The organism is Rhodococcus sp. NPDC056743 (genome assembly GCF_042790355.1).
Classification (GTDB): domain Bacteria; phylum Actinomycetota; class Actinomycetes; order Mycobacteriales; family Mycobacteriaceae; genus Rhodococcus_F.
Genome location: NZ_JBHTZI010000016.1, coordinates 1 through 106,843, shown reverse-complemented (window position 1 = coordinate 106,843; position 106,843 = coordinate 1). Strand labels below are relative to the sequence as shown.

The following is a 106,843-nucleotide window of genomic DNA, read 5'->3' as shown; positions in this document are numbered from 1 at the left end:
CATCCGAACCTCATGCGAATACGCAGGACGACCCACCATCAACACCATCACCCGTTAATGATCAGGCACGTTGCGACAACCACCCGAATCTGCCATCGGTCACCCGACAAGTTGTGTATCCGAATCGGAGAGCACGTCCGTCAACAGTTGCCCGAACAGTTCGCCGTCGTCGATCAGCCAGTTGTGATTGCCACGGACTTCGCGGACTTCGGGATCGACCAGGGCCGTGCGAATCGCGTCGAAGCTTGCGCGCGGGATCACCTGATCGCCGATGCTCCACAGCATCGACACCGGCGTCGCACGTTCTGCCAGCGTTTCGAATACGGCGATGAGATCAGCCGTCCTTGCCAGGTTCGCCGTGCGCCACAACGAACCACCGTTGCGGACTGCATTGGGAACTACCTCGTCCAACAACAACTGCAGAGGTCCGCGGGCCGGAAACGTTGCGATGGCTTCAGCTATCGCCGAACCACACCAATTCAACAGCGGACGCTCGTGGATCGGATGCTCCCGCCCCGACGAGTGTGACCACGCACCGCCACCTACCGCATTCACCAAGACCAGACGCGACACCAGAGTTGGACGATCATGCGCCACCGCGGCGGCAACTCCGCCGCCGAACGAATGTCCCACGACGGTTACCGGGGTACTCACACCGATCGAGTCCAGGAATCGCCCCACCCACTTCGCGTAGCCGTCGAACGTTCGATCGCTCGGCTCGAGTTCTGCGGTACCGCCGAGTCCGGGAAGTGCGGGTGCAACAACGCGAACACCTCTCCGCAGTAGCGATTCAAAAGCTGCGGGATAGGCCCGCGGCGACAATCCCCACCCGTGCAGGAAAACGACCACCTCGCCCGACCCGCCTACCCCGTAGTCCACACTTCGCGAGTCGACCACGGCTGTGCGCCATTCGATCGACGCGTCGGAGTTGGCGACGTTGGCAGGCATGTTCTGGACCCTGCCGTACGTACGAGCGCACAGCGACGATCGAATTACCTGTATCGGTACCTGGTTTCCTGAAGGCGTGTTGATGAACTGGTGTTATTCACGGTGAAGACAGCGGAGAACCGGACGCCGGCCCGGAAACCGTTCAGCCGGTTTCCGGTGGTGACGTCGTCTCCCAGCGTCACGACCGATCCGCGGATCTCGCAGAGTCTTGCGACTCCTCGTCGTGCGCCTGAGAAACAACCCACGCCGCGATCTGCGCTCTGGAGGTGAATCCCAGTTTTGTCAGCACGTGCTCCACGTGCCCCTGGGCTGTGCGCAGCGAGATGAAAAGGTGCTCTGCAATAGCGCGATTGGTCAGGCCCTGAGCCACCAGTTCTGCGACTTGCAATTCACGACGCGTAAGTCGAATTGCCTCGGTCGACGATGCAGCCGGGGCGCTGCGCTGCTCGTCGCGCGCGTACGCAACGGCTTCGCCATCGGTCATCGCAGATCCCATACGAAACTCCTTGTCGAAAGCAGTGTCACCCAGAGCATTTCGAGTGCGCTCTGCAGCTTTGTCATGGTGGGGCAACAAGCTCGTAAATCCGGCCAACTGACCTCCGACCTTCTGCCAGTACATGTCCGCGGCACCAAGAAGAACCGCCGCATGCTTCCAATCACGTTGCGCTGCAGCGATCCAGGCCAACTGTTCTACACACCACGCCGAGTTCACCGCAATATCCGAAGTTCGCAGACTCTGTGCCACATAGCCACTTGCGCGGTCGAGGTCGCCTCGAAGCCAACAGATGAGTCCGAGGGTACACATCGCGTGGGCGTGATACATCACCTCATGCAGCGGCCCGGTGATCGCCAAGGTCTCGTGATAGCACTCCACTGCACGGTCGAGGGAACCGGCGAACAGGTAGGCGAGACCGACAGCATCCAAGGCGATTACCTTGTGTCGCAGATTTTCACCAAGCCGAAACATCGTCAGAGCAGATTCCAACTTCACTGTCGCAGCGTCGAATTCGCCTTTGAATGTGTCGACCGACCCGTCTGCCCATTCGGTCAGGGCTCGTGAGCGTACGTCTCCCATGGCCTCGGCAAGGCGCCGACTTTCATCGACCAACGCTTGTGCGCGCACGAACTCGCCCTGCATCGCATGAACCACAGCGTCTATGGCGAGGACATCCACACGATAGATGTCCGGATCTCCCTCGGAGACACTCAGGGTTCGATCCGCCCAATGCCGCGCCGAACCAACCAGGCCGCCGATCACCCATAATTTGTACAACGCGGCCACCATTCGAGTCGCAGACCGCGCCTGACCAGGCGTCGAAATCGAAAACTCCAGCGCGTCGTACACGTTGTGCCGTTCACGGCCCAACCTGGCGATCCACTCGACTTGCCTGCTGCTGATCCAGTCGCCATCCGCACGGACGGCAAGATCCTCGAAATAGTCGCGATGCCGTCGACGCAGATCGAACTGTTCGCCCGTCGACTCCAACTTTTCACGCCCGTACTCCCGAAGAAGATCGAGAAGACGGTAGCGAACGGTACCGTCGGTTTCCTCACGAATGAGGATGGACTTCTCGACCAACGCGGTGACGAGATCAAGTACCTCGGTCGAGCCCGAATCCTGCCCGCACACACCTTCGGCAGCATCGAGATCGAACCCGCCCGAGAACACGGTCAGCTTTCCCCACAACTGCTGTTCGGCAGGGGCACACAGGTCGTAGCTCCAATCGATCGACAATCGGAGCGTCTGCTGACGGCTGGGAACGCCTCGTCCCCCAGAAGTGAGGAGGCTGTACCGATCCGAGAGCCTGCTCATGATCTGCTCCGCAGACATACCCCGCAGGCGTGCTGCCGCCAGTTCGATAGGCAATGGCAATCCGTCCAGATCCTGACAGATACGGGCAACGGCATTTTGGTTCTCTTCTGTCAGCACGAAACCCCGAATCACTGATGCTGCTCGTTCTGCGAACAACACAACGGATTCGTACTGAGCCAGCCCTTCGAAAGAGCTCGGGTCACGTTGTTCCGGCGTCGAGAGCGAGGGAACGCGCATCGTGACCTCGCCGCCCATCCCCAGCGATTCACGGCTCGTCGCCAGAATCTTCACGCCCGCGCACCGACGCAGGATCGCCCCAGCAACCCCGGCGACGGCGTCCACCAGGTGTTCGCAGCTGTCGAGCACCAACAACAGATTCCGATCGGCGCAGTAGGTGATGACTGCGAGCAGCGGATCCGACGACGAAACCGGGCGGACACCCAAAGTCGCGGCGACATAGTCCGCGAGTAGATCCGGATCCAACTGCTCACCCAGTTCCACCAGCCACACACCGTCGCGGAACGCTCGCTGCACCGAAGCCGCGAGACGAAGGGCGAGTCGCGTCTTACCCACGCCGCCGACGCCGGTCAAGGTCAGCAGACGAGAGTCCTCGAACAACCTTCTGGCCTCGGATAACTCACGTCGGCGACCGACAAAACTGGTCAGCTCCTGGGGCAGGTTTCCGATCACGCGCTGATCGGTCGCTCCCCGCGCCGCGGGTACCATCGCCCGTCTCACTTCCTTACTCGAACTGATTCAACGTTACCCCCGGAATCGGCCCACGGAGAAGCGCCCACCGCTGCTCGTGGCCGGAAACTCGCTGGTCGAGCTCTTGCGCACTCGACACCACCCAAGCCGCGATCTGCGTTCTGGAGGTGAATCCCAGTTTTGTCAGCATGTGCTCCACGTGCCCCTGCACCGTGCGCAGTGAGATGAAGAGTTGTTCTGCGATAGACCGATTCGTGAGTCCCTGAGCAACCAACTCGGCAACTTGCTGCTCCCGGCGAGTGAGGTGCGCACTCCCCGTCGACGATTCGGCCGGGGCGAGTCGCTGTTGGCCGAGCACGTACCCGACAGCTTCCCGTTCGCTCATCGCAAATCCTTGATAATATGCCCTATCGAAAGCGTTGCTGCCCAATGCTTTCAAGGACAATTCGACGGACGCGTCGTGGAAATGAAAGAAACTCGGGAGCCCAGCGAGTCGATCACCCATTTTCTGCCAGTACATTGCAGCGGCACCGAGCATGACTGCCGCATGCTTCCAATCATGTTGTGCCGCTGCAATCCACGCCAGCGGTTCGATGCACCATGCCGAATTCATCGGGGCGTCCATTATTCGAAGACTCCGCAGGAAATACTGCGCCGAACTCTCCAGATCGTGCCGAAGCCAGCCCACCAAACCAAGGCTGCCCAGCGCATAAGCCTGGTACATCACTTCGTTCCGGGATTCAGTGATCGCCAGCACCTCTTCGTTGCACCGCACCGAGGGTTCCAATTCACCGGAGAGAAGGTACGCGATTCCCAAAGTGTCCAAGCCGATTACCAGGAGCAGGAGGTTTCCTTCGGAACGGAACAACCTCAACGCCGACTCCAACTTCGTCGACGCAGTATCGAAATCACCATTGAACGTGTCGACGTACCCGTCCACCCATTCGGCGAGTGCCCGCGAATGCGCGTCGCCGATAATTTCGGCGAGTCGCCTGCTCTTCTCCACCAGCACGCAAGCGCCTTCGAGATCCCCCTGCATCGCATGCGTTACAGCGTGGACACACAAAACATCCAAACCTTGTACATCGAACACGCCGCCCGAAGCGTTCAGTGCTCGCTCAGTCCAATGCCGCGCTTGCACCATCAAGCCGCATGCCAACCAGAATCTGTACAAGGCGGAAACCATGCGAATCGCCGACTGCGCCTCACGGACCGACGACATCGAGAATTCGAGCGCATCCTTGACATTGTGTTGTTCACGGCTCAAACGGGCGATCCACGCTGCCTGCCGGTCGCTGATCCACTCGGATTCTGCGCGAACGACCAGCCTTTCGAACCAATCGCGATGCTGTCGTCGCAGTTCGTCGTAATCGCCCGTGATCTCCATCTTCTCGCGTCCGTACTCCCGCAGGAGGTCGAGGAGGCGGTAGCGAGCCTGGCCGTCTGCATCGTCGCGAATGAGGATGGACTTCTCGACCAACCCGGTGAGAAGATCAAGCAAGTCGGTGGAATTCATGTCCTGCCCGCATACACCCTCCGCAGCGTCGAGTTCGAATCCGCCCGAAAATACTGTCAGCCGCCCCCACAACTGTTGTTCCTGCGGAGAGCACAGGTCATAGCTCCAATCGATCGACAACCGCAGCGTCTGCTGACGGCTGGGTACACCTCGGCCACCGGAGGTGAGGAGACGGTACCGATCTGAGAGCCGATTCATGATCTGCTCCGCAGACATACCCCGTAGGCGGGCGGCCGCCAGTTCGATAGGCAACGGCAGACCGTCCAAGTCCTGGCAGATTCGGACAACCGCACCCTGGTTCTCTTCAGTCAGCACGAACCCCGGAACGACCGACGCAGCACGCTCTGCAAACAGTGAGACGGATTCGTACTGAACCAGCCCTTCGAAGGCGCTCGAATCGCGCAGTTCCGGCGTAGTAAGGGGTGGAACTCGCATCGTGACCTCACCGCCCACTCCCAGCGATTCGCGGCTCGTTGTCAGGATCTTGACTCCGGCGCACCATCGCAGAATCGTCCCGGCGAACCTGGCAACCACGTCGATCAGATGTTCGCAATTGTCGAGCACGAACAAGAGTTTTCGATCAGCGCAGTAGTCGATCAACGCGTGCAGCGGGTCCGACGACGTGGCCGGCCGCACGCCGAGCGTGACAGCGACAAAATCCTCGAGGAGTTCCGGGTCGGTCTGCTCGCCCAGTTCGACCAGCCACACACCGTCGCGGAAGGTTCGCTGCACCGAAGTAGCCAGACGAATGGCAAGTCGTGTCTTCCCCACGCCACCGACGCCGGTCAAGGTCAACAGTCGGGACGTTTCGAATAACTTTCTGGCGTCGGACAACTCACGTCGGCGACCGACAAAACTGGTCAGCTCCTGAGGCAGGTTCCCGACCACGCGCCGATCGGTCGCTCCCCGCGCCGCGGGTACCATCGACCGTCTCACTTCCTTCTCGAACTGACTCAACGTTACCCCGTTCATTCGCGTCTGCACCGTTCACAAATGGGCCGGTCACGAATGGAGAGTCCGCTCTTTCGAATCGCGCCTGCTACGTGGCCGTCACGTACCTGCAACACTGGGCTTCTACCCTGCTTCTACGCATACGGGTTCCACGCATAAACGAGCCAGAAGGGAGTTCCCATGCCACCGCGCCGTAGATCAGTGCTGCTGACGCAACTGGTGATCGATACTCCCGGGAGCCCGCAGCAAGCAATCCTCGACGAGCTGCGTCGCGTCATCCTCTCCGGATCGGCACCTCCCGGCACACCCATTCCGCTGGCCGAAGTCGCCGAGCGCTTCGGTGTCAGCCGAATCCCCGTCCGGGAATCACTCAAGACTCTGGTCGGCGAATCCCTGGTCGACCACCGTCACCAATTCGGCTACACCGTCGCGCAATTGACACCTGCAGAACTACGAGAGATGTACATAGTCCGCGAAACCCTGGAATCGGCCGCGCTCAGCGTTGCCGTCGAACAGGCAACCGAGGACGACCACGCTCACGCCGTCGAGGTGAATTCGCGACTCGAAATCGCTCTGCGATACGACGACTCCCACTCCTACCACTGCGAAAGCCGAAACTTTCACCTCGCACTGACACAACCGTCCAAAATGCACCGACTGCTGCACATGTTCGAAGCCGCGTGGAACATCACCGAACCGGTCCAACCGATGGTTCACGTTGCCGGCGTCGACCGAACCGTCCTTCAGTCCGATCACGCCGCGATGCTCGATGCGTTCTTGCGACGAGACACACGGGCACTGCTGGCTGCATCCGAGATTCATCACAACCGACTCAACTCTGTGATCGCGACACTGCCGACCGATACCGGTCTCCTCGCCGAAAAAGATATACCGATCGCGCAATAGTTGCGCAACACAGGCTGGATATCTTTCTCTCAACACAGTTTTCACCACTGATGCTGAGAGCGTGTGCACCTTCCCCGGCCTTCTGCCCGATGCACAGGAGCTGTCATGACCGATATCCTTCCGACCACACACGCAACGGCCGCGCACGCGACCGCCGCACCGCCCACCGGACCCGGCCACGGAGACCTCGTCGAGGCCGCAGGCCACCCGGTCGGTAGCGGGTTGATCAAACCCGATTACGACCCGCGGTTGACCAACGAGGATCTGGCGCCACTACGCAAGCAGACCTGGACGTCGTACAACATCTTTGCGTTCTGGATGTCCGACGTACACAGTGTCGGTGGATATGTCACGGCCGGAAGCCTTTTCGCGCTGGGATTGGCCAGCTGGCAAGTACTGGTCGCGCTGCTGGTCGGCATCACCATCGTGTACTTCTTCTGCAATCTCGTTGCCAAACCCAGCCAGGCAACGGGTGTGCCGTATCCGGTGATCTGCCGCAGTGTGTTCGGCGTTCTCGGAGCGAACATCCCGGCGATCATCCGCGGCCTGATAGCTGTGGCCTGGTACGGAATTCAAACGTTCCTCGCCTCGGCCGCACTCGATGTCGTGCTCATCAAGCTCTTCCCCTCCCTCGCGCCGTACGCCGTGGTCGAGGACTACGGATTTGCCGGTCTCTCCGCTTTGGGCTGGGGCAGTTTCATGCTCCTCTGGATCCTTCAGGCGTGCGTGTTCTGGCGAGGCATGGAGTCGATCCGCAAGTTCATCGACTTCTGCGGCCCGGCCGTGTACGTCGTGATGTTCATGCTGTGCGGCTACCTCATCTACAAAGCTGGTTGGAGCGCAATCGATCTGACGCTCGGTGACGTCAAGTACGACGGCTTCGACGCAGTGCCGGTCATGCTCGGCGCTATCGCCCTCGTGGTCTCGTACTTCTCCGGCCCGATGCTCAACTTCGGCGACTTCTCCCGTTACGGAAAGTCTTTCGCGGCAGTCAAGAAGGGCAACTTCCTCGGCCTGCCGGTCAACTTCCTGGTCTTCTCCGTCCTGGTTGTCGTCACTGCCTCGCTGACACTTCCGGTCTACGGTGAACTGATCACCGACCCCGTTGCCACGGTGGCCCGTATCGACAGCACGTTTGCGATCGTCCTCGGCGCGCTGACCTTCTCCATCGCGACCATCGGCATCAACATCGTCGCCAACTTCATCTCACCGGCATTCGACTTCTCCAACGTCAGCCCCCAGAAGATCAGCTGGCGGGCCGGCGGCATGATCGCCGCAATCGGATCCATCCTCATCACCCCGTGGAACCTGTACAACAACCCCGACGTCATCCACTACACATTGGAAACTCTGGGAGCGTTCATCGGCCCCCTGTTCGGCATCCTGATCGCCGACTACTACCTCGTGCGCAAGCAGAAGGTGATCGTGGACGAACTGTTCAGCATGTCGCCCACCGGAATCTACTGGTACAGCAAGGGCTACAACCCGGCCGCCGTCATCGCGACCGTAGTGGGCGCCGTTGTCGCCATGGCGCCGGTGCTCGGCAAAGACCTGACCGGGATGTACACGGCGGCACAGTACAGCTGGTTCATCGGCTGCGGACTCGGATTTGCCGTCTACTACCTACTGGCCACCCGCACGTCGCTCGCGGTCAAGAACGTACCTGCCCCCGAACCCGCCGAGGTCGGCTGACCATCATGAAGATCAAGGTGATCAACCCCAACACCACGTGGGCGATGACCGCCAAGATCGAGGAATGTGCCCGGGCCGTTGCAGGCCCGGGCACGTTCGTCGACGCGGTCAGCCCCGCAACCGGTCCGGCGTCCATCGAAAGCCACTACGACGAAGCACTCAGCGTTCCAGGGATTCTCACCGAAATCGCAGCCGGCGAGATGGCCGGCGTCGACGGGTACGTCATCGCCTGCTTCGGAGATCCGGGATTGGACGCCGCTCGCGAATTGGCTACCGGCCCGGTTGTCGCGATCGCCGAAGCGGCGATGCACTACGCCAGCTTTCTCGGCCGCGGGTTCTCCGTCGTGACTACGCTCGGCAGAACCCGTGGTCGCGCAGCCGATTTGGTCGAGCGTTACGGCATGGCTCGGCATTGTCTCGGAGTCCACTCGAGCGAGATCCCGGTACTCGATCTGGATCAGAATCCGGATTCCCGAAAGGTTATCCTGGAAGCCTGTTTCGACGCCCTGGATCGGGACGGCTCGGATGCGATAGTGCTGGGCTGCGCGGGAATGGCTGATCTGTGCCGCTCCCTGTCCGACGAACTCGGGGTGCCAGTCGTCGACGGCGTCGCAGCCGCCACCACGATGGTTCAGTCCCTCGTTACCCTCGGCCTGTCGACCAGCCAGCGGAGCGAATTTGCACGCCCGATACCGAAGTCCTACACGGGCATACTGGCGCCGTACGAACTCTAGCCACACCGGATGCTTTGTTACGCCGGATGCACAGACTTCCAGTGCTGAGCAATATCGATCCGGCGTGTGATCCACACCTTCTCGTGTGACTGCACATGGTCGAGGAAACGTTCGAGGGCCGCAGCGCGGGCGGGGCGACCGACTATGCGGCAGTGCAGCCCGACCGAGAGCATTTTCGGCGCCCCGGCAGCGCCCTCGGCGTACAGCACGTCGAAGGCGTCACGCAGATGGGCGAAGAACTGGTCCCCGCTGGGAAAACCTGCCGGAGAAGCGAATCGCATGTCGTTGGTGTCGAGGGTGTACGGCACGACCAGATGCTTCACCGACTCGTCTCCGCGGGGCACGTCGACCCAGTACGGCAGGTCGTCGGCGTACGAATCGGAGTCGTAGACAAATCCGCCGTGCTCGACAACCAACTCGCGGGTGTTCGGTGAATCTCGGCCCGTGTACCACCCGAGCGGGGCTGACCCCGTCAAGTCCCGCAGGATCTCGACGGCTTCGGCCATATCCGCGCGTTCACGCTCGATGTCCACCGACTGATACGACAACCATCGCAATCCGTGACACGCGATCTCGTGCCCCAGTTCACCAAAAGCGCTGACTGCCTCAGGATTACGTTGCAGGGCCCGCGCCACCCCAAATATCGTGAGAGGGAGCTCTCGTCGCTCGAAGATGCCGAGAACTCGCCACAATCCGGCGCGAGATCCGTACTCGTACAGCGATTCCATACTCATGTGACGGTTCGGGAACGCCTCCGCCGGAGTCATTTCCGACAGAAACGTCTCCGAGACATCGTCACCGTCGAGGACGTTACGCTCACCGCCCTCTTCGTAGTTGAGCACGAACTGGACCGCAATCCGCGCATCGCCGGGCCAATGCGGGTGGGGTGGGTTCTTCCCGTACCCCACCATGTCACGCGGATAGTTGTTCATGGCAACAACTTTACCGCTCTTGACCCTCGAGCACAGCCCGAGCCGCGGGCGTCAGAGTTCCGAAAACACGCAACCGCGCGAGTCCGCCGTCCGGGAAGACGTCCAAGCGCACATCGGTAACCGGGACGTCGTTCTCGATCAGGAAGCGATGACGTGTATCCGGGCGGAACGTGGTGCGCGGCAACAGTTCGATCCAGTCGCCGCGGGACGTGCGTCCGGTCAGTGCACCGGCGCCGGGAGCGTTGCCCAGGAAGTACGACGTGTCGATCTCGACAAAACTCAACGAGCCCTCTCCCGCGAGTTGCACCTGTACCCAATCGTTTCCGTCGTCGCGGCGGCGCGCTGTCTCCCAGCCGTCACCCATCGATGCTGCCCTACCGGGAAACAGAATATTCTGCGGTGAACTGTAGAACATGTTGGAACAGTCCGTGACTCGCCCACCGTTCTCGAGCGCCGCAAGGTCGAGCGGCCCGGCATCGAGGAAGCGCGGATCCGGACGCGCCTCACCGTGCACGCGGAAGCGTGCCACCCCGCCATCCGGGTAGATGGTGAGCTTGACGTGGGTCCAGCGCTGATCCGAGCTCACGTCGAACGGATTCTCCGAGTCACCGGAGACTGCGGAGCGCTCGACAATCGTCTGCCACTCGGCCGAGTCCGCCAACTCTGCCGGATCCGGATACCCGTCGACGCTGATCGCCTCGACCGAAATCTCGGGCGGGTAATTGCCCTTGAACCACGCGGTATCAACGACGACGCCGTGGACGACGCCCGGAACACCGAGTCGAACAATCGCCTCGTCATGGCCGGCGACTCGACGTCGACGGGTTTCCCAACCGTCGTAGACCTGCCCTTTGTGGCCGAACGTCGCGGGCTGGTATCCGGCCTTTCCCGGTCGGATCAGCGCTTCGCGCTCAGCAAAGGCTTCGTCATTCGCCCAGATCACAGCGCCGCCGAGCGTCCGCAACGCCAGATCGGGATAAGCGGTGAAATCAGTGGTAGTCATAGATTCAGTTCACTCCTGTGTTGACAGTGGTGCGTCCCACCAAGCTTCGTAGCGAGGCTGTGTCGGCAGAGGGCGCGAGAGCGAGGACGCCGGCCTCGGCAAAGGCGCCCGCGTCCAACCCGCGCAGGACAACGGCGGCCAAGGCCTGCGCTGTTGCCGGCTCGTCCATCACGCTCCCACCTTGGCGATCGAGGTAGGCCTGAATTCGCGGCGCCGCGGCGGTCAAAGCGCTGCGGTAGAAGTTCGTCGTCGCGAGCCATCGCGTCACCAGGTGCCCCGGGTGCATGTCCCAGCCCTGGTAGTAGCCGCGCTCCAACGATCGCAGGACAAGTCGATGGTGTCGCGTGATGGCGTCGTGGATCATCTCCGGCGTTCCCACCGGGGCAATCTGGGTGGAACCGTCACACACCCACACCCCGGTCTGCGCGGCAGCGGCGAGCATCACTGCTTTGGCATGATCGGCAACGGGGTGCTCGAGCGATTGAAAGCGTGACGCGATTCCGCAAGCCGCACTGTAATCGTAAGTACCGTAGTGCAACCCGGTCAGCCGACCTTCGCTGCGATGAATCGCCGGCGCAACCGCAATGGTTCCGTCCGCAGCGATTACGGCCTGCGGGCTTTCGATCTGCAGCTCGAACCGAAGTGATCCCGTTGCCAACCCGTGAGCCTTCTCCAGCTCCTCGCACAACAGAACGGTCGCTGTAACCTGCTCTACCGCACGAAGTTTGGGAACGGTGAAGACGAACCCCGCCGGCACTCCCCCAGCTGCGTCCAGAACCAGTTCGAGAGTGCGAATGGATCGCCGACGCTCACTCGCCGGCATCCCTTTGAACCTGATGCCACACCAACTCGGGCCGTGCGGATCCTGACCGATCGCTGCCAGGGTCCGACCCGCGTTCCGCGCGGCAGCATCTTCTTCCTGGTCCGCGCGTCGCCCGTACCCGTCCTCGAAATCGATGCGCAAGTCCTGGACGGGTTTGTCACCCAACAGAACACGAACATCATCGAGTGCATTCTCGGCGTCGAGATCGGCAAAGACATCAACGTGGGCATCAAGTAGTTCGATTGCCTGCGCACCCCACGACCGCGGAGTGTCGACACCGGCGTCGGCAGCGCTGACGTACACGGTGTGCACCGGCTGAATCTCGTCGCGGTTGCCCGGGTACTGGCTTTCGAGTCTCGAATCTACGGGGTCGAGCAACTGTGCCAATCTGTCGTGAACAGCTGCGGGAAGGTGAGGCTCGGTCATCGACCAATAGTCGCAGACCTTCGGTTAGCTCGCAGTTTCGTTCAGGTTACGGCGGCACTCGTACGCGTAACACGAACAGCCGAACGTGCTGGTCAGCACTGTGCGGTGTTCGACGTCACAAGCTCGATTCCCGATTGTCCAGGCCTTATCTGCCGCGGATGGCTCGAATACCCGGCCAGAGCGCTACCGTCGAAGATGTGTCTCGATCTCCGCTCCCCGTCCGCGACGGCCTCAACCCCAGCCGCATCCGCCAACCCGACGCGGGAACGTGGGAAACCACGCTCGACTATCTGCTCGAGCGGTTCCCCCAGGACGCTGTGCGACTGCGGGAGAAAGTTGCGGCCCGCGAGGTCGTCGACGAGAAGGGCATCGGAATCGACGAAAACACAGCGTTTGCTCCTCGCCGCTTCATCTATCTGTACCGCGACCCGCCCGTCGAGACACGAGTTCCGTTCGAGATCGACATCCTGCACCGTGACGACAACATCCTCGTAGTCGACAAGCCCCATTTTCTGGCCAGCACCCCGCGCGGGCGCTACATCGCGGAATCCGCTCTGGTTCGTCTTCGCCGAGACCTCGACCTCCCTGAACTCAGCCCGGCGCATCGACTCGACCGCGTCACTGCCGGACTGCTCTTGTTCACCGTGCACCAGCAGGCCAGGCGCGGCTACCAGACGATGTTCGCCGATCGCCTCGTCTCCAAGGAATACGAGGCAATCGCCCGCTACGACGCCGACGTCGTGACACCCGCCGTCGTACGAAGCCGGATCGTCAAGGAACGCGGAGTCCTGAAAGCCCGCGAGATCGACGGCGACGCCAATAGCGAATCCCGCATCGAACTGATCGAGACGCACGGCGAGTTCGCGCGCTATCGACTGATCCCGCATACCGGAAAGACACACCAACTTCGCCTGCACATGGCGTCGGTAGGACTGCCCATTCACGGCGACAACTTCTACCCCGATTTTTACGACGTTGCTGCAGAAGACTATTCGAACCCACTCCGCCTGCTGTCGCGAGTACTCGAATTCGACGACCCCGTCAGCGGCGAAACCCGCCGATTCGAAAGCCGCCTGACACTCGCCTGGCCCACCTGAGAGCGCTCACCCTTCCCCTGCGCCGCAGTTACCGGAAGGATGGACGGAAGACACACCGCACCGCACTAGGAGATCAGATGAGCAAGACCGATGCAGTACCCGGAGCCGTCCAGGAAGTCGAGCGCAAGTACGAAGCACCTGCAGAGCAGGAAGTTCCGGCGCTGAACAACCTACCCGGGGTAGCCGGTGCACCGGTCCACGATTCGATTCAACTCTCCGCAACCTACTTCGACACGGCCGATTACCGGTTGCTCGCCGAGAAGATCACGCTGCGCAAACGTGAAGGCGGCGACGACGCCGGCTGGCACATGAAACTCCCCGGCACCGGTGATGCCCGAACCGAAATCCAACTGCCACCCGGCGACGGAACCGACGTACCCGACGCGTTGTCAACACTGGTCCGAGCGATCATTCGTGGTAACGACCTGGTGCCCGTCGCCCTGATCATCACCGACCGCGAACGCACCAGGCTCAACGACGCCGACGGCACGCTCCTCGCCGAGGTAGTTTCCGACACCGTAATTGCCTGCAAGGCAGACGGATCCGGAGAGTCCACGTGGCAAGAAGTCGAGGTCGAGCAAGGGGCGGGCGGGCAACCACTGGCAGATGCCATCGAAACCCTGCTGTTCGACGCCGGCCTCGAGCGGTCGGAAAGTCCGTCCAAACTCAAACGTGCGCTCGGCACCTCCGTCACGCCGTACTCCGCGCCCGAAGCCACCAGCACGAAGTCGCCAACTCCTCGTATACTGCTGCGCAACTACCTGATCGAGCAGATCCGCGCACTCATCGACGCGGATCTCGGAACCCGCAGGCGCAGCGAGGAAGCCGTTCACGACTTTCGCGTCGCCGCACGCCGGATTCGCAGCGCGCTGCAGTCATACGCAGGACAGTCGCCACGGACGGATGCACTCATCGACGACCTTCGGTGGTTGGGCGGCAAGTTCGGTGATGCTCGCGACGTCGAGGTTCAGTGGCAGCGACTCGTCGACCGCCTCAGCGAAATAGACATGCCCGAACAAGAGGCAGTGCGGGCCCGGATCGACGAATACTTCTCTGCGCGAGCAGAAACCGCCGAGGGAATTGCACTCGACACACTGAACTCCGAGCGTTACCTGACACTGCTCGATCACCTCGACGCGTACGTCGTCGATCTGGAATTCGACGCCGTCGGTCGGCGCGCCGACAAGAAGATCTCGTCCAAGGAATTGGCAAACACCTTGCGGCATCTCTCGCACAAGGTCGGCAAACGAGTCGACAACGTCGCCAAGGCGACGTCACGCGCGGACCGCGACGAGAGAATACATCGAGCGCGCAAGGGCGCCAAGCGAATGAAGTACGCGATCGAAGTGATGAAACCGTCGAACAAACACCGCGCCAAACGAGCGCTCAAGCATTTCAACCACTTCCAGGATGTACTCGGCGAGCACCAGGATTCCGTGGTCGCCGGTCACCACCTTCTGGAAATGGCGTCGGAGCACGAGCACACGTCACTCACCAGTTTCAGCCTGGGAATGGTGTACCGACGCGAACTCGACATCGCCGACGAGCAAGCCGCCTTGCTCGAGAAGACATGGAAGGAAGCAGCACAATCATCAGCAGCGCTGTGGCGATGAAACATCATCGAAACAGCTGACGAATCTCCAACCGCGTGAGGGAGTAAGCATGGACACACTTGCCGGACATCAGGACATCATTGTCGGCGTCGACGGTTCCGAAGCGTCGATCGGTGCCGCGAAATGGGCCGCCGCCGTTGCTCAGGTGGTCAATGCACGGCTGATCCTGGCACATGCACTGCCGCAGGAAGGCCCGATCTACAGTCCTGCCGCCGTGATGTTGCAGTCGCAGTTCCTCAATCAGATCCGCGAGGACGGCGAAGCGATCATTGCCGCGGCGACCACCGCTGTGTCGGAGAAATTCCCTTCCCTCGACATCGAGTCCAACATCGCTCCGGGTCCACCGACGACACATATCCTCGAATCGTCCGCCACTGCTCGGTTGATCGTCATGGGTTCCACCGGAGCCGGTGCACTGCGCTCGCGTCTGATCGGATCCACCGCCCTCAAAGTTGCCAACCATGCAACCTCCCCGGTCACCGTCTGGCGGGGGACCGCCGAGAACCCGGGGCCTGATCAGCGGCCCGTCGTCGTGGGAATCGACGGAAGTCCGTTGAGCAAGAAGGCCGTCGAGCATGCTTTCTGGTTTGCCGACGAATTCGAGGCACCCCTCATCGCGGTGCACACCTGGCAAGGCGCGTCGACCTTCCGTGAAGGTGGTGCCGGGATCCTCATCGACTGGGAAGCTGTCGAACAAGAAGAGTCCGCATTGTTGGCCGAAAACCTTGCGGGCATGTCCGAGCAGTATCCCGACGTGCCGGTCACTCGCATCAGCGAACCCGGCGCGGCTGCACCGGTCATGCTGAAATACGCCGACGACGCCCAACTGCTGGTCGTCGGCAGCCACGGCCGAAGCGCAATGGCCGGTGCAGTGATGGGATCGACGAGCCAGAACCTGCTGCACCATGCTCCGTGCCCGGTCATGATCGCTCGCGCCTGACTTGCTGTGCGCCTTTGTTAACCGCCCGCGGTTAATAAAGGCGCACAGCTCAATCGAGCCCGGTACCCACCAACTGACCGACGCCGTACGTCACGGCCATCGCCAAAGCGCCGCCGAGAACCACCCGCAAGATCGCTCGCGTCTTGCGGGCGCCGCCGAGCGTTGCGCTGATCGTGCCGGTCAACGCCAGCGCGACAAGCACCGCGAAGAACGCTATGGGAACCCGGGTTCCCGTTGGCGGCAGGAGAATTGCGATCAACGGGATGGCTGCCCCGATGGTGAAGGACACTGCCGAGGAGATTGCGGCGTGCCACGGGTTCGTCAGATCGTTCGGATCGATCTTCAACTCGACTTCGACGTGCGCCGCGAAGGCATCGTGTTCGGTGAGTTCCTCCGCCACCTTTGTGGCGGTCTCGGTGCTCAAACCCTTTGCTTCGTAGTTCGAGACAAGTTCCGCGAACTCCTGCTCGGGCATTTCCTGCAGTTCTCGTTTCTCTTTCTTCAGCAACGCACGCTCGCTATCGCGTTGCGCACTGACCGAGACGTACTCACCGAGCGCCATGGACACCGCTCCGGCGACCAAACCCGCAAATCCCGCGGTGAAGATTGCGGAACGTTCGGTTGTCGCAGCGGCAACACCGATCACCAATCCCGCCGTGGACACGATGCCGTCGTTCGCACCCAGAACGCCGGCGCGAAGCCAGTTCAATCGGTTGTTGAGACTGGGGATCTGGGGTTCGGACCCGTCACTCGGTACTTCTCCGGCGACCTGCACGCTATCGGACATATCACTGAGATTAGGGTTCCGGCCCCGTCTGCGATAGCAATCTGAGCCTGCCCTACCAAGCCCAACCAAGCACTTGCTAGGTTGCACTTGCTAGGTTGATTGTGAGGGCCACAACAACCGCAGAACCCGGGAGAAAACCATGAATGCAGTGCGCACCGTTTTGATCAGCGGCGGAACCGGCGGTATCGGCTCTGCCATTGCCCGCACACTCGCCGCACGCGGACACGACGTCGCCTTCACCTACCGAAGCAACGCAGATGCGGCGGAACAATTGAGTACGGAAATTCGATCGTTCGGAGTCCGCGCGCATTCCTATCCGATGGATCTCGACGGCGAATCCTCCATCACCGCCGCCGTCCAGTCTTCGATCGACGATCTCGGATCATTGACCACTCTTGTGCATGCAGCGGGACCACACGTTCCGATGACCCACCTGTCGCGAGTTTCCCCCAGCGTGTTTGCCGAACAGCTGAATCAGGAAGCCGCAGCGTTCTTTACCCTGGTACACGCCGCCCTGCCGGCGCTGCGCGCATCGTCGGGATCCGTCGTGGCAGTCACCACCGCGGCCACCGATCGCTTCCCCGTCCGTGACGGACTTTCTGCCGGCACCAAAGGCGCTGTGGAACAACTGGTCCGCGGCTTCGCTGCCGAAGAAGGACGCTACGGCGTGCGCTTCAACGCCGTCGGCCCCGGCATGCTCACCGATGGCATGGCCGAAAGACTCATCGCATCAGCCGATCTCGATCCGGCCGCTCTCGACATCACCATGAGCCGAATCCCGCTGAAGAAATTCGGGTCTGCAACCGACATCGCCGAAGCTGTGCATTTCCTCGCGAGCGATGCCGCGGGCTTCATCAGCGGTCAGAAACTCAACGTCGACGGCGGATACTCCGTCTGACGCGCTATCCGCCCAACTTACGGAACACCAAGCGCACGGCAAGTTCCAAGTGCGCCATCACCTGATCGCTCGTCATGCGACCGGCCACCCACGACACGAGAGAAGACATCCAGACGTCGTTGATGACCTTCACAGCATCCATCTGCTGCTCTGAAATCTCCTCGACACCGATCGACTTCGCGAACATCTCCGTCACGACGTCACCCAGCGCGTTGAGTTCCGGGGTCGCCGACGCGTCCGCAAACATGTACGCGCGAACCAGGGCCTCGTAGCGAGGATGATCGGTCTCGAGGATTTCGGTGTTCTTCCTCAACACGAACAGAATTCGATCCGACGGAGTGTCCCCCGGAATTTCGTAGTCGTGGAACCTGTCGCGCAAGCCCTCGAACATCCACACCAACGCCACGACCAGCATGTGATTCTTGGACGGGAAGTACCGGTACACCGTCCCGATCGCCACGCCCGCCCGCTCGGCTACCGACCTCATCTGGACCGCGTCGTACCCGCCCTCGGACGCGGATTCCATTGCAGCGTCGACGATCCGATGAAAACGCGCCCGCTGCGACGGCGTCGTACGACGCCCGATCACCGAGCTTCGTTCCACCACAGACTGATCCGGCTTATCGCCACCTGCCATACCCACAACCTTCTCCGACGCCGATTTCAGTTCCAATGTAGTCGCCTACCGGTGATCACGACGTCTGGCGGGTATCAGGAAGCACGGCGCGGACGGGTACTGCCACCGCGATACTGACGATCGTCGTCACCGTCACGTCTGACCGAACGTCGTCGATCGGGCTGAGCGCGCCGTCGTGGTTCCGGCTGCGACTCCCGCTTCCGTGCCTGCGCAGGGGCACGTCGACCAGGTTCTCCTCGACGTTGTTGCTGCTCCTGCGGACGTTCACGGACCCGGCGCTGCGGCGTCTTCTTCGGCTTCTTGGCGTCGCCGAAACGAGGTTTGCCGAACACGAACGGTACCCAGCCGCGACTGGAGCTTTCGAGTGACGCGACAGCTTCCGGCTCACGGAACGCCGCATGCGCGATCAGCCCGAACATCAACAGTGTCGTGATCATCGATGTGCCGCCGGCCGAAATGAGTGGCAACTGCAAACCGGTGACGGGAATCAGTCCGACCACGTACGCGATGTTGATGAATGCCTGCATCACGATCAGCGTTGTCGCGGTTGCCGTCATGACCTTGAGGAAGGGATCGGTGGATCGTTTGGCGATCCTCAGCCCGACAACGAGGACGGCAGCAAAGAGTGCCACCACGATGAGCGCACCGATCAAGCCGAGTTCCTCGCCGATAACCGCGAAGATGAAGTCGTTGTGCGCCTGCGGAAGATAGCTCCACTTCGCGTCCGACTGCCCGAGTCCACGACCGAAGATGCCGCCGTTTGCCAACGCATATTTTGCCTGAGTGCTCTGGAAATTGAGGCCCTGTGGATCGAGATCCGGATTGAGATAGGCCTTGATCCGATCCGAGCGGTAACCAGCAGTAAGCGCAAGGACAAGGAACGCCACCCCGGAACCCACGGTCAACATGACAAACGTCCGCAACCGGAACAGCCCGAACCACAGCACCGACATGAAGATGATGCCGATCGTGATCGTGGTGCCGAGGTCCTTCTCCAACACGACAAGGATGAGGACGAGAAGCGTCGTGCCGCCGATAACCGGCAGAGCGCGATTGACGTCGAGACGCGCATTGAGGAACGACGCCACCGTTGCTGCCGACCAAATTGCCAGGGCCAGCTTCGCCAGTTCCGATGGCTGGAATGAGATTCCTGCGATGACAAACCAGCTTCGCGCTCCCATTTGTTCCGAGCCGATTCCCGGAATCAGGACCAGCACAAGGAGTATCAGACAGAAGATCAGCAGCCACGGCGAGTATTTGCGCATCACCTCGGTCGGTATTCGCACGACTGCCACGAACAGAACCAGACCGATGGCGGCAAACATGCACTGCGGCCAGAACCGCGCGTAGGACGTACCGGAGAGAACATACGATTCGACGCTCGACGACGAGAGCACCATCAACAAACCGAATGCCACGATCAGGACGACCAGGCCGACGATCATGTGGAAGTCGAACAGCGGCCGATTGGTCCAGGTGGCGGCGCGGGCACGAAACTTCATCGACTCGCGGCCAGATTTGTCCGAGGAGTTGCGGCGAGAGTTAGCTGAATCTCTACTCCCGCGATCTCTGCCTTTGTCGTCGCTCCGATCGGTCACCACTCCAGTATCGTCCCACGACTTCTAACTCAGGAGTAACACCGGTCTCGAGCGTCACACGCGTCGTCGACGGGTGTCGGCGACGGCGGCTACCAGTGAGAGCGCCAACATCGCGACACACACGGCCAATGCAATTCCGAGGGCGCTTCCGTAACTCGTCGACGACCCGAGGACACCGAGATAGAGGCCGGACACTGCCGCCAACGAAATGGTGGCAGACAAACGCTGCGACAGTTGCAGAAACCCCGCCGCAACTCCGTTCGCACCCGCCGGTGCGTATTCGAGAGTCAGAACCCGGTTGGGCGCGTCGACGCAACCGCTGGCAACACCCGAGAGGACTGCAAGGACGACCAACACCGGAATGAGATGCTCCCGGGGAACCAGATTGACCGACGCGGTATAGCCGAGCACCACAAGAATCTCACCGACGATCGCGAAAGCCACAGCACTTCTACCGAATCGTGCAACCAGTCGCCAGCCGAAGGCCGAAGTAACCGCCATCGCAAGCGAGCTACCGGTCATGATGAAGGCCGCACTCAACGGGGCGAACCCCAAGCCTTCGATCAGATACAGGCTGAGCACCGCATTGATCGCGAGGATGGATCCGAACCAGAAGAGCGCAACCGTCGTCCCCAGCCGAAAACCCCGCGAGGCGATCAACGATGGGAGCAGAACCGGCGTTCCACCACCGGCGGCGTACCGACGTTCCCAGAACCAGAAGGCGACAGCCGCACTGACAGCACCGACCAGGGACACCGCCGCGGCCACGACACTTGTTCGAGTCACGATAGGTAACAGCAGGAGCCCGGTTGCAGCCGCCAGCAGGCAGAGCCCGACGGGATCGATCGAGGCCCCGGACCGGGTAGTGCGATCGCGGCGCAGGAAACGAAACGCCAGAATCAATGTGACGACCGCGAACGGCACGTTGACGACGAGGAGCAATCGCCACCCGAAGTCCGGGTCGAAGTACTTCAGCAACAGACCACCCAGGATCGGTCCGGACACCCCCGCAAGACCGCCCGCCGTGCTGTATGCACCCAACGCCTTCGCCCGCGACTTCCCGGACACCCGGTCTGTGATGATTCCGAGCACCTGCGAACTGATGGTGCCGGCACCGATCCCCTGCCCGAGTCGAGCCGCGATGATCATCGACGGGTCCGACGCACACGCCCCGAGAATTCCCATGACCGCGAACATGCTCAGCCCGAACAAGAACAATCGCCGACGCCCGACGACGTCACCGAGTCTGCCGGCCGGAACCAGTGCCAACCCGAAGGTCAACGAGTAGCTCGCGAGGATCCACTGCACCTCGGAAGTGGACGCGTCCAGTGACGCCCGGATCGACGGCACTCCGATTCCGAGCACCGCCGAATCGAGGAGGGTGGTGAACCCCGCGGCTACGCAGACGATAATCTCCCAGCGGACGGCCGAATCGAGCTTGGTGGATTCGGGCGCCGCTGTGACTGTGTGGGACAGGACCCGCTACCCCGCAGCTTCGGATGCGGCGCGACGCGTGAGCGGCGGACGCAAACCGAGGTGCCCGCGCAGCGTCGAGGTGGAGTACTCGGTGCGATAAGCACCGCGCTCCTGCAACTCCGGAATCAGCCAGTCGACGATCTCGTCAAGCCCGGTCGGTACCAGGTACGGCGAGATGTTGAATCCGTCCGAAGCCCCGTGACGCACCCAATGCACCAACTGGTCGGCGACCTGACCGGGGGTTCCGGCAAAACCGGATCGCTGCGACGTCTCGATGGCAACCTGACGCAACGACAGGTTCTTCGCCTCGGCGAGCGCCCGCCATTCACGCGCAATCGCGATGGGGTCGTTGCCGTCGCGGGCCGCTCCCCTGGTCTCGGACACCGGCCGAGCAACCGGATCTTCCTCGGGCAGTGGACCGTCCGGATCCCGATCAGAGAGGTCCTTACCCCACACCAACCCGACGAGAGACAGTGCCGTCTGTCCGGTGTACTGGCCTTCGAGAACCCACCGGACCTTCTCCTCGACCTCGGACTCGTTCTCCGCAAGCACAATCTGGGTACCCGGGAGAATTTTGACATCATCCTCGGGCCGCCCCGCTGCCCGCAACCTCGCACGGATGTCGTCGGCAAAATCGAGCGCATCATCGAAATGCGTTCCATGACGCGAGAAGATGACGTCGGCATGTGTCGCCGCGAAATCTCGCCCGCTCGGCGAATCGCCGGCCTGGAAGATAACCGGGTGCCCCTGCCGACTCCGGGGAAGCGTCGGCGTCACGGAGATGTCGAATTGGGAAGTCTGCCTGCGTACTTCGCTCACCGCACCCGGCGCCGACCAGTTCTCGGACACGCGGGAATCCGAGACTGCGGCGTCTGCCCACGAATCCCACAGTGCCCGTGCAGTTTCGATGAACTGGCCGGCCCGTTCGTAGCGCAGAGCGTGATCGAGGAAACCGCCACGGCGGAAGTTCTCACCCGTCCACGCATTGTCGGTGGTCACCGCATTCCACCCGGCCCGGCCGTCGGAGAGAAGATCGAGGCCGGAGAGCCGGCGTGCGAGGTCGGCAGGTTCGTTGTACGTGGTGTTCTGCGTCGCGACCAGCCCGATCTTGTCGGTAATACCGGCCAGGGTGGCCAGTTGCGCTATGGCGTCGGGTCGGCCGGCGACATCGAGATCGAGAATCTTGCCGTTCTGCTCACGAAGGCGCAGGCCCTCGCCGAGGAAGAAGGCGTCGAACAGTCCGCGCTCGGCGGTGAGAACCAACCGCCGGAACGTCTCGAAGTCGATTTGGGATCCGCTGGCGACATCGGACCAGATGGTGGTGTGATTGACACCTTGGAAGAAGACGCCGAAATGAACATGAGCGTCGGGTCGAGGCACGGCGGAGCGTGATGCAGTCATAGCCGAAATATCCTTAGCACGAAGTCAAGTCAGGAGGAATGAGCAAATCGATTGACGGGCCGTTGCAGGCCGAGGTTGCCCCTCAGCGTCGAACCCGGGACCGGACGTCGTGTCAGGCTGTCCTTGGACAAGGCCGGAAGGACGAACTTCGCCAGCACCGGAAGGTCCTCGTCGATCACGAGCGGATGGAAGTGAACACCGTCGAGATCCCCGGCCAGTTCCTTCAACTGCGCCGTCGAAGCCACTGGGTCGCCGGCCAGAATCAGGCGGCTGCTTTCCACGGCTTCACCGTGCGAATTCAGTTCGGCCAGTCGCTGCGCCGCAGACAGATTCGGTGTATCGAAGGCCACGTCGACTTCGGTGATCACCAATGACGCGCCCTCATCGCGCGCATTCGCCGCTGACCGTGCGATTGCATCGACCGAATCACCGGAAACGAGAACGACGTCCGCCTGACGCGGATCGATCGCGCCGTACCGTCCGAACACCACCAACTGCCCCTGCGGTGGCCGCGGAACGATCGCCGGGCCTTTCACCGAGAAAGTGTCACCCTCGAAGTTCACGTAGTGCAGACGGTCCCGCTCGAGGAACCGACCGCTGGCGTAGTCACGAACGACGGCGTCGTCCTCCCATGAATCCCAGAGATCGGTCACGACGGTGATCGAATCCCGTTGTTCTTGGCGACGCGCCGATTCCGTCGACACCGGCGCCCTCCCCCAAGCCTTGGCCGCCGCCTCGTCCTCGACGGGTACGGGGAGCCAACCGCCGCGTCCACGCGAGGAATAGTCGAGCGTCGCCAGTTGCGACGACGTGTGGAACGGTTCGGCATACGTGGTGCCCACAACCGGAACCAGCCCGATCGTGCTGGTAGTGGCGGCAACGTACGACGCCCTCGAGACGGCGTCGATACGGCCGACCACGTCACCGGCCGGCGGCACGATGGAATCGTCGAACGTCGCAAATGTGAATCCCGCATTCTCGGCGGCCGCGACACGATTACGCAGAGTCTTACCCGTGAGCAGTTGGTCCGGGCGATACGAGCTCCGACGCCAGGCAGCGGGGTGGGTACCCTCGCCGTCCAGTTCGATACCCACGGCAAATACGGTCATGCGTCCTCCATCGGTCCTGGCGGTAGCACCCAAACTCGAAGAAGGGGGGTTGCTGCGGCGTCGTCGAGCCAGGTCTCTCGGCCACTCTGGATGGTGACTGCAATCTATGTCGACCATGACAGACAAGTCAAATTCGATTATTCGAATTACCTTGACTAGCAACATATTTCAAAAGAATCACGATGATCGAAAGGGTTGCATGTTCATGCGATCGGACCGGACATGACAAAACCCCGCCCGACTCACGTCGGACGGGGCTCTCGGGTTGCGTGTGACGCTACTTAGCGCCCATCCATGCCTGATCGAACAACATGATGCCCGTTGCAGTCGGAACCACGCCGTGCACGTTCTTCTGCCAAGCCCAGAAGGAGGCCAAGCCACCGACCGGAGCCGACGGAACCGTTTCGTTCCACAGGGTCTGGATCTTGCTGATCACGGCCAACGCCGACGCATTGTCCTTCGTCTGCTGCAGATCAGCGATCAACTGATCCATAGCGGGGTTGGCGTAACCCGCGGTGTTGGACTTCGAGGTGCTGTTGGTGGTCGAGTACAGACCGAGATCGGGAATCGACTCGTACAAACCGATACCGGCGTGAGCGAGGTCGAAATCGTTCTTGACGTAGACGTTCTGAACGATGTCGCCGGCGTTGTTCGCAAGAATGAGGTTCACCTCGAACCCGACGGCCTGAAGCAGAGACTGCACAGCCAAACCGATCGCATGGTCCTTCGGCTCGCTGAGCACAATGTAGTTGAGCGTGCCGTTGTATCCGTCGGCCTTGGCCTGGCTCAGAAGTTCCTTGGCCTTGGCGGGGTCGTACGCGATCCCCGGGGTGTCGACGTGCCACTGTGACGTCGTGCCGAACAGTTCCGATCCCGGGAGTCCTTCACCGTTTTCGGCGCGCTGGTCGATCAGCTCCGGATCGAGTGCATAGCCGATAGCCTGGCGGACCCGGACATCTGCGCCCGGTCGACCTTCACGGTTGTTGATGATCTCGGCGCTACCGGCGTTGAGTACGTCGATGTAACCGGGATAGCCGGCGGATTTGGCGGAGTTGATTGCCGACGTCAGACCACGAATGTAAGCAACGTCCAGCTGACCACTGTTCAGGGATTCGAGATTGGCCTGCGGGCCGTTGAGCGCAACCATCCGAAGCTGCTCGAGCTTCGGAGCACCACCGTAGTAGGCGGGGTTGGCCTTGAAGATTCGCTCGACGCTCGGGCTGAACACGCCTTCGGTGAACGGTCCGGCACCGACCGCGGTGAACTTGTCACCCTGCTGCGAGCTGGGAGCGACGATCATTCCGTGGCCGAGTGCCAGCATCGACGGAAAACGCATCCACGGCGCACTCAGATTGAAGACCACGGTAGCGGCATCCGAGGCTTCCATCGAAGCGACCGAGGCCAGCCACAGTTCTGCGCCGTTGCCCTTACCTGCGTTGTACCGGTCGATGCTCGCGATGACGGCGTTGGCGTCGAGTGCAGTGCCGTCGCTGAACTTCACGCCGTCACGCAGCTTCAGGGTCCAGGTCTTGCCGTCGTCATTGGTGTCGAGGGACTTGGCCAACTTCGGTTCGAACTCTCCGGTCGCCGTGTCGTAGCTCACCAGAACGTCGTACACCGCTGCCAGAGCTTCGCCGCCGGAACCGCCGCGCGCTGCAACCTTCGTCGGATCCAGGGAGGACGCGAGAACCTGGACACCGTACGTCAGTGTTCCGCCTGCGACCGGCGTGCCGGCATCGCCCTGTTCGTTGATCATCCCGGTGACGATCGACGCCGATCCGGTGTCACCGTCGGTAGTGCCGTTGCCGTCGTCATTGCTTGCGCACCCGGCAAGCAGAATGCCGGCTCCGAACAATGCAACTGCGGTACGGCTGAATTTCCCGATGCGTCGGGACCTCGAGTGAGACACGTCGACCATCACTTCCTTCTTGCGCAGAGAAAGTAGGACCGGACATCGTGAGACGGCCGGACCACCCGCACCCCTGAAATGGGTGCTGCGGGTAATAGTGATGCTCGACAATGAGTGATACACAGCACGTTCCCGCTGACCGGAACCAATTCGACGGAATCCGACCGATCAGTTCCAATAACCGCGGCGAACAATAGAAAAAGCTCCAGCTTCACTGTTTTGAAAACAGGAATCTGGAGCTTAATTTATCGAGTTGTGGTGGCCAGGGCCGGGATCGAACCGGCGACCTTCCGCTTTTCAGGCGGACGCTCGTACCAACTGAGCTACCTGGCCGGACGGCACCCGAACCGAATGCCTATCGCACTGCATTGTTCCCAGCCTATTGACTGAGAACAATGCTTTGCGACCCTGACGGGACTCGAACCCGCGACCTCCGCCGTGACAGGGCGGCGCGCTAACCAACTGCGCCACAGGGCCTTGCTTTTTCCTTGCTGTGAAACCGTACTACATCTTCTCGCTGCTCCCAAACCACTGTCCTAGCTGGGTATTTCTGCAACTCAAAGCGTGTCGTGCGGGTCAAACCATACTGCATCGTTTCGCTTTCGCAAAACGTACCCCCTACGGGATTCGAACCCGCGCTACCGCCTTGAAAGGGCGGCGTCCTAGGCCGCTAGACGAAGGGGGCGCGCCGGATCACTCCGAGCAGTGCTCCCTGCGTCGTTCCTTGGGAGCTTGGATAGCTTAGGACACAGCACCGGAAAAACTCAAATCGCCAGGTCAGCGAGCAAAAATGGCACTATTCCCGCACATAGGACTCAACTACTGTCCAGCCATCACGATGAAAGTTCTCGAGCCAATCCCGACTCGCCATCGCTTCGAGCAGCACTTCGAGCGCTTCCTCGAACCAGAGCGCGAGGTCGCCACTCTGTGCCATCAGATCTGCCATGTACCGCTGCCCCGCCAAGCCTGCCGCAAGGACACGCGTGAACTTCTCAGGATCAACGCCTTCGCGCAACAAACCTTCGGACTTGGCGCGGGTAGCCAACTCGAATGCCGAGCGCCCCCACACCTGACCTGCACCCGACTTCACGTCGGCATAGAACTCCGGTTCGATGATCAACCTGAATTCCGCCTGCACGATCACATTGGTTCGAAACAGTGTCGCAATGTCGAGCACAAGACCATGAAGAAGCTGGAACGGATCAAGGTCCGTCCGTTTGGACCATTGATCGGTGACATCCGTGAACATCTCCATCGCGCCGGTCAAGATCGCTCTTGCCAACTCTTCTTTCGATTGAAAGTGAAAGTACATGGCACCCTTGGTTGCACGGGAGCCTTCAAGGATCGTGTTCACCGACGCCGCCGCGTAACCGCGCTTGGCGAACTCAATTGCAGCCGCTTCGACCAGGGCGGCGCGGGTACGCCGCGCACGCTCTTGTTGACGTGCCATATGCGGTGTTATGCCTCTCGCCGAGTCGATATCCGAAAGGTGCCGCCTGCGACACCCACAATCCCCCGGAAGCTCACAATATCCCCTCCGGATTCGCCGCGTAAGACTTAACGCAACACCCACCAAAAGTACTAGTTGTGTCATTCGATCAAATGACACCGAAAAAGCAAGCACTCGCCAGAACACACCGGGTGGTATCGTTTTGGCCGCTCGGGTGCGGCACAGGGGGTGCGCATCCGAGCTTCTTCTTTTTCGAGCCGGTGCTGCACTACCCACGACGCCGAGACCTCGCCATCGCGCCCCGAAGATTAAACAACCACAGATACTATTTTCTCACAATACGTGCAAGAAAATCAGACACTTCCCCATCAACTAAACAGTTAGGCTGCCTAATATGCAAGGCAGTCAAGGAGTGGTAATGAACCAGGACGAGATCAACGCGCTAGCGGAAGACCTCGGCGTGTTTGCACGACGTCTACATAACGAACGAGTTGGGACCCACCTCGGCGCCACTGCCGTCCACGCTCTCGGACATCTCGACCGGCACGGACCCATGGCGGCCAAATCCCTCGCACAACTCGAGCGTGTCACGCCTCAATCGATCGCCAAGACGGTTGCAACACTCGAAGCTGGTGGTTTGGTAAGCCGGCGATCCGATCCATCCGACGGTCGGGCGCACCTCATCGATCTGACCGACGCCGGCGCGTCCGCACTCCACGATGATCGCCGCCTGAGGAACAGATGGTTCACCGAAGCCATCCACGCCGAGTGCACAGACGCCGAACGTGACCTCCTCCTGATCGCCGGCAGAATCCTGCGCAGGGTCGGAAATTCGAATAATCCACCTCCCTAATCGCCCAACGGAGACCTGGACACTCAAACATCCTCCACTGCAGCAACTCTCACATCATTTACCCATCGTGACTACCGCCCCTTACCGGCATCGCACCCTCGGACGCCTAGGCAACCGACACCGATCCGGCGGCGTGATCGAGATCCCGGAATCACCCCTTTGACGGGGGCGGTGTTTTCACCTGCTTCGCGGTCTGGTTAGACTCTGCGCCGCGCCCCTATAGCTCAGTTGGTAGAGCTACGGACTTTTAATCCGCAGGTCGTAGGTTCGAGTCCTACTGGGGGCACACCCGAGCGCCTGACACTCTCTTCGGAGGGTGTCAGGCTGTTCTGTTTCCTATGCCTCACCCCTTAGCGGCATGCTTCACAGCACTGCACACAGCCACATGTTCGTCTCGGTCGGCGTCGCCGCAACATTCTTGTTTGAAAAGGCGCGTTTCGCGTCGCGCAAGAATTGTCATGTTTGATACTTTTGTGCCTGTGAGGGACACTCCTCGGATTCGCTCTGCACCCCAGCACGGACAGATTGCCGGATATCCGCGAAATTTGTTGTGCGCGAATGCCATTACGAAATAGCGCACGAAAGCAAGAGGCCGGGAATGTCCGAGATAGATACCCGAGAACGGATGGCACCACCACCTACCGCCTACGAACCCGATGACCGTTGGGTTCCGGTAGACCGACGCTGGTTCGGTCTCGATCGCACGACCATTCTCCCGGCCGCCGTAGTGTTGGCCATCGCGATCCTGATGAGCATCGTCATCCCGGCGATCAACGACGCGGTCTCGTACGACGACCCGGTCGTCGCAGGAGATGTCATGGAACTCAACTACGGCATCACCTTCGTTCCTGCGCCCGGCTGGGGAATCACCGACGGCGTCCGTGAGACGGATGCTCCGGTAACCGGTTCGTTCCCTCCTCGCGCGACGCTCGTGAATGGCGGTGCGATGTTCACCGTGTACACAGCACCCTTCTCCGGCGACGCGAATGCCCTCCTGGAACAGATCAAGAAGACTTCGGATGCGCTCGCTACCGAAGAGTCGCTGCGGGTAAGCGACGATTCCTCCGCGATCACGACCGAAAGTGGCATCCGCGGCGTTCTGACCAGCTACGCGAATTCGACCACGGACGGTGTGATCGCAGCATTTGTCGTCGACGGCAAGGGCATTGAAGTGGTCTCCACTGGTCCGAGCGACGTGGCACCGGCAATTACCGACGACATCGCTCGCATGATCGTGAGCATCGGCCACCGAACGGGAGAGGGCAAGTGATGACCACTCCTACAATGCGGTCGACCGACGACCTGATCGCCGCTCGTATCGACGCGATCGAAAACTCCGGCTGGAGCCGGTCTTTCGCTTTCTATCAACCACGCAACGCAGCTTTCTGGGTGTACCTGCTCTTGGTGGTGAGCGGCGCTTTCAAGCTCTTCTCCATGCTCTCGTCCTCCGCAGCTGCCTACGGCGATGCCATAGCTCTCTCCATTGTTCTCTTCGGTGTGTACGGCGCGATCTTCTGGTGGTTCACCCACCACATCGACCGGTATGCACGCCAGCCCGTCAAACTGATCGTGACGGCATTCTTCTGGGGAAGTTTCGCTGCCACGTGGGTCATGGCAGCAAACGCCAACGACGCAATACTCGCCTTGTACGCCAAGACCTTCGGACAGGCCTGGGCGTCGGACTGGGGCGCAGGGTTGACAGCGCCGTTCACCGAAGAAATTGCCAAGGGCGTCGGGCTGCTCTTGCTCATTGCACTGGCTTCGCGCTTGGTGCGCACCGCATTCGACGGCTTCATACTCGGCGCGTTCATCGGACTCGGCTTCCAGATCTTCGAAGACGTTCTCTACGCGTTGAACTCGGCCGCGTCACAGTTCGGAGCCGATCCGATCGGCGCCGCAATGTCGACGATCATGCTCCGCATGGTCTTCGGAGTCGCAGCGCACACCCTCTACAGTGCGATCTTCTGCGCCGGGTTGGTCTACCTCCTGGGGCGTCCAGCCGAACCACGCCGCGTCGGACGCGGTCTCGCGCTGATGGCTACCGCGATGGTGCTGCATGGCCTGTGGGATTCTGCCGGCGCCTTGTCGCAGGGCAAGACTGTGCTTCTCTTTCTGCTTTTCGTCGTCATGATCGCCGCGGCCTTGACGATCGTGGTCCGCGTGTTTCGCATGACAGTTCCCCGTGAACGTCAGTTCCTGCGTGACATTCTGGCCCCGGAGGTCGAACGTGGGGTTGTCACGAGCGACGAACTGACCGCTCTGTCCGGTGACCGCAAAGCACGCAAAGCTTTCCGTAAGGCTGCTGGAACCCACGCCGACCGCAAACGTCGCGAGTATGTGCTCGAGGCCGCGGCAGACCTCGCCGACGCTCTGGCTGATTCCCACGGAACTGGCACCGGCCGAGTCGAATTCGCTCGATCCGAGGTACACCGAATCCGGAGCGGTCAGCCTTCGATCAAAGCCTGATCCTCCACCGAACAAACAGAACCGCCGCAGATGACCGGATCGGTCATCTGCGGCGGTTTTCTGTGCAGAGCTACGCCGCAATCAACCGGCGCACCGCTTCGACCGCAGTCTCTCGGCGTTGAGACACCGAACGCGAAACCTTGGACGTGGCGCCGTTACCGCGCGGGAGCGCCAGCGTCCTGGCCAGATCGGTGACCACGAACAGCAACTCCGCCGGGTTCCAGCCGGGATCGATGTGCCCGTCTGCCTGGCCCTTGCGAATTTCCGCAATCTTGGGCTGCAGGGTGTTGCTTCGTATGTCGTTCTCGCTCATGATGTCCGGCATTTCGAGATCCGCCCACTGCTGCAAGCGAGCGTTCTCGGGATGAGCAACGTAGTTGTCGAAGAGTCGGCCTGCGTAGCCCGGGAGATCATCTCCGCGCAGCGCCGTCTCGGCGGTGGTCTCGACGGTCCACTCGGCCGTCACTGCAGTAAACAGTTCTTCCTTGCTTGCGAAGTACGCATACAGACGGTCCTTGCTGGCCCGAGCATCCGCGGCGATTCGGTTGATCCGAGCCCCGGCCAGTCCGTACCTGGCAAATTCGTCCTTCGCGGCCGCGAGAATGCGGTCTCTGGTGGCTTCCCCGGCTGAGCGCATGTTCACAGCCTAGAACGAATCGACCATTGCCGAACCACTCGGTTCGGCGTAGCGTCCAAAGTTCACGAACAACTTGGTTCGTGAACTGTCCGACGCACATCTGTCCGACGCACATCTGCCCGACACAAGGAGCATCATGAATCTCGACGACGCACGCACAGCATTCACCCGACTCCGCGCGGCGGAAAGTGGTGTATCGCCTGCCGAACTCGACGACGTGTGGGCCGCCCTGGACACTGTCGCCGCCGAAGACATCCTCGGCGAGTGGAAGGGTGACGACTTCGCCACCGGCCACCGACTCCACGACAGACTGGTGGCGAGTCGCTGGTACGGCAAGACGTTCAACTCGGTCGAGGACGCGAAGCCGTTGATCTGCCGAGACGACGACGGAAACCTCTACTCGGACGTCAAGGGCGGCAACGGCGAAGCAAGCCTGTGGAACATCGAGTTCCGCGGCGAAGTCACTGCGACGATGGTCTACGACGGCTCACCGATATTCGACCATTTCAAGAAGGTCGACGAATCGACACTCATGGGCATCATGAACGGAAAATCGAAACTGGTTCTCGACAACGACCAGCACTACTACTTCCTACTCGAACGAGCGTGATTCGCAGCGTCGCAGCAGGCCTCTACCAGTCGAAGGCTGTTCTCTTCTGGTAGTTCAGATTTCAGGGGCTGGTGCCTCGCCCTTGCTCTGCGGCTCGTGTTGCTTCAGGTCGCCGCGCATTTTGTCGATTTCCTTGCCACGCTTCTTGTACATGTATCCCAGAAATACGATGCCGATGAACAGCGCCACACCGATGATCGCACCGAGTACCGAGGCCCCGCGAAAGCCAGGGCCGTCGACATCGAGCACCCGCTCGCCGGCGTGCGCAGCACTACTGTTTCCGAGAACGATGCTCAGCGTCAGCAGGTTCGGCAACGCGAAAATCACACCGAGTACCAAAGCGCCGATCTGCATCGGCCTCGCATGCTTCCGTTTGCGTACCTGCCAGATCGCACGGAAGAAGAGCAGGGGGACCAATGTACACACGAGGCCGAACATCACACCCCACGCAATGCCGCCACTGAAACTGCCGTCGGCGAGCGACGCAATACGCTGAGACCACCAACGTGGAAGATACGCAGCCAGAATGAAGTAGGTGATGACCAGAACAACTGCCGCCACGCCGATAGTGATGGCCTTTTTCGCCCAAGGCGGCATGCCCGATGTTGTGGGAGCCGATGATGCTTGCGGTGTCGTCATGACCAAATCCTCGTCTAGGCGGCGTACGTGTCATCACGAATCTATCGGGTTACCGCCCGTCGCATCCCCGTCGAGCACCAATCGTGCCAGCTTCTTGGGCGCAACGAGGGTGTACGAGGTGTAGATCCATTCCTCGAGTTGATCCCAGTACTCTCCGTCGATCCTGCCACTGAGATCGATGACAACCCACCCGTGACGGCCCAGCCCGTACCCAGCCGCGGTTGCGCGTGATTCGGTCGCGACCACCGCCTCGGCCTCCGGTTTGCTCAGCTTGATCGTCAGCGACGTGGCATCGGCGTTGCAGAAGACGAAGTTCTTGCCACGCACCCGAAAAGTGGGCTGTCCGTCCCACGCCTCGATGTCGACGCGCTGCGCTTCGGGAAGGCTCAGCGAGATCTCTTCGAGTCGACGCATGTTGTCCGCCATGGTGACATTGTGCATGGTCGACTCAGACCGTCCGGGAAAAGCCTGTCGAAATCACACGCGTCGTCGCTAGGCTCGTAACTCGACCGCGTTAGACGTTCACCGATCCTTCGGGAGAGTGATATGCGCACGTTTGTTCATGTGGTTCTGCTGATCTGCGGCATCGCTGTGGCAGTCGGCTCGTTCATGTCGATACTGGCCGGAGTGAAACCCGGTGACGTCCGCCTCGAAGACTTACGAGACGGGTTTCCGGCCGGCTGGATTATCGAGCAGATCGCCGATCAGTCGGTGCCGTTCTACCGATCCATGATGATTCTCCTTCTCGGATCTGCCGTGGCGATCCTGATTGCGGCAGTGTTCGGTTCACGACTCGCAGCGTGGATCGGAGTGATCGTCGGACTGGTCTCTCTCGGCACCTTCTACTACCGCGTCAATGACCAATTCGACAACATCATCAGGGAAAACTACTCCACGATCCTGACGAATCAGACAGGATTCGTTCTGACCGTCGGAGGCCTCGCACTTGCTCTTCTCATGTGTCTGGTCCCCCGAGAAAATGCTCGACGCTGACCACTCCGCAACATCCGAGCTACCGACGGTCTCGAACATTCACTAGTGTCTGCATCAACCGGGTGCTGACAAGTGGGACCCCAGAAAAGTAGGGCATCGTATGGCTTCGCTTGACGATCTTCTCTCACAGATCCCGATCGACCAGATTGCGCAGCAACTCGGCGTAGATCAGGCCACCGCCGAAACTGCTGTGAAATCGGCACTTCCCACGCTGGTCAGCGGTCTCGGCGCCAACGCCGACAACGAGGCAGGCGCAGCGTCCCTCGAAAGCGCACTGCAGTCGCACGCCAACACCACGATCCTCGACGACGGAATCGACATCAGCAAGGTCGACACCGCCGACGGTCAGAAAATCGTGGCGAACATCTTCGGTAACAACACCGATCAGGTAGCCAGCACGCTGGGTAGCGTCGGCGGCGGAAACGATCTGGTGAAGCAACTTCTCCCGATACTCGCGCCAATCGTGTTGGCGTACCTGGCCAAGCAGTTCACCGGCGGGAGTTCGGGCGCGCAGACGCAGGCTGCTGGTGGTGGCGGAATCGGCGATCTGCTCGGCGGACTCCTCGGCGGAGGCAACTCGGGCGGCGGCATCGGCGGAGCACTCGGTGGGCTCCTCGGCGGCTCCGGCGGTGGCGGCATCGGCGATCTGCTCGGCGGGCTCCTCGGCGGCGGCAAGAAGTAGTCGGACAACGCCAGTTGCGGCGGCCGAAGAGCCGCCGCAACTGACTTCAGTCAACTCGTATGGCCCGAAACATTCTCAGCGACAATCCTATTGCCACGACAAGCAAACAGGCGACAAATACACTGACGCCATTCCAACCGCCTACCGCATAGGCTGAACCTGCCAAGACACCCGCCACGGATGAACCGGCGTAGTAGGCAAACAGATAGAGCGCCGACGCCTCAGCCCGATGGGCTCGGGCAAGCCGGCCGACCCAACCGCTGGCTACGGAATGCGCGGCAAAGAACCCTCCGGTGAAGAACAACATCCCCACCAGCGTCAGCACAAGGTTGTCGGGGACGGTCAACACTAGACCGAGCACTGTCACCGATACGGAACCCAGCAACACCCACCGTTGTCCCACTCTGTCCGCGAAGGCGCCTGCCACGGTCGATGTCACGGTTCCTGCGAGATAGAACAGGAACACCAGTCCCACAATCGCTTCGGAAAGTCCGAAAGGCGCTGCAGCAAGACGAAACCCGAGGAAGTTGTAGACGGAAACAAAGGCTCCCATCATGATGAATCCCAAAGCGAAGAGCGTACGCAGATCCGAGTCTGCAAGGTGGGCACGCAGATTCGAGGCCAACCGTCGAGCAGACACTGGCTGCGGCCGGAAGAATTGCGACCTCGGCAGGGCCCTGGTCATGACGGTCGCGAATACCGTCGAGAGCAGAGCGACCGCAAAAAGCGCCCAGTGCCAAGAACTTACGTCGACGACAGTGGCCGGGATCAATCGTCCGATCAATCCGCCGACTGTGGTGCCTGCAACGTAGCGCCCCATCGCCCCGCCTAAATCCTTGGGGTCGATCTCCTCCGCGAGATACGCCATGGCAACCGCCGGAATTCCCGCCAGCGCAGCGCCTTGGAAAGCTCGGCCTACCAACAGAATCTCGACAGTCGGACTCAGCGGCAGCAGAAGACCGATCACGCACGACGTGATTGCCGAAAAGATCATGACGCGGGTCCGCCCGAATCGTTCGGACAATGCGCTCGCCGGAATGATTGCCAATGCCACCATCCCCGTGGTCACCGACACGGACAGCGCCGATACCGCGGGTGAGACTCCGAATGCGTGCGAAAACGCAGGCAGCAGTGCTTGCGCCGAGTACATCGACACAAACGTCGTCAATCCCGCTGCAAACAGCGCAAGAGTCACCGCGCGATATCCGGCGGTTCCCCGCCGGTACGACGCTCTGCCGACTTCGGTCCCTGCGCTGATTTCTACCGACATGCTCATCGAAATGACCTCCGGCAAGAATCTTCCGCCGCAAGTCCAACAAAAGAAAATGCATATATTTTGTGTTCTACATTCCCAATTCGCATATAGAGTTCACCTGTGATGTTGACGGACGACCTGGAGTGGTTTGTCGTGCTGGCAGAAACCCAACAGGTCACGGCGACGGCCGATATCACCCATCTGTCGCAGCCCACGCTCTCCCGCAAACTCGCACGGCTCGAGCGAGACGTAGGCGTACCGCTGTTCGACCGACACGGCCGACGGCTCACCCTCAATCGATACGGTCGCATCCTGTACGAACAGGCAACCAGCGCACTCGGCACACTCAATTCCGCGCTAAACCAGATCAACACCCTGGCCGGTCCCGACACCGGGACGGTACGACTCGATTTTCTCCATTCGTTCGGAACGTGGTTGATCCCGCGCATGATTCGGGCATATCGAACGGAGCATCCGGGAGTTCGGTTCGAACTCCATCAGGATCGAGCGCAGTTCCTGAGTGATCGCGTTGCTGCCGGCGACACGGATCTTGCAGTCATCTCACCAGAGCCGAAAGACCCTCGACTGGAGTGGACGCAGATTGCGCAGCAGAAACTTGCCCTTGCCGTTCCGCTCGGACATCGCTTCGCCGACTTACCTGAGCTCGACTTGGCCGAGGCGGCGGGCGAGCAGTTCATAGGTATGCAGTTGGACTTCGGCATGCGCCGAATCCTCGACGAAATGTGCGCTGCCGCCGGGTTCACACCGGAATTCGTCTTCGAGAGCAGTGAGCTGGCAACTGTGGGCGGGCTGGTGTCCGCGTCCCTGGGCGTGGCCGTCATGCCGATCCAAGATCCACCCATCTGGGCAGAGGGAATCGTGTTCGTCCCCCTTGCCGGCGCTACGCGGAAAATCGGGCTTGTGTGGACCGAGAATCGGGAATTATCGAGGCCAGCGCGCGATTTCCGTGATTTTGTCCGCGAAAATACGTGGTCCTGAAACTCACACGTACAGCCAAACCGGCAGGTATGATCTCGGCAACAAGCGAATGGAACGCATCGGACAATTAGGACAGTGTCCATCTCCCGTCCACGAACGCTGGCTACGGCTGGGTAACATTCGCACAGGGGGAGCAATTCATGTCGTCCATGCCAAACCTACGGTACCGTAGGCTGGAGCGGAGTCGGGCATTCACTCAACACGGAGGCACGTAAATGACCAGGAATCTGACGCAGCTCGAACTGCTGACAGAACTGCAGCCGGTTGCCGAAGAGAACGTCAATCGGCACATCTCCATGGCAAAGGAATGGCACCCGCACGACTACATTCCGTGGGACGAAGGTCGCAATTTCGCAGCCATGGGCGGCGAAGACTGGGATCTCGAACAGTCACGGCTCAGCGAGGTCGCCCGAGCCGCGATGATCACCAATCTCCTCACCGAGGACAACCTGCCGTCGTACCACCGCGAGATCGCCGAAAACTTCTCACAGGACGGGGCATGGGGCACCTGGGTCGGCCGCTGGACCGCCGAGGAGAACCGCCACGGCATCGTGATGCGCGACTATCTGGTTGTCACCCGCGCCGTCGATCCCGTCGAACTCGAGCGCTTCCGCATGGAACACATGGTCACCGGCTACAACCCGCCCATCCCGGACGACGGAGCCGGCGTGCTCCACTCCGTCGCCTACGTCACCTTCCAGGAACTCGCGACGCGCGTCAGCCACCGCAACACCGGCAAGGCCTGTGACGAACCGATCGCCGACAAGATGCTTCAGCGCATCGCCGCCGACGAGAACCTGCACATGATCTTCTACCGCAACATCTGTGGCGCGGCTCTCGATCTCGCACCAGATCAGACCTTGAAGTCCGTGTCGAACATCGTCCAGAATTTCCAGATGCCCGGCGCCGGGATGCCCAACTTCCGTCGCAACGGCGTTTTGATGGCCAAGCACGGAATCTACGATCTCCGTCAGCACCTCGACGAGGTCATCTGGCCCGTGCTGCGCAAGTGGAATATCTTCGAGCGCAACGACTTCAGCGCCGAAGGCGAGAACACACGCGAAGAACTGGCCGCCTTCCTCGAGACACTTGCCGCCCAGGCGACAAAGTTCGAGGAGCAGCGCGATCGCATGCTCGCCCGCGAAGCCGCCAAGCGTGAACAGCAGGCCTCTTAATTTCACCAGCTATTCTGTGCCCGGTACCGGATTCGGTACCGGGCACTTTCACTTGTCAGAAATATTTGTTCAGAGGTAGTCATGTCTTCCCTTCGTATCGGTTCACTCGAGCTGCACAGCCCCGTGGTCCTCGCACCCATGGCGGGCGTCACCAATGTCGCCTTCCGCACGCTCTGTCGTGAACTCGAACTCGAACGCGCCGGGAGCACCTCCGGGCTCTACGTGTGTGAAATGGTCACCGCCCGCGCGCTCGTCGAGCGCCAGCCGGCCACCATGCATATGACCACCTTCGGACCCACCGAAACTCCGCGGTCCCTGCAGCTGTACACCGTCGACCCCGACACCACCTACGCTGCGGCCAAGATGATCGTCGACGAGAACATGGCCGACCACATCGACATGAACTTCGGCTGCCCCGTGCCGAAAGTCACTCGAAAAGGCGGCGGCTCCGCGCTTCCCTACAAGCGTCGGCTGTTCGGACAGATCGTCGCTGCTGCCGTTCGTGCCACCGAAGGCACCGACATTCCTGTCACCGTGAAGATGCGCGTCGGTATCGATGCCGACCATCACACGCACCTCGACGCCGGACGCATCGCCGCAGCCGAGGGCGCTGCCGCAATCGCACTGCACGCACGCACCGCATCGCAGCGCTACTCCGGGACTGCGGACTGGAACGAAATCGCCCGCCTGAAGGAACACGTTCCCGACGTTCCGATTCTCGGCAACGGCGACATCTTCGACGCCTCCGATGCTGCCCGCATGATGGACGAGACCGGCTGTGACGGCGTCGTCGTCGGACGCGGGTGCCTCGGCCGTCCGTGGCTGTTCGCAGAGCTCAGCGCGGCTCTCAACGGACAGCCGATTGCGACGCCTCCGACGCTCGGCGAGGTCACCACGATCATCGCCCGCCATGCCCAACTCCTTGCTGCACACCACGGTGAGATGAAGGGACTGCGCGAACTTCGCAAGCACGTGTCCTGGTATCTGCGTGGGTTCCCCGTCGGGTCGGATCTGCGCGTGTCCATGGCACTGGTGAGCACCCTGACCGAACTCGACGAACTGCTGGCCCAGCTGGACCGCGACGTTCCATTTCCGAAGGACGCAGAGGGCCCCCGCGGCCGACAGGGTTCCCCTGGTCAGGTTGCCTTGCCCGAGGGCTGGCTCGACGATCCCGAGGATGATCTGGTGCCTGTCGGAGCGGACATCATGCACTCGGGCGGATAAGTCATTGCTGTGAATTCGGGCAATTCGCCAAGTTTCTGAGTGAATAACTCAGGATTCACCAGTAATATGGCTCCAGCTTCGTCAACAGCAGTTGGCCGGCACACGACAAGAGACGCACTGTCCGTATCGGCAGTCAACGACGAGACAGGTTGCATCGGTGGGTGATGATCACGACTCGGGCCCACCTTCGCCCGAAAGCCGCGCCCCGTGGGAGCGGCCCCTCGCAGATCAGCGATACCGCAATCGTCGTTCGTCTAAACCCGAGCCCAACGGGGCGCCGCAGTCCGAAGCCCCGACGTCTGAGCGTCGAGGTCTGGATCGCTTCAGCCGATTCGGTCGACGCGACGCACCGCCGAGCGACAGCATCTCCGTCGCGGAACTTGTCCAACGGGTGGGCGACACCGGCGGCCAGCGTGTAGTCGAACCGCCAGCGCCGAAAAGAATCGAATCGCCCCGGGACAGTCCGCCCCCCGGTTCGAAGCCTCTCAACTCTCAACCTCCCGACAAGCCGCTGCCTCCCCCACCGATCGCACCGGCCGCCGCTGACTGGATCAGTAGCGACCCACCGTCCTCCGCTTCTCCCCGTGTCGTCAGTGAAACCGGTGGCAGCCGGCTTGCGCTCAACAAGATTCGGCGCCGGCAGCGAGTGAAGACGATCAGCCGATCCGCTGTCGCATTTCTTGCCGTCATGTCATTGACGATGACCGGTGTCGTCTGGGGTTACCTACGCACCACCGAAGGAAAGTTCGAGCAGATCGCTGCACTCGACACCAATTCAGACGACATCGTCGATGCACTCGGCCAGCTCGGCGACGAAACCTATCTGATTGTCGGCACCGATACGCGGGCCGGTGCAAGTGGTGAGATCGGCGCGGGAACTGTCGAAGACGCGGAAGGTGCCCGCGCCGACACCGTGATGCTGGTCAACATCCCCGCGGACCGCAGCCGCGTCGTTGCTGTTTCGTTCCCGCGCGATCTCGATGTCGAGCGCCCGGTCTGCCAGGGCTGGGACAACGACACCGGAACGTACACCAGTGAGTCTTTCCCCGCCGCGTCCGGCGACAAGCTCAACGCCACGTACGCCCTCGGTGGCCCGAAGTGTCTGGTCAAGGTCATCCAGAAAATGTCCGGACTCAAGATCGGGCACTTCGTGGGCATGGACTTCGCCGGCTTCGAGAGCATGGTCGACACGGTCGGCGGTGTGAACATCTGCTCCCCCGTCCCCATCGAAGACGGCATTCTCGGCACAGTTCTACCGACCAGCGGAAACCAGATGCTCGACGGCCGGACCGCGCTGAACTACGTCCGCGCCCGCCATGTCGAAGCCGAAGGCAACGGCGACTACGGGCGCATCACGAGACAACAGAAGTTCCTGTCCGCACTGCTGCGCTCGGCACTGTCCAACGACGTACTGCTCAATCCGAGCAAGCTCAACGGATTCATCAACGCCTTCACCCAAGACACGTTTGTCGAGAACATCGACACAAAATCCCTGGTCACGCTGGGTCGATCACTGCAGAACGTCGATGCGGGCGCTGTCACGTTCCTGACTGTGCCCACCGACGGCACCAATGACTGGGGCAACGAGATCCCCCGGACCGACGAGATCAAAGCCCTCTTCCAGGCCATCATCGACGACGAACCACTTCCGGGTGAAGAGCGCGCGAATGACAGCGACGAGACGTCGACCAGCTCAGCACCGTCCACCGCCACGACGCCGGTCCCCGAAGCAACACTCGTGTCGGCGATGAGCCCGTACAACATCTACATCGATGTTTCGAACGCGTCAGGCGTTTCCGGCCAGGCTGCGACTGCCGCCGACCAACTTGCGGCGTACGGATTCCAGATCTCGACCATCGGAAATTTCAGTGCCGCGACGGGACTTGCCAACGTCCAGGCATCCGCGACTGTGGTGCGATACGCGGCGGGCTACGAAGCCGAGGCCGCCACTGTCGCATCCGCGATTCCCGGTGCGCTACTCGTCCTCACTCCGAGCATGGGTGACATGGTCGAACTGGTCATCGGCAGCGATTTCGGCGGGACAGTTGTCGCACCGGCCGGTCCCGGAACTTCGTTGTCCGCAGAACCGTCATCCGTGGATACGAGCGCGTCGACGTCGCTGCCCTCCGATATCGCCGCAGTCAACGCCGGTGACACAACCTGCGCCTGAGGGTATGAGCGCTAGAAGGGCCGGGACGATCATTCACCTTGCGTTCACCTGTCGCTTGTGACTTGGACTTTCACTGCACGTAGGCTCTGACCTCATGCGCGTGGCTTACAACGAACAGATGACCGAGCTTGCAGACTTGCTCGGCGAGATGGCAGGACTGGCAGGCACCGCCATGGAGCGAGCCACCCAGTCACTGCTCCAAGCAGACCTGACCCTGGCCGAGCAGGTGATCGGCGAACACGACCGGATCACCGAACTCAGCACCCTCTGCGAGGAGCGCGCCTTCGCGCTGCTCGCCTTGCAGGCTCCCGTTGCCGGCGATCTCCGCTCCGTCGTCAGCGGAATCCAGATCGTCGCCGACATCGACCGCATGGGCGCTCTTGCCCTGCACGTCGCCAAGATTGCGCGTCGTCGCCATCCCAACCATGTCCTCCCCGAGGTCGTCAACGGCTACTTCGCCGAGATGGGCCGCATCGCCGTGAGTATCGGTGCCGCGGCAAAGGAGGTTCTCGAGACTCGCGATCCCGAGCGGGCGGCCCGTCTGCGCGAAGAGGACGAAGCGATGGACGACCTGCACCGCCACCTGTTCACGGTCCTGATGGATCGTGACTGGAAGTACGGGGTTGCGGCAGCAGTCGACATCACTTTGCTCGGTCGCTTCTACGAGCGATTTGCAGACCACGCAGTCGAGGTCGGACGCCGAGTGATCTTCCTCGTCACCGGCAAGCTGCCCGAAGAGCCCGAATCCACCGAAAAGGTCGACAAACTGACCGCCTACCCGGATCTGTAACCACTCGTCGTCACGAGCAGAAAGGCGGCCGCGCACGTGCGTGGCCGCCTTTTCTGTTTGTTTCAGTTCGTTCCCAGCCATTCATCCAACGTCGGCCCGGTACTGATCGAATCCGCTCCGGGGAGGAGTGCACCGGTGCGCATAGCCTTGCCGGCCCCTGGCATCGAGACCGGGATCAACACCTTCTTCGTCCCGTGATGACGCAGAATTTTCCGCGTCATGTCCGGGATCTCGAGAACTTCCGGGCCGGCGAGATCGGCAACGCGACCCGACGCTCCCTTCTCCACTGCCTGCACCAACGCCGTCGCGACGGTCTTGGCTGCGACGGGCTTCGATCGCATCCGCGGAACCAGAGCCAGCGGGCCGAAACCCATGAGCGACACCGTTTTCTGTCCGAACTCGAACCACTGTGTCGATCTCAGAATCGTGAACGGGATGCCCGACCCACTAACGGCGTGTTCCTGCGCAGCCTTACCGCGGTAGTACCCGAAAGCCTTCAACCTCGGATCGTCGCAGTTGACTATCGAGAGCACAACATGGTGCTGCACTCCTGCCGCATTCTCTGCTGCCGCGATGTTCCGCGCCGCAGTCTCGAAGAACGCCACGGCCTTCTTCGCGCTGTTCGTGACGTGGTCACTGACATCGACTACCGCGTCGACGCCCTCGAGCGCTCCGGCCAGTCCCGCACCGGTGCTGATATCGACGCCGGTCGAGCGGGCCGCGATCACCACCTCGTGGCCCTTGGCCTCGGCTTCCGCAACCACGAGCTTGCCCATCAAACCTGTCCCACCGAGCACTGCTATCCGCATGATGTCTCCTCGAGGTTTCGCCTCTCCCCATCCTGGCCGACAAAAGTCCTCAGGAGTACTGATCGCACGGAGTCTTATGTCACGGCCGAAAGGTGTCTGCGGTTACAGCCGGGCTAGGTCTCGGTGAACCGACTCGCCACGCGTGCACGCCAATCCGAGCTGACGTGGTCCAAGGCTGCGGACACCTCGTGAGCCTGATCGGCAATCGCCCGGGCGAGCATGCCCGGACCGGCCAGAGGGCTCACATGCCCCTCGGCCGTGTCCGAGGTCTTCATGCCCAGCAACATAGTGGTGCCGATAACCCGATGCCCTCCCAGAACACCGGGACGGGAGCGATCGGGAACACTGCGTAGGTCCAGTGTTTCCACCAGAAGCGGTGTCCCGTCGACAGTGATGCGCTGATCCGAACGCAGCGCACCACCGATCTCCCCGGTCCGGCCGAACACCACCATCTCGTCGAGCAGAGCAACTGCGTCGGACTGCAGTGAAATATCGATGCGCCGACTGACATCCGCGCCGCCGGCTACAACGAACGGCGCCGCTCGCCATACCAAAGCGCCACCCGCACCGACCGTCGCCGTGGCCGTCCACGACGCGTGACCGCCGCGGGCGTTGTACGCGACGGTGCCCGACGGTTCGAGCACCTCGAGGAACGCGCCAGGAGCCACGTCGAACTCGATCCGCAGGTCGTCACCGGCCAGCAGCGTTGCACTGTGCCCTACCAGAGCAACGCGCACGTGCAATCCGTGAGCACTCACCAGTCGCGGGGCCAGAAAAGCGCCGGAGATCAACTCTTTGGCAACAGCGGTGTCGCCCACTCGCTCGACGACAACACGCGTAGCTCCCTCAGTCATCAGTGAGCGTGAGAATGACTGTGCCCGTGACCGTGTCCATGGTCGTGGTCTTCTTCATCGGCATGGAAGTGTGGCGCCATCGGTCCCGGATCCTGTGGCACGTGATTGCCCTCGCGGTGAGCCGCGATGACCAGGCGAAGCCACGCGCTGAGCTGATCGATCGTGGCGTGATCCTTCTGGCTGAGTGCGAGAACGGGCAGTCCGTCGCGCGCTGCCGTCGCATCCGCGACCATTTGCACGGCGTCGACGTCGACGTACGGAGCCAAGTCGATCTTGTTGACCACCAACAGATCTGCACGCTCGATTCCGGGACCACCCTTACGCGCGACGTCCCCGCCACCGGCAACGTCGATGCAGAAGATCTGCGCGTCGACGAGTGCGGGACTGAACGTTGCGGTGAGATTGTCGCCGCCACTCTCCACGATCACCATGTCTAGTGGGTGGAACTCACGCTCGAGGTCTTCCACCGCAATGAGATTAGGCGTTACGTCGTCACGGATCGCCGTGTGGGGGCACGCGCCGGTTTCGACCGCAACGATGCGCTCGATCGGCAGAACGTTTGCCGCGCGCAGCAATCGCGCGTCCTCGTCGGTGTAGATGTCGTTGGTGACCACCGCGATCTCGAACTCCGACGCGAGTTCCCGGCAGATGGTGGCGATCAGGGTGCTCTTACCAGTGCCGACCGGACCGGCAACACCGAGCCTCAAACCTCGTGCGGCAGTTGCGGTGTCGGTGGTGGTGTTCAGATTGTCAAGCACGGAAAATCCTCCTGGATCGAGCGTGGTGTTCGAGTGACCATTGTTCGACCAACGGTCCTGTTGTTGCAGGTATGTCCGAGGCACTCTCGACCGCGACAGCTGCCGCGGCGACGGCCTCGATGGTCGGGGCCGCCCGTAGGAGCCATTCGACCGGTTCTGCCGGATCTACCGGCAGTAGTTTCAGTGCCGCCGACGCGACGGTTTGCGCGTCGTCGTACAGGCACGATCGCGCCGCCGCCAGATCGTCCATACCGGAGACGGCGGTGAACACTCCCAACGCCAACGGACGCATGGGGTGCCCTGGTAATGCCATGAGCAGTTGCACCGCAGGGTGTTGCGGCCACAACCGCGACGCCAACCTGGCCAGCCCACGTCCGAGCTGAATGGACGCCTCACGCAGCGGAGCGCTGGGCGTGCGGGCGAGTAGTTCGTTCGAGATGTCCGCGAGTTCGCGTGCACTCCCCCCGCCTGTTGCCCAACGCCGAGTGATCACAGTTGCAGCGGCTTCGACCAGTCCTACCGTCTCGAGTCGACCCCTGATGAAATCCGGAACCTGACTTTGGTGCAGTCCGGCGGCCAATGCCGGCTCCAGCCCCGACGAGTGCGCGTGTCCTCCGGTAGGCAGACGCCCGTCTGCCAGGAGCATCGACGCAATCTCGGCGGACATCATCTCGACCGACACCAGGGTCAGAACAGCATGTAGCGCTGAGCCATCGGCACTACAGCGACGGGATTGGGTTGAATCAGATCACCGTCGACCTTGATGGCAAACGTCTCCGGGTCGACATCGATGGACGGCAGTGCCGTGTTGTTCGGCATGTCGGCTTTGGTGAGGTGACGCGTCGGACGGATCGCGGTGAGCGTGCGGCTGAGCCCGAGTCGGCCGGCCAGCCCGTCTTCGATCGCCATCGGCGAGACGAAGGTTGTGGAGAGGTGCGGAGCCGAACCCGGCGCGGACGCCATCGCGGGACGCACGAATACCGGCTGGGGCGTCGGAATCGCGGCATTGGGATCGCCCAGGGGCGCAGCGACTATCGCGCCGCCCTTGATGACCGCTGCCGGCCGCACACCGAAGAACGCGGGATCCCACAAGACTAGGTCGGCCATCTTCCCGGCCTCGACCGAACCGATTTCATGATCGATGCCATGCGCGACGGCCGGGCAGATCGTGTACTTCGCGACGTATCGACGCGCACGCTCGTTGTCGGCGGGCATGGACGAGCCCAATTTGCCGTGCTGCGCCTTCATCACGTGCGCTACCTGCCAGGTTCGCAGCGTCACCTCACCGATCCGGCCCATGGCCTGAGCGTCGGACGACGTGATGGAGATGGCGCCGATGTCGTGCAGGAAATCTTCTGCCGCAATGGTTGTCGGGCGGATTCGAGACTCGGCGAACGCAAGATCCTCCGGGACCCGCGGGTTGAGTGCGTGACACACGATCAGCATGTCGAGGTGCTCGGCAACCGTGTTGACGGTGTGCGGCAACGTCGGGTTTGTCGATGCCGGAAGAACATTCGGCTCACCCGCCGTCACGATGATGTCGGGAGCATGCCCGCCGCCCGCACCCTCGGCGTGGAATACGTGAATGCCTCGACCGGCGATAGCATCCAAAGTGTGCTGGACGTAGCCGGTTTCGTTGAGGCTGTCGGCATGCAGCGCGACCTGGAGTCCGAATTCGTCGGCAGCACGCAAGGCTGCGTCGATCGCCGCGGGAGTGGAACCCCAGTCCTCGTGCACCTTGAATCCGCCGGCGCCGGCGAGCGCTTCCTGACGAAGTGCCTCGTGGCTGACGGTGCTGCCCTTGCCCAGAAGCAGCACGTTGAGCGGAATGTGGTCGAGCGCGCGGTGCATCATCGTGAGCGACCAGGCGCCAGGGGTGACGGTCGTGGCCTTGGTGGCCTCGGTCGGTCCGGTTCCGCCGCCGGCGATTGTCGTCGTGCCGGTGGCGAGCGCCTCCAGCATCTCGATCTCACTGAGAATGTGCACGTGCGTATCGATCGCCCCGGCGGTGAGAATCCTTCCCTCCCCGGCGATCACGTCGGTGCTCGGCCCGATGAGCAGCTTGGGATGCACGCCGTTCATGATGTCGGGGTTACCCGACTTCCCGATCGCCACGATGCGACCGTCACGAATTCCGACGTCTGCCCGGACAATTCCCCAGTGATCGAGAATGACGGCATTGGTGATGACCACGTCGAGTGCACCCTGATCGCGGGTGGTCGTGCCCTGTCCCATGGATTCACGGATGCTCTTGCCGCCACCGAACACCATTTCGTCGCCCGTTGCGGTGTAGTCGTGCTCGATCTCGATCCAGAGATCGGTATCGGCCAACCGGATCTGATCGCCAGCAGTCGGTCCGAACAGCGACGCGTAACCACGCCGATCCATCGTGCTCACTACGCGGTCACCTCGTCTGTGTCGTCGCTCTGTGCCGTCGTCGTTGCACCGTCTGTCGCCGCGATATCACTGATACGCACAGTCACCGACGACGCCCGAAGTGGTTCCTCCACCTCGACGCCCGGTGTACCGAACGGCAACACCGGCTTAGGTTCGCGTGCGTGCGTAGGCAGTTGGTTGCCGGACGCGATCTGCAATCCGGGCACGCGCTTGAGCCCGCCGAGTTCGATCAGCGTCACCGTGCGCGAGACTCCGGGCTCGAATCGCACCGAGGTCCCGGACGGAATATCGAGCCGGAAACCGTCGGCCGCTTCGCGATCGAATGTCAGCGCCGGGTTGGCTGCCGGAAGGTGCAGATGCGATCCGATCTGGATCGGACGATCACCGTCGTTGACGACAACTATCGTGATTCTGTTTGCGTCCGTGCCGAACTCGAGCGGTTCGGAAGACACCCGTACTTCGCCGGGGATCATCGGATGGGCTCCGTCACGGTGACAAGCTTGCGGCCGTCCGGAAAAGTGGCCTCCACCTGGATATTTGCGATCATCTCTGGCACCCCTTCCATGACGTCGTCGCGAGTGAGCACCTGGCGACCGGCATTCATCAGTTCCGCAACCGTCATACCGTCACGCGCCCGCTCGAGAATCCAACACGAGATCAGGGCCATCGCTTCGGGGTAGTTCAGAAGTACCCCGCGCTCACGACGGTCGCGGGCGACCATGCCCGCGACACTCAGGAGCAGCTTTTCGGTATCTGAAGGGGTGAGGTGCACTGACAAGCCCTTCCGGTTGTGAAACGACATCGATCCGACAGCGTGCTGTCGGGCCGAGATTAGCATTGCTCGAAGCGTCGTCAGTATCCACGAGATTCTCACCGCCGGCCACTCCGACGCCCAGTGGACGCACTTGCGCTGCTCATCGAATTATTCGCGCGCCCAACGACGCTCAGCTCTGCGTGCCGGAGTGGGAACTATCACCACAACCAAAAAGTTTCACCCCCGTCTCCTGTTGGAAACGGGGGTGAAACATGTTCGTGCGGTTATCCCAAGCGGTTTATCCGAAGCGGCCCGAGATGTAGTCCTCGGTGGCCTTCTGTGTTGGGTTCGAGAAGATCTTCTCGGTGTCGTCGATCTCGACGAGCTGACCCGGCTTTCCGGTTGCCTCGAGGTTGAAGAACGCGGTCTGGTCACTCACACGAGCAGCTTGCTGCATGTTGTGCGTGACGATGACGATCGTGAAGTCCTTCTTGAGTTCGGTGATCAAGTCTTCGATCGCCAAAGTCGAGATGGGGTCGAGAGCCGAGCACGGCTCGTCCATGAGCAGGACGTCGGGCGAGACTGCGATGGCTCGCGCGATGCACAGACGCTGCTGCTGGCCGCCTGAGAGTCCTCCACCGGGCTTGTCGAGGCGATCCTTGACCTCGTTCCACAGGTTGGCTCCGCGCAGGGAACGCTCGGCGACCTCGTCGAGTCGCTTCTTGTTGCGCTCACCCTGCAACTTCAGCCCGGCGACGACGTTGTCCTTGATGGACATGGTCGGGAACGGGTTGGGTCGCTGGAACACCATGCCGATGGTCTTGCGAACGCCGACCGGATCGACGTTGGAGCCGTAGATGTCCTCACCGTCGAGCAACACGGAACCTTCGACCCGCGCACCGGGAATGACCTCGTGCATGCGATTGAGGGAACGGAGCACTGTCGACTTACCGCAACCGGACGGGCCGATGAACGCGGTGACACTGCGGGGTGGGACGGAGAGGCCGACATCGGCGACGGCGTGGAACTTGCCGTAGTAGATGTTGACGTCCTTGAGATCCAGACGCTTGGCCATTACCGGCTCCCTAATGAGTTGTTGATGCTGTCGAGTGCAAACATGTTCTGTGGCCGCATCACTTGCTGCGGACCTGTGAGAAGTGACCGATCAGCTTGGCGACGATGTTGAGAATCGCGATCAGCAGGATCAGAGTCAGCGCGGCACCCCAGATTCGGTTGGTGCCGGCGTCGGTCGGGTTGTTCATCTCGGCGACCATCAGCGAAGGCAGCGTGCCCATTTCGCCGTTGAACAGGTCGAAGTTGATGAACGGCGCATAGCCGACGAGGATCAGCAGCGGCGCGGTCTCACCGAGTACGCGGGCCAGCGCCAGCATGACGCCGGTGATGATGCCGGGAAGTGCCGTCGGCAGAACGATTTTCGAGATGGTCTTCCACTTGGGGACACCGAGGGCGTACGACGCCTCACGCAGGTCCATCGGGACGATACGAAGCATTTCCTCGGTGGATCGGATGACGACCGGAACCATCAAGAGCACCAGGGCGAGCGAGACGGCAAACGCCGACTTGGGGAATCCGAATGTTGCGATCCACAGTGCGTAGATGAACAGCGCGGCCACGATGGACGGAACACCACTGAGGATGTCGACCATGAAGGTCGTGAGCTTGCCCAGCTTGGACTTACGGTCTGCGTACTCCACCAGGTAGATGGCGACAAAGATACCGAGCGGGATCGAGAAGACAGCGCACACGAGACCTTGCATCAGGGTGCCGACCAACGCGTGATAAACACCGCCGCCGGATGCCGACGCCGTCAGACCGCTCATCGAATTCGTGAACCAGGTCGCAGACGTCAACGCGGGCAGACCCTTTGCGATGACAGTGAAGAGAACCCAGACCAACGGAATGAGGGCAACGAGAACGGCGAGGCTGACCAGGATCGTCGCTGTGACGTCCGTGGCCCGACGCTTTGCTCCGACGCCTTGGAAGGTGGGCGCCTTGACCGGGCGGTCCAGAGTGGTGCTCATGGGTCAGTCCTTCTTTCCGGCGATCACGGCGCGGGCAGCAGCGTTGACCACGAAGGTCAGGACGAACAGCACCAGGCCGGCTGCGATGTACGCACCCGCTTGGATGTCGTTGTTGAACTCCGCGTAACCGAGGGCGATCTTGGAGGCGATGGTCGATCCACCGTCGAACAGGGACCAGCCGAATGCCTGCGAGGTGGTGCGCAGGATCAGGTACAGGGCCATCGTCTCACCGAGCGCGCGGCCGAGACCGAGCATCGATCCGCTGATGTAGCCGGACTTACCGAACGGAATGACCGTGGTGCGCACAACTTCCCAGCGGGTCGCACCGAGCGCGAGTGCGGCTTCGATCTGCGATCGCGGGGTCTGGATGAACACCTCGCGGGTCACCGCGGTGATGACGGGAAGGATCATGACGGCCAGCACGATGCCGGCAGTGAAGATGGTGCCGCCGCCGGTGATGGAGCCGCTACCGTCGGCAAAGAGGGGGAACCACCCGAGTGTGTCGTTGAGCCACACGGCAACCGGCGTGATCGCCGGCGCGAACACGAGCAGTCCCCACAGTCCGTAGACGATGGACGGAACGGCCGCGAGCAGGTCGATCGTGTAGGACAGCGGACGCGTCAGCCATTTCGGTGAGTACGACGTCAGGAAGATCGCGATGCCGAGCGCGATCGGCATCGCAAGCACCAGAGCGAACAACGACACCAGAACAGTGACCTGGAAAAGATCGAGAACACCGAACGCCATCGCGTTGATGTCCTGCGTGACCCATTCGCGGCTGGTGAGGAAGTTGGCCTGGTTGCGGCTCAAGGCAGGTACTGCGCGCCAGATCAGGAAGGCGCCGATCGCCGCGATGACAACGGTGATGAAGATGGCCGAACCCGATGCCAGCGAACTGAAGATGCGGTCACCCGGTCGGGTCACGGTCTTGGGGTTGCCGCCGGCCGGACCGTCGCTCTTCGGTGGCTGCTCGATTTCTGAAGCCTTGGTGGAAGTAATCGTGTCCTCCGTGATGCCGTTCGGACCGCCCACCCCGGCTCCGCTGGTTGCGGAGCCGGGGGAACGAGATGCTGATGTGATGGGCGCGTCGCTCATGTGCGCTCACATTCCTTCACGTTTGAATGTAGATCCATGGGCTTGTCCGTACGAGTCCGCGGTCGAATCAGCTGATAGCTGAGATCGACGCGTTCAGACGGTCCTGCACGTTTGCCGGCAGCGGAACGTAGCCCTGCTCGGCAAGGTTGGCCTGTCCCTCGTTGGCGGCACTCGTCAGGAACGACTTCACAGCTGCGGACGTGTCGGCGTCGTAGCCCTTGGAGCAGACGATGGAGTACGTCGCGAGAACCAGCGGGTAGGCGCCGGCTTCGTTGGTCTTGAAGATCGATGCGAGATCGAGCGTCAGGTCGCCGGTTGCGTCGGACTTGAACTTCGCGCCGGAGATCGACTTGGAGGCGGTGTCGTTGGTCAGCGCAACCGCTTCGGTGCCGGTGTTGATCTCGGCCATCGACAGCTTGTTCTGATCGGCGAACGACTTCTCGACGTAGGTGATGGAGCCGGGAGCCGTCGAAACGGCCTGAGCGACGCCGGCCGAACCCTTGGCGCCCTCACCGACGCCACCGGTGAAGTCAGAGCCGGCACCGGAGGTCCACACGCCGTTCGACGCTGCCTCGAGGTACTTCTGGAAGTTGTCCGTGGTTCCCGAGGAATCGGAGCGGATCACGGGGGTGACCTTCAGATCGGGAAGCTTCGCGTCCGGGTTGAGGGCAACGATGGCCGGATCGTTCCAGTTGGTGATGCCACCGTTGAAGATCTTGGCGAGTACCTCGGCGTTGAGCACGAGGTTGTCGACGCCGTCGAGGTTGAACGCCACTGCGATCGGGCCGAAGACGAGGGGAAGGTTCCAGGCTTCGCCGCCGACGCAACGCTCCTTGGCCTTGTCGGCCTGCTCGTCCTTGATCGCCGAATCGGAGCCGGCGAAGTCGATCTGGCCGGCGATGAACTGGGTGCGTCCGTCACCCGAGCCACTGGGGTTGTACGCAACGTTGACTGTCTTGCCCTTTTCCTGGCAGACAGCGATGTAGGTGGCGACGAACTGGTCCATCGCGTTCTTCTGCGCCGATGAACCAGCCGCAGAGATCTTTTCCTTGCCTTCGCATGTAGCTGTCGAAGCGGAGGTGTCCACACCCGTCGACGACGCGTTGTTGTCGCTGCCACATGCGGCCAAGGTCATGGCGCCCACGGCCATTACGCCGAGCAGGGCCCCACTGCGCTTGAGATTCACCTTTGTTCCTCCGGAAATCGCTACCGCCGGGCCCACGATGAGGCGGCGACATGAGATGCAGCGCATTCCTGCATCAGGCAGCGCGGCGCTGCCCATAGAGAAAAGTAGGGGGGCGCGGTGTCCGGCTGGACCATACAAAGTGAACGGAGAATGAACAGACCGGGGATTTATGCGAGTCGTCCGAGAAAATCAGACATTTCGGGCATAGGCCATGTCGGTGTGGAACCTGCCGAAGCCCAGTTTCTCGTACGTGTTGAGGGCTGCGGCGTTGTCTCCCTCGACGTACAGGAGAACCGTAGCGAGACCACGATCACGCAGGTAGTGCATACCGGCGAGGGTCAGAACCCGACCAAGACCGCGCCCCTGCGCCGCCGGATCGATACCGACGACATACACCTCACCGAGCTCCGGGTCGTCACCCTCGGGCGGATGAACCTTGGTCCAGTGGAAACCCAGAAGTGTGTCCGGATCGCTATCCGCAAACGCCAGGAACAACCCCGCGGGATCGAACCACCCCTCGGCGGTTCGCTCGTCGATCTCGGCTTGCGTCCAGCCACCCTGCTCGGGATGCCACGAAAACGCGGCATTATTGACCCGTACTATCTCGGCGTCGTCTTCGTGACCGAAATACGTGCGCAGCGTTACGCCCTCTGGCACAACGATTTCCGGAAGCTCCGGCACATCGAGCGGACGTCTCAGCTGGAGAAGTTCGCGAGCACTGGTCAAATCGAGAGCTTTGGCGAATTCCTTTGCTGCGTCGATGTTTCCGTGCGCCCAGACACGAGTACCCGGACGGCCTTCGTCGAAAACCGAAGTGGCAAGGGCTGTCCCGATCCCCTGCCGCCTGCGAGCAGGATCCACGACGAGTTCCGCCATGTCCGGATGCTCACCCGAACCGGCTTGCAGTTGGGCGTATCCGACAACGTCATCGTCGTCGAGGATCACGAAGTGCCGAGCCTGACCACGACCGGCTATCGCATGCCGCCCCTGCTCGGAGACTGGCGCCTTGCCGTCGAATTCCGCTGCACGGTCGACAAGTTCCGACACCTGCCGAGCCTGGTCCGACGGCAGCACATCACTCCAGCTCATGTCACAACACCGATCCGTCGGCAGCCTCGTAGTCGACATCGTCGTCCTCGAATCGAACCGGCGCAGCAGCGCCGTTCTTGGAGCGCGTCGGGCGAACTGCCTTGTACCCGACATTTCGGACTGTACCGATCAAGGATTCGTACTCGGTGCCCAGCTTGGCCCGCAACCGACGCACGTGAACATCCACGGTGCGGGTGCCACCGAAGAAGTCGTAGCCCCACACCTCTTGCAACAACTGCGCACGAGTGAACACCCGCCCCGCATGCTGCGCGAGGTACTTGAGCAGTTCGAATTCCTTGTAAGTCAAATCAAGGGGCCGTCCACGCAGTCGTGCCGTGTACGTCCCCTCGTCGATAACCAATTCGCCCAGCGTGATCTTTCCTGACGCTTCGGGACTGGCAACGCCGCCACTGCGGGCGAGCAACAACCGCAATCGGGCGTCCACCTCAGCTGGTCCGGTACCGGGCAGGAGGATGTCGTCCAACCCCCAGTCCGCATTGACGGCAACAAGCCCGCCCTCGGTCAGGACAGCCACGACCGGCACGGCTGATCCCGTACTTCCCAGCAATCTGCACAACCCACGTGCGGCGGCCAGGTCAGTGCGTGCGTCAACCAACGCGATATCGGCCGAACTCGCCTCGAGCAGTGAGGAAACCTCAGTGGGGGCAGGCCTAACCGAGTGCGCCAGCAGCGCCAACGCCGGAAGAACTGCATCCGGGTTGGGGTCGGAGGTGAGGAGAAGCAGCTCCACACGGCCTCCTATCTAGTAGCCCGCGTACCCCGGACAGGGCGACGCTCTGGTAGTTCGACCCTTTTGGTCGGTCACTACATTAGCCTGCGCGCCGTGGGGACCGTCGCACCGAACCTACGACCGAGTCCGTCACAATGGTGCTGTGCGCAAACTGATCATCGGCATCGTCTTCCTCCTCGGCCTCGGACTGGTCGCCGATTTCGGTGCGGCCGCGTACGCCGAATACCGGGTTTCCCGCGAGATACGAGCCGGTGCGTCACTCGACGCCGATCCCGAAGTCACCTTCAACGGCTTCCCCTTCCTCACGCAAGCGCTGGGAGGCAAGTACGAAGACGTCTACATCCGGGCGACGGGAGTGCAGAGCAACATCGTCGGCGAAGTCACCGTCGAAGCAGATCTGCGCGGCGTCACCGTCCCGTTCTCGGACCTGGTCAACGGCCGGGTGACAGAACTTCCCGTCGACAAACTCGACGGCAGAATGGGCATCAACGCCACGGACCTCGGCAAGCTCCTCGACATACCTGACCTGCAGGTTTCCTCGCCTCCCGCCGACAAGTCCGACGGCACCGGCGGCAGCGGCGGAACCGGCGCGAGCACCGCGGGCGCCATCGTTCTCAGCGGAACGGTTCCCGTCGGCCCCGTCGACACCGCAGTCAGCGTTCAGGCCAACCTCGTACTCGAGGGCGATCAGGTCAAGATCGTCGCAAGCAATCTCTACTTCGGCCCCGAAGGCGAAGCGAACTTCTCGATCCCGTCCGTACTCGAGCCCGTCGTCCTCGGCATGTTCAGCTACACCATCGACCCACAGTCACTTCCCTTCAATGTGAAGCCGAGCCTCGTCTACGCAGAAGGCGGTCGCATCGTGATCGAAGGCAGCACCGAAAACACAGTCATCAACCTCGCAGATCTGCAGAACCGATGACCGGTATCACAGTTCTACTCATCGCACTCGTCGCTGTTGTCGCGGTCGGGCTGTTCCTCAAATCGCGCAGTGGAGCCGTCCGAGCCACCGGCGCCGGCACCTCCGAAGCCGTCGGCAGCCGCATCGAACTCCTCGCCGCGGCGGGCATAGCGCCCGGCTCCGGACCAGTCGTCCTGCATTTCTCCGCAGACTGGTGCGGTCCGTGCAGCGCAGTTCGTCGCGTCGTCGATCAGGTGGTGACCACGATGGCAAACGCCCCTCATCCACCCGTCGACAGAGAGCTCGACATCGACCAGTACCCGGCGCTTGCGCGGGAGATGAGCGTCTTGTCGCTGCCCACCACCTTCATCCTCGACCGTGACCTGGTCGAACGATTCCGAGTATCCGGAGTGCCGTCCACCGCGGACCTCACCAGTGCCCTCGCACCCTTCTCAACACCCGGTACCCCAAATTCGCCGTCTGCAGGGTAAACTCCCAACCGTGCAAACCCGCCACGAGCTGATGCTCACCCGACGCCGCGCAGTAGACCTGTGCCGCCTCGGTGGTTGTTGCTGTTCTTGTTGCTGATCACCCCAGCACTCAGCTTTCGCTGACGTCCGAGCCTTTCGCTCACGTGATCCTTCTCGCCGAATACGGGCCACTCGGCCCACATTTCTCCGAGCCTCCGGCTGAAATTCTCAGTCCAGGCAAGCACCATGCAACCAACGCAGGAGCACCCGATGCCCACCACCACTTCGCAACCCGAGCAGGTTGACGTACGCGGTCCGCGGTTCGCCGCGTGGATCACCACCGCGATCCTTGTTCTGACACTGGTTCTTTCGACATTCTCACTGCCCGCCGCCACCACTCTGTTGGCATTGCAGGCAATCGTCTTCGCGATCGGCGCCGTAGCCGGACCCAAGCGCAGTCCGTACGGACTGATCTACGGCAAACTCGTCGCCCCTCGCATCTCACCCGTGCACGAACGTGAACCTGTTGCGCCGCTGCGCTTCGCACAGTTCGTCGGCTTCGTCTTCGCGCTTGCCGGAACCGTCGGATTCCTTGCGGGATCTACCGTCGTCGGCACGGTGGCCACAGGCTTTGCCCTGTTCGCCGCACTTCTGAACGCCGCCTTCGGCATCTGCCTCGGCTGCCAGATCTACCCACTCGTGACGCGATTCCGAACAATCGGAAGAGCAACCACCGCGTGAAAACGCCTCTCCGGCCAACCCCGCCGGACACAAACCCCCGCAAGACCATATCGAGCACGACCACATCGAAAGGAACACCATGGCTCGCTCCGACGTCCTAGTCTCCGCCGACTGGGCGCAGCAGAACCTCAACACCCCCAAGACCGTTTTTGTCGAGGTGGACGAGGACACCAGTGCATACGACGGCGGCCACATCGAAGGTGCAGTCCGGCTCGACTGGCGCAAGGACCTCCAGGACAGCGTCCGCCGTGACTTCCTCAACCAGGAGCAGTTCTCGGACCTCCTTTCGGCCAAGGGAATCGCCAACGACGACACCGTCGTTCTCTACGGTGGCAACAACAACTGGTTCGCCGCCTACGCCTACTGGTACTTCAAGCTGTACGGCCACAAGGACATCAAGCTCATCGACGGTGGCCGCAAGAAGTGGGAACTCGACGGACGCGAGCTGTCCAAGGACGAAGTAACCCGTCCCGCAACGCAGTACAAGGCCGAGGCACCCGACTTCTCGATCCGCGCGTTCCGCGACGAGGTCATCTCCTCCATCGGCTCTGTCAACCTCGTCGACGTCCGTAGCCCCGACGAGTTCTCCGGCAAGATCCTCGCTCCCGCGCACCTTCCGCAGGAGCAGGCTCAGCAGCGCGGCCACGTCCCCACCGCGATCAACATCCCGTGGAGCACCACCGCCAACGAGGACGGCACCTTCAAGTCCGACGACGACCTTGCAAAGCTCTACGCGGACAAGGGCTTCGACGACACCAAGAACACCATTGCCTACTGCCGCATCGGTGAGCGTTCGAGCCACACCTGGTTCGTCCTGCAGGAAATCCTCGGCAAGAGCAACGTCAAGAACTACGACGGCAGCTGGGTCGAATACGGCTCACTCGTCGGCGCACCGATCGAATTGGGAGCATAGAACATGTGCGGAGCACCTACTCAGGGTCAGACCCTGCCTGCCGGCGTAGACGTCGAGAAGGAAACCGTCATCACCGGCCGCGTCCTCGCAGCTGACGGCCAGCCCATCGGCGGCGCCTTCGTGCGCCTGCTCGACGGCTCCGACGAATTCACCGCCGAGGTTGTCGCGTCCGCTACCGGCGACTTCCGTTTCTTCGCCGCCCCCGGAACCTGGACCGTGCGTGCACTGTCCAGCTCCGGTAACGGCACCGCCACCGTGACCCCCGAAACCTCGGGCGTCCACAACGTGGACGTCACGGTCAGCAAATAGCTTCCGAGCTCGCAGAAAAGGTCCCGCATCCCGCAAGGGTGCGGGACCTTTTCTCGTCGTTTCATTTGTCACAGCCTCCCGATTTTTCCGGTAGGTCGAGGCGGTCTAAGATAGGCACGTGGTCATCTTCTTCGAGGTACTTCTCGCACTCGCATCCGTCATGATCGCTTGGTTCTCCGTGTACGTCGTTTACCGTTTGGTCACCGACGAATCGTGAGTCAAGCTCCGGAATCAGGGTCTGACGCGACAGCTGACGATTCCACCGCTGCAGGTGCCATCAGGCGCGGCAGCGGGGATGAAGCAGTCGCGATAGCTGTCGAACGTTCCAAGTCGACAGCTTCTCTCAACATTCCCACCCTTCCGGATCTCCCGGTCCCCGAGGACACCGCAAATCTGCGACTCGGCCCGGATATCAATCCCGCCCTACTCGCACTGCTGCCGCTTGTCGGCGTCTGGCGGGGCGAAGGCGAAGGTCATGACCCGGAAACGGGCGACTACCCATTCGGACAACAAATCGTCATCTCCCACGACGGTGGCCCCTACCTGTGCTGGGAATCCCGATCCTGGGTTCTCGACGCCGAGGGCAACTACACCAAGCCGGACACCCGTGAAAGCGGCTACTGGCGCATGGGCGGCGACGGCATCCCCGGCAGCGTCAACGAGGAAGTGGTCGAACTACTCCTCACCCACAGCTCCGGCGTCGTCGAAATGTACTACGGAACCGCACTCACCCAGTCCTCCTGGGAACTCGCGACCGACGTCGTGATCCGCAGCCAGTCCGGTGCACTGTACGGCGGCGCAAAGCGTCTGTACGGCATCGTCGAAGGTGGCGACCTCGCGTACGTCGAAGAGCGAATCCTCGCGGACGGCGCGCTCGAACCGCGCTACTCGGCGCGGCTGACCCGCTATATCGGCTAACTGCTGCACGAAGCGACCCCCGAGCCATACCCACGCTTTCGCGCGGGTCCCGGTCGGACTGATCGGGGGCTCGGGGGTCGGGTGGCTGCCCGGGATTCGCCGGCCGCTCCTGCGGTAAGTGAATTCCGTCAGCGATTGCGGCTAGCTGGCAGCCACCTCACGCGTCCGTCTGTCAAACAATTTCAGACCACCTCCTTCCTTGTGTACAGGAGAAAGTACGCCCACTTCACCGTGACGGCAACGTATTTTCCGCCGACACTTTTCCGACGCATATCACCTGGTCAGCTCCCGTGTGTTCCGGAAGTTGATGCGTGACGACTACGACGGTCCTGGACGGAGTCAACAGAGTGCCGTCTCGGCCGAGGAGTTCGCGCAGTACCTCCGCGCCGGCTTCGGCGTCCATGTGTTCGGTTGGTTCGTCGAGGAGCAGAATCTGCGCGGGTGACACGAGCGCCCGAGCCAGCAGCAAACGCCGACGCTCGCCGCCGGAGACTGCCCGCATACCGCCGACGAGAACGGTGTCGAGTCCGTCGGGCAGGTGAGCGAGCCACTCCCCCAGACCGACGTCGGTCAGAACTGTCTCCGCGGCAGTGGCCGTGAGATCACCTCGTGCTACTCGTAGATTTTCGAGCACGGAGGTATCGAAGAGATGCGCGTCTTCTGCGAAGAACCCGATGTGCCGGCGAAGTTCTGCTGGTTCGATCTCCGACATCGGAACGCCGCCAACGGAAAGCGATCCCGATACCGGCGGGAGGAGCCCTGCCATCGTCATGAGGGCCGTTGTCTTCCCTGATCCGCTTTCGCCGATTATCGCGATCCGTGCGCCGGGGCGCACATCGAACGTGAGCGGTGCGGTGACGTTGCCTCCAGGCCACCCGACGCACACTCCGTCAACTGTCAGGACGCCAGCCTCGGGCCACGGATGAATGCCCTCTGCAATCTCCTGATCGGCGCGGTCGAGCACCGCCATGATTCGCGCTGACGCGAGCCTCGCCTTGGTCAGTGCCACTGCAGCGGTGGGCAGAGCGGCAGTTCCCTCGAACGCCGAGAGCGGCAGCAGTACGAGGATGCCCAGCGCCATCGGTGTCATGTCGGTTTCCCCGTACAGCACGATGCCGATGAGCAACGATGCCAGGACGCTGACGCCCACTGCAAAAGGTGTTGCGGCAGAAGCAAAAGCGCTCGGTATCGCAGCGCGGTCGGTGGCATCGACCACGTCCCGTTCGGCCGACGCCGCATCGGACACGGCATCGTCCAACCGTCCCGCCACGCGAAGCTCGGCGGAATGATCGAGCGCGGTGACTGCTGACGCGCTGAATCGCACAGCAGCAGAGGAGCTGTCGGATTCAGCGATTCGAGCAGCTCGGGCCGACAGCCACGGCGCGAGTATTCCGGAGACTGCCAGCGCTATCGCCAGGACCACTGCTGCGGGCACGGAGATGAACATCAGAATGCCGACGGCTGCCACTGCAAGGATGGCCGATACGGCAATAGGGACAAGTGCTTTCACTACCACGTCACCGACTGCGTCGACGTCCGATCCGGTGCGTGCAAGCAAGTCACCACGGCGCAGACCGGCCGCCGCTGCCGGGTCACCTGATGCGAGGCGCGAGTACATCTGGGCCCGCGCCGCTGTCGTCCCGCGCAACGCAACATCGTGTGTGGTGAGACGCTCCAAATACCGGAACACACCCCGCGAAATACCCAGAGCCCGTACGGCGACAACAGCAACGCTGAGATCCAATACCGGCGGCATTTCCCAGGCCCGGGTGATCAACCAAGCCGACAGCGCCGCCAACGCCAGAGCGCTGCCGAGCGTCGCCACACCGGCCGCGACGGCGATGAGCACGCGTCGTGGTTGCAGTTCGAGGAGACCCAGTGCGCGCAGCAACGGATCGCGGTGGTCAGTTCTCATGCGCATGCACCTCGATGATCTGATCTGCGACGGCAAGCACACTGGGGCGATGTCCGATGACTATCACAGTGTCGCCGCGCTTCGCTCGGGCTCGCAGAGCAGCCAAGACCGTGTGTTCCGAATCCGCATCCAGGTGGGCGGTCGGTTCATCCAGGACAAGGACAGGTCGATCAGACGCCAGGACGCGTGTCAGCGCAAGCCGCTGTCGCTGCCCCAGTGACAGACCGGCACCGCCTGCCCCCACCACAGTGTCGAGCCCCGACGACAGTTCAGCAAGCACTCCGTCGAACCCTGTTGCCACAGACGCATTTTCCAGCGCATCGGACTCGATAGCCCCCGTGAGATGAAGGTTTTCTCGAATGGTCCCCGGCAATAGGACCGGATGTTGTGGCAGCCACGCAATCTGCGACCACCACGTGTTCTCGTCGAGTTGTCGAATATCGATGCCACCGACGCTCACGAAACCACTGCTGGGTTCGATCAACCCGAGCAAGGCCTGCACCGCTGTCGACTTGCCGGAACCGTTTGCTCCGGTAAGTACGGTGATCGCACCGGGTCTGATCACCCCCGAAAGTTCGTACGGCGCAACACCACCACGCGAGTTCACACTCAAGGTGTCGACAACGATGTCCGAGCCGCGTGCGTCGGTCACGACCGCGCCACCGACCGGCGCGGAGGATTCTGCTTCGATGACACCGAATGCTTTGTCGGCAGCCGCCATTCCGTCCTCGGCCGCGTGAAACTGCATTCCGACCATCCGCAGCGGCAGATACACCTCGGGAGCAAGAATCAACGCAACGACGCCCGGTTCGAGCGACATGTCGCCGTACACGAGCCGCAAGCCGATACTGACGGCAACCAAGGCAACACTCAGCGTTGCAAGGAATTCCAACACCATCGACGACAGGAAAGCGACCCGGAGTGCGGACATCGTGGTGCGGCGATGCGAATCGCCCAGTTCCCGGACCCGCTCGGCGGGACCGTCCTGGCGACCGAGCGCTCGCAACGTGGGTAGACCGGAGAGGAGATCGAGCAGTTGCGACGACAAGGTGGTCATCGCAGCCAAGGTCTTCTCGGATTTACCCTTGGTCAGCAATCCGATCAGAATCATGAAGATCGGAATCAAGGGCAGCGTGATCAAGATGATCACCGCCGAGGTAATGTCTTGCAGGGCAATGACTATCAGCGTGATCGGAGTGAGAGTTACCGACAGGATCAACGACGGCAGATAACCCGTCAGATACGGAGCCAGACCGTCGACACCACGGGTGAGTACCGTAGCGATCTCGTCTCGGCGTGGGTCGAGATCGCGGGGACTCATCGCCGTCGCCGACGCGAGCACACCGTCCTTGATCTCGGCCACAACACGGGTCGACGCGCGGTGAGCGAACCGCGCTTGCAACCAGGTTCCCAGTATCCGGATCCCGACAGCGCCGGCGAGGATACCGAGTTCGGTTGTCCACGAGGAAATATCGACGGTTCGGGTGGTGATGACTCCGGCCAGCACCCGGCCGATCATGAGTGCCGAGATGATGACCATCACAACGTTCAGCATCGACAGGGCCACTGTCAATATCAGATATCCACGCGCAGAGGCGGAATGCCGCCACAGGCGCGGATCGATCGGTCCGCGGCGACGCTCCCGAGTCGTGGGAGCGTCGCCTACCTCGATTGTCACTTGAATTCGACCGTCACTTCTTTCGAGGCATTGATGCCGGAATTACCACGTCTTGGCTTTGAACTTCAGCCCGATCGACGGGGGAATCTGCTTGGTGGAGATGCGTTGACGGAATACCCAGTACGTCCAGCCTTGGTAGATGATCACGATAGGCGTCATGAATGCGGCCGCCCAGGTCATCACCTTGAGCGTGTACGGACTTGACGACGCGTTCTCGATGGTCAGGCTGTACGCCGGATCCAGCGTGGACGGCATGACGTTCGGGAACAGCGAACCGAACAGCAGCACGACGGTCGCGATGACGGCCACCGTGGTGAGCACAAACGCCCACCCTTCCATTTCGGCGCGGGTCAGGAAGACAACGCCGATCAAAGCTGCTGCCGCAGCGGCAACCAGAATCCAGGTCCATCCCTTGCCATAGGCAAGCTGGGTCCACAATACAAATCCGCCGGCCACCGGGATTGCCGGAATCGCGAGTCGGGCAGCAATTTTCACTGCGTCTTCGCGAACCTCGTCCGCGCTCTTGAGTGCCAGGAATACAGCACCGTGGAGAGCAAACACCAGCGCGGTGGTCAGACCGCCGAGCAGTGCGTACGGGTTGAGCAGATCGAAGAACCCTGACTCGACCTGCTTGTCGGCATTGATCGCAACGCCCCGAACAATATTCGCGAATGCCACGCCCCAGAGAACTGCGGGAACCCACGAGCCGAAGATGATGCCCCAGTCGCAACGCTTACGCCAGGCGTCGTCGTCGATCTTGCTTCGCCATTCGATGGCAACGATGCGAACGATCAAGGCCACCAGGATGATCAGCAGCGGTAGATAGAAACCGGAGAACAGCGTTGCGTACCACTCGGGGAAGGCAGCGAACATCGCACCACCCGCCGTGATGAGCCATACCTCGTTACCGTCCCAGACCGGGCCGATGGTGTTGAGCGCGACGCGTCGACGCGTATCGGCCGGTAGGCCACTGCCTTTGCCGACGATCGGCATGAGCATTCCGACTCCGAAGTCGAAGCCTTCGAGAACGAAATAGCCGACGAACAGTACTGCGACGAGCACGAACCATACTTCTTGAAGTCCCATGATCGCCTCCTAGTACGCGAACGACAGTTGTTTGGGTTTGTCCGGATCTTCCGGCTCTTCGTGGTCGGTATCTCCCGGCGGATGCATGTCGTGCTCCAGCGGGCCTTCCTTGGCGTATCGCACGATCAGCTTGAACCAGACCACACCCAAAGCGCCGTACAGGAGGGTGAAGGTGATCAACGAGACCCAGACCGTTGCCGACGCATGATCCGAAACACCTTGGTCGACAGTAAGTCTGATCATGTCCACGCCGGTCGGGTTGGGATGCACCACCCAGGGCTGACGGCCCATCTCGGTGAAGATCCAGCCCGCACTGTTGGCGAGGAACGGCATGGGAATCGCGACAAGGCTCAGGATTCCGAACCACTTCTGATCCGGTACCCGACCCTTACGAGTTACCCACAGACCGGCAAGCGCCAAGGCTGCAGAACCGGCGGCGAGGCCGATCATCGCGCGGAAAGACCAGTACGTGACAAAGAGATTCGGGCGGTAGTTTCCGGGGCCGAAGTCTTGCTCAGCCTGTTCCTGCAGCTGGTTGACGCCTTGGAGTTCGACGCCGGTGAACTTGCCCTCGGCCAGCCACGACAGCACGTAGGGAACCTTGAGGACGTGGGTCACACCCGCGCAGTCGTTGTGCGTACCGATCGTGAGAATGGAGAAATCGGGATCCAGTTCGGTGTCGCACAAGGATTCGGCCGACGCCATCTTCATGGGTTGCTGCTGGAACATGAGCTTGCCTTGGACGTCGCCGGTGTAGATGACGCCGATACCGGCAATGATGATCACCAGCAACGCCAATCGGGCGCCGGGACGGTACATCGTCCTGGCATCGGTTTCGAGCCTGGTCGCCTCCGCTGGGCCGACGGCCTTGGTGCGGCGCATGTTTCGCACCATCCACCAACCACAGATGCCGGCGACAAAGGTGCCAGCAGTCAGGAAGGCACCTGCTACTGCGTGCGGGAATGCGGCAAGAGCGGTGTTATTGGTGAGCAGCGTCCAGATGCTTGTCAGTTCCGCGCGACCTGTCTCCGGGTTGTACACCGCGCCGACGGGGTGCTGCATGAACGAGTTGGCTGCGATGATGAAGAACGCCGACGCGTTGACGCCGATCGCCACGAGCCAAATACAGGCCAGGTGAACAAGTTTGGGTAGCCTGCCCCAACCGAATATCCACAGTCCGATGAAGACGGACTCCATGAAGAAAGCCACAAGACCTTCGAGAGCCAGCGGTGCACCGAAGACGTCGCCGACAAATCGTGAGTACTCACTCCAGTTCATACCGAACTGGAATTCCTGCACGATGCCGGTAGCTACGCCGATGGCAAAGTTGATGAGGAACAGCTTGCCGAAGAACTTGGTGAGTCGGTACCAGTGATCTTTTTTGGTCACGACCCACATGGTTTGCATGATCGCGATCATCGGAGCCAATCCGATGGTCAGCGGAACAAAGATGAAGTGGTAGACGGTAGTTATACCGAACTGCCACCTGGAGACGTCCAAAGTATCCATTGGCTACTCCGAGAGTAGGGCCCTGGGACAGGCTTCGGGGATCGAGACGCGGGCGTTCGCTCGGCCCCTGCGGACACGGTACTGCTGTCCGGTTTGGACCGCAGGACTTTGCTACTACTCAAAGTAGTAGAGACCGTCGAAGATTCCTATTCGCCCGAAACGCCCAGGCCGTCTACTCGACGGCCCGTTCGACCAACTTCATGAATTCGGCAGCGACTTTGGGCTCTGGTAAAACAAAGCCGTCCAGTGTAGTGACGCGAGCAGCCAGCGTGACGCTCGAAACCATCCACACTCCGTCCGCAGCGATCAAATCTGCAGGTCGCAGGGTTTCGTAACGACTGTCGAAGCCCGCACCCTTGGCGACGTCGAACAGCGCACGCTGCGTTGTACCCATCAAAATGCCCTGCGCGGGCGGCGGTGTGATCAAAGTCCTGTCCCGCACGACCACAACCGTCGACCGCGGCCCTTCCAACACATTGCCCTCGGAACTGACGAAGATCACATCATCGGCCCCCAAAGTGCCGGCGTAACGCAGTGCAGCCATGTTGGTTGCGTATGACAACGTCTTCGCGCCCAGCAACTGCCACGGCGCGCGTGCCGACAAATCCACCGAGAACCCGCGTTCGAGCGTGATCACGGACAAACCCGCTTCACGCACCTGCCGCACCCGATCGGCCACGGGTCCGACCATCACGAACGCCGTCGGCTTGTCCCCACTCTCGCGACCGCGCGTCAGGACGAGACGCAAAGCGCCTTCCTTCTCACTCCCCCACTCCTCCACAGCCATCTCGATCGCCAGACGCCAGTCGTCGAGCACCGGAGCAGGCAAACCCAATGCCTCGGCGCTCAGAACGAGTCGGCTCAGATGGCCTTCGACCACCCGCGCTCGGCCACCCCGAACCAACAACGTCTCGAACACTCCGTCGCCCCGCACGACAGCCAAGTCGTCAGCATGGAGGAAGGGTGCATCAGCATCGAGCACCTCGTGGTCGAGAGTTACCAATACGCGATCAGCCATACCCTCAACACTAGCGACGGAAAACACCACTCACGCCCCGCACTCGACCAACGCGCGGACCACACTCCTAGACTGGTGACGTGGTCGACAACGCTCTTGTGCCCAACAGCCCACTCATGACTGCCCCCGGTGCGGTCGCAGCCCCGGACGGATCGGTCGACATCGGCGTCGCGTGGCATCACGGCGACCCGCTCAGTGAGCAACGGACTGCGCAGCGCGACGCAGTTGTCGTCGATCGCAGCCACCGATTTGTCATCGCCATTCCCGGCGACGAGCGACTCACGTGGCTACACACCATTTCGAGCCAGCACGTTGCTGCACTTCCGGACGGGAAGAGCGCCGAAAACCTCAGTCTCGACATCAACGGCCGCGTCGAACACCACTTTGTCCAGACGGACCTGGGCGGCGTCACCTGGATCGACACCGAAGCCGATCGTGGGCCCGAACTCCTCGCCTTCCTGAAGAAGATGGTGTTCTGGTCCAAGGCCGAACCCCGCGACGGCAACGAACTTGCCGTTCTGAGCCTTCTCGGCCCGAAGGCCACCGCCGTCCTCGACGCGGTCGGCACGAGTGCGCCCGTCGACGTGTACGACGCGCAGGCTCTGCCAGGAGGCGGCTTCGTCCGTCGGATGCCGTGGCCGACCGAAGACTCGTTCGACCTCCTCGTACCCCGCGACCAATTGGCAATCTGGTGGGCCAAAATCACCGAGGCCGGCGCCACACCGGCCGGAACATGGGCCTTCGAGGCCCTCCGCGTGGAAGCCGTCCGCCCTCGCATCGGGCTCGACACCGACGAGAAGACCATCCCGCACGAGGTTCGATGGATCGGCGGCCCCGCCGAACACGGCGCGGTCCACCTCGAGAAGGGCTGCTACCGCGGCCAGGAAACCGTCGCGCGCGTGCACAACCTCGGCAAGCCACCACGCCACCTCGTTCTCCTGCACCTCGACGGAAGCGCCGACGCCCTCCCCGAACCCGGCGACCCCATCACAGCCGGCGGCCGCGCAGTGGGCCGCGTCGGAACCGTCGTCAATCACCACGAGCTCGGACCCATCGCGCTCGCACTGGTCAAGCGCAACGTCCCCGCGGGGACCGAATTGGTCGCCGGCCCCAGCGCCGCGTCGATCGATCCGGACTCGATTGTGGACGACAACGCACCTCAAGCCGGACGTGAAGCCGTCAACCGATTGCGCGGCAAGTGACCGGCGTCGTGGACGCCGTGTGCGTCGTACATACCGAACGCGACAGCGGCGTCAAACGTGTGACTCGAACCGCAATCGACAAACGATCCGTCGACGGCCGGGTTCCCCTGGGCCGACTCGGCCTGGGCGGCGACTATGTGTGCGACACCGAGTTCCACGGCGGCGCGTATCAAGCCGTCTACGCGTACGACCACGTCGAAGCGCAACGCTGGTCGACGGAGTTGGGCAGACCCCTCCATCCCGGCTGGTTCGGTGAGAACCTTCGCATCAGCGGTATCGCCGTGACCGACGCCGTCATCGGCGAACGTTGGCACATCACCGGAGCGGACTCGTCCGACGTGGTGGAACTCGAGGTCACCGGGCCCCGCGTGCCGTGTGGCACCTTCGGCCTCTGGTCGGGCGAGAAAGGCTGGGTCAAGCGGTTCACCCATCGAGCCGACGTCGGCGCGTATCTGCGAGTGAACCGAACGGGCACCCTCGCGGCCGGCGATACCGTGACGCGGGTGCATGTCCCGGACCACGGCGTCACGGTTCGACAGGTATTCGCCGGCGCAGACCCCGAACACTTGCGACAACTGCTGAACAGTCACCACGACCTTGCGCCGAACGTCCGCGAGCGGATCAGCACATTCGTCGAACGAGCGGAAACACAGGTGCATTCGTGAGCATTGAACTGGTCGAAGTTGTCCGTTCCGGATTCCGCGAGTGTGTACACCGCGGATCGGCCGTCATCCTCGACGCTCACGGCGACCTGGTTGTGGGAGTGGGCGAAGTCCACTCACCCATCTATCCCCGTTCCGCCAACAAGCCGTTGCAGGCCGTCGCGGCCCTGCGCAACGGCTTCGAACCCAGTAGCCCGGAGGAACTGGCCGTCGCTTCGTCGTCGCATGCCGGTGAGGCCGACCACATCGAACTCGTCGAGGGTCTACTCGATCGTTACGACCTGCGTGTCGATCAATTGCAGTGCCCTGCCGATCTGCCAGGCAACGAACTTGCCCGAGCCGAGTTGATTGCCGCGGGCCAGCTCCCCAGCCCGATCTACATGACCTGTTCGGGCAAGCACTCCGCGATGCTCGCCACGTGTGTGGTGAACGACTGGCCGCTCGAGACGTACATGGAACCGACACACCCCCTGCAACTCGCGATCGCGGAGACGATCTTCGATCTCAGCGGGGAGGAGGAGCAGGAGCTGGGAATCGACGGTTGCGGCCTGCCGATCGTGCCACTCTCGCTGTCGAATCTCGCTCGAGCTTTCGGTCGTCTGCCGTCGGCGACGCCTGATTCCCCGGAACGCGCTGTCGCCGACGCCGTGCGAGCCAACCCGTTCCTGGTCTCCGGAACCGGGCGCAACGATCAGCGTCTGATGTCCGCGGTGCCCGGTCTGTTCAGCAAGACCGGTTACGACGGTATCTACGCGGGCGCCCTCCCCGACGGTTCGGCATTTGCTCTCAAGATCGACGACGGTCACGAGCGGGCCCTGCTTCCGTTGGCTGCCGCCCTACTCAGGCGGATGAACACCGAATGGACCGAAGAGCTGGCCGCTCTGGCGTCGGCTCCGGTGTTCGGTGGGGATGCTCGGGTAGGCACGATTCGAGCGATTCCGGGGCACTTCTGAGCAGTTCCGGGAAAACTTTTGCGCAGTTCTAACAAAGTTCTGAGCAGTTCTGTCGGCATCCTGGCAGCTCGCGGCCATAGTGAGAGCAAACAGACACGGCGACGAGGGCTACGTGGAAGCGGAAGCGACTTTTCCAGGCTAGAGTGTGTGTCAGGAAACTTACACACTCAAACGGGGCCGCCAAATTCCCCAGGCCGCCCCGCGAAAGCGCGAGGGGGTCAGCCATGGGCCGCGGCCGGGCTAAGGCAAAGCAGACCAAGGTTGCACGCGAATTGAAGTACAGCGTACCGACCACGGATTTCGATAGCCTGCAACGAGAGCTCGCAGGTGGATCGACCAACTCGCATCGGAGCAGTGTCCGATCGGACCAGACTTCCGATAGGGAAGGGCATTCGCGAGAGGACGACTACGACGACTGGCGGCGTTGACCGCGCACTGCCATCTGCGCAGACTGTGAAATGAGGAAGAGCTGATCGCTCTTCCTCATTTTTGCGTGCTTTGGTCCAGCCACCCCTGATCTGAGCACCCTGATCTGAACAAAAAAGCTGCCCCGCCGAAATGAATCGGCGGGGCAGCTTTGTGGTCTTACCGGCCTCAGAAGCGCGGGTGATCTCCAGCCAGGAACGCACGCTCGGCTGCGGCGTCCGAGGCCTTCTTGATGCTTCCCAGCGTCCAGCAGTCGATGTGACGTGCGGTGAGAACGGCCAACGCGCGGTCGACGTCCTCGGGAGCGACGACGGCAACCATGCCGACACCCATGTTGAAGGTCTGCTCCATCTCGGCGCGCTCGACGCGTCCGCGCTGCGCGATCATCGCGAAGACAGCCGCGGGGCTCCATGTTCCACGATCGAGTTCGGCAACGAGGCCCTTGGGCATGACGCGCCCGAGGTTGTTGGCGAGGCCGCCGCCGGTGACGTGGCAGAAGGTGCGGACGTCGGTCTCGGCAGCGAGGGCCAGGCAGTCCTTGGCGTAGATCTTGGTGGGCTCGAGGAGCTCCTCACCGAGGGTGCGGCCGAACTCGTCGACGTGCGCGTTCAGGTTCATGCGATCGATCTCGAGGAGCACCTTGCGGGCCAGTGAGTAGCCGTTGGAGTGCAGACCCGAGGATCCCATGGCGATGACGACGTCGCCGGGACGGACGCGGTCCGGTCCGAGCAGCTTCTCCGCTTCCACGACGCCAACGCCGGTGGCGGAGAGGTCGTAATCACCGTCGGCCATGATGCCGGGGTGCTCGGCGGTCTCGCCGCCGAGGAGAGCGCAGCCTGCCTGGATGCAGCCTTCGGCGATGCCGCCCACGATCTCGGCAACTCGCTCGGGGATCACGCGTCCGACTGCGATGTAGTCCTGGAGGAACAGCGGCTCGGCGCCACAGACGACGAGGTCGTCGACAACCATTGCGACGAGGTCGAGTCCGACGGTGTCGTGCTTGTCCATCGCCTGAGCGACGGCCAGCTTGGTTCCGACGCCATCGGTGGACGCAGCGAGGACGGGCTCCTTGTAGTCACCCTTGAGCGAGAACAATCCGGCGAATCCGCCGAGGCCACCCATGACCTCGGGGCGGCTGGCCTTCTTGGCCATGGGGGCGAAGAGTTCCACCGCCCGGTCGCCGGCGGCGATATCGACTCCTGCTGCTGCGTAGGAGGCGCCTGCTGTGCGGTGACTGTCCTCGGTCATCGGATTACTACTCCAGCCCTAGTATTTCTCGTGCACGTTTTCTCCGTGCACAGGTATGTGTTGTGTAATCCTCGCGACGTGCCGAAGCGGTCGCCTCGAGCGAACAAGCCCTCAGCGCACACAAATACCGACGATTACGCCCTTACGCTACCGGACACAGGCAGCTGACGAGACCTCGCGTACCGTTCGAGCTCAGTTCTGGAGCTGCGAACCGATCGAGGTGTGCAGCGCCCGCAGACTGTTCTGCCCGAGTGCAACAGTCTCCGACTGGATATGTCGCAGGAGGTGTTTGTCGTTGAGGACCTTCTCGCTCGACTGAATCAGCACGGTCCCGGCGCCGGTGAAATCGAACTGTTTCTCTTCGCCTGTATTCGCGCCGAACACGGTTCCCCGCACCGATCCGAGGAAGCTCTGCATCCAGTCGGCGTCGAAGTGGTGGGACGGCGACGGGCAGTCGGCCCAGCCAACGAGGGCCTGTGGGTCGATTCGCAACGGCGGTTCGGCAAACATGACCGGACCGTTGGACGACGCCAGAAATTTCCCGGTACCGAGCAAGGTCAAAAAGCCTGGCACGATTGACTGTTTGAGTTCGAGACCGTTCTCGAAGGCGAGCAGGTTGGCAGCGCGGATCGTGAGGTTACCGTCGTCGAGATCGTAGGAATTGATGTTGAATCCGCGGTCGCCGAGAATCAGCTTGCCCTGGCCCTGGGCAATCACCCAGTCGTCGGCGTACAGCGGCGACGAGAATCTGGCCGCCACCATCGCCGACATGCTTGTGCGTCCCAGCGGCTCGAAATTGACCATGCCGTAGTACGCGATCATGGCGCCTTTGGACGTGAACCAGGGCTGCCCGGTCAGCTCGATACAGAAGGCGTAGTCATTGCCCGGGACGTTGTCGTTCGCGGGCAGGGACGCCGGAGTGTGAATTTCGATACTCATTCGATTTCTTCCTCAGAACTTCTGCTCGGACGCCTGAACCCAGACGGTGCCCATACCGGTCATCTTCAGCTGAATGGACTCCCCCGAGCCCTTGCCGACGGCTTCACGCCAGCCGACGTTGGCGGAGATGTCGACGGTGATCTGCCCGAGATGGCACACGTACGCCTGCGGGTCCACCACAACCTGGGGATGGTTCGGACCGACCTGCAGAGGAATGGCCCCACCGTGTGAGAGCACCGCGACGCTTCCCTGACCGTGCAGTTGTGTCGTGAACAGTCCTTGCCCTGTCATGGCCCCGCGAACGGCACCGCGCACACCGCCTTGCGACGTCAGCGCCACGATCGAACTTTGCAGGTAGGCGTCATGAGCCAGGAGCCGGTCTGCTTCCACCGTGAGCATCGACGAACCGTCCAGATGGATGACGTCGACGTACAGCCCGGCGTGCCCGTAGTGGACCTCACCCTGTCCTTCTGCCGCCATCATGCGTGCATGTTCGCCCGACATCATCCGGCCGGCCATGCCCGCGATGCCGCCCATGTTCGGCATCGAACCAGGACCGCCACCCATGCTGTGCGGGATGAATCTGACGTCGCCGGTGTAGTAGAGCATCGATCCGGTGCGGGCCAGCACGTTCTGCCCGGGAACGAGGGTCGACTTGACGACCTTGCTGTTCACCTTTTCCAACGGCATGGGTCAGCGCTCCTCTGGCTGGATGTAGACGACACCGGATCCGTCGAAGCGCAACGAGAACGCCTCACCGCTGCCACCGCCGATCGCGGACCGCCAGGTGACGTCGGTGACAAAGCTCTGATTCAGTTGTCCGCGGTGGGCGACAAAGGCGTCGGGGTCGGCAACGAGCGGATACTGCGGGCTGACTTCGAGCGCGATGATCGGCCCGCCCTTCGACAGCACCGCAACCAGACCGGTGCCACTGACAACTGTCGTGAACAATCCTTGGCCTGATCCGGCCCCACGGAGGCCGGCAAATTTCACGTCGGTGCGTAGCTGTCCGACGAGCGCCAAGAGCTGCGACGCTTCGACATGGAGAGTGTCGTTGTTGAGTTCGACGATCGTGATGTCCTGGGCGTCCACGGCGAAGTAGACGGTGCCTTGCCCGCTGACCTCCATCAAGGACAGCGATTCTCCGGCTGCCTTCTGTTTCAGCGCGGCGCGGATTCCGCCCCCGCCACCCATTCCGGCGTTTTTGAAGGTGACCGCACCCTCGTACGCCACCATTGATCCACTGATCGCTTTGATGGTGTCCCCCATCAGGTCCGCGACCAGGACTCGATGCCCATCCATTCTCAGTTGCGCCACGAGGGCACTATGCCAGATAGCTCCGACGGTGGAAGTGACTGGAAGCACAAAAAATCTGCCGCCCCGACAAGCAGGGCGGCAGATTGTCCGTTTTGACGGATTACGGGCGGCTGAGCGCGCTCGCGTTGTCGTTGTCGCGGGTGGCAGCCGAACCGGCCGCGCTCTCGAGCATCCCTTCGAGGACGTTCTTACCCATCGACGTCTCCTTGGGAAGCGCAATGGGGTAAGTGCCGTCGAAGCAGGCAGCACACAGTCGGCTTGCCGGCTGCTCGGTGGCCGCGATCATGCCCTCGGTGGAGATGTAGCCGAGGCTGTCCGCTCCGATGGAACGACGCACACCGTCGAGCATCTCCTCGAACGTGGCGTCCTGTCCGCCGGCTCCGTTGGCGATCAACTCGGCCGGCGAGGCGAAGTCGATGCCGTAGAAGCAGGGCCACTTGACCGGCGGCGAGGCGATGCGGACGTGAATTTCGAGAGCACCGGCTTCGCGGAGCATCCGGATGAGCGCGCGCTGCGTGTTGCCGCGGACGATCGAATCATCCACAACCACAAGACGTTTCCCGCGGATAACTTCCTTGAGCGGGTTGAGCTTGAGCCTGATACCGAGCTGACGAATGGTCTGCGACGGCTGGATGAAGGTACGGCCGACGTAGGCGTTCTTCATCAGTCCCTGGCCGTAGGGGATGCCTGAACCCTGTGCGTACCCGACGGCTGCCGGGGTGCCGGACTCGGGAACCGGAATGACCAGGTCACCTTCGGCAGGGTGCTCACTGGCGAGCAGGCGGCCGATCTCGACGCGGGTCGAGTGCACCGAACGGCCACCGATCACGCTGTCCGGCCGGGCGAGGTAGACGTACTCGAAGACGCAACCCTTGGGCGTCGGGTTCGCGAAACGGGAGGAGCGGACGCCGTCGGCGTCGATCGCGAGCAGTTCGCCTGGTTCGATGTCGCGGACGAACGACGCGCCCACGATGTCGAGGGCGGCGGTTTCACTCGCTACCACCCAGCCGCGATCGAGTCGACCGAGGCAGAGCGGACGGATTCCGTGCGGATCGCGCGCTGCGTAGAGGGTGTGCTCGTCCATGAACGTGAGGCAGAAGGCGCCTTCCAACGTGGGAAGCAGTTCCATGGCGGCCTGCTCGATGGTGCTGTCACCGGCAGCGTGTGCCAGGAGTCCACCGATGAGATCGGAGTCGGAAGTCGCGGCGTTGGGGCGCTTGTCGTTGACCAGGCCGGCGGCACGCGTACGGCTCGCAAGTTCAGCGGTGTTCACGAGGTTGCCGTTGTGGCCGAGGGCAATGCCCGTACCCGCCGTGGTGGTGCGGAAGATGGGCTGCGCGTTCTCCCACGTCGTGGAACCGGTCGTGGAGTAACGGCAATGTCCGACGGCGACGTGACCTGGCATTGCTGCGAGGGTCTGCTCGTCGAATACCTGACTCACCAGGCCGAGATCCTTGAATACCAGCACCTGGGAGCCGTCGGCCACCGCAATGCCGGCAGCTTCCTGACCACGGTGCTGCAGCGCATACAGTCCGTAATACGTGAGCTTCGCCACATCCTCTCCCGGCGCCCAGACGCCGAATACACCGCATTCTTCGCGGGGCTCGTTCTCGTCCTCGTCGGACGGGTTCGTAGCGAGGAGATTTGGACTGTTGACCGACAGATCGGCACGAGTCACGTGGCGCTCCCTTTGTGGGCAGGGGTTGGGGGGCACACACAGTCTACGGCCAATTTTCCTCGTGCCTTGCCCAGGGCAACCTTGCCTTGAATCGGACCGAGAATCGGACCGATCAGTCTTTGCTACGCAGCCAGCCGAAGCAGGGGAAGCCAGTGCGCAATTTCCGGAGCCCGGCTACCTGACGCGTCGACTCGCCCGTCACCTGCGGCCTCGGAGAATTCGAGGAGTCCGGTGACCAACAGCAACCACGTTCGAGCGTCCGTCTCGACGACGTTGGGCGGAGTGCCGCGGGTGTGACGCGGACCTTCGATGCACTGCACCGCCACAAACGGCGGCACGCGCACTTCGACGCTCGATCCGGGAGCAATCTGTTCGAGCGTGCGAGCACTCATCTTCACTGCCGCGCCGAGTTCGGCGCGGGAAGGCTTCGGAAGCTCCGGATCTCGAAGCCACGGTCCGACAGCGAGGATCGCGGCGCGAAATTCTGCGGGGTCGACCGCACGGCGCGGTGGCATCAGTGCGCTCCCTGTCCATTGGTGGCGATTCGAACAGCAAGTGCTCCACCGGCATTGGTCGCCAGGTGCAGCAGCGCCGGTGCGAGGACGCTGCCACCTCTGCGGTGCAGCCACTCGAACAGCAACGCCGACGCTCCGGTAAAGGCCACTGCGGCCGGGACGTTGTCGCCGGCGCCGCGAGCCGGCGCGACGTGCCACAACCCGAAGGTGAGTGCATGCACGGCCTGCGCTGTTGGTCGGTTCAGTTCACGATTCCAGACCGCGGACATAGCACTGCGGAACAACAATTCTTCGGACAGTACCGTGCCGAACGGGATGTGCAGGATGATCCATTCGAGGAAGTCTTCGCGACCGTCGGCACGCTCGTCGGCAGCAAGGGTCGCGCGCAATGACGGAACGGCCAAGGCAACGCTGTAACCGGTAAGGACGGCCCCGGCCGCAGCTCCCCCGAACTGAGCGCCGCCACGAATGCCGGTGTGGGCCAATCCCAATTCCTCACGGCTGTATCCGCGTGCCCGCAGGACTCCGATTGCCGAGCACCCCACGACGGTGTTCACCACTGCCCGGGCGCGGGGTGAAAGTCCGAACGCCGGAAGCACTACGTTGCTCCACGTGATCGCGGCTACCGAGAGCGCTATCGACGCCACTCCCCTCACTTCTCCGGACCCTGGGACTTCAGGGCGGCAACCAACGACGCTCGCACTCGCTCCGTGTCGGCGGCAGTCCACTCTTCTGGTTGAACAACGCTGACCCAGCCGTCGAGCACGGAGGTTCCGTAGTTGTGGCCGTGCCCGTCCGGAACACCCGCAGCGTTACCGAGGTCGGCAGAGACCTGCCAGAACGTGACGATCGGGAACCACTTCATCGACGGTGACCGGTCGAATCCGGGGATCTCCTTCAACCATGTGGGGCGGTTGAACATGAGGTCGGGCGACCACCACACCACGGGATCGGACGGGTGCTGGATAAACAGCACATGGGGGTCCGGCCACACCATTGCTTCGGTCGGAATGTCTTCGGCGCGATCCGCAAACCGCACCCCGGCCAGACCGTCGGCGTAGACAGGTGCCACTTCGGTTGTGCCGGGGTCGCGTCGTTGCACTATCGAACGCCACAACGACGTCGCGTTGGGCGGGCCCACCCACAGGATTCCGTCGGCGGTCTCGCGGGCAGCTTGAAGAGTGTCGAAGGCGCCGGCCCCGGCCATGACGCCGAGGCTTTCGCCGTAGACCATGAATTTGGGTCTGGTGGCTTCCGGTTCCTGGAGCCATCTTTCGTGAACCCGCTCGATCAGCAGGCGTCCGGCAGCTTGCGCCTTTTCCTGGTCTGCGAGGAACGAAATCCAGCTCGGCAGATATGAGTACTGGCTGGCGACGAGCGCCGTATCGCCGTTTCCGACCAACTCGATCGCCTGTGCCGCTGTGGGATTCACCCAACCTGTACCTGTCGTCGGAATGACAACAAGCACCTTGCGCTGGAAAGCACCGGTCCGCTCGAGTTCCTTGATGACCAGATCCATGCGCTCATCCGGATCTTCGGCACTTTCCAGGCCTGCATACACCCGGATGGGATCCATCGCGGGCGTGCCGTTGGCAGCTTCGAGTTCCTGCGCGTTCAATCCACGCGAGACGAAGTTCCGTCCCTCGAACCCCAATGTGTCCCAGGAAGCCACAGATTCGGGACTACCGGACTTCATCGGATCCTGTGGTTCGACGACGCCGTCCCTCGTGGTGGAGTTCTGCAGGCTGAAGATCGAGTTGGTCGCGGCGTAGATTCCGCGCACCAGCACGCCGTCGACCAACATGAAGAACAGAACTGTCACAACCAGAACGCCGACCCCGTTGGCTACCGACCGCGACATGTGGAACCGCCGCATCAGTACTCGCGCAATGAGTTTCACGAGGTCGTACAGCATTCGCCAGATCGAGATGAGTAGTCCGCCGACTAGTAGGCTCAGCCCGAGGGTTCGGATGTATCCCGAGGTGGTCGTGCGTTCGGCGTCGGTCAGTGCCGCGATTTCACGTTGCCACCCGGCCGCATAGACCAGCATGATGATCGCCGCGACGATGGACGCGACTGGAACGAAAACCTTGATCGCCGACGGAACCGGTTCAGGAAGAGGCCACCAGCGACGGCCGCGAAGCACATATCGCTCCACAGCCCACCCGATGGCCGTTCCGACGCCGTAGCCGATGGCCGAGTTGATACCGCCGATCAGTCCTTGGAACAGCCAATCACGGGGCAACAGTGAAGGAGTCAGCGACCAGCAGAAGAAGAATGCGGCAAACGCGATGCCGGTGAAGTCGAGCTTGAGGAGCCCCCATGCCCACTCGGTGAAGCGGTTGTCCAGCTTCTCGAGAGATGCGGGAACAGCCAGCCGCAGGTGATGTTCCTGCGGCTGGCTGTCAGCGGAAGTCAGTTCCCCGGAATCGACCATCTATCACCCGAAGAGTGCGGGCAGCGTTCCCTCGAAGGCCTCACGGAGCTTGGCCATCGTGACGGAGAAGTGTCCCTGGACCTCAACCGAGTCGCTGCCCTCGTCGACGACTCCGATACGCGTCCACGGCAAACCGCGGGCGGTGCACATGCCGGTGAAACGGGTCTCCTCGGTGCGCGGAACTGCAACGAGGACACGTCCCGACGATTCCGAGAACAGCGTCACGAACGGATCGGCACCCTCGGGAATCAGGATGCGGCAACCGGTTTCGCCGGCCAGCGCGGCTTCGACGACAGCCTGCGCCAGTCCACCCTCGGAGAGGTCGTGGGCTGCGGTGACGAGGCCGTCACGCGACGAAGCGAGCAGGATGTCGGCGAGCAGCTGCTCACGGGCGAGGTCGACCTTCGGCGGCACGCCACCGAGATGGCCGTGCTCGACCTGCGACCAGATGGAACCGTCGAACTCGTCGTGGGTGTCGCCGAGCAGGATCAGCGTCTCGCCGGGCTCGAGCCCGAGGCCCGTCGGGATGCGGCGGTGAACGTCGTCGATCACACCGAGGACGGCAACCACCGGCGTCGGCAGGATCGCCGTGGTTCCGGTCTGGTTGTAGAAGCTGACATTGCCACCGGTGACGGGGATGCCCAGCGTGGCGCAACCGTCGGCGAGACCGCGAACGGCCTGCTGGAACTGCCACATGACACCCGGGTCCTCAGGCGAACCGAAGTTGAGGCAGTTGGAGACGGCCTTGGGCGTCGCGCCCGTTACTGCCACGTTGCGGAAAGCCTCGGCCAATGCAAGCTGCGCACCGGTGTACGGATCGAGCGCGGTGTAGCGGCCCGAAGCGTCGGTGGACAGTGCGATTCCGCGGCCGGTCTTCTCGTCGATGCGGATGACGCCGCCGTCGGCGTTCTCGGCCAGAACGGTGTTGCCGCGGACGTAGCGGTCGTACTGCTCGGTGATCCACTTGCGGCTGCACAGGGCCGGTGAGGCGATCATCTTCAGCAGGGTCGCTTCGAGCTCGGCGTCGGTTTCGGGACGCTTCAGTCCAGCGGTCGTGTTCGCGATCAAGGCATCCTGCGTTGCCGGACGCTCGACGGGACGGTGGTAGACCGGGCCCTCGTGAGCGACGGTGCGCGGCGGCACGTCGACGACAGTCTCGCCGTGCCAGGAAATGGTGAGGTGCTCACCGTCGGTGACCTCACCGATGTCGGTGGCCAGGACGTCCCACTTCTTGCAGACCTCCATGAACGCGTCGACGTTCTCGGGGGTGACCACGGCGCACATGCGCTCCTGCGATTCGCTCGAGAGCACCTCGGCCGGGGTCATACCGGTGGCGCGCATCGGAACCTTTTCGAGGTTGATGTGCATGCCGCCGTCGCCGGCTGCAGCCAGCTCGGAGGTGGCGCAGGACAGCCCGGCGCCGCCGAGGTCCTGGATACCGACAACGAGGCCGGCCTTGTAGAGGTCGAGACAGCACTCGATGAGCACCTTCTCGGTGAACGGGTCGCCGACCTGAACCGCAGGCAGCTTCTTACGTCCGCCGGTGTCCCCACCCTCGTCATCGAACGTCGCCGACGCGAGAACCGAGACACCGCCGATTCCGTCGAGACCGGTGCGTGCGCCGAACAGAATGATCTTGTTGCCCGCACCCGAAGCGAAAGCCAGATGCAGATCTTCGACGCGCATGACGCCGGCAGCGAGGGCGTTGACCAGCGGGTTGCCTGCGTAGGACTCGTCGAAGACCGTCTCGCCGCCGATGTTCGGCAGACCGAGAGAGTTGCCGTATCCGCCGACGCCGCGCACAACACCGTCGACGACGCGACGAGTATCGGGGGCATCAGCAGCGCCGAAACGCAGCTGATCCATGACGGCAATCGGGCGAGCGCCCATGGCCATGATGTCGCGGACGATGCCGCCGACTCCGGTAGCCGCACCCTGGTAGGGCTCGACATACGACGGGTGGTTGTGGCTCTCGACCTTGAACGTGACTGCCCAGCCGTCGCCGATGTCGACAACACCGGCGTTCTCACCGATACCGGCCAGCATGTTGGCGCGCATCTCATCGGTGGTGGTCTTGCCGAAGTATCCGAGGTGGACCTTGGAGGACTTGTACGAGCAGTGCTCGCTCCACATCACCGAGTACATCGCCAGTTCGGCGTCCGTGGGACGGCGGCCCAGGATCTCCTTGATGCGAGCGTATTCGTCGTCCTTGAGACCTAGCTCCTTGAACGGCTGAGCGGCATCGGGATCAGCCGATGCGTGCGTGACGGTATCGACCTGGTGAGCAGACACTGGAGAGGGGTCCCTTCCCTACGGGAGTCAAGAGCGAGCCGGCGCGGAGCGGGGCACCACGAATGTGCCCAACGAAAGAACGTGCCGGGAGACAGTCTATCGGGGTGGGCCGACGACTTCCGCAGACGGCGGCATCGACGCGAGCAGTGGGTCCTCGAAGTCGTCCCGGTCACACTCGTTTACGGTTTCGGTAACCGGTCGGTTTTTATTTACCGTCCGGTGTTTACCCAGTACTCGAACGGAAGGTTTCCCATGCCACAGGATGTGCGTCAGTCCGGCGTCGCGGCTCAATCCCAATCGGTGACGACCCCGCTGACTCCTGCCGCGATTTTCCTGGTGGCGACGGTAGATCCCGGTGGGGAGAACACAACGCGCGCGCTGCTCGCCGACGTGGCCGGCCTGCAGCGGTCCGTGGGTCTGCGCGTTCCCGGTTCCGGTTTGGATGTGGTGACCAGCATCGGTTCGGACGTCTGGGATCGTTTGTTCGCCGGTCCGCGGCCGGCATTGCTGCGCCCGTTCACTGCTCTGCAGGGAGACGTCCATCACGCGCCGTCGACGCCCGGAGATCTGCTTTTCCACATTCGTGCGATGAGCATGGACGCGTGCTTCGAGGTGGCTCGTCAGATCACGAAGCGCCTGCACGGCGCGGCCACTGTTGTCGACGAGATTCACGGTTTCCAGTATTTCGAGAACCGCGACCTCATCGGCTTCGTGGACGGCACCGAGAACCCGTCGGGTCGCGCCGCGATCGCCGCGGTGACCGTCGGCGACGAAGATCCCGATTTCTCGGGCGGCAGCTACGTCCATATCCAGCGATACATCCACAAGATGCGCGAGTGGGAGGCGATCACGGTCGACGAACAGGAACGGGTGATCGGGCGCACCAAACTCGAAGACATCGAGATGTCCAAGGACGTCATGCCGGCCAACTCACACGTCGCGCTCAATGCGATCAAGGATGAAGACGGCAACTCTCTCGAAATTTTGCGCGCCAACATGCCGTACGGACGCCTCGGTGATGACGAGATCGGCACATTCTTCATCGGGTATTGCGCCACTCCCGCCATCACCGAGCGCATGTTGGAAAACATGTTCCTCGGCTCACCGCGCGGCAACTACGACCGCCTTCTCGACTTCTCGACAGCCGTGACGGGGTCGATGTTCTTCACCCCGACCACCGAGTTCTTCGAGAAACTCCCGGCCAGCCCCTGCTAGCTCCTCGGTGTAAGGAACGCACCGAGAGCGTCCGCATACATCGTGATGTCGGCGGCGCCCATCAACTCTCGTGCCGAGTGCATCGCGAGTTGAGGTGCCCCGACGTCAACGGTGGACAGCCCGGTACGTGATGCGGTGATCGGTCCGATCGTCGATCCGCACGGCAGATCGGCCCGATGCACGTAGCGCTGCAACGGAACTCCCGCTTGGTCGCAGGCGAGCGCGAACTCACCGGCGCCGGCAGCATCCGTCGCGTATCGCAGGTTCTGGTTCACCTTGAGTACCGGCCCACCGTTGATCTCGATACGGTGCGCGGGTTCGTGACGTTCGGGGTAGTTGGGATGCGTCGCATGTGCCATGTCGCCTGACGCGCACACCGAACCTGCCATTGCCTGCAGGAATTCACCGCGACCACCACCGCGGCCCAACACAATTCGTTCGAGGACCGTGTTGAGCAGATCCGAGAAGGCGCCGCGGTCGGACATGCTGCCCACCTCCTCGTGATCGAAGAGTGCAAGGACCGGAACAAAATCCGACGGCGACTCGACCGCGGCCAGAAGTGCTTGTGTACCGGCGTAGCACGTGCCCTGATTGTCGAGGCGCGGCGCGCTGACGAGCTCTTTGCCCAGGCCCACCACAGCGCTAGGAGCCAGGTCGTGAGTCATCAACTCCCAACCCAGGACGGATGATTCGGCAACTCCGGCCCGATCGGCGACAAATCCGATGAAGGACTTGGGCTTTGTACCCACACCCCAGATTCCGTTGACATGGCGCTGCGGGTCCAGGGTGACGCCCTTGCGATCCTCGGACAGATGGATCGCCAACTGTGGGACACGAAGAATCGGATCGTCGATGCGAACCAGCTTTTGCTCCACGGTGTTTCCCACCCGGACGCTCAACCGACCGGAAATACCGAGATCGCGGTCGAGCCACGAGTTCAGCAAAGCTCCGCCGTACGGCTCGAGGCCCACCATCTGCCAGCCCGCCGACGTGAGATCCGGATGCTGCTTCACCCGCAAGTTCGGGCTGTCGGTATGACCGCCGACGATGCGGAACGGCGCGGAATCGCCGACTGCGTCGGTGCTCCACGCGATCAGCGAGCCGCCGCGAACCAGGAAATACCGTCCCGGCTCCGACGGCCACGCCTGAGTCTCCTGGAGTTCCACAAATCCGTTGGCTGTGAGCTGCGACGCCACAGTTGCACACACGTGAAACGGCGACGGCGACGAATCGACGAAACTGCACAGACCCGTAGCGTCGGCCCCGGTCGGAGAAGGGTGGGAAGTCATGTCCTTCATCATGCCCGACTCCCCAGAGACTCAGCTGTGGGCGCCGGACACACAGAACTGATTGCCGTCGGGATCCGTCAGTGTGACCCAGCGGAATCCGTCCATGTTCTCGCGGTGGTGCTCCGATGCGCCGGCAGCTATCAGCCGCGACACTTCGGCGTCGAGGTCCTCGCTGCCCAGATCGAGGTGGATTCGGTTCTTTCCGGCCGTGGGATCCGGGACTTTCTGGAATGCAAAATTGGTGGACGCGCCGGGAACCTCGACGATGTAGAACCATCCGTCGTTCTCCTGTGCGACGGTGCCGCCTAACTGCTCGGCCCACCAGCGCGCAAGTGGACCCGGATCAAGGCTGTCGAATGTGATCATTCCCAGAGTCAGTGTCATGGGCCGACATTAAAGGAGGGCACCGACAATCGAGGCGGATTCTCTCAATCAGGAGCGACCGCAACCGCCCCACCGGCGGCTGGAATGCTTGCGATACCGATCGCGGCAGCAACAACGCCGACCGCTCCGAGAATCAGGTAGGCGTTGGCGTAGCTCCCGGACCACGTGGAAAGCACGGTGCCAGCCCACGGACCCAATGCCATGACAATGACGATCGGCGCGGACACGATTCCGCTCAACCGACCGTAGTGCTCGCCTCCCCATCGGTCGGTGACGGCAGTGGCCTGGATCAGGGTGAAGATACCGCGGACCAGTCCAGCGCCGATTGTGATGCCGATCAAAGCGATCACCGAGCTCGCGAGTCCCAGCCAGGCGGCGCTCAATCCGGTGGCGGCGACGACGGATACGGTTCGCACGCGGACACTGGTTTTCGCAGCGAGCGGCAGGTAGAAGATGCGACCGATGACCTGACCGGCGCCACCCAGTCCGAGTGTGAGCGCGGCGAGAGCAGGACTGAAACCTCGTTCGACCAACAACGGCACGAGATTGAACACCGAGGCGGACGCGGCAAACGCGCCGGCAGCGAGGGCAATGGCGAGTGCAAGGAAGGCTGGACTGCCGGCGGCCTTGCGGTAATCAGCAGGTTGCGCCCCGACTTGGCGAATCGGGTCGGGCCACCCACCCCGCAAACCCCAGGCATGTCCGGGAACAGTGACAACGGCCAGCACCAATGCGAGAACCAAGTATGTTGTGCGCCAATCGAATCGTTCCACCAGAGCGGCAGCGATGGGCGCGAAAACGGTGCTGGCCAGACCGGCAGCAAGGGTGAGAATCATCAGCGCTTTGACATAACCGTCGCCGTACCAGCGGGTCAGCGCAGCGAACGCCGGTGGATAGAGCACAGCACCCATCGAAACACCTGCGATTACCCACCCCGCGAAAAACAGTGGCACGGTCTCAGCGGTCGCGACGACTACCAACGCGGGCACCGCAAGCACGGAACCCGCAGTCATCACCCATCTCGGGCCACGGCGATCGAGGATCCGCCCGACCGGGATACCGACCACCGCGGCGACGAGCTGACTGACGGAGAATGCCGCGACGATCACGGTCGTCGACCATCCGGTGTCACGCGAAATCGCTACCGACAGAACGGGAAACGCGTAGTACAGAATTCCCCAGCTGGTGATCTCGGTCAGGCACAACGCCACCAGGACCCGCCGCAGCCCGGAAGGGGCCAGGCCGGCAGGCGGATCCTCGACAGTGGTCATCGGCTGGGTTCTATCCGCAGGAATTGGCGCTACCGGCTGGGCCGGAGAGCGAGATCAGCTGCGGAGTGGGGGCGGCGCAGCAGCCGCCGTCGGTTTCCGCAGTGTCGGGTTCGTCGAAAACGCCTGCACCACCGCACACTCCGGTTTCCGGGAGGATCAACTCCACCCGCGCAGCGGCTTCGTGGTCACCGGCAAGCTCCGCGGCGATGCTGCGTACCTGCTCGTAGCCGGTCATGGCCAAGAACGTCGGTGCGCGGCCGTAGCTCTTCATCCCGGCCAGGTACACACCCGGTTCCGGATGGCGAAGTTCCTTCGCGCCATGGGGATACACGGTGCCACAGGAGTGGACGTTCGGGTCGATGAGCGGCGCAAGCTGCGTCGGCGCCTGCAGTACCGGGTCGAGGCCGAGGCGGATTTCCGAGAGCCAGGAGAGGTCTGGACGGAAGCCGGTCAGTGCGACGACATTGTCGACGTTCTCGATCCGGGTACCGGCATCGGAGATCAGCGTCACCTGGCCGTCTTCCGCGGATTCCACACTCGCGGTGCGGAATCCGGTGACTACAGTGAGGAGTCCGTCGTCGACAGCCTTCTTTGCACGTAATCCGAGTGCGCCGCGAGCGGGCAGTTCGTCAGATTCGCCCCCACCGAACGCGGAACCGACACTCCCCCGCCGAACCACCCACGTGATTCGGGTTCCTTCCGCTCCGAGTCCGGCCAGCGCGACGATCGCAGTCAACGCGGAATGACCGCTACCCGCGATGACGGTGTGTCTTCCCGCGAACCGTTCGCGCACCGGTTCGTCGTCGAGATCGGGAACGCGATACGTGATCACATTCCCGGCTGTCTTCTCACCGAGCGCCGGCAAACCCTCCCCACCAAGCGGATTGGGCGTTCCCCAGGTTCCCGAAGCATCGACGACGCCTCGAGCAAACACGCGATCCTCGCCCCCGTCAGTGCGACGGATGTGAATCGAGAGGGGTTCGGAATCTCGGCCGTCGTCGACTACCAGGTCGCGGCCGCGTCGGGCGACCCCGATCACCTCGGTGCCGAATTGAACCGCATCGCCGAGCGCAATAGCGAGCGGCCCGAGGTAGAGCCGACGCCACTGTTGCCCGGTCGGGTAAGTACCGGCGTCGGGCGAGTTCCACCCATTCTGCTCGAGCAGACGCCGAGCTGCAGGATCGACAAGTTCGGACCAGCGCGAAAACAGCCGCACGTGATTCCATTCGGATATCGCCGCACCCGCTACGTCGCCACGTTCGAATACCAGCGGCGTGAGTCCACGCTCGCGCAGCTGCGCGGCCGCGGCGAGACCGATCGGTCCGGCTCCGATCACGACAACAGGTAGCTCTTCCATCACAAACACCCCTTCATCGACAACCATCAATCTTTCGGCCAACTATATTGACGGACGTCGATGAATGCAACCATCGACGAATATCGATAGAGTGTGGATATGACTTCACTGCAGACCCCGACGGTGCGCGTCGGCAATTCGGCTCCGGGTCAGATCGGTTCGAATCTCCTGGAACAGACTGACGCCGACACGTATGCGCAGTGGTTCGCCTGCCTGGCCGAACCGATGCGGGTCCGACTCCTGCACCGCGTTGCGAGCGCTATCGGCGGGATTACCGTCGGCGCTCTCGCCGAAGCTCTGGGGATCGGACAACCGACGGTCTCTCATCACCTACGCAAGCTCGCCGACGTGGGGTTCGTAGACCTACGGAAGGATGGAACCAGCACTGTCGTAGCAATGAGTCCGACCTGCTGCGTCGCCTTGCCGCAGCCGGCCGACATCGTCATGGGGGTTCTTGCACCGCGACCTTGCTGCCCGACCGACTTACCCGACGACGTCACCGTGCGGGCGATGACCGACAACGACTGGGACGCAGTACTGCGGATTTACGGCGAAGGTATCGACACCCGCAACGCCACCTTCACCACCGATGTCCCCAGCCGTGCACAGCTCGACGCGCAGTGGCTACCGAAACATAGATGGGTAGCGATCATCGAGGATGTTGTCGTGGGATGGGCGACCTTGAGCCAGGTCTCCGAGCGGGACTGCTACCGCGGGGTTGCCGAGAATTCCGTCTACGTCGCCGACGGGATGCGTGGCCGAGGTGCCGGAAAAGCGTTGCTACGCAAGCAGGTTATGTCCGCCGATGACGACGGCCTCTGGACCTTGCAGACCTCGATCTTCCCCGAGAACCGTGCGTCCATCTCGCTGCACCATTCCGCAGGTTTCCGGACGATCGGCATCCGCGAGAAGATTGCTCAACTCGACGGCATCTGGCGTGACACCGTTCTCCTCGAACGCCGATCAGCGACCGAGTCCGCCTAGCCTGGCCGGACGGTTCGGCCTTCGCCGAATTGCGCCCTATTTCGACATCTGTCAATATTGACGAATGTCGAATCAAGACGTGCCGGAATCCGACGCGTGCTGCACCCCGCTCGTCCGCGAACCGTTGACCGAAGACTGGGCGGGTGACCTGGCCCGGATGTTCAAGGCGCTCGGTGACCCCGTGCGACTACGCCTGCTGAGCTTGGTGGCCAGCCACCAGGGTGGAGAAGCCTGCGTCTGCGACATCTCCGACACCTTCGACCTGTCTCAGCCGACCATCTCACATCACCTCAAAGTCCTGCGCCAGGCTGGGTTACTCGACTGCGAGCGACGTGGCACGTGGGTGTACTACTGGGTTATTCCCGCTGCATTACAACAGCTTTCAGCGGTCCTCCTGGTCGAAGGATCCACCTCAGACGGATGCGTCGAGGTCACGGCATGAGCAACGCCGCCACAACCGAGAATCCCGCAGTTGTCGGCAAGCTCTCCACGCTCGATCGATTTCTACCGGTGTGGATCGGTGTCGCCATGGTCGCCGGACTGTTACTGGGTCGCTGGATTCCAGGCTTGAACAGTGCCATCGAAAAGGTTCAGATCGACAGTATCTCGTTGCCGATCGCGCTGGGCTTGCTGATCATGATGTACCCAGTACTCGCGAAAGTCCGCTACGACCGCCTCGACACGGTCACCGGCGACAAGAAACTCCTTGCCGGATCGCTGTTCCTGAACTGGATCCTCGGTCCTGCGTTGATGTTCGCCCTTGCCTGGCTGATGCTGCCCGACCTTCCTGAATACCGAACCGGCCTGATTATCGTCGGCCTTGCTCGATGTATCGCAATGGTCATCATCTGGAACGACCTGGCCTGCGGAGACCGTGAAGCTGCTGCTGTCCTGGTTGCCATCAACTCGGTGTTCCAGGTGATCATGTTCGCGGTGCTCGGCTGGTTCTACCTATCCGTTCTCCCCGGATGGCTGGGCCTCGAGCAGACAACGATCGACACATCCCCGTGGCAGATCGCCAAATCCGTGCTGATCTTTCTCGGCATTCCGTTGCTCGCCGGCTTCCTGTCCCGCTTTTTCGGCGAGCGGTCAAAGGGTCGAGACTGGTACGACAACACGTTCATTCCCAGGATCAGCCCGTGGGCGCTCTACGGCCTGCTGTTCACTATCGTTGTCCTGTTCTCGCTGCAAGGCGAGCAGATCACTTCGCAGCCGTGGGACGTTGTCCGCATAGCGCTTCCCCTACTGGCGTACTTCGCCCTGATGTGGGGCGGCGGCTACATCCTCGGTGCCACAATGGGATTGGGATACGAACGCACGACCACACTCGCATTCACCGCAGCGGGAAACAATTTCGAATTGGCGATCGCCGTCGCCATCGCCACGTACGGCGCCACGTCCGGCCAAGCACTCGCCGGTGTCGTCGGCCCGCTGATCGAGGTACCGGTACTGGTCGGCTTGGTCTACGTCTCACTTGCCTTACGTAAACGCTTTGCCGTCCAATCCATTTCACCCGCATCCTGAGAGCACTTTTGTGAAAGGAACCCAAAACCCATGTCCGACAAGCCCAGCGTTCTGTTTGTGTGCGTCCACAATGCCGGCCGGTCACAGATGGCGGCCGGTTTCCTGAATCATCTCGCCGCCGGTTCCATCGAGGTTCGCTCAGCCGGATCCGCACCGGCCGAAAGCGTCAATTCCGCTGCGGTCGAGGCAATGGCAGAGTTGGGTATCGATATCTCCGACCAATCTCCGAAGATTCTCACCGCCGATGCAGTGCAGAATTCGGATGTCGTCATCACGATGGGTTGCGGTGATACATGCCCGGTCTTCCCGGGTACAAGCTACCGAGACTGGGTTCTCGATGATCCGGCCGGAGCGGGTATCGACGCCGTCCGACCTATCCGGGACAAGATCAAGGCCCAGGTACAGGCACTTGTCGACGAACTCACAGCCCCACCGGTCTAGCTACTACTGCTCAAACTGCTGTGTGGTTTTCGGTGCGTTCCGAGTGCGTCAAGTGCGCGCACGCCTGCACCAATAGTGAAAGCGACTCATCGGACAATCCCTCCGCGACACGCATGAACCGGAGCACCCACAAGTCCGACACCTCGACGTCGTCGTTGCCACCGACATCGGCCAACCATTCAAGGACGATCTTCCGGGAATCTTGCCCCAGGAATGTCCGACCATCCGTCAACACCCCACCGGCCATGTCCCACTGAGCATCCGAGCATGACAACACCGCCGCAAGGTGCCGACGAGTGAGCACCGTTCCCGAATCTGCCGCACACTGGAACAGGACGCCGAGACGCTCTGCCAAACCTCCACTGCCGGATCGCCGACCATCCTTGTCGGACAACTCATTCGAGCTATCGAGACTGATTGTCTGACGAGACATAGGTACACCTTCCATGTTGCTACCTCCACCGGTTTCGTAAATAGCGGCCGAATGCCGTTACGGCTATCCGTACACCGTGGATGCCGTTCGCATTTGGCCTGTTCACCAGGTTGACCGTTACAGGTTACCCAGATCTGTAAAGAAACGGCAAGTGTTTTGTTACATTCGCCCGAAAACGTCTTTTGTAGTGAATTAGCTACCACTGGCAAAGTACCGGTTGGTATGTATACAAGAACGGCCAGTACCTGCGGGGTAAGTACCATGCGAACTCGAGTAGGACTACGCATCCACTCCAGCTGCTTTGACCTGCACACTTCATGTCATGAGCACACCGACAGCACCCTCGAAGAGCACAGCAGCATTCTTTGCCCAGGCCGGAATAGCGTTTGCCGTCAGCTTCGTAGGCACAATCGTGGGCATCGCCTACCTACCCATCGACGCCTGGCAGCGCGGATTCCTCGGAATGTCGCTGCTGTTTCTGGTGACCAGCACATTCACCTTGGCAAAGGTCATTCGTGATCAGCAGGAAGCCTCCACCGTCCGCGTTCGTGTCGACGAAGCCCGACTCGACAAACTGATCTCGGAACACGATCCATTCAAAGCTGCGGCGTGAGCACTCTCGACTGCCCCGCAGTGACCGGTGGTTGCCGCAGATCCAACCGTCGTAGCAATTGAGCGTTGACGGCAACCACCACGGTCGACACCGACATCAAGATCGCGCCCACTTCCATGGGCAGCACAAAACCGACAGGCGCCAGCACCCCAGCGGCCAAGGGAACCGAAATCGCGTTGTAACCCGCTGCCCACCACAAGTTCTGGACCATTTTCCGGTACGTTGCGTGCGACAGCTCGATCACCGACGCCACCGCTCGCGGATCATCGCTTGCCAGAACAACTCCCGCCGACGCGATTGCCACGTCAGTACCGGCCCCGATGGCAATACCGACATCAGCCTGCGCCAACGCAGGAGCATCGTTCACTCCGTCTCCGACCATCGCTACCCGACGTCCAGCCGCCTGCAGCTTCGATACCTGAGCACCCTTGTCCTGCGGCAGAACCTCCGCGAACACCGCATCGATACCCAGCGTTCCGGCCACCGAATGTGCAACTGCACTGGCATCGCCGGTCACCATCGCTACGCTGACACCACGAGCATGAAGCGCGTCGACGGCCAAAGCGGACTCCGGCCGGATCTCGTCGGCCAGAGCCAACGCGCCGATCACGACGTTATTTCTCACCACATGCAGAACCGTCGAACCTTCCCTCAACCAACCTTCGGTACCTGGAATCGCCTCAGCACCTGCAGCTCTCAGCATCCCCGGCCCGCCGACGCCGATGCTCGCCCCGTCGACCTTGGCGGTAACGCCGATTCCGTTGTGCGCCTGGAACTCCGAACCGGAAGTGAACGACAGGTTCCTCGCGCGTGCGGCGGCGACTATCGCACGGCCCAACGGATGTTCACTGTCGAACTCCACCGACGCACCGTCGCGCACAACCTGATCTTCGGTGTATCCCTGCGCCGCAAGCACTCCGACAACTGCTGGTTCTCCCTTTGTGAGAGTTCCGGTTTTGTCGAAAAGAACTGTGTCGACGTTGCGCATGTTCTCGAGTGCCATGCGGTCGGTAACCAGAATCCCGGCTCGCGCAGCACGTTCCGTTGCGATCGACACCACCAACGGGATCGCCAGTCCCAGCGCGTGTGGACAGGCAATCACCAGGACGGTGATAGTGCGGGTCACCGCGTCCTCGGGAGTCCCCCAGGTTATCCAGGCGGCAGCCGTCAGCACCGCAGCACCCAGTGCGTACCAGAACAGAAGTGCCGCAGCCTTGTCTGCCACCACCTGCGCCCGGCTCGACGAATTCTGCGCCTGCTCCACGAGACGCCTGATCCCGGCGAGAGCAGTGTCTTCACCAACTGCCGTGACTCGCACTCGCAGAGCGGAATCCGTCGCCACCGTGCCCGCAACCACTCGGTCGCCGATCGTGCGCCGCACCGTTTTCGACTCACCGGTGATCATGGACTCGTCCATGTCCGCGCCGCCCTCGACGACGGTTCCGTCCGAGGGGATACGTGCGCCGGGTCTGACAATCACGAGGTCACCGGTTTCCAGTGCGCTGGTCGCCACAGTTTCGACCTCGTCCCCGACCAGTCGCTCCGCCTCGTCCGGCAGTAGCGCGGCGAGCGAGTCCAATGCGCTGGACGTCTGGCTCAGCGAACGCATCTCGATCCAGTGCCCCAGCAACATGATGACGATGAGGAGTGCCAGCTCCCACCAGAAGTCGAGGGTGTGGTCGACCCAGTGCAGACTTGCCGCCCACGACGCGAAGAACGCCACCGTGATCGCCAATGCGATCAGCAGCATCATTCCTGGTTGGCGGGCACGAATTTCGGACACTCCGCCGGTGAGAAACGGTTTGCCACCCCAGAAATACATCACCGTGCCGAGGACCGGCGATATCCACTTCACCACGATGTTGTCTGACAGTGTGTATCCGATCAGATCGGCGAACATCGCGTCGGCGGCAACTACCGGAACGGCGATGACAAGCATGATCACGAACAATTTCCGGAACTGTGCGACGTGGTCGCCATGTCCCGTGTGGCTATGGTCCATGCGGCTGTGATCCATGCGGTCATCTCCCCTGCCGTCAGAACTGAAGGTATGCCCGATCCAGTACCTCTACAAGCGCATGCACAACTACAGGGCCGCCAGCATCGCTTGCATCTGGACGATCTCGGCCTGCTGAGCGGCGATGATCCCTTCTGCCAGCTTCTCGGTCGTCGAATCCAATCCCGAATCGAGTTCGGTCTGTGACATCGTGATCGCGCCGGTGTGATGTTCGATCATCATGGTCAGCCACATCTTGTCGAACTCGACACCCTGGGCATCCATCATCGCGGCCATGTCGTCATCCGACATCATCCCAGGCATGTCCGCCATCCCTACCCCATGACTGGAATGGTCCATACCGCCCATCGGGTTGGACGCCGGGTCGGGACGCCCCCACTGTGTGAGCATCTCCGACATCTGCTGCATTTCCGGCCCCTGAGCAGCTTCGATCTGCGCCGCCAGTGCGATCAGTTCAGCGCTATCCGTCCGCCCGTCAACCATTTTTGCCATGTCGAGCGCCTGCGCGTGGTGTGGGTACATGCCCTCCAGGAACTCGATGTCCGCTGCGTTGACTCCCTGCGGGATCGCGGACTGGGAGGCCGATATCGATGTCTCGGCTGGGATCGTTTGCGCCGAATTACCTCCGTCCGAACAACCGGCGATCACCAACGTGCCCGCTGCCAAGACGGGAACGAACTTCACCAAACCACTCTTGAGAGAGAACACCACGACAACACTCCTGAGAATCCGACTTCACACTGAACTTATTACTGTGCAACAACTTCCGAGATTCGATCTTTCGAAGCGTGCGTTCACCACGATACCGACGAGAGTGCGCCGAATCCCGTGACAATCGCTCGAAACGGTGTACCTTCATCGAATCTTCACAGTCCGCCGGAAGGCGCGAATATCACCTCGCCGCTCGGCTAACCTGACATCATGAATTCCGAATCCGGACACTCACGCGCCGAGGGAGCCGACCGCGTCCTGGTAGTCGAGGATGAACCGGCACTCGCCAAGGTGGTAGCCAATTACCTTGCACGCGAGGGTTTTCACGTCCGCATCGCACATGACGGTCCGACCGCAGTTGCGGCAGCCCATGATTTCGGGCCTTCCCTCGTCGTTCTGGATCTGATGCTCCCCGGATTCGACGGCATGGAAGTCTGCCGACGAATCCGCAGCTTCTCCGACGCCTATATCCTGATGCTCTCGGCGCGCGGCGACGAGTCCGACAAGGTCGCGGGACTCGCAGCCGGTGCCGACGACTACGTAGTCAAACCCTTCGGACCTCGCGAACTTGTCGCGCGCGTCAAAGCCCTGTTACGTAGACCTCGTGCATCGAGTCTGATGCCCGAGCCGTTGCCGACGCCGGACGGTCTCGACATTGACTTGATCGCGCGGACCGTGCGCGTCGACCGAACGCCAGTCGACTTGACCCCCACCGAGTTCGAACTTCTCACCGCTCTGGCTGCCAGACCCGACGCCGCGCTGAGCCGAAGCGACATCATCACGGCCGTCTGGGGTTCTTCGTGGTTCGGCGATCAGCACATCGTCGACGTCCACATCCGCGCACTCCGACGCAAACTCGGCGACGACGCAACAGATCCCCGATTCATCCGGACCGTCCGCGGCATGGGTTACGCACTGAGGTCGTCATGAATCGCCTCGGCTTGCGCGGCAGGTTGCTGGTCGCGCAGATTGTCGTCCTACTGGCGTGCTGCGTGACGATCGCAGCGGTCGCCGTCGCGATTGCAGCGCCACTGTTCCACAATCACCTCGCGATGGCGGGGATCGAAGACGACAACGTCCGCCTGCACACCGAAGAAGCCTTCGGCCAAACCATCTTCGTGGCATTGCTGAGCGGCATAGCGGTTGCCCTCGTCGGCGCGAGTATCGCTGCGGTGTATGTCGTTCGACGGATTACCGCACCCATCGGCCGACTCGCCGCCGCGGCGCAGAGCGTCGCCGAAGGCAGGTACGACGTCCACATCGAGCAGTCGGAGGTCGACTCGGATTTCACCCGCCTGGAAGGCGCATTCTCCGACATGGCCGAGCGACTCGATCACTCCGATCACGTCCGTAAGCGTCTGTTGGCGGATCTGGCCCACGAATTACGCACTCCGGTATCAACTTTGGCGGCTTACGTGGACGGCCTCGAGGACGGTGTACTGGAGGCCGACGGCACGTCGTGGGCGGTAATGCGCGATCAGCTGGAACGACTGCGACGGCTCGCCCACGATCTCTCCGACGTTTCCGCGGCCGACGAGCATGCCCTCGATCTCATTCTCGCTGTCGAAGACCTCAGTGATATCGTGTGCAGCACAACAACTGCCGTCGCACCACGCTTCGAGGAACGTGCCGTGACGCTGTCTGCGACGACACCGGCGCGCCCGGCGAGAGTTCGGGTCGATCGCCAGCGGATCGAACAAATTCTGTCCAATCTTCTCGAGAATGCGTTGCGGCACACACCAGGCGGGGGCAGTGTCACCGTAACCGTCACGCAGTCGCCCGACCACGTTGTTGTCGCTGTAGCCGACACCGGCGAGGGCATTCCGGAGGATCAACTCGAGTCTGTGTTCGACAGGTTTAATCGCGGTGAGAGTTCCGACGGTTCCGGATTGGGGCTGACGATTGCGCGGAGTCTCGCGCGCGCCCACGGCGGCACTTTGACGGCTCGGCCGAATCCGCTCGGCGGCACCATTCTCGAACTGGTGCTGCCTGCCCTCCCGGACTCCCCTCTCCCTAGCCCCTTTCCCCTCCCCGAATCCGAGTGAACGTATCGCTGCCCATGTCTGACAAGGGCAGCGATACGTTCACTCGAAATGGGGGTGGCATGAAACCGGGCAACTCGGGCGCTAGAACTAACAACAGCGCCCGCCAACCAGACGAACTGGTGGGCGGGCGCTGCCGGGAAAGATGTGTCAGGCGTTGACGATGGAATCCAATGCCGAGTAGAACAAGCCGAGTCCGTCATCGCTGGGGCCGGTAAGAGCCTCGGTGGCGTGCTCGGGGTGCGGCATGAGTCCGACGACGCGGCCGTTGGCGGAGGAAATACCCGCGATACGACGCTGTGAGCCGTTGGGGTTCTCTTCCGAGTAACGGAATACGACGCGGCCTTCGCCTTCGAGTTCGTCGAGAACGTTTTCCGATGCCTGGAAGCGACCTTCACCCGATTTGAGGGGGATGAGGATCTGAGCGCCGGCTTCGTAGCGTGAAGACCAGGCCGTGTTGGTGGCTTCGACAGTCAGCCACTCGTCGCGGCAGATGAAGTGCAGACCCTGGTTGCGGGTGAGGGCTCCGGGGAGCAAACCTGCTTCGCAGAGGATCTGGAAGCCGTTGCAGATTCCGAGGACGGGCATGCCGCCCTTGGCTGCTTCGACGACCTTGCCCATGGCAGGGGCGAACCGTGCGATCGCGCCACAGCGAAGGTAATCGCCGTAGGAGAATCCACCGGGGACGATGACTGCGTCGACGCCCTTGAGGTCGGCGTCGCCGTGCCACAGTGCCACAGCTTCACCGCCTGCCAGGTTCACCGCGCGAGCTGCGTCGACGTCGTCGAGTGTGCCCGGGAACGTGATAACCCCGATACGTGCGCTCATGCCTCGACGCGCCTGACGGTCCAATCCTCGATCACCGTGTTGGCCAGGAGGCCTTCGGCGATCTTCTCGAGCTCGGCATCTTCGACGCTGCCGTCGATTTCCAACTCGAACCGCTTGCCCTGACGGACATCGGATACTCCTGCAAAGCCCAGGCGAGACAGTGCCCCGACAATGGCCTGTCCCTGGGGGTCGAGAATCTCGGCCTTGGGCATGACTTCGACGACGACACGGGCCACGTGCTGCTCCTCGGTACTAGTGCGCGAACCCAGAGTGAAACACCGGGTACTGAGCAGTTTACCGGGCGCAGTCTGGAACCTTCGCATCGAGTGAGAGCTGGGGTGACGCCCACCACCCCCAAAAGGCATACTCGAAATCATGCGACTGACACATTTTGGCCATTCCTGTGTACTTGTCGAATTGAACGGTTCGAAAATCCTCTTCGATCCCGGCAACTTCTCACACGGTTTCGAGGGCATAACCGGCCTCGACGCCATTCTCGTGACACATCAGCATCCGGATCATGCGGATCCGGCGCGCCTGCCCGCTCTCGTCGACGCAAACCCCGACGCGGCTTTGTACAGCGATCCGCAGACGGCGGCCAAGCTCGGTGGCCGGTGGAATGCCGTCCGGGCGGGCGAGCATTTCAGCATCGGGGAGGTCAAGGTGACCGGTGCCGGCGGCGAGCACGCGATCATTCATCCCGATTTGCCGATGATCGACAACACCGCTTTCCTACTCGGCGACTCCGTCAATCCGGCACTGTTCATGCACCCGGGCGACTCGTTGGTCGTGCCCGAGCAGACCGTCGATGTTCTTGCTTTGCCTGCCGCCGCGCCGTGGTTGAAGATCTGGGAAGCCGTCGACTATCTCCGAGCAGTCGCCCCTCGTGTCGCGGTGCCTATCCATCAGGGCATTCTCCGCGAGGAGGCGTCAGGAATCTTCTACGGTCGTTACACCGACATGGCCCCCGCCGGCACCGAGTTCCGGGTGCTCGACGAGGAGTCCGATGTCGAGATTGCGTAGTTAGAGTTCTTTACGCCTTCACCTTGACGATGATCCAGCCCGTGCTTGTCCCACCGTTCGCGTCGGTGAGGGTATAGAGGATCTTGTCGGTGCCCGTCTTCGATCCGGCTTTGTACACCACTTTGCCGTTGTCGAGCTTCACGGTGCCACCGAGCAGTGACGTTGCCGGGGCGCCAGTCACCGAGATCGAATCTCCGTTGCTGTCATGATCATTCGCGACCGCGTCGATCGTGGCGGTAGCCCCTGATTTGACCTCTGCGGTATCGAGTGCGGCGTAGGGCGGCAGTGCCGTCGCGGTGTAGCGTCCGACGTCGTCGAGTCGAGCGGAGGCGACCTCTGCCGTGTCGACGATGGAAGCAAATTCGGTGCCGTCGAATCTGGACAGATCATTACCGTTCATGATGGTGCGTCCCTCTGCACCACCGCCCTGGTAATCGTCGGCATAAAAGTTGTGGCCGAGTTCGTGACGGAGCACGCGGGCGAAGTTGCCGTCCCCTTCCGCGCCGACGTGCGCGTAACTGTGGTCGGTCAGAAACTGGGAGTAGTAGGCGTTTCCGCCACCGGACTTGCACACCACAGTCGCCTGGTCGACGGTGGTGCCGACCTTGTCCGACCACTCACTCTCGAGCGCATCGAAGTTTTCGCACGTGGTCTTGTACGGATCGCTGGCAGAGTCGGCCCGGAGGACAACCCGACCGACGACCGGCCGAACTCCGACATCCCTCATCCAGATCACCGCGGTTCGCGCAATCGATTCCTCGACGCGATCCAGTGCAACCGCAGGACTCCCGGCTGCGTGGGCGGAATACCACTGCCCGCTCAGGTCCAATCCGATCTCGAACTGCTTCAAGGTCTTTCCGACACCTGCCGCCGAACTGGTCGCGATCGGAGTGGTCGGCCACGTGGGCGCCGCATCGGTGGGCGCTGAGCTACGGGCGACAACACTCGAACCGACGAAGTCGATGGAGGCACCTCGGTCGAAGATCACCTGTCCGCGAAGGGTTCCGGTGGAATCGACGATGGCAGCAACAACGGCGTCGGGAAGACCGTCGACGCTTCCGAGATACGAACGCGGCGCCGGCAACTCCGAATCAACAAGGGTGCCACCGGATTTCTGCACTGCCATCCGGAAATCCTTGCCACGCAGATCTACCTTGTCCAACCGCAAGGTCAAGGGCGAGCCCTGATCGTCGACGGCGGCAACGAGGGCCCCCTCACCCGATTCGCTCGAGCCGCTGCCCAGGCTGCCGGTGGACAGCGAACCAAGATCGAGGGGTGCCGCAGTCGCCACCGCGGGTACCAGCGCAGCGCAGGCGAGCGCACCCACCGCCGCGGTAAGACGTCGCTTGGCCGACTTCGAGAACACTCGTGCGCGCATGGTTATATCCCAGCCCGATCTACTAGCGGTAAATTAACTGGAAGCACCGTAGCATCGAACTGAGGCGTCGACCACACCCCAAGGCTGATTGTCCGGTTTGCCTAGAATCGGTCGAATTCCCGAGAAAAACCGTGATTGATCACCCAAAAGGCAGCGAACGCACATTCTGTCCCTCAGCCGGGGGCACAGCTGGACAATCCAGCTACTTGATAGTTGCCAGGACTGGATTTACGCTGCGCCCAGTTCCGATGCCGGCGAGTTCCACCGGTACACCTGCGATGTCGCTTCATGGAACAGTGCAAGGTCGATTGCGTCGAGCATCGCCCGACGCGGCCCTTCGTTCCCCAACTGTTTGGCCGAAATCGACAGTCGGACAAGACCACCGCGCTTTGCGGTACGGCCGGCCCCGAGAATGAGGGCCCGGCACCACCACGGTTCGACTTTGAAACCCTCACCGATTCCGAGCACTCGACCTCGCTGAGACGTTCCTCGCGCAAGGTCGTGCACAGCGCCGAGGCCGGCCATCGAGCGAAAACCGGCCTCGGGCAACACCGACATCGCCCCCGGGGACGCAACCCAACGAGGCGGAGCGAACACTCTCGTGCGCAGTCCTGCCTGCTCGAGCACTCGATCTGCGGCCAGCAGACGAAGTTTTGCTTCATGTTTGGACAATGTGGCGAACTCCGCGCGTCGACGCTTGGTCGCCGCCTGATCGTAGCCGTGCAATACGACGGCATCCCCGTGCTCGCGGCGTTCACGCAGCCAGGCAGCTGTGACGGCATCGTCGGCGAGTCGGTATTTGTCTTTGAGTCTCGGCGCCACGAGGAGGGAAAGCCGCACTCCCCTGGCATCCATCTCGTCTGCGAATCCCGCAGCGAGATAACATGTCTCGTCTCTGATTCCGGACACTGACACGATCAGTTCAGCAGACATGCCTTTGATGGTGGCAGCTCCGGGTGAACAACACACTGCCGCCGGATGATCATCCGGCGGCAGGTGGTGGTCAGTTATGCGGCAGAACAGCTTCGATGGCGGCAATGACCTCGGGGGCATCCGGCTCGGTGCGCGGACGGAAACGATTGACGACGGTTCCGTCCGGCGCGATGAGGAACTTCTCGAAGTTCCACTGGATGTCACCGGCTTCACCGTCGGCATCGGGAGTCTTGGTGAGTTCTGCGTACAGCGGGTGGCGGTTTTCGCCGTTGACCTCGATCTTCTCCATCAGCGGGAACGTGACGCCGTAGGTGGTGGAGCAGAAGGTCTCGATCTCCTCGGCGGTGCCTGGTTCCTGGCCCATGAACTGGTTGCACGGGATACCGATCACGGTCAGGCCGCGATCTGCGTACTCGCTGGCCAGCTTCTCGAGCGTGGCGTACTGCGGGGTGAGTCCGCACTTGGACGCGACGTTGACAACGAGCACTGCCCGGCCGTCGTATTCGCCCAGCGAGGTGGGTACGCCGCCGAGGGTGTTGATCACGATGTTCTGCACTGGAGTTGTCATGATGTCCAATTTAGCGACTTTACTGCGGAACGAGACCGCCGCACGGTGAGTGCGACGGTCTCGTTCGTCCAACTCCGACCAGGATCGCTGATCTGAAGTACGGGTTCCGCTCGAGCGGAGTGGTCAAACCTCTAGTGGTGGCTCACGAAGGACTGCTGCGTGCCGGCAGGCGCTGTTTCGAGTTTGTGCTGCTCCGCTTCGTCCTCGTCGTCGAGCATGGTCGTCTCGTTGAACGGAATCTTGCCGTCCAGAACATCGACGACGCGCTCCTTGTCGATGGTCTTCGTCCAGGAGCCGACGAGAAGGGTGGCGACGGCGTTGCCCGAGAAGTTGGTGAGAGCGCGAGCCTCGGACATGAAGCGGTCGATACCGACGATCAGGCCGACGCCGTCGAGCAGTTCGGGGCGGTGACTTTGCAGGCCACCGGCGAGGGTCGCGAGTCCGGCGCCACTGACTCCGGCTGCCCCCTTCGAGGCGATGATCATGAACACCAGCAGCGAGAGCTGCTCACCGAAGGCGAGCGGCTGACCCATCGCGTCGGCGATGAAGATGGAGGCCATGGTCAGGTAGATCGCGGTGCCGTCGAGGTTGAAGGAGTAACCGGTCGGGACGACGATGCCGACGGTGGAGCGTTCGACGCCCACATGCTCCATCTTGGCGATCAGACGCGGGAGTGCCGACTCGGAGGACGACGTCGCGAAGATGAGCAGGTATTCGCGGGCCAAGTACTTGACGAGCTTGAAGATGTTGAATCCGGTCACGGCGCGCAGCAGGGTGCCGAGGACACCGAAGATGAAGATCAAGCAGGTCAGGTAGAAGCCGATCATAAGGGTTCCGAGCTGGACCACGGCGTTCAGGCCGGTCTGGCCGACAACGCCGGCGATGGCACCGAAGGCGCCGATCGGGGCGAGCCACAGGATCATGGTCAGGATTTTGAAGACCAGCTTCTGCAGGTGACCGATGCCCTTGAGAATCGGTTCACCGGACTTGCCGAGCGACTGGATCGCGAAGCCGACGAGCAGGGCGACGAACAGCGTCTGCAGCACGCTGCCTGCTGTCAGGGACGACAGCAACGACGTCGGGATGATCGACGCGACGAAGTCCCACGTTCCACCGGCGCTGTGTGCTGCGGTGGTGAGCTTCTCGACGGACGCCGGGTTGGGCTCGATGTTCAGGCCGCTGCCCGGGTTGAGGAGGTTACCGACCCCCAAGCCGATTGCCAGGGCAACAGTGGACATACCGATGAAGTAGGCAAGCGCCAGGCCGCCGACCTTGCCGACCTTGGCCGCCGCGCGCACCGAACCGATGCCGAGCACGATGGTGCAGAAGATGACCGGGCTGATCATCATCTTGATCAAGCTGACGAACAACGTGCCCAACACTGCGACAGACTTGCCGAATTCGGGCGCGAGCCAACCGACGAGAATGCCTCCGACGACGGCGACGATGACGCTCATGTAGAGCCAATGCGTCTTGTCGCGCTTTGCCGGAGTGCCCTCAGGCTGGGGTGAATCGTTTACTGTCCCTGTTGCCGTGACGCTCATGGGGATGTCCTTTGATGGAAATCAGTGAAGTGATGGGGATCACTCGAGTTCGTGGAGAATTCTTGTTGGAAATGTGTAAGGCGTGAAGTTTGTGTTCATAACGTTCAGGAGTAACCGATGGTCCAACGACGCAGTCGCCGACGCATGAGCGTCGCCCGGCAGATTCTGCTGCTGCAACTGGCACTGTTGTCGCTGGTCATCGGCGCGGGAGCGGCACTGGCCGTGTTCGACGAGCGCGGCGACAGCGACGACGCCATTCGACGGCAGGTGAGCTCGATCGCCGAGACGCTGGCCCTGACGGACTCCACCGCGCAGGCGCTCGCGAGCGCAGATCCGACCGCGATACTGCAACCGCAGACCGAGAAGATCCGCATGGCCACCGACGTCGACTTCATCGTGGTGATGGCGCCGGATCGCACGCGGTTCACCCACACCAACACGGAACTGATCGGTGAATTGTTCACCGGCAACATCGACCGGGCGTTGGCGGGCGAGACGTTCACCGAGACCTACGCGGGTTCCTTGGGTCCGTCGATACGTGCGGTCACACCGGTGTACGACGCGAGCGGGACGCTTGTCGGCTTGGTGGCTGTCGGTGTCACCCGCGAGGAGATCAGCAAGCAGTTCGCCCAGAGCATTCCGACCATCCTGGCGATTGCCGCCGCGGGTTTGATTGCAGCTGTTTTGAGTTCGTTGTTGGTGAGTCGGCGAATCAGACGTCAGACCCTGGGGCTGGCACCCGACGAACTGCTCACGATGTACGAGCATCACGACGCCGTTCTCCACAGCATCGGCGAGGGACTGGTGGTCATCGGCCGGGGGCGGGGCGGGGCCGCTCAGGTGGACATGGTCAACGACGAAGCGCGGCGCCTTCTCGATCTACCGGAAGGCCGAGTCGATCTGTCGTCGATTCCGCCCGCATTGCGCGATGCCGACGCAGGCTCGGCCACTGATCAGGTCCATCTCACCGATCAACGAATACTCGTGGTCAATCAGCACCCGGTTGAATGGGAGGGCAAGCGAATTGGCACTGTTCTCACTATTCGCGATCACACCGAATTGCAGAATGTTCTCGGTGAACTCGATTCGGTTCGCGATTTTGCAGAATCGCTGCGTTCGCAAGCTCACGAGAGCGCCAACCGCCTTCACACCATCATCACGATGGTGGAATTAGGAAAATACGACGAGGCGGTTTCCTTTGCCACCAACGAATTACGACTGTCCCAGCAGTTGATCGATCGCCTCGTCAACGCCGTCCAGGAGCCGGCGCTGGCTGCGCTGCTGCTCGGAAAACTCAGTGAGGCGACCGAACGCGGCGTGGAATTGACCGTCACGGAGGACACCGCGCTCGGCGCCGTCTCGGCGCTCACGTCGCGAGAGTTGGTCACACTGGTCGGCAATCTGGTGGACAATGCCATTGACGCCTCTCGGAGCAGTGAGCAACCGTGGGTAGAAGTGACGGTCATGGAAGAGGATTCGACAATGGTGGTTGCGGTGGCCGACAGCGGGCCAGGCATGATGCCCGATGCGCTCGAAAAGGCCAAGGAGCGCGGCTATTCCACCAAATCCGGATCCCGCGGCATCGGCCTCGCCTTGGTCTCACAGATCGTGAAACGCCACGGCGGCACCTTCGTGAGCGAACCTGGATTGGGTTCCATGCTGGTCGTGCGCATCCCGCTGCGGCAGGCACAGCAGTGATCCGGGTACTCGTCGTAGACGACGAACCACTGATCGCCCAGGCGCACCGATCATATGTGGAGCGAGTGCCGGGGTTTGTCGTGCACGGTGTGGTTCACAGCGGTCAGGCCACTCTGCGAGCGGTCACGGAAGCGCACGCCGCCGGTGAGTCCATCGATCTGGTGCTCCTCGATATCGGCCTGCCGGACGCAAGCGGACTCGATGTTGCATCGGCGCTCGGCGGGTTGCGTCCGAGCCCGGACATCATTGCGGTGACCTCCGCGCGCGACCTCGACGTGGTGCGAACAGCCGTTGCCCGCGGAATTGTCCTCTACCTGCTCAAACCGTTCACGTTTGCGGCATTCCGCGACAAGCTCGAAAGGTATGTCGAGTACCGCGCGGCGCTGCCCGCCGGCGAATCCGCCGCGAGTCAGTACGACATCGATCGCGCGATGGCCGCGCTGCGCACCTCCGACGATCGGGCTGCGTCTCCGAAAGGCTTTGCCTCCCAGACGCTCGGACTCGTATCGGCGTGTGTTCGCGAAACCGACACTCCGCTCACCGCCGCAGAAGTCGCCACTTCCGTCGGCGTATCCCGGGTGACAGCGTGGCGCTACCTCGAAAAACTGGCAGACGACGGACTGCTCACCCGGGAAACCGAATACGGACGTGCTGGGCGCCCCCAGGTCCGTTACCGCAGAAGCTAGTTCGCCGCCCCGACAGTGTCGAGAACCCACGCGAACTCGAAGGCAACTTCCTTCCACTTCTCGTAACGACCACTGACACCACCATGGCCGGCGCTCATCTCGGTCTTGAGGAGTAGCGGAGCGTCGCCGGTCTTGGTGGCACGCAGTTTCGCGACCCACTTCGCGGGTTCGACGTACAGCACTCGGGTGTCGTTGATGCTGGTGATAGCCAGAATCGCCGGGTAGTCCTTCGCTTCCACGTTCTCGTACGGACTGTACGAATGCATGTACTCGTAGACAGCCTTGTTGTGCAGGGGATTTCCCCACTCGTCCCACTCGATGACCGTCAGCGGCAGCGACGGGTCGAGGATGGACGTCAGCGGATCCACAAACGGCACATTCGCAAGAATGCCGGCAAAGAGTTCCGGCGCGAGATTGGCTACAGCACCCATGAGCAGGCCGCCCGCACTGCCACCGTCGGCAACCATACGGTCGGCAGCGGTGACGCCCGTGTCGATCAAATGTCTTGCGCAGGAGACAAAGTCGGTGAACGTGTTCTTCTTGGTGAGGGTCTTGCCGTTCTCGTACCAATGCCGGCCCATCTCGCCGCCGCCGCGGACGTGCGCGACGACAAACACCACACCACGATCGAGTAGCGACAACCGCGCTACCGAGAACGATGGGTCGATGCTGGCCTCGTAGGAACCGTAGCCGTACAACAACAACGGCGCCGGACCTTCAGGTGCTCCAGCCCGCCGAACGATCGAGAGCGGAATGCGAGTACCGTCCTCGGCCACCGCCCAATCGCGGCGCTGCACGTAGTTCTTCGCGTCGAAGTCGCCGAGTACTGGCTGCGACTTCCGCAGTGCCAGTTCGCCGCTGGCCACATAGTAGTCGTACACCTGACCGGGAGTGATGAAAGAGGTGAAGCCCAACCGGATGGTGGGCTGCGCCCATTCCGGGTTCGATCCCATTCCGATGCTGAAGAGTTCTTCGTCGAAGTCGATCTCGTGACGCTCACCGTAGCCGTCTGCTGTCAACGGCCACACGGCAACTCGGGTCAACGCCTCGCGGCGGTAACTCAACACGATGTGACCGGCAAAAGCCTCGGCCTCTTCCAGTCGCACGTCGTCGCTGTGCGCGATCAACGTGGTCATGTTCGTCGGATCCGACACCGGAGCCTCTACCAGCACGAAGTTCTCGGCCTTCACACCGTCCACGACGTCGTTGTGGAGGATGAGGAAGCGATCCTCTCCCCCGATCACGGCATGTTCGGCGCCGTATTCGACACCCTCCCGACGCGGAATGATCACCCGGAAGTCGCCCTCCGGGTTGGCCGATTCGAGGATCCAGCCCTCACTGGTCACCTTGGAACCGACCCAGATCACCAGGTACTTCTCACTACGCGTCGACCCGACCGATACCCAGTACCGCTCATCGGGTTCGTGGAACACCGAAACATCTTGACTCTGGGGCGTTCCCAGCTTGTGACGCCACACTGTGTCCGGGCGCCAGGAATCGTCGACAGTCATGTAGAAGACATGGCTGTGATCACGTGCCCACGTGGCGCCGGGAGCAGTATCGGGAATCTCGTCGCCGAGAATTTCCCCGGTCTCGAGGTTCTTGAACCGCAGCGTGTACCGCTCGTCGCCGACGATGTCCACGGAGTACGCCAGCAGAGTGCCGTCCTCGCTGATGGAAAACGCACCGAGAGAGAAGAAGTCGTGCCCTTCTGCCTCGAGGTTGCCGTCCATGAGGATCTGTTCGCCGTCCAGTTCGACCCCGGGGGTCAAGTTGGGCGGCGTCCAGTCACCGTCATCGGCGATAGGGCAGCGGCAGTGAACGTTGTACGACTTACCTTCGACACTTCGGGCGTAGTACCACCACGTACCCATCCTGGTGGGCACCGACATATCGGTTTCCTGGGTACGCGATTTGATCTCCTGGAAGATCTTCTCGCGCAACGGCTCCAGATGCGCAGTCTGCTCTTCGGTGTAGGCGTTCTCAGCTTCGAGATACGCCACAACCTCGGCATTGTCCTTGTCCCGCAGCCACTCGTACTCGTCGACGAACGTGTGTCCGTGATGGGTGCGTTCGGTGGGAACCTTCTTCGCGACCGGCGGGACGAGGCTCATGCGCTGGGACCGACCCAATCTGCGAAGGACAAACCGGAAATACGTTCATACGCTTCGATGTAACGCGCGCGGGTCGCGTCCACAATCTCCTGCGGCAATGCCGGCGGCGGAGTATCGGATGCCCGATCCCACCCGGATTCGGGACCGGTCAGCCAGTCGCGGACAAACTGCTTGTCGAAGCTCGGCTGAATCTTGCCCGGCTCGTAGCCTTCGACGGGCCAGTACCGCGAGGAATCGGGCGTCAGGACCTCGTCGGCCAGCACCAGGTTGCCAGCAGAGTCGAGACCGAACTCCAGCTTGGTGTCAGCCAGGATGATTCCTCGATCAGCCGCAAAGTTGAATGCACGCGCATACACGTCGAGGGTGTCTTCACGAAGCTGAATCGCCAGGGTCTGACCGACCTTCTCCACTACCTGGTCAAAGCTGATGTTCTCGTCGTGATCACCGAGAGCTGCCTTGGACGCCGGTGTGAAGATCGGGTCGGGTAGCCGCGAAGCCTCCACGAGGCCCTCAGGCAGCGTGACGCCGCACACCGCGCCGGTCTTCTGGTAGTCGACCAACCCGGAACCAGTCAGGAAACCGCGGACCACGCATTCGACGGGAATCATCTCGAGGGAACGCACAACCAGGGCACGCCCGAGAACCTCTTCGGGGATACGGCCGTCGTCGGGCTCACCGGCGAGATGATTGTTGCCGCCGAGAACATTGAAGAAGAACACGCTCATCGCGGTGAGGACGCGGCCTTTGTCCGGAATCGGCGTGCTGAGCACGTGATCGTAGGCCGAGATCCGATCACTCGCGACCAGCAGCAAGTGCTCGTCGTCGATCGTGTAAAGGTCGCGGACCTTGCCACCGGCCAGATGAGTGTAGGAATCAAGTGTAGGACGCACAGTTATCACCCTATCGGGCGTTCGCACTTCGTACAGAACCCTGGTAGCCAAGGCAGGTGGTCGGACTCCCCACTCGGAGAGTCGTTCGCCCTGCTCATCCGGATATGCAGGTAACCCGTCCGCCGCGCCCGAGAGTCCTCCGTCACATTCGGTGAACTACCGGTTTGCAGGCAATTCCAGCAGGCCCTCGTCCGGCTTCACCTGCCCGGCAATCCGACTCCGTCGAGCGTTGCCGAAACAATCTCCCATTGGGCGGGAGGCACCCCGAATTCGCGAGTTTCGCGGGTCCACACTCCATTGCGAGCCTCTCACGCAATCAGATTCCCTCTCCACGAAGGACTTTCACATGTCACGAACTTCACGCAACACCGGTATCCGTGCCGTCGCTGCCTTGGCGATCTCGGGCAGCCTTCTGATCAGTGGCGCCGCACTCGCCCAGGCCGCTCCCCTGTCCGCTGCCGGCTCGCTCGACTTCGGCTCTGTGGATCTCGGCAGCTCACAGCAGGTTGCCGACGCTCCGCGCCTGGTGGGCATCGACAACTTCCGTGACGTCGCGGGCACCGGATCCGGATACTCGGGCTCCTTCGGCCGACACGTCAACAAGGGTGTCTTCTACCGCGCCAATGCCATCACACCGAAGGGCGGCGACATGGCCGCGTTGGAGTCACTCGGATTGACCAAGGTCTACGACCTGCGCACCGCCGCCGAAATCGCCGACAAGCCCGATGTTCTGCCTGCCGGGGTCGCCTACGAGAACATCCCGATCCTGGCTGGAGACATCTACGAGATGGCATTCCAGATCAAGTCGCCCGAGGAAGCCCGCACGTTGCTGCAGGACGCAAACCGCGCGTTTGTCACCGGCGCCGAGGAACGGGCCGGGTTCACTCGACTTCTCACGTCACTCGCGGAAAGTGATGGGCCACAGGTCTTTCACTGCACCGCCGGTAAGGATCGCACCGGGTGGGCGTCGATGTTGCTCCTGAGCATCGCCGGCGTCGACCGCGCCACGATCATGAGTGATTACCTGCTGACCAACGAGTACTCGGCCGACAGCATCAAAGCAACGCTCGCATACATCTCCAGCGTTGCCGGTCCGGCAGTGGCAACGAACATGGAACCACTCCTCGGCGTCGAAGCCAGCTATATCGAAGCCGGACTCGATCAACTGGAATCGTCGTACGGAACCATCGACCGCTACCTGACCGATGGCCTCGGTCTCAGTCTCTCAACTATCGCGAAACTGAAGGCAAAGCTGCTCGCATAAACGCTAGCGCATGTGGTGTTCGTCGACGCTCTACGGAGGCGGACACCACGTGTTCTTATCGAACCCGTGTATCTCTCACCATATTGTTCCGATACGCCCAGATGACAATCTGCACCCGCGTACGGACATTGAGTTTTCTGCAGATATTGCCGATATGCGATTTCACCGTACTCAGTTCGAGTTTCATCGCATCGGCCACCTCACCATTACCCAACCCACTCGAAAGAAGCTGGACCACTTCCATTTCCCGAACACTCAATCCGTGGTCGGGGACCTCGGCAGCGGGCGGTTTACGACGCGCGAATTCCGCGACCATTCTGCGAGTGAGCTTCGGTGACAAGACCGAGCCGCCGTCTGCGGCGGCGATTACCGCGTCCACCAAATCGTCGGGGTTGGTGTCTTTGAGCAAGAACCCGACCGCGCCGAGGTCGAGCGCACCGAAAACGTACTCGTCGAGGTCGAACGTCGTCACGACGATGACGCGAGTTTTCGGGAATTCGTTCAGAACCTCACGAGTTGCAGTCAGTCCGTCACCATGCGGCATCCGAATATCCATGAGAACCACGTCCGGCTGAAGCAATCGAACTTGTTCAAGTGCTTCCGTTCCCGATGCCGCGTGCCCTACCACCTCGATCCGAGGGTGGTCAGTAAGGAAAAGTTCGAACCCTTGACGGACAACTTGCTGATCGTCTGCGATGAGTACTGTGATCACGCGATCATCCTCCAGCTCGGCGCGGCATTAATCCACGTTATCGATCTCGATAATGGCAGACGCACAATTGCACCGATTTGCCGGATTGCCCGGTCTTACTGAAAATGCTGTGCGCCTTTATCAACGTCGGGCTCACGTGGTTGACGCAACGAGCGATGTGCGAAACCTTTCCAACGGAGTATCCCATTCAAGGGTTTTGCGG

The 106,843-nt window shown here is 61.9% G+C and carries 102 protein-coding genes, 4 tRNA genes and 1 riboswitch; of the genes, 42 read left to right on the top strand and 64 right to left on the bottom strand.

Features of this window, described 5'->3' with window-relative positions; all coding sequences use genetic code 11:
* Positions 1–99 precede the first annotated feature (99 nt).
* From ACFRFQ_RS29640 to ACFRFQ_RS29630, 3 genes are all read right to left on the bottom strand, one after another.
* Positions 100–948 (bottom strand): alpha/beta fold hydrolase, encoded by an 849-nt coding sequence (locus ACFRFQ_RS29640; protein ID WP_378665159.1) that lies wholly within the window; start codon positions 946–948, stop codon positions 100–102.
* A 178-nt stretch (positions 949–1,126) separates the two neighbouring features.
* Entirely contained in the window at positions 1,127–3,487 is a 2,361-nt protein-coding gene (locus tag ACFRFQ_RS29635) for an ATP-binding protein (RefSeq protein ID WP_378665158.1), read from the bottom strand.
* A 16-nt stretch (positions 3,488–3,503) separates the two neighbouring features.
* On the bottom strand, positions 3,504–5,909 hold the full coding sequence (locus tag ACFRFQ_RS29630; protein ID WP_378665157.1) for an ATP-binding protein: 2,406 nt from the start codon (positions 5,907–5,909) through the stop codon (positions 3,504–3,506).
* Between the two features lie 207 nt (positions 5,910–6,116).
* On the opposite strand from ACFRFQ_RS29630, the gene ACFRFQ_RS29625 reads away from it, so the two are divergent.
* The 3 genes from ACFRFQ_RS29625 (at position 6,117) to ACFRFQ_RS29615 (ending at position 9,268) form a co-directional block, all read left to right on the top strand.
* Positions 6,117–6,842 (top strand): GntR family transcriptional regulator, encoded by a 726-nt coding sequence (locus tag ACFRFQ_RS29625; RefSeq protein WP_378665156.1) that lies wholly within the window; start codon positions 6,117–6,119, stop codon positions 6,840–6,842.
* A 105-nt stretch (positions 6,843–6,947) separates the two neighbouring features.
* The gene (locus ACFRFQ_RS29620) at positions 6,948–8,534 is read left to right on the top strand and encodes an NCS1 family nucleobase:cation symporter-1 (protein ID WP_378665155.1); all 1,587 of its coding nucleotides are present in this window, start codon (positions 6,948–6,950) and stop codon (positions 8,532–8,534) included.
* Positions 8,535–8,539: 5 nt separating this feature from the next.
* The gene (locus ACFRFQ_RS29615; protein ID WP_378665154.1) at positions 8,540–9,268 is read left to right on the top strand and encodes an aspartate/glutamate racemase family protein; all 729 of its coding nucleotides are present in this window, start codon (positions 8,540–8,542) and stop codon (positions 9,266–9,268) included.
* 17 nt (positions 9,269–9,285) lie between these two features.
* Here ACFRFQ_RS29615 and puuE read toward each other — a convergent pair whose 3' ends face one another.
* From puuE to ACFRFQ_RS29600, 3 genes are read right to left on the bottom strand one after another with little or no spacing between them, the layout of a single operon-like run.
* Positions 9,286–10,200: an allantoinase PuuE gene (gene puuE, locus ACFRFQ_RS29610; protein ID WP_378665153.1), complete on the bottom strand. Its 915-nt coding sequence runs from the start codon at positions 10,198–10,200 to the stop codon at positions 9,286–9,288.
* A gap of 10 nt (positions 10,201–10,210) precedes the next feature.
* The gene (gene alc / locus ACFRFQ_RS29605; protein WP_378665152.1) at positions 10,211–11,203 is read right to left on the bottom strand and encodes an allantoicase; all 993 of its coding nucleotides are present in this window, start codon (positions 11,201–11,203) and stop codon (positions 10,211–10,213) included.
* A 4-nt stretch (positions 11,204–11,207) separates the two neighbouring features.
* Positions 11,208–12,452 carry a DUF6986 family protein gene (locus ACFRFQ_RS29600; protein WP_378665151.1) on the bottom strand — a complete coding sequence of 415 codons (1,245 nt, stop codon included), beginning with the start codon at positions 12,450–12,452 and terminating at the stop codon, positions 11,208–11,210.
* A 197-nt stretch (positions 12,453–12,649) separates the two neighbouring features.
* Here ACFRFQ_RS29600 and ACFRFQ_RS29595 point away from each other — a divergent pair, with 197 nt between their 5' ends.
* The 3 genes from ACFRFQ_RS29595 to ACFRFQ_RS29585 all read left to right on the top strand — a co-directional run bounded on the left by ACFRFQ_RS29595 (position 12,650) and on the right by ACFRFQ_RS29585 (position 16,102).
* The gene (locus tag ACFRFQ_RS29595; protein ID WP_378665150.1) at positions 12,650–13,549 is read left to right on the top strand and encodes a pseudouridine synthase; all 900 of its coding nucleotides are present in this window, start codon (positions 12,650–12,652) and stop codon (positions 13,547–13,549) included.
* A gap of 77 nt (positions 13,550–13,626) precedes the next feature.
* Positions 13,627–15,162, top strand: a complete 1,536-nt coding sequence (locus tag ACFRFQ_RS29590) for a CHAD domain-containing protein (RefSeq protein WP_378665149.1) — start codon at positions 13,627–13,629, stop codon at positions 15,160–15,162.
* A 49-nt stretch (positions 15,163–15,211) separates the two neighbouring features.
* Positions 15,212–16,102: a universal stress protein gene (locus ACFRFQ_RS29585; protein WP_378665148.1), complete on the top strand. Its 891-nt coding sequence runs from the start codon at positions 15,212–15,214 to the stop codon at positions 16,100–16,102.
* Between the two features lie 49 nt (positions 16,103–16,151).
* Here ACFRFQ_RS29585 and ACFRFQ_RS29580 read toward each other — a convergent pair whose 3' ends face one another.
* Positions 16,152–16,889 (bottom strand): VIT family protein, encoded by a 738-nt coding sequence (locus ACFRFQ_RS29580; RefSeq protein ID WP_378665147.1) that lies wholly within the window; start codon positions 16,887–16,889, stop codon positions 16,152–16,154.
* A gap of 139 nt (positions 16,890–17,028) precedes the next feature.
* Here ACFRFQ_RS29580 and ACFRFQ_RS29575 point away from each other — a divergent pair, with 139 nt between their 5' ends.
* Positions 17,029–17,787, top strand: a complete 759-nt coding sequence (locus ACFRFQ_RS29575) for an SDR family NAD(P)-dependent oxidoreductase (protein WP_378665146.1) — start codon at positions 17,029–17,031, stop codon at positions 17,785–17,787.
* A 4-nt stretch (positions 17,788–17,791) separates the two neighbouring features.
* Here the strand turns inward: ACFRFQ_RS29575 and ACFRFQ_RS29570 are convergent, their stop codons facing one another.
* The 10 genes from ACFRFQ_RS29570 to ACFRFQ_RS29525 form a co-directional block, all read right to left on the bottom strand.
* On the bottom strand, positions 17,792–18,424 hold the full coding sequence (locus ACFRFQ_RS29570) for a TetR family transcriptional regulator (protein WP_185993129.1): 633 nt from the start codon (positions 18,422–18,424) through the stop codon (positions 17,792–17,794).
* 74 nt (positions 18,425–18,498) lie between these two features.
* Positions 18,499–20,022, bottom strand: coding sequence for a putative lipid II flippase FtsW (gene ftsW / locus ACFRFQ_RS29565; protein WP_378665145.1), 1,524 nt, complete (start codon positions 20,020–20,022; stop codon positions 18,499–18,501).
* A 54-nt stretch (positions 20,023–20,076) separates the two neighbouring features.
* Positions 20,077–21,435, bottom strand: a complete 1,359-nt coding sequence (locus ACFRFQ_RS29560) for an MFS transporter (RefSeq protein ID WP_378665167.1) — start codon at positions 21,433–21,435, stop codon at positions 20,077–20,079.
* A 69-nt stretch (positions 21,436–21,504) separates the two neighbouring features.
* Positions 21,505–22,899, bottom strand: a complete 1,395-nt coding sequence (locus ACFRFQ_RS29555) for an NtaA/DmoA family FMN-dependent monooxygenase (RefSeq protein WP_378665144.1) — start codon at positions 22,897–22,899, stop codon at positions 21,505–21,507.
* 29 nt (positions 22,900–22,928) lie between these two features.
* Positions 22,929–24,008: an LLM class flavin-dependent oxidoreductase gene (locus tag ACFRFQ_RS29550; RefSeq protein WP_378665143.1), complete on the bottom strand. Its 1,080-nt coding sequence runs from the start codon at positions 24,006–24,008 to the stop codon at positions 22,929–22,931.
* A 4-nt stretch (positions 24,009–24,012) separates the two neighbouring features.
* Positions 24,013–24,105: riboswitch (SAM riboswitch) on the bottom strand.
* A 180-nt stretch (positions 24,106–24,285) separates the two neighbouring features.
* A complete protein-coding gene (locus ACFRFQ_RS29545) occupies positions 24,286–25,926 on the bottom strand; it encodes an ABC transporter substrate-binding protein (RefSeq protein ID WP_378665142.1) in 1,641 nt (546 codons plus the stop codon).
* A 247-nt stretch (positions 25,927–26,173) separates the two neighbouring features.
* Positions 26,174–26,250: transfer RNA gene (locus ACFRFQ_RS29540), tRNA-Phe, on the bottom strand.
* Between the two features lie 70 nt (positions 26,251–26,320).
* A tRNA-Asp gene (locus ACFRFQ_RS29535) sits at positions 26,321–26,394 on the bottom strand.
* Positions 26,395–26,529: 135 nt separating this feature from the next.
* Positions 26,530–26,602: transfer RNA gene (locus tag ACFRFQ_RS29530), tRNA-Glu, on the bottom strand.
* Positions 26,603–26,713: 111 nt separating this feature from the next.
* A complete protein-coding gene (locus ACFRFQ_RS29525; RefSeq protein WP_378665141.1) occupies positions 26,714–27,367 on the bottom strand; it encodes a TetR family transcriptional regulator in 654 nt (217 codons plus the stop codon).
* Between the two features lie 418 nt (positions 27,368–27,785).
* Between ACFRFQ_RS29525 and ACFRFQ_RS29520 the strand changes: the two genes are divergently transcribed.
* The 4 genes from ACFRFQ_RS29520 (at position 27,786) to ACFRFQ_RS29505 (ending at position 30,686) form a co-directional block, all read left to right on the top strand.
* Positions 27,786–28,220, top strand: coding sequence for a MarR family winged helix-turn-helix transcriptional regulator (locus tag ACFRFQ_RS29520; protein WP_378665140.1), 435 nt, complete (start codon positions 27,786–27,788; stop codon positions 28,218–28,220).
* Between the two features lie 213 nt (positions 28,221–28,433).
* Positions 28,434–28,506: transfer RNA gene (locus ACFRFQ_RS29515), tRNA-Lys, on the top strand.
* Between the two features lie 312 nt (positions 28,507–28,818).
* Positions 28,819–29,490, top strand: a complete 672-nt coding sequence (locus ACFRFQ_RS29510) for a hypothetical protein (protein ID WP_378665139.1) — start codon at positions 28,819–28,821, stop codon at positions 29,488–29,490.
* Entirely contained in the window at positions 29,490–30,686 is a 1,197-nt protein-coding gene (locus ACFRFQ_RS29505) for a PrsW family intramembrane metalloprotease (RefSeq protein WP_378665138.1), read from the top strand. Before ACFRFQ_RS29510 ends, ACFRFQ_RS29505 begins: the two co-directional genes overlap by 1 nt.
* Positions 30,687–30,756: 70 nt before the next feature.
* Here ACFRFQ_RS29505 and ACFRFQ_RS29500 read toward each other — a convergent pair whose 3' ends face one another.
* Entirely contained in the window at positions 30,757–31,323 is a 567-nt protein-coding gene (locus tag ACFRFQ_RS29500; RefSeq protein WP_378665137.1) for a TetR family transcriptional regulator, read from the bottom strand.
* 136 nt (positions 31,324–31,459) lie between these two features.
* On the opposite strand from ACFRFQ_RS29500, the gene ACFRFQ_RS29495 reads away from it, so the two are divergent.
* Positions 31,460–31,933, top strand: coding sequence for a DUF4334 domain-containing protein (locus ACFRFQ_RS29495; protein WP_378665136.1), 474 nt, complete (start codon positions 31,460–31,462; stop codon positions 31,931–31,933).
* A 54-nt stretch (positions 31,934–31,987) separates the two neighbouring features.
* Here the strand turns inward: ACFRFQ_RS29495 and ACFRFQ_RS29490 are convergent, their stop codons facing one another.
* A complete protein-coding gene (locus tag ACFRFQ_RS29490; RefSeq protein WP_378665135.1) occupies positions 31,988–32,572 on the bottom strand; it encodes a hypothetical protein in 585 nt (194 codons plus the stop codon).
* Positions 32,573–32,605: 33 nt separating this feature from the next.
* Positions 32,606–32,998, bottom strand: a complete 393-nt coding sequence (locus ACFRFQ_RS29485) for an MmcQ/YjbR family DNA-binding protein (RefSeq protein ID WP_378665134.1) — start codon at positions 32,996–32,998, stop codon at positions 32,606–32,608.
* Between the two features lie 120 nt (positions 32,999–33,118).
* Between ACFRFQ_RS29485 and ACFRFQ_RS29480 the strand changes: the two genes are divergently transcribed.
* Both ACFRFQ_RS29480 and ACFRFQ_RS29475 read left to right on the top strand, forming a co-directional pair.
* Positions 33,119–33,565: a hypothetical protein gene (locus ACFRFQ_RS29480; RefSeq protein WP_378665133.1), complete on the top strand. Its 447-nt coding sequence runs from the start codon at positions 33,119–33,121 to the stop codon at positions 33,563–33,565.
* Positions 33,566–33,665: 100 nt separating this feature from the next.
* Positions 33,666–34,247 carry a DUF937 domain-containing protein gene (locus tag ACFRFQ_RS29475; protein ID WP_378665132.1) on the top strand — a complete coding sequence of 194 codons (582 nt, stop codon included), beginning with the start codon at positions 33,666–33,668 and terminating at the stop codon, positions 34,245–34,247.
* 46 nt (positions 34,248–34,293) lie between these two features.
* Here the strand turns inward: ACFRFQ_RS29475 and ACFRFQ_RS29470 are convergent, their stop codons facing one another.
* Positions 34,294–35,523, bottom strand: coding sequence for an MFS transporter (locus ACFRFQ_RS29470; protein ID WP_378665131.1), 1,230 nt, complete (start codon positions 35,521–35,523; stop codon positions 34,294–34,296).
* 102 nt (positions 35,524–35,625) lie between these two features.
* Here ACFRFQ_RS29470 and ACFRFQ_RS29465 point away from each other — a divergent pair, with 102 nt between their 5' ends.
* From ACFRFQ_RS29465 to phoU, 5 genes are all read left to right on the top strand, one after another.
* Positions 35,626–36,501: a LysR substrate-binding domain-containing protein gene (locus ACFRFQ_RS29465; protein WP_378665166.1), complete on the top strand. Its 876-nt coding sequence runs from the start codon at positions 35,626–35,628 to the stop codon at positions 36,499–36,501.
* A gap of 215 nt (positions 36,502–36,716) precedes the next feature.
* The gene (locus ACFRFQ_RS29460) at positions 36,717–37,676 is read left to right on the top strand and encodes an acyl-ACP desaturase (RefSeq protein ID WP_378665130.1); all 960 of its coding nucleotides are present in this window, start codon (positions 36,717–36,719) and stop codon (positions 37,674–37,676) included.
* A gap of 81 nt (positions 37,677–37,757) precedes the next feature.
* Positions 37,758–38,900 carry a tRNA dihydrouridine synthase DusB gene (dusB, locus tag ACFRFQ_RS29455; protein WP_378665129.1) on the top strand — a complete coding sequence of 381 codons (1,143 nt, stop codon included), beginning with the start codon at positions 37,758–37,760 and terminating at the stop codon, positions 38,898–38,900.
* Positions 38,901–39,057: 157 nt separating this feature from the next.
* Positions 39,058–41,070: an LCP family protein gene (locus tag ACFRFQ_RS29450; RefSeq protein WP_378665128.1), complete on the top strand. Its 2,013-nt coding sequence runs from the start codon at positions 39,058–39,060 to the stop codon at positions 41,068–41,070.
* Positions 41,071–41,164: 94 nt separating this feature from the next.
* Entirely contained in the window at positions 41,165–41,860 is a 696-nt protein-coding gene (gene phoU, locus ACFRFQ_RS29445; RefSeq protein ID WP_033233978.1) for a phosphate signaling complex protein PhoU, read from the top strand.
* A 62-nt stretch (positions 41,861–41,922) separates the two neighbouring features.
* On the opposite strand, the gene ACFRFQ_RS29440 is transcribed toward phoU, so the two are convergent.
* From ACFRFQ_RS29440 to ACFRFQ_RS29380, 13 genes are all read right to left on the bottom strand, one after another.
* Positions 41,923–42,669 carry an SDR family oxidoreductase gene (locus tag ACFRFQ_RS29440; protein ID WP_378665127.1) on the bottom strand — a complete coding sequence of 249 codons (747 nt, stop codon included), beginning with the start codon at positions 42,667–42,669 and terminating at the stop codon, positions 41,923–41,925.
* Between the two features lie 113 nt (positions 42,670–42,782).
* A complete protein-coding gene (locus ACFRFQ_RS29435; RefSeq protein ID WP_378665126.1) occupies positions 42,783–43,523 on the bottom strand; it encodes an urease accessory protein UreD in 741 nt (246 codons plus the stop codon).
* Entirely contained in the window at positions 43,523–44,281 is a 759-nt protein-coding gene (gene ureG / locus ACFRFQ_RS29430; RefSeq protein WP_378665125.1) for an urease accessory protein UreG, read from the bottom strand. The genes ACFRFQ_RS29435 and ureG overlap by 1 nt, the downstream gene beginning before the upstream one ends.
* A complete protein-coding gene (locus ACFRFQ_RS29425) occupies positions 44,274–44,963 on the bottom strand; it encodes an urease accessory protein UreF (protein ID WP_378665124.1) in 690 nt (229 codons plus the stop codon). Before ACFRFQ_RS29425 ends, ureG begins: the two co-directional genes overlap by 8 nt.
* Positions 44,964–44,968: 5 nt before the next feature.
* Positions 44,969–46,678: an urease subunit alpha gene (locus ACFRFQ_RS29420; protein WP_378665123.1), complete on the bottom strand. Its 1,710-nt coding sequence runs from the start codon at positions 46,676–46,678 to the stop codon at positions 44,969–44,971.
* Entirely contained in the window at positions 46,678–47,151 is a 474-nt protein-coding gene (gene ureB, locus ACFRFQ_RS29415) for an urease subunit beta (RefSeq protein WP_378665122.1), read from the bottom strand. Before ureB ends, ACFRFQ_RS29420 begins: the two co-directional genes overlap by 1 nt.
* Entirely contained in the window at positions 47,148–47,450 is a 303-nt protein-coding gene (locus tag ACFRFQ_RS29410; RefSeq protein ID WP_033233970.1) for an urease subunit gamma, read from the bottom strand. Before ACFRFQ_RS29410 ends, ureB begins: the two co-directional genes overlap by 4 nt.
* A gap of 280 nt (positions 47,451–47,730) precedes the next feature.
* Positions 47,731–48,507 (bottom strand): phosphate ABC transporter ATP-binding protein PstB, encoded by a 777-nt coding sequence (pstB, locus tag ACFRFQ_RS29405; protein WP_033233969.1) that lies wholly within the window; start codon positions 48,505–48,507, stop codon positions 47,731–47,733.
* 58 nt (positions 48,508–48,565) lie between these two features.
* Complete coding sequence (pstA, locus tag ACFRFQ_RS29400; RefSeq protein ID WP_378665121.1) at positions 48,566–49,474, bottom strand: phosphate ABC transporter permease PstA; 909 nt, start codon at positions 49,472–49,474, stop codon at positions 48,566–48,568.
* A gap of 3 nt (positions 49,475–49,477) precedes the next feature.
* Entirely contained in the window at positions 49,478–50,569 is a 1,092-nt protein-coding gene (pstC, locus tag ACFRFQ_RS29395) for a phosphate ABC transporter permease subunit PstC (protein WP_378665120.1), read from the bottom strand.
* Between the two features lie 67 nt (positions 50,570–50,636).
* Positions 50,637–51,755, bottom strand: coding sequence for a phosphate ABC transporter substrate-binding protein PstS (gene pstS, locus ACFRFQ_RS29390; protein WP_378665119.1), 1,119 nt, complete (start codon positions 51,753–51,755; stop codon positions 50,637–50,639).
* Between the two features lie 189 nt (positions 51,756–51,944).
* Positions 51,945–52,844, bottom strand: coding sequence for a mycothiol synthase (mshD, locus tag ACFRFQ_RS29385; protein WP_378665118.1), 900 nt, complete (start codon positions 52,842–52,844; stop codon positions 51,945–51,947).
* Between the two features lies 1 nt (position 52,845).
* Positions 52,846–53,595: a winged-helix domain-containing protein gene (locus ACFRFQ_RS29380; RefSeq protein ID WP_378665117.1), complete on the bottom strand. Its 750-nt coding sequence runs from the start codon at positions 53,593–53,595 to the stop codon at positions 52,846–52,848.
* 142 nt (positions 53,596–53,737) lie between these two features.
* Between ACFRFQ_RS29380 and ACFRFQ_RS29375 the strand changes: the two genes are divergently transcribed.
* The 7 genes from ACFRFQ_RS29375 to ACFRFQ_RS29345 all read left to right on the top strand — a co-directional run bounded on the left by ACFRFQ_RS29375 (position 53,738) and on the right by ACFRFQ_RS29345 (position 57,847).
* Positions 53,738–54,517 carry an LmeA family phospholipid-binding protein gene (locus tag ACFRFQ_RS29375; protein WP_378665116.1) on the top strand — a complete coding sequence of 260 codons (780 nt, stop codon included), beginning with the start codon at positions 53,738–53,740 and terminating at the stop codon, positions 54,515–54,517.
* Complete coding sequence (locus tag ACFRFQ_RS29370) at positions 54,514–54,987, top strand: thioredoxin family protein (protein ID WP_378665115.1); 474 nt, start codon at positions 54,514–54,516, stop codon at positions 54,985–54,987. The genes ACFRFQ_RS29375 and ACFRFQ_RS29370 overlap by 4 nt, the downstream gene beginning before the upstream one ends.
* A 31-nt stretch (positions 54,988–55,018) precedes the next feature.
* Positions 55,019–55,084, top strand: coding sequence for a putative leader peptide (locus ACFRFQ_RS29365; RefSeq protein WP_378665165.1), 66 nt, complete (start codon positions 55,019–55,021; stop codon positions 55,082–55,084).
* Between the two features lie 152 nt (positions 55,085–55,236).
* Positions 55,237–55,707: a DUF4395 domain-containing protein gene (locus ACFRFQ_RS29360; RefSeq protein ID WP_378665114.1), complete on the top strand. Its 471-nt coding sequence runs from the start codon at positions 55,237–55,239 to the stop codon at positions 55,705–55,707.
* A 79-nt stretch (positions 55,708–55,786) separates the two neighbouring features.
* Positions 55,787–56,620, top strand: a complete 834-nt coding sequence (locus ACFRFQ_RS29355) for a sulfurtransferase (RefSeq protein ID WP_378665113.1) — start codon at positions 55,787–55,789, stop codon at positions 56,618–56,620.
* Between the two features lie 3 nt (positions 56,621–56,623).
* Positions 56,624–56,929 carry a DUF1416 domain-containing protein gene (locus ACFRFQ_RS29350; protein ID WP_378665112.1) on the top strand — a complete coding sequence of 102 codons (306 nt, stop codon included), beginning with the start codon at positions 56,624–56,626 and terminating at the stop codon, positions 56,927–56,929.
* Positions 56,930–57,205: 276 nt separating this feature from the next.
* Complete coding sequence (locus ACFRFQ_RS29345; protein WP_172935982.1) at positions 57,206–57,847, top strand: FABP family protein; 642 nt, start codon at positions 57,206–57,208, stop codon at positions 57,845–57,847.
* Positions 57,848–58,073: 226 nt separating this feature from the next.
* On the opposite strand, the gene cydC is transcribed toward ACFRFQ_RS29345, so the two are convergent.
* From cydC to ACFRFQ_RS29320, 5 genes are all read right to left on the bottom strand, one after another.
* Complete coding sequence (gene cydC, locus ACFRFQ_RS29340; RefSeq protein ID WP_378665111.1) at positions 58,074–59,762, bottom strand: thiol reductant ABC exporter subunit CydC; 1,689 nt, start codon at positions 59,760–59,762, stop codon at positions 58,074–58,076.
* The gene (gene cydD / locus ACFRFQ_RS29335) at positions 59,752–61,440 is read right to left on the bottom strand and encodes a thiol reductant ABC exporter subunit CydD (protein ID WP_378665110.1); all 1,689 of its coding nucleotides are present in this window, start codon (positions 61,438–61,440) and stop codon (positions 59,752–59,754) included. Before cydD ends, cydC begins: the two co-directional genes overlap by 11 nt.
* Before the next feature lie 42 nt (positions 61,441–61,482).
* Positions 61,483–62,526: a cytochrome d ubiquinol oxidase subunit II gene (gene cydB, locus ACFRFQ_RS29330; protein ID WP_378665109.1), complete on the bottom strand. Its 1,044-nt coding sequence runs from the start codon at positions 62,524–62,526 to the stop codon at positions 61,483–61,485.
* A gap of 9 nt (positions 62,527–62,535) precedes the next feature.
* A complete protein-coding gene (locus ACFRFQ_RS29325; protein ID WP_378665108.1) occupies positions 62,536–64,035 on the bottom strand; it encodes a cytochrome ubiquinol oxidase subunit I in 1,500 nt (499 codons plus the stop codon).
* Between the two features lie 172 nt (positions 64,036–64,207).
* Positions 64,208–65,053 (bottom strand): aminodeoxychorismate lyase, encoded by an 846-nt coding sequence (locus ACFRFQ_RS29320; protein WP_378665107.1) that lies wholly within the window; start codon positions 65,051–65,053, stop codon positions 64,208–64,210.
* Between the two features lie 116 nt (positions 65,054–65,169).
* Between ACFRFQ_RS29320 and ACFRFQ_RS29315 the strand changes: the two genes are divergently transcribed.
* From ACFRFQ_RS29315 to ACFRFQ_RS29300, 4 genes are all read left to right on the top strand, one after another.
* The gene (locus ACFRFQ_RS29315) at positions 65,170–66,255 is read left to right on the top strand and encodes a YgfZ/GcvT domain-containing protein (protein ID WP_378665164.1); all 1,086 of its coding nucleotides are present in this window, start codon (positions 65,170–65,172) and stop codon (positions 66,253–66,255) included.
* A complete protein-coding gene (locus ACFRFQ_RS29310) occupies positions 66,252–66,920 on the top strand; it encodes an MOSC domain-containing protein (protein ID WP_378665106.1) in 669 nt (222 codons plus the stop codon). Before ACFRFQ_RS29315 ends, ACFRFQ_RS29310 begins: the two co-directional genes overlap by 4 nt.
* Entirely contained in the window at positions 66,917–67,870 is a 954-nt protein-coding gene (locus ACFRFQ_RS29305) for an asparaginase (protein WP_378665105.1), read from the top strand. The genes ACFRFQ_RS29310 and ACFRFQ_RS29305 overlap by 4 nt, the downstream gene beginning before the upstream one ends.
* A 224-nt stretch (positions 67,871–68,094) precedes the next feature.
* Positions 68,095–68,298: a DUF3073 domain-containing protein gene (locus ACFRFQ_RS29300; RefSeq protein ID WP_033233950.1), complete on the top strand. Its 204-nt coding sequence runs from the start codon at positions 68,095–68,097 to the stop codon at positions 68,296–68,298.
* A gap of 166 nt (positions 68,299–68,464) precedes the next feature.
* On the opposite strand, the gene purM is transcribed toward ACFRFQ_RS29300, so the two are convergent.
* The 9 genes from purM to purL all read right to left on the bottom strand — a co-directional run bounded on the left by purM (position 68,465) and on the right by purL (position 78,722).
* On the bottom strand, positions 68,465–69,544 hold the full coding sequence (gene purM, locus ACFRFQ_RS29295; protein ID WP_033233949.1) for a phosphoribosylformylglycinamidine cyclo-ligase: 1,080 nt from the start codon (positions 69,542–69,544) through the stop codon (positions 68,465–68,467).
* A 192-nt stretch (positions 69,545–69,736) separates the two neighbouring features.
* Positions 69,737–70,483, bottom strand: coding sequence for an AIM24 family protein (locus tag ACFRFQ_RS29290; RefSeq protein ID WP_378665104.1), 747 nt, complete (start codon positions 70,481–70,483; stop codon positions 69,737–69,739).
* 12 nt (positions 70,484–70,495) lie between these two features.
* Positions 70,496–71,173 (bottom strand): AIM24 family protein, encoded by a 678-nt coding sequence (locus tag ACFRFQ_RS29285; protein ID WP_378665103.1) that lies wholly within the window; start codon positions 71,171–71,173, stop codon positions 70,496–70,498.
* Positions 71,174–71,176: 3 nt separating this feature from the next.
* A complete protein-coding gene (locus ACFRFQ_RS29280; RefSeq protein ID WP_378665163.1) occupies positions 71,177–71,785 on the bottom strand; it encodes an AIM24 family protein in 609 nt (202 codons plus the stop codon).
* A 115-nt stretch (positions 71,786–71,900) separates the two neighbouring features.
* The gene (gene purF / locus ACFRFQ_RS29275) at positions 71,901–73,478 is read right to left on the bottom strand and encodes an amidophosphoribosyltransferase (protein ID WP_033233946.1); all 1,578 of its coding nucleotides are present in this window, start codon (positions 73,476–73,478) and stop codon (positions 71,901–71,903) included.
* A gap of 122 nt (positions 73,479–73,600) precedes the next feature.
* Positions 73,601–73,993, bottom strand: coding sequence for a sterol carrier family protein (locus ACFRFQ_RS29270; RefSeq protein ID WP_138872037.1), 393 nt, complete (start codon positions 73,991–73,993; stop codon positions 73,601–73,603).
* A complete protein-coding gene (locus ACFRFQ_RS29265; protein ID WP_378665102.1) occupies positions 73,993–74,649 on the bottom strand; it encodes a CPBP family intramembrane glutamic endopeptidase in 657 nt (218 codons plus the stop codon). Before ACFRFQ_RS29265 ends, ACFRFQ_RS29270 begins: the two co-directional genes overlap by 1 nt.
* Positions 74,646–76,430, bottom strand: a complete 1,785-nt coding sequence (locus ACFRFQ_RS29260; protein ID WP_378665101.1) for an alpha/beta hydrolase — start codon at positions 76,428–76,430, stop codon at positions 74,646–74,648. The genes ACFRFQ_RS29265 and ACFRFQ_RS29260 overlap by 4 nt, the downstream gene beginning before the upstream one ends.
* Before the next feature lie 3 nt (positions 76,431–76,433).
* A complete protein-coding gene (purL, locus tag ACFRFQ_RS29255) occupies positions 76,434–78,722 on the bottom strand; it encodes a phosphoribosylformylglycinamidine synthase subunit PurL (RefSeq protein ID WP_378665100.1) in 2,289 nt (762 codons plus the stop codon).
* Between the two features lie 252 nt (positions 78,723–78,974).
* Here purL and ACFRFQ_RS29250 point away from each other — a divergent pair, with 252 nt between their 5' ends.
* Positions 78,975–79,937, top strand: a complete 963-nt coding sequence (locus ACFRFQ_RS29250) for a Dyp-type peroxidase (protein ID WP_378665099.1) — start codon at positions 78,975–78,977, stop codon at positions 79,935–79,937.
* On the opposite strand, the gene ACFRFQ_RS29245 is transcribed toward ACFRFQ_RS29250, so the two are convergent.
* From ACFRFQ_RS29245 to ACFRFQ_RS29230, 4 genes are read right to left on the bottom strand one after another with little or no spacing between them, the layout of a single operon-like run.
* Complete coding sequence (locus tag ACFRFQ_RS29245; RefSeq protein WP_378665162.1) at positions 79,934–81,235, bottom strand: M18 family aminopeptidase; 1,302 nt, start codon at positions 81,233–81,235, stop codon at positions 79,934–79,936. The two genes, ACFRFQ_RS29250 and ACFRFQ_RS29245, sit on opposite strands and share 4 nt — an antisense overlap.
* 21 nt (positions 81,236–81,256) lie before the next feature.
* Positions 81,257–81,610 carry a VOC family protein gene (locus ACFRFQ_RS29240; protein ID WP_138872031.1) on the bottom strand — a complete coding sequence of 118 codons (354 nt, stop codon included), beginning with the start codon at positions 81,608–81,610 and terminating at the stop codon, positions 81,257–81,259.
* Between the two features lie 44 nt (positions 81,611–81,654).
* On the bottom strand, positions 81,655–82,881 hold the full coding sequence (locus ACFRFQ_RS29235; RefSeq protein WP_378665098.1) for an MFS transporter: 1,227 nt from the start codon (positions 82,879–82,881) through the stop codon (positions 81,655–81,657).
* Positions 82,882–82,891: 10 nt separating this feature from the next.
* On the bottom strand, positions 82,892–84,238 hold the full coding sequence (locus tag ACFRFQ_RS29230) for an FAD-dependent oxidoreductase (RefSeq protein WP_378665161.1): 1,347 nt from the start codon (positions 84,236–84,238) through the stop codon (positions 82,892–82,894).
* Between the two features lie 99 nt (positions 84,239–84,337).
* On the opposite strand from ACFRFQ_RS29230, the gene ACFRFQ_RS29225 reads away from it, so the two are divergent.
* From ACFRFQ_RS29225 to ACFRFQ_RS29210, 4 genes are all read left to right on the top strand, one after another.
* Positions 84,338–85,222: a helix-turn-helix domain-containing GNAT family N-acetyltransferase gene (locus tag ACFRFQ_RS29225; RefSeq protein ID WP_378665097.1), complete on the top strand. Its 885-nt coding sequence runs from the start codon at positions 84,338–84,340 to the stop codon at positions 85,220–85,222.
* Between the two features lie 64 nt (positions 85,223–85,286).
* Positions 85,287–85,664 carry an ArsR/SmtB family transcription factor gene (locus tag ACFRFQ_RS29220; protein ID WP_378665096.1) on the top strand — a complete coding sequence of 126 codons (378 nt, stop codon included), beginning with the start codon at positions 85,287–85,289 and terminating at the stop codon, positions 85,662–85,664.
* A complete protein-coding gene (gene arsB, locus ACFRFQ_RS29215) occupies positions 85,661–86,746 on the top strand; it encodes an ACR3 family arsenite efflux transporter (RefSeq protein ID WP_378665095.1) in 1,086 nt (361 codons plus the stop codon). The genes ACFRFQ_RS29220 and arsB overlap by 4 nt, the downstream gene beginning before the upstream one ends.
* Before the next feature lie 30 nt (positions 86,747–86,776).
* Positions 86,777–87,187 carry an arsenate reductase ArsC gene (locus tag ACFRFQ_RS29210; protein WP_378665094.1) on the top strand — a complete coding sequence of 137 codons (411 nt, stop codon included), beginning with the start codon at positions 86,777–86,779 and terminating at the stop codon, positions 87,185–87,187.
* A gap of 10 nt (positions 87,188–87,197) precedes the next feature.
* Here ACFRFQ_RS29210 and ACFRFQ_RS29205 read toward each other — a convergent pair whose 3' ends face one another.
* Positions 87,198–87,620 carry a hypothetical protein gene (locus ACFRFQ_RS29205; RefSeq protein WP_378665093.1) on the bottom strand — a complete coding sequence of 141 codons (423 nt, stop codon included), beginning with the start codon at positions 87,618–87,620 and terminating at the stop codon, positions 87,198–87,200.
* A 322-nt stretch (positions 87,621–87,942) separates the two neighbouring features.
* Here ACFRFQ_RS29205 and ACFRFQ_RS29200 point away from each other — a divergent pair, with 322 nt between their 5' ends.
* Entirely contained in the window at positions 87,943–88,233 is a 291-nt protein-coding gene (locus ACFRFQ_RS29200) for a YiaA/YiaB family inner membrane protein (RefSeq protein ID WP_378665092.1), read from the top strand.
* On the opposite strand, the gene ACFRFQ_RS29195 is transcribed toward ACFRFQ_RS29200, so the two are convergent.
* Together ACFRFQ_RS29195 and ACFRFQ_RS29190 are read right to left on the bottom strand one after the other, a co-directional pair.
* Positions 88,217–90,235 (bottom strand): heavy metal translocating P-type ATPase, encoded by a 2,019-nt coding sequence (locus tag ACFRFQ_RS29195; RefSeq protein WP_378665091.1) that lies wholly within the window; start codon positions 90,233–90,235, stop codon positions 88,217–88,219. The genes ACFRFQ_RS29200 and ACFRFQ_RS29195 overlap by 17 nt on opposite strands.
* Positions 90,236–90,319: 84 nt before the next feature.
* Positions 90,320–90,958, bottom strand: coding sequence for a DUF305 domain-containing protein (locus ACFRFQ_RS29190; RefSeq protein WP_378665160.1), 639 nt, complete (start codon positions 90,956–90,958; stop codon positions 90,320–90,322).
* 213 nt (positions 90,959–91,171) lie between these two features.
* On the opposite strand from ACFRFQ_RS29190, the gene ACFRFQ_RS29185 reads away from it, so the two are divergent.
* Positions 91,172–91,891, top strand: a complete 720-nt coding sequence (locus ACFRFQ_RS29185) for a response regulator transcription factor (RefSeq protein ID WP_378665090.1) — start codon at positions 91,172–91,174, stop codon at positions 91,889–91,891.
* The gene (locus tag ACFRFQ_RS29180; protein ID WP_378665089.1) at positions 91,888–93,006 is read left to right on the top strand and encodes a sensor histidine kinase; all 1,119 of its coding nucleotides are present in this window, start codon (positions 91,888–91,890) and stop codon (positions 93,004–93,006) included. Before ACFRFQ_RS29185 ends, ACFRFQ_RS29180 begins: the two co-directional genes overlap by 4 nt.
* Positions 93,007–93,153: 147 nt before the next feature.
* Here the strand turns inward: ACFRFQ_RS29180 and purQ are convergent, their stop codons facing one another.
* Together purQ and purS are read right to left on the bottom strand one after the other, a co-directional pair.
* Positions 93,154–93,831 (bottom strand): phosphoribosylformylglycinamidine synthase subunit PurQ, encoded by a 678-nt coding sequence (purQ, locus tag ACFRFQ_RS29175; RefSeq protein ID WP_033233932.1) that lies wholly within the window; start codon positions 93,829–93,831, stop codon positions 93,154–93,156.
* Entirely contained in the window at positions 93,828–94,067 is a 240-nt protein-coding gene (purS, locus tag ACFRFQ_RS29170) for a phosphoribosylformylglycinamidine synthase subunit PurS (RefSeq protein WP_003945817.1), read from the bottom strand. The genes purQ and purS overlap by 4 nt, the downstream gene beginning before the upstream one ends.
* Before the next feature lie 139 nt (positions 94,068–94,206).
* On the opposite strand from purS, the gene ACFRFQ_RS29165 reads away from it, so the two are divergent.
* On the top strand, positions 94,207–94,854 hold the full coding sequence (locus ACFRFQ_RS29165) for an MBL fold metallo-hydrolase (protein WP_378665088.1): 648 nt from the start codon (positions 94,207–94,209) through the stop codon (positions 94,852–94,854).
* Positions 94,855–94,864: 10 nt separating this feature from the next.
* On the opposite strand, the gene ACFRFQ_RS29160 is transcribed toward ACFRFQ_RS29165, so the two are convergent.
* From ACFRFQ_RS29160 to ACFRFQ_RS29145, 4 genes are all read right to left on the bottom strand, one after another.
* Entirely contained in the window at positions 94,865–96,232 is a 1,368-nt protein-coding gene (locus ACFRFQ_RS29160; RefSeq protein ID WP_378665087.1) for an Ig-like domain-containing protein, read from the bottom strand.
* Positions 96,233–96,460: 228 nt separating this feature from the next.
* Entirely contained in the window at positions 96,461–97,165 is a 705-nt protein-coding gene (locus ACFRFQ_RS29155; RefSeq protein ID WP_138872017.1) for a DUF2334 domain-containing protein, read from the bottom strand.
* Between the two features lie 70 nt (positions 97,166–97,235).
* A complete protein-coding gene (locus tag ACFRFQ_RS29150; RefSeq protein WP_378665086.1) occupies positions 97,236–97,733 on the bottom strand; it encodes a glutathione peroxidase in 498 nt (165 codons plus the stop codon).
* Between the two features lie 131 nt (positions 97,734–97,864).
* On the bottom strand, positions 97,865–99,277 hold the full coding sequence (locus ACFRFQ_RS29145; RefSeq protein WP_378665085.1) for a cation:dicarboxylate symporter family transporter: 1,413 nt from the start codon (positions 99,275–99,277) through the stop codon (positions 97,865–97,867).
* Positions 99,278–99,394: 117 nt separating this feature from the next.
* Here ACFRFQ_RS29145 and ACFRFQ_RS29140 point away from each other — a divergent pair, with 117 nt between their 5' ends.
* Both ACFRFQ_RS29140 and ACFRFQ_RS29135 read left to right on the top strand, forming a co-directional pair.
* Positions 99,395–100,975 carry an ATP-binding protein gene (locus tag ACFRFQ_RS29140; protein ID WP_378665084.1) on the top strand — a complete coding sequence of 527 codons (1,581 nt, stop codon included), beginning with the start codon at positions 99,395–99,397 and terminating at the stop codon, positions 100,973–100,975.
* On the top strand, positions 100,972–101,661 hold the full coding sequence (locus tag ACFRFQ_RS29135) for a response regulator (protein ID WP_378665083.1): 690 nt from the start codon (positions 100,972–100,974) through the stop codon (positions 101,659–101,661). Before ACFRFQ_RS29140 ends, ACFRFQ_RS29135 begins: the two co-directional genes overlap by 4 nt.
* On the opposite strand, the gene ACFRFQ_RS29130 is transcribed toward ACFRFQ_RS29135, so the two are convergent.
* Positions 101,658–103,775 (bottom strand): S9 family peptidase, encoded by a 2,118-nt coding sequence (locus ACFRFQ_RS29130; protein WP_378665082.1) that lies wholly within the window; start codon positions 103,773–103,775, stop codon positions 101,658–101,660. The two genes, ACFRFQ_RS29135 and ACFRFQ_RS29130, sit on opposite strands and share 4 nt — an antisense overlap.
* Positions 103,772–104,665 (bottom strand): phosphoribosylaminoimidazolesuccinocarboxamide synthase, encoded by an 894-nt coding sequence (locus ACFRFQ_RS29125; protein WP_378665081.1) that lies wholly within the window; start codon positions 104,663–104,665, stop codon positions 103,772–103,774. The genes ACFRFQ_RS29130 and ACFRFQ_RS29125 overlap by 4 nt, the downstream gene beginning before the upstream one ends.
* A gap of 346 nt (positions 104,666–105,011) precedes the next feature.
* Here ACFRFQ_RS29125 and ACFRFQ_RS29120 point away from each other — a divergent pair, with 346 nt between their 5' ends.
* The gene (locus ACFRFQ_RS29120) at positions 105,012–105,929 is read left to right on the top strand and encodes a tyrosine-protein phosphatase (RefSeq protein ID WP_378665080.1); all 918 of its coding nucleotides are present in this window, start codon (positions 105,012–105,014) and stop codon (positions 105,927–105,929) included.
* A gap of 55 nt (positions 105,930–105,984) precedes the next feature.
* On the opposite strand, the gene ACFRFQ_RS29115 is transcribed toward ACFRFQ_RS29120, so the two are convergent.
* On the bottom strand, positions 105,985–106,641 hold the full coding sequence (locus tag ACFRFQ_RS29115; protein ID WP_378665079.1) for a response regulator: 657 nt from the start codon (positions 106,639–106,641) through the stop codon (positions 105,985–105,987).
* Positions 106,642–106,843 lie beyond the last annotated feature (202 nt).

Bases quoted from the DNA above. Each gene is read 5' to 3' on its own strand.
- ACFRFQ_RS29640 (WP_378665159.1), bottom strand. From the start codon at position 948: ATGCCTGCCAACGTCGCCAACTCCGACGCGTCGATCGAATGGCGCACA.
- ACFRFQ_RS29635 (WP_378665158.1), bottom strand. From the start codon at position 3,487: ATGGTACCCGCGGCGCGGGGAGCGACCGATCAGCGCGTGATCGGAAAC.
- ACFRFQ_RS29630 (WP_378665157.1), bottom strand. From the start codon at position 5,909: ATGGTACCCGCGGCGCGGGGAGCGACCGATCGGCGCGTGGTCGGGAAC.
- ACFRFQ_RS29625 (WP_378665156.1), top strand. From the start codon at position 6,117: ATGCCACCGCGCCGTAGATCAGTGCTGCTGACGCAACTGGTGATCGAT.
- ACFRFQ_RS29620 (WP_378665155.1), top strand. From the start codon at position 6,948: ATGACCGATATCCTTCCGACCACACACGCAACGGCCGCGCACGCGACC.
- ACFRFQ_RS29615 (WP_378665154.1), top strand. From the start codon at position 8,540: ATGAAGATCAAGGTGATCAACCCCAACACCACGTGGGCGATGACCGCC.
- puuE (WP_378665153.1), bottom strand. From the start codon at position 10,200: ATGAACAACTATCCGCGTGACATGGTGGGGTACGGGAAGAACCCACCC.
- alc (WP_378665152.1), bottom strand. From the start codon at position 11,203: ATGACTACCACTGATTTCACCGCTTATCCCGATCTGGCGTTGCGGACG.
- ACFRFQ_RS29600 (WP_378665151.1), bottom strand. From the start codon at position 12,452: ATGACCGAGCCTCACCTTCCCGCAGCTGTTCACGACAGATTGGCACAG.
- ACFRFQ_RS29590 (WP_378665149.1), top strand. From the start codon at position 13,627: ATGAGCAAGACCGATGCAGTACCCGGAGCCGTCCAGGAAGTCGAGCGC.
- ACFRFQ_RS29585 (WP_378665148.1), top strand. From the start codon at position 15,212: ATGGACACACTTGCCGGACATCAGGACATCATTGTCGGCGTCGACGGT.
- ACFRFQ_RS29580 (WP_378665147.1), bottom strand. From the start codon at position 16,889: ATGTCCGATAGCGTGCAGGTCGCCGGAGAAGTACCGAGTGACGGGTCC.
- ACFRFQ_RS29575 (WP_378665146.1), top strand. From the start codon at position 17,029: ATGAATGCAGTGCGCACCGTTTTGATCAGCGGCGGAACCGGCGGTATC.
- ACFRFQ_RS29570 (WP_185993129.1), bottom strand. From the start codon at position 18,424: ATGGCAGGTGGCGATAAGCCGGATCAGTCTGTGGTGGAACGAAGCTCG.
- ACFRFQ_RS29555 (WP_378665144.1), bottom strand. From the start codon at position 22,899: ATGACTGCATCACGCTCCGCCGTGCCTCGACCCGACGCTCATGTTCAT.
- ACFRFQ_RS29550 (WP_378665143.1), bottom strand. From the start codon at position 24,008: ATGACCGTATTTGCCGTGGGTATCGAACTGGACGGCGAGGGTACCCAC.
- ACFRFQ_RS29545 (WP_378665142.1), bottom strand. From the start codon at position 25,926: ATGGTCGACGTGTCTCACTCGAGGTCCCGACGCATCGGGAAATTCAGC.
- ACFRFQ_RS29525 (WP_378665141.1), bottom strand. From the start codon at position 27,367: ATGGCACGTCAACAAGAGCGTGCGCGGCGTACCCGCGCCGCCCTGGTC.
- ACFRFQ_RS29520 (WP_378665140.1), top strand. From the start codon at position 27,786: ATGAACCAGGACGAGATCAACGCGCTAGCGGAAGACCTCGGCGTGTTT.
- ACFRFQ_RS29510 (WP_378665139.1), top strand. From the start codon at position 28,819: ATGTCCGAGATAGATACCCGAGAACGGATGGCACCACCACCTACCGCC.
- ACFRFQ_RS29505 (WP_378665138.1), top strand. From the start codon at position 29,490: ATGACCACTCCTACAATGCGGTCGACCGACGACCTGATCGCCGCTCGT.
- ACFRFQ_RS29500 (WP_378665137.1), bottom strand. From the start codon at position 31,323: ATGCGCTCAGCCGGGGAAGCCACCAGAGACCGCATTCTCGCGGCCGCG.
- ACFRFQ_RS29495 (WP_378665136.1), top strand. From the start codon at position 31,460: ATGAATCTCGACGACGCACGCACAGCATTCACCCGACTCCGCGCGGCG.
- ACFRFQ_RS29490 (WP_378665135.1), bottom strand. From the start codon at position 32,572: ATGACGACACCGCAAGCATCATCGGCTCCCACAACATCGGGCATGCCG.
- ACFRFQ_RS29485 (WP_378665134.1), bottom strand. From the start codon at position 32,998: ATGGCGGACAACATGCGTCGACTCGAAGAGATCTCGCTGAGCCTTCCC.
- ACFRFQ_RS29480 (WP_378665133.1), top strand. From the start codon at position 33,119: ATGCGCACGTTTGTTCATGTGGTTCTGCTGATCTGCGGCATCGCTGTG.
- ACFRFQ_RS29475 (WP_378665132.1), top strand. From the start codon at position 33,666: ATGGCTTCGCTTGACGATCTTCTCTCACAGATCCCGATCGACCAGATT.
- ACFRFQ_RS29470 (WP_378665131.1), bottom strand. From the start codon at position 35,523: ATGAGCATGTCGGTAGAAATCAGCGCAGGGACCGAAGTCGGCAGAGCG.
- ACFRFQ_RS29465 (WP_378665166.1), top strand. From the start codon at position 35,626: ATGTTGACGGACGACCTGGAGTGGTTTGTCGTGCTGGCAGAAACCCAA.
- ACFRFQ_RS29460 (WP_378665130.1), top strand. From the start codon at position 36,717: ATGACCAGGAATCTGACGCAGCTCGAACTGCTGACAGAACTGCAGCCG.
- dusB (WP_378665129.1), top strand. From the start codon at position 37,758: ATGTCTTCCCTTCGTATCGGTTCACTCGAGCTGCACAGCCCCGTGGTC.
- phoU (WP_033233978.1), top strand. From the start codon at position 41,165: ATGCGCGTGGCTTACAACGAACAGATGACCGAGCTTGCAGACTTGCTC.
- ACFRFQ_RS29440 (WP_378665127.1), bottom strand. From the start codon at position 42,669: ATGCGGATAGCAGTGCTCGGTGGGACAGGTTTGATGGGCAAGCTCGTG.
- ACFRFQ_RS29435 (WP_378665126.1), bottom strand. From the start codon at position 43,523: ATGACTGAGGGAGCTACGCGTGTTGTCGTCGAGCGAGTGGGCGACACC.
- ureB (WP_378665122.1), bottom strand. From the start codon at position 47,151: ATGATCCCCGGCGAAGTACGGGTGTCTTCCGAACCGCTCGAGTTCGGC.
- pstB (WP_033233969.1), bottom strand. From the start codon at position 48,507: ATGGCCAAGCGTCTGGATCTCAAGGACGTCAACATCTACTACGGCAAG.
- pstA (WP_378665121.1), bottom strand. From the start codon at position 49,474: ATGAGCACCACTCTGGACCGCCCGGTCAAGGCGCCCACCTTCCAAGGC.
- pstC (WP_378665120.1), bottom strand. From the start codon at position 50,569: ATGAGCGACGCGCCCATCACATCAGCATCTCGTTCCCCCGGCTCCGCA.
- mshD (WP_378665118.1), bottom strand. From the start codon at position 52,844: ATGAGCTGGAGTGATGTGCTGCCGTCGGACCAGGCTCGGCAGGTGTCG.
- ACFRFQ_RS29370 (WP_378665115.1), top strand. From the start codon at position 54,514: ATGACCGGTATCACAGTTCTACTCATCGCACTCGTCGCTGTTGTCGCG.
- ACFRFQ_RS29360 (WP_378665114.1), top strand. From the start codon at position 55,237: ATGCCCACCACCACTTCGCAACCCGAGCAGGTTGACGTACGCGGTCCG.
- ACFRFQ_RS29355 (WP_378665113.1), top strand. From the start codon at position 55,787: ATGGCTCGCTCCGACGTCCTAGTCTCCGCCGACTGGGCGCAGCAGAAC.
- ACFRFQ_RS29350 (WP_378665112.1), top strand. From the start codon at position 56,624: ATGTGCGGAGCACCTACTCAGGGTCAGACCCTGCCTGCCGGCGTAGAC.
- cydC (WP_378665111.1), bottom strand. From the start codon at position 59,762: ATGAGAACTGACCACCGCGATCCGTTGCTGCGCGCACTGGGTCTCCTC.
- cydB (WP_378665109.1), bottom strand. From the start codon at position 62,526: ATGGGACTTCAAGAAGTATGGTTCGTGCTCGTCGCAGTACTGTTCGTC.
- ACFRFQ_RS29325 (WP_378665108.1), bottom strand. From the start codon at position 64,035: ATGGATACTTTGGACGTCTCCAGGTGGCAGTTCGGTATAACTACCGTC.
- ACFRFQ_RS29320 (WP_378665107.1), bottom strand. From the start codon at position 65,053: ATGGCTGATCGCGTATTGGTAACTCTCGACCACGAGGTGCTCGATGCT.
- ACFRFQ_RS29315 (WP_378665164.1), top strand. From the start codon at position 65,170: ATGACTGCCCCCGGTGCGGTCGCAGCCCCGGACGGATCGGTCGACATC.
- ACFRFQ_RS29300 (WP_033233950.1), top strand. From the start codon at position 68,095: ATGGGCCGCGGCCGGGCTAAGGCAAAGCAGACCAAGGTTGCACGCGAA.
- purM (WP_033233949.1), bottom strand. From the start codon at position 69,544: ATGACCGAGGACAGTCACCGCACAGCAGGCGCCTCCTACGCAGCAGCA.
- ACFRFQ_RS29290 (WP_378665104.1), bottom strand. From the start codon at position 70,483: ATGAGTATCGAAATTCACACTCCGGCGTCCCTGCCCGCGAACGACAAC.
- ACFRFQ_RS29285 (WP_378665103.1), bottom strand. From the start codon at position 71,173: ATGCCGTTGGAAAAGGTGAACAGCAAGGTCGTCAAGTCGACCCTCGTT.
- ACFRFQ_RS29280 (WP_378665163.1), bottom strand. From the start codon at position 71,785: ATGGATGGGCATCGAGTCCTGGTCGCGGACCTGATGGGGGACACCATC.
- ACFRFQ_RS29270 (WP_138872037.1), bottom strand. From the start codon at position 73,993: ATGCCACCGCGCCGTGCGGTCGACCCCGCAGAATTTCGCGCCGCGATC.
- ACFRFQ_RS29260 (WP_378665101.1), bottom strand. From the start codon at position 76,430: ATGGTCGATTCCGGGGAACTGACTTCCGCTGACAGCCAGCCGCAGGAA.
- ACFRFQ_RS29250 (WP_378665099.1), top strand. From the start codon at position 78,975: ATGCCACAGGATGTGCGTCAGTCCGGCGTCGCGGCTCAATCCCAATCG.
- ACFRFQ_RS29245 (WP_378665162.1), bottom strand. From the start codon at position 81,235: ATGAAGGACATGACTTCCCACCCTTCTCCGACCGGGGCCGACGCTACG.
- ACFRFQ_RS29240 (WP_138872031.1), bottom strand. From the start codon at position 81,610: ATGACACTGACTCTGGGAATGATCACATTCGACAGCCTTGATCCGGGT.
- ACFRFQ_RS29235 (WP_378665098.1), bottom strand. From the start codon at position 82,881: ATGACCACTGTCGAGGATCCGCCTGCCGGCCTGGCCCCTTCCGGGCTG.
- ACFRFQ_RS29230 (WP_378665161.1), bottom strand. From the start codon at position 84,238: ATGGAAGAGCTACCTGTTGTCGTGATCGGAGCCGGACCGATCGGTCTC.
- ACFRFQ_RS29225 (WP_378665097.1), top strand. From the start codon at position 84,338: ATGACTTCACTGCAGACCCCGACGGTGCGCGTCGGCAATTCGGCTCCG.
- ACFRFQ_RS29220 (WP_378665096.1), top strand. From the start codon at position 85,287: ATGTCGAATCAAGACGTGCCGGAATCCGACGCGTGCTGCACCCCGCTC.
- arsB (WP_378665095.1), top strand. From the start codon at position 85,661: ATGAGCAACGCCGCCACAACCGAGAATCCCGCAGTTGTCGGCAAGCTC.
- ACFRFQ_RS29210 (WP_378665094.1), top strand. From the start codon at position 86,777: ATGTCCGACAAGCCCAGCGTTCTGTTTGTGTGCGTCCACAATGCCGGC.
- ACFRFQ_RS29205 (WP_378665093.1), bottom strand. From the start codon at position 87,620: ATGTCTCGTCAGACAATCAGTCTCGATAGCTCGAATGAGTTGTCCGAC.
- ACFRFQ_RS29200 (WP_378665092.1), top strand. From the start codon at position 87,943: ATGAGCACACCGACAGCACCCTCGAAGAGCACAGCAGCATTCTTTGCC.
- ACFRFQ_RS29195 (WP_378665091.1), bottom strand. From the start codon at position 90,235: ATGGACCATAGCCACACGGGACATGGCGACCACGTCGCACAGTTCCGG.
- ACFRFQ_RS29185 (WP_378665090.1), top strand. From the start codon at position 91,172: ATGAATTCCGAATCCGGACACTCACGCGCCGAGGGAGCCGACCGCGTC.
- ACFRFQ_RS29180 (WP_378665089.1), top strand. From the start codon at position 91,888: ATGAATCGCCTCGGCTTGCGCGGCAGGTTGCTGGTCGCGCAGATTGTC.
- purQ (WP_033233932.1), bottom strand. From the start codon at position 93,831: ATGAGCGCACGTATCGGGGTTATCACGTTCCCGGGCACACTCGACGAC.
- ACFRFQ_RS29165 (WP_378665088.1), top strand. From the start codon at position 94,207: ATGCGACTGACACATTTTGGCCATTCCTGTGTACTTGTCGAATTGAAC.
- ACFRFQ_RS29160 (WP_378665087.1), bottom strand. From the start codon at position 96,232: ATGCGCGCACGAGTGTTCTCGAAGTCGGCCAAGCGACGTCTTACCGCG.
- ACFRFQ_RS29155 (WP_138872017.1), bottom strand. From the start codon at position 97,165: ATGTCTGCTGAACTGATCGTGTCAGTGTCCGGAATCAGAGACGAGACA.
- ACFRFQ_RS29150 (WP_378665086.1), bottom strand. From the start codon at position 97,733: ATGACAACTCCAGTGCAGAACATCGTGATCAACACCCTCGGCGGCGTA.
- ACFRFQ_RS29145 (WP_378665085.1), bottom strand. From the start codon at position 99,277: ATGAGCGTCACGGCAACAGGGACAGTAAACGATTCACCCCAGCCTGAG.
- ACFRFQ_RS29140 (WP_378665084.1), top strand. From the start codon at position 99,395: ATGGTCCAACGACGCAGTCGCCGACGCATGAGCGTCGCCCGGCAGATT.
- ACFRFQ_RS29130 (WP_378665082.1), bottom strand. From the start codon at position 103,775: ATGAGCCTCGTCCCGCCGGTCGCGAAGAAGGTTCCCACCGAACGCACC.
- ACFRFQ_RS29120 (WP_378665080.1), top strand. From the start codon at position 105,012: ATGTCACGAACTTCACGCAACACCGGTATCCGTGCCGTCGCTGCCTTG.